Below are 101875 nucleotides of genomic sequence, written 5' to 3'. Positions count from 1 at the left end.
AAGATGATTTAAATCGCACAAAAGGATCTTTAGGTATCCATTCGTGATGATAGGCCATTGTAACCATTTTACGCAATCGCTGAAGATGCTTCATTGCGGTATTGTGCCCCATTTTTCGTTGGTGATCAGTGGGCTGGTAGGATTTTATAAAAAATTCAAAATCCTTAATAAAGGAAAAATTTAAATCTATTAACCTAAAATCTTCTAAATTAAATTTAGCCTTTAAAAACTTTTGCAAGTACCCTTGCGTGACTTTGTAATGTCGTAAGGTATGAGCGGAAATTGAATGACGAGAAATCTCATTGTGGTATTCAAATAATTCCTGCAATGAACGGTAAAATTTATCCTCCCCTAAATATCTGTTCTTGATTGCCTGAGCAGTGACCATTTTATTTTCGCTTAGCAAATCTTCGTAAGCGGTATAAATTTTTGAACGCACCTGATCTAAATACTTATTTAAAAGTTTAGATTCTTGTCGTGTCCCTTTCATTATACCCCTAGCTGCATCCCAATCAGTAGAATTAACACGTCTCTGAATACTAATGTTTGCTCTCTTACCATTTACCGTTATTCTTGCATAAACAGGAACTTGATTATTCTTGATTCGAGAAGAGCAAACCCAGAAAATTAAACTAAATGTTGACCGATTTTTCATTTTTATCGTCTTTAATTACATATTTTTTAAAGACGAAAGTCAAATTCAATAGGTTCAATATCAGTATTTTAAATACCTATTCGTTAACACTTTTGTGCTTACTAAAACTGTTAACCGAATTGTGAACGTTTTTAATGATTTTCATTGGTTTTAAAGATAATCAATAAAAACATAAAACCCTGAAAATCATACGATTTGCAGGGTTTTGGTGTCAATTATATACTTGAAAAGTGATCGCGACAGGATTCGAACCTGTGACCGTCTGCTTAGAAGGCAGATGCTCTATCCAACTGAGCTACGCGACCATTTTTGCGGTTGCAAATATAATCTCTTTTTATTTTAAAGCAAGGCTTTTTTTAATAAAAATTAGTTTTTGTTTCAACTCATTCTTTTAAATATTGATAAGCAACACTTTAGTAGTCTAAAAAAAATTATCATTATATAAGCCATGGGTATAGGATTACAATGGTCTTAAAGTTTTTACTTATTTTTATACTCGATTTAATCCTAACACAAATAAGAATGCTTAATTATCCAATCAAATTTACACCCATCCTAAAAGAAAAAATTTGGGGCGGTGAGAAATTAGCGACCATATTAAACAAAAAATCAAACGCAAAAAATTTAGGCGAAAGCTGGGAAATCTCTGGTGTTAAAGGTGATATCTCTGTGGTAGAAAATGGAGCTCTTAAAGGCAAAACTTTAAATGAACTTTTAGAAGAATATAAAGGAAGAATTTTAGGCGAAAAGATATATGCTGACTTTGGAGCAGAATTTCCACTGCTTATAAAGTATATCGATGCGAAAACCGCACTTTCTGTACAATTGCATCCTCATGATGATCTTGCTAAAGAACGCCATAATAGTTTTGGAAAAACCGAAATGTGGTTTATCATGCAAGCCGACAAGAATGCAGATATCAATGTGGGTTTTAAAGAGACGATTACCAAGGAAGATTATATTAAACATCTTGAAGAAGGTAAAATCACAGAGGTTCTTAATTTCGAACCGGTTAAAAAAGGAGATAGCTTCTTTATCAATACCGGTAAAGTACATGCTATTGGAGCTGGTGTATTATTAGCTGAAATTCAACAAACTTCAGATATAACCTATAGAATTTACGATTGGGATCGTGTAGATGATCAGGGAAATGCCAGAGAGCTACATACGGCTTTAGCCATAGATGCTATCGACTTTGAAAAGAAAGATGATTTTAAAATGGAGTATGATAAAACTCCTAACCAATCTTCAAATATTGCAGATTGCCAATATTTTACGACCAATTATTTACCCGTAAAAGGTAGTATCACGAAAGACTATTCAGCTGTAGATAGTTTTATCATTTATATGGCTGTTAGTGGTAAAGCTAGCATAAGTGTAGCGGGAAATACTGAGGAAATAGAACAGGGACAAACTTTATTAATTCCTGCGGAAAATAAAGAAGTCCAGATAAGTGCAGATAACTGCGAATTATTGGAAGTTTCTGTAAGCAGATAAGATAATTTTATGACCAAAAAAAGCCGATTAAATCGGCTTTTTTTGTAAAAATTTAAATTCTTATGATCTTCTTATAGAAAAAACAGTTACAACTTCTAAACATCTCGATAAACATCATAATCTAATCGCTATCCTCTTGGCGTTGCCAATAAAGGAATTTATCTACTTCTACTACCGTTCCAATATTAAATTTCACGATTTATGACACCTGGTGGGTTCTTTAAATTTGTATATGCTTCTACTGCTTATAATTGATTAATATGCCATAAGAACAAACAGTAAAATCTTCCGGGCAGTAAACAAATTAGAGTTTAGTCTTTATAAACCCTAATATTAAAATTACTGAACAAGGTTGATGCCTTATGCTCCTGGCGAAGCGGACTGCTGATAAAGAAATGCTTGGCTTTCTCTCCATTAAATAGTTTAGTATCCGCTATTTTATCATCATCTAAAAATATTTTTACTTGATTTTTATGAACCTCAATCGCAACATGCATAACCTGATTGGCATAAGTCTCTAAATCGAAATTTGAAGCCTGATAAATATCTGCTGAAGAACTACTCACTACAATATCATTATTATTCATATACTGTAATTGGGCAGACCATATAGTATTGGAAGAGATCCACCTTGTAAGGCTATTATCCTTGGTAAAACCAAAATATAGTGAAGATAGATCATCAACTTTATCTGCGGCTACCAAGAGATCAAACTCTATCGTAAAATCATCTGGATAGTAAATAGAATGATTTAATTTATAGGTAGTACGCTCAGACATTTTTAACCAGTTTCCTCCTATCTGATTTACGGGAACGACAGATCCAGAGCCTGTTGTCTTCCAGTCTCCGGGCATTGAACCTACTTCACCTCTTGAAAAATTAGAGGCATAAATAATAGAATCACCAGGATAAAAATTTATGGTATTTTCTAACTGAATTCGGCCCGATTTCGACTTCTGCTTTCGGTCTTTCTTACCAGAATTTAACCCCTCTTCTACTACCTCACTTGCTTTATCTTCAATTTTGTTTTTTATCTTATCAAATAGTTGTGCCTGAAGTACATTGGAAATCATAAAAAAGACGGTCAGGAAAAAATAAGCTTTCGTTTTCATAAGATATTAGTTCTATATTTTCTTTCAAATATACTTCTGAAAAAATACCTGATATTTGCTATTTAAAGAGGATTAGTGTACACCTGTTTTCATTGAGAATTTAACCATGTTTATCTAGAATTCATTAAAAAAATTAAGTAGTACCTGCTTTCTATTTTGAGCAACGGGCACTTCTATGTTCCCATGCAGTACAACGCACTGCTTTTTGCGATGATAAGAAAGAATATGAGCGCTATTAATCAAATGGGATTGATGAGTTCTTAAAAATCCATATTTTGATAAGTCATTTTCGAATTTCTTTAAAGGCTTAGAGACTAAAACCTTTTTTAGGTTTGTAAGATAAAATATGGTATAATTATTATCTGCCTGGGCATGAATGATATCTTGTAAAGCAACGACATGAATATCATCCTGAGTTTTTAAAACAATCTTTTTATCCTTTGGTTGGCGATCGTTAAGAAATAAGGTTTCTAATTGTTTTCTATAATTTTCAGCAGATATATTTTTTAAAACCTTTTCTACAGATGCTATCAGGTTTTGGGGTGCTATTGGTTTCAGTAAGAAATCTAAAGCGCTCAATCGAAAAGCTTCTACGGCATAATTGGCATAAGCCGTTGTAAAAATCACTTTAAACTCAGGAAATCCTTTTTGATACAACTCTTTCAAAAAATTTATCGAATTTCCGTCGGGTAAATTAATATCCAATATCAATAATTCGGGCGAAAAAGACTCTAATTTATTAGAGGCTTCTTCTAAGGTATTCACACTACATATTTCAAAACCAAAATGAATTTTAAGAATATCAGTAAACATGCTTACTGAGGCAAAATCATCTTCAACAAGCAATACCCGTAAATCTGTTGGTTCACTTCTAAAATTCATGGACGTTAAATTTATATAGGAATACAAGGAATAATAAGACTAACGCGAGTACCCGGATACTTCTCCTCTTTTGTTGCGTTCTCAATATGTATATGTATTTGCGTCTGAGTGAGACGATTTAATTCCTTCAGGCGTTCTTGCAAAATATCCTGTCCCATAGAGCGATGTAATTTATTGTGCTGCGATCTTGTTTTTTTATGTTGAATACCGGTTCCGTTATCGATAATTTCAACACGTATTTTCCCCTTAAGCTTAGTTCTTTGGAATACAACTTCTACACGGGCTTTTTCTGGTCTTGATCCGGCTCCGTGGATCACCGCATTCTCCACAAAAGGCTGTAATAACATAACCGGAATACTAATTTCCTCTGGCGAAATCAAAGGGTCGCAGTTAATCGAAAATGAAAAATCGGCTGCAATAGCATTCTCCTGTAAACTTAAATAATGTGCTAGCATGGCAACCTCATCACTAAGTTTAATAAAATCGCAATCTGAATATTCCAAAACCGATCGTATAAGCTTCCCAAACTGATCCAGATATTGCATAGATGTTTCACGCTCATTACGATAAATATAAAACTGGACTTGTTGTAAAGCATTAAATAAAAAATGTGGATTAAGCTGTAATCGTAAAAATTTGCTTCTTAATCGGGATTGCTCTAGTTTTTGACGCACTTTTAAGTGCTTCATTCTAAAATAACCTCCAATCCCTAACAATAGCAATAGAAAAACACCCGCAGCTACAACCCAGAATAACTCTCTTTTCCGAATTGTATTCTCTGCTTCCAGTAAGATTATTTTTTTCTCTTTCTCGGCAGTCTCGTAAGCCGCCCGAATATCTGCTATTTTTTGTTCATAATTCTTACTGGCGGCTATATCCTTTACACTATCATATCGATCATAATATTGTATTGCTTTTTGATACTCTCCCGCTGCTATATTCGCGCTTCGTAAATTGTATAAAATCTGGATCTTTTCGGATAGATTAGCATACTCCAGTGCCCTTTTATAATTCTTGATTCCTTCATTAATAGTCCCGCTATTGACTAATGCATAACCAAGATTATTAAGCGTTATTACAGAAACCGGCATTTTTAAAGAATCTCTGATAGATAAGCTTCTATTCGCACTCTCTATTGCGCTTTGCCAGGAATGCTTTTTTAGATAATAATTACTAAGATTGGTATAAATTATTGCTTCGACGCCAGCTTCTTTTAGTTTTTTAGCTATTTCCAGTGCTTCAGCATAAATAAAAGGCACCTCTTCCTTACCGGCTTCCATTGATACCCCGCCAAGGTTCACAAGAATCTTTAAACGATTTATATCTTGCTGAGCGTATTGTAAAGCATGCTTAAAATTAGAAATCGCATCGTCAAAATTCTGAGACTTAGAATATACTACTCCTATTCCAGAAAACAAATTAGCTTTATCTTCAGCATCAAGGTATTTTAAAAATTCCCGAGCTTCAAAATATTCAGAAAGTGCAAGATCCAGATTTCCAGTTAATAACTCTATTTTCCCAAGGTATAAATGAGCTTTTGCACTTATACTATCGGGAATTTGCTCTTCGGTAAGCCAAGCTGCTTTACTTTTAGCCTGTGCATATTTTTTGACAGCAATTAAAGAATCTATTATCGTAAATTCTTCTGAATGTTGAGTCTGACAGAAAAAATTAAGCGAAAAAAAAATGCTTAAAAGCACTACTATCTTCCTTAAATATATTGTCATGCTAATTTTTTATGCGGTTTACAAAATTATTAAAATTTTAGTCCAAACCTTTAGAAAATGCATAAAACCCTACCGATTATATTATTGATATTGGGGGTCTGCATATTTATTATTCTTTCTATTTTTACTGAAAATTTTGAATCTATGAATTGGTTTCTCCTAATAATCGCAGGCTTGTTTGAAATGCTTTTTGCCATATGTCTGGGTAAAGCAAATCAAACTGAAGGTATCGCGTCAAAACTTTGGTTTGGTGGGTTTTTACTATGCCTTGTGTTTAGTATGAGCTTACTGATAAAAGTAACCAAGGCTTTGCCTATTGGAACTGCTTATGCAGTATGGACGGGTATAGGCGCAGCAGGAACCGTATTATTGGGAATTATTGTTTTTAAAGAACCGGCCACTTTTTGGAGATTGTTTTTTATCACCACCCTTATCGGTTCTATCATTGGTCTAAAATTAGTGTCCCATTGAGGAACAGCTTTAAGCTAATCGCTAATTTATGAACCCTGAAATATTGGTGCCGGAACTAACCAGGACAGTAACAGAATACTTAAAATGGCAATTAGCGCAAGAATAAAAAGAAATTTTAATCGTGACAAAATATACATTTTTAATACTTAATTTTTTCGCTCTGATAATCGCTTATATATGCTCTTTTTTAATAAATGATGTTTTTCAACAATCCTTAGATAGCGCATCCGATGCCTTTCATATAAATTAATATGCTGGTCTCCATATTCACTTTTTCCGTATTCTAGCTCTTTCTTTAGTTCCTGCTCAAACTTGCATAATCCTGCCGTACATAAGATAACCTCTCTACGCATTCCCTGTAAAGTACCAGCTAACCTGGCATCATTTATCATTAATTTTTCTAGTTTTAAAAGGCTCCCTAAATCTTCATTTATATCCTCAAGAAAAAGTTCCCACATCGCTACTTCTCTTAAATCCTTTTTAATACAGAGCTCTCGATATGAATACACCTGTTTAAAAAAATTGATCTCCAATTGCTATTTTCAAAGATTAAACACGCATTCATAAAGACAAAGCCTGTACCGATCTATACAAATATTTCTCGAGCATTTCACATACCACTGATTAACAGCTATTTAATCAGAAACATATTTTAGAAAAAAATAATACTTTTGGGTAATAATGTATCACCGGGTCAAAAAACCCCACTTAAATAACAACACCATAAAAATTATAACATTGATTATTAACACCTTACGTTTTTATTCGGAATTTTAATCCAGGTATTGCCCGATTATGGTAGTTGTGTTGTAGAGAAATTGTAAAAATGAACAAAGAATTTACATTAGAAGATCGTCTAAAAGAAAGGGTAAAGGAATTAACATGCCTTTATAGTATCTCGAGTGTTTTAAGAAAGCATTCCAACAATATTCAGGAAACCTTAAAAGAAGTTTGTGAAATCACCAAAAACGCCTGGCGACACCCTAAAGCTACTATTGTAGAATTACAGTATACTGATTTTCAAATTAACACCGGCCCTATTCCAAATAAGCATGTTTTTCAGGAAAGTAAACTATCAGACCATCAGGAAAATTCTGGAAAAATAAGGGTATATTATGATGCTGAAAACTATGACAAAACTGATTTCTTAGAAGAAGAACAACAATTATTAAATCAAATAGCGATAGAAATCAGTGACTTTTTTCAAAGAGAAAGCATTAAAGAACGAGAAGAATTAGTACGCCGAAAAGCTGAACATAACGACCGTTTGGCTATTTTAGGTGAAATAACCGCTGGTATCGCACACGAATTAAATACTCCTTTAGGGAACATTCTGGGATTTGCTGAACTTATACAGGAAAATAATAAGGATGAGCAGACTAAAAATGATCTGGATAAAATAATTAAAGCCAGTATATATTCCAGAGAAATCGTAAAAAAACTAATGTTTTTTGCCTGTGAAATGCCACATCAAAAGCAACCACAACAAATAAAACCTATTATAGAACAAGCTTTATCTCTGTTGGGGCCCAATCTTAAAAAAGCAGGGGTTACCTGTAGTTTTGAAATTGATGAAGATAATTTGGTTTTTCCGCTGGATATGATACAATTTACGCAAATCATTTTTAACCTGGTTATCAATGCTATTTATGTATCTCCTCCCAAAAGTAAGATTCAAATTTCGGTCAGCCATTCTAAAAATCATATCCTGATGGAAATTAAAGACCAGGGGCCCGGAGTTCCAAAGGCGCTTCGGAAAAAAGTCTTCCATCCATTTTATAGTACAAAACCCCTTGGAGAAGGTTCTGGATTAGGATTAAGCGTGGTGCACGGCATTGTAAAAGCACATCAGGGAGAAATTAAAATAAAAGAGAATATACCTAACGGAAGTAACTTTCAGATTCTATTACCGCTATAACTTTAATTATGACCTATAAAAAAGCAAATATATTAATAGTAGATGATGATTTTGATATGTTGGAATTGCTTCAGCGACAACTACAAGATCAGAACTTTCATGCCTATAAAGCTTCCAGTGTTCTGGAAGCCATAAATATTCTAAAATATAGTCGTATCGATTTACTGGTTACAGATTTGCAAATGCCTCAAGTCGATGGAAGGGAATTAATAAAATACGCCTCCGATCATTATCCTGCTCTTCCTACGCTGGTCATCACAGGATTTCCGTCTATCGATGGTGCTTTGGAAGCTATGAGATCTGGCGCAATAGATTATCTTATTAAGCCATTTACCAAAGAGGAATTAAAAAATGCGGTAGTCAAAGCTTTGCCTCAAAATCTACAGGAAACGCCTCAGCAATCTGCCGCTAATAACAGCATTTCTTATGCTGGTATTATTGGAAACTCTGATCCTATGCAAAAGCTTATCGATCTTATCGAAAGAGTTAAGGACAACAAAGCAACGGTTCTAATCCAGGGAGAAAGTGGCACCGGAAAAGAACTTATTGCAAGAGCTATTCATTATAAAGGGAGGTTTGCTGCTCAACCTTTTATTGCTGTAAATTGTGGTGGAATACCTGAGGAGCTGCTTGAAGCCGAATTATTTGGATATACTAAAGGTGCATTTACCGGGGCTTTAGAGAACCGCCAGGGATTTTTTCAGGCCGCAGATAAAGGCACTATATTTTTAGACGAGATAGGAAATGCCCCAATGAAGGTACAAACCAGACTGCTAAGAGTCCTTCAGGAAAAAGAAATACAACGTATTGGAGAGCAGAAAGCTAAGAAAATTGACATTCGTATCATTGCGGCTACCAATAGTGATCTTTTTAAAATGGTGCAAAACGGTAAATTTCGTGAAGATCTTTATTATCGTTTAAATGTAGTGAATATAAGTACTCCTCCCCTGCGTTCGCATAAAAGTGATATTCCTTTTCTAGCAAATAATTTTTTAAGAAAATACGGATCGGAATATGGAAAACGGGCAAAGCTTAGCGAAAAAGCATTAGAATTATTACAGAATTACGACTGGCCCGGAAATGTTAGAGAACTTGAGAATATTATTCAGCGTGCATTAATTTTAAGCGATGATGACATAAGCATTGCTCAGCTTCCAGATCATTTTAAATACAATATTAATACTAGTGATGCCGCGTTTAAATCTTTAGCTGAAATTGAAAAAGAATATATTCTTAAAGTTCTGGCCTATACCGATCAAAACAAAACGCAGGCTGCCGAGATTCTCAAAATAGATCGCAAAACCCTGCGAAATAAACTAAAGTAACAAGTGGTACATTATTCCTCAACCGGGTTATAATGCCCGCTTAAAAGCAATAAAATAAAAATTTTAAAAAACATAATAATCTGATTTTCATTAGACTACATAAAACAAAATAAATCATTCTTTTTTGGGTATAGCCTTTGACTTTTAAGATATAGACGAACATCATTATTATGAAAACAAATCATATCAATAAAAAGTCAGCTTTAAAAAGTTCTTTAGGCAGTCTCTTACCCCAGGAGATGCTTAAGGGACTTTGCTTTAATTGTGATCATCAAAAAAACTGTACGTGGAAGGACCACCGAAAGTTGTTTTGTGAACATTTTAAATAATACTCATGAAAAAGGAAAAAACAAAAAAACAATCAATGCATGCTACGGTAATGAGCCAGTTTAATAAAACGGCAGACCGTATGGATCTAAATGTTAATATAAGAAAGATCCTTTCAATTTCAAACAGTGAAATTATCGTTCACTTTCCGGTTAAGATGGACGACGGAAGTGTAGAAGTCTTTACCGGTTATCGTGTACAGCATAACAATGCCCTGGGGCCATACAAAGGTGGTTTGCGTTATCATGACACGGTAGATATCGATGCTGCCAGAGCTTTGGCGATGTGGATGACTTGGAAAACTTCTCTTGCAGGACTGCCATTTGGGGGCGCTAAAGGCGGGATAGAAATAGATCCCAGAAAATATTCTATTGGAGAACTAGAGCGAATAACCCGTAGATTCACCTATGCACTGGGAGAAAATATAGGGCCAGAACATGATATTCCTGCTCCAGATATTAATACCAACGCTCAAACTATGGCATGGATTGCAGACACTTATATGTCTACCATCCCAACTTCAGAGCGTTCGCATAACCGGCATATTGTTACAGGTAAACCATTAGGCGTAGGCGGACTGGAAGGTCGGGATCGTGCTACCGGCTATGGTGTATTTCTATCAGCAAAACTTTATTTAGAAAATAAAGGAGAACGTTTAGAGGATAAAACATTTATTGTTCAGGGATTTGGAAATGTTGGCTATTGGGCTTCTCACTTTCTGGTAAAAGAAGGAGCTCGTTTGCTGGCGGTTCAGGATGCTCACGCTACATTGTACAAAAAAGAAGGTATAGATGTAGAAGGATTAGCGGTACATTCTAATCCCAGAAAAGGATCGATTGCAGATTATCCGGATGCGGTTACTATTCCTCCTGAAGATTTCTTTGGTTTAGAATGTGATATCATTATTCCCGCAGCACTGGGAAATCAAATTACAGCCGTGGTCGCTGAAAAAATAAAAGCACCACTTATATTAGAAGGTGCCAATGGTCCAACGGATAAAGAAGGGGAAGACATTTTATTAAGAAACAATGCGACTATTATTCCAGATATTTTTTGCAATTCAGGCGGAGTGATTTCAAGTTATTTTGAATGGTTACAAAACCGTAACGGAGAGTTATGGGATTTGGAAGAAAGTATGGGAAAACTTCAGAAAAAACTTACTGAAAACTTTAAACGTATTCAGCGTGAAGTCGAAGAAAAAAATATCGATTGGAGAACCGCGGCATATATGCTGGCTATATCCCGAATTGAAACGGCATACCAACAAAGAGGTATTTTTCCATAAACGCACTGAAGGAAAGCGCATAAGGTATTTCTTAGAAAGTTATTTTTTATTTCGAGGCGAGCCTGATAGCATTTAATCCCGATTATCCAGAAAAAAATAATAATGCTGAAAAATGAACTAATGAAAAACGGTACTCAAAATTTTCTCATGGAATATGAACAAACAAATATTGGTAAAAATACAATATCGGTAATTGAAGGGAATGCTCATGATTGGTTTCAAAAGCTTGAGATCATCGATTTTGAACTTTTACTCTATAAATCATATTTACAGGATTATTATTCTGGAAAAATGCGATGTGAAAAAAGCACCATAAATTCATTATTATCATATATCTGTCGGCATATAGAACAAAACAAGTTTCACCTTCGTACCTGTTTGTATTATAAAAACAGGATCTCGAAGATCAGGGAGTGTGATGATATGGAATGCGAACAAATTTATATGGAAGCACACTCCCTGTTTAAAAAAAGACTTCAGGATCATTTTATTAAAATAAAGCGACTGAAGCATCAAATTATTTCTAAAACTTTAGTGTATTCCGAACTAAAAATTGATTAAACAATTTTCGGAGACTTGAACAAGAATTCTCAGGAAGAAACCGAATTTTAAGAATGACGCTGAACTGTTTGTTTGGATGTTTTTTCCGAGGCCGGACGCCTGCTGAAATTATAGATTTTAGGATTTATACTTTCAATGCAAGGTGTTCGGCTATTTTTTAGGCTTATCGTAGATCTCGCAAAAGGAATAACGCCTTAAACGATCCTTTTGGCTTCGATTTTAGACATCTACGTTATTTGATATTTTGAATTTAAACAGTACTGATATAATTTGCTGTAAAACAATTTCAGGCTTTCCAAAAACTCAATGATTACAGGTTTTTTAAGGATTATTTATAATAAATAACAATACTGAATTTTCTATAAGTCGTATTTTTGAACGCTCTAAAAAGGTCTATTGTATGTCCTTCCAAAGGCTGGTATATTTTTTATTTTTCTTCTTCATACTCATTCAGGCACATGCACAGGATAAGTATTCCCATTTTAAAGCTTTTCCTAAAATTCCCAATGAGGTAGATACTTACCTTTATAAAAATTTAGATAAGGCAAGAAGCACAAAAGAACGCCTGGCCTATCTGGATACCATCGCTCAGGTTTTTGATAAAACAGATTTAGCCGACTCGATACTGGTATATGGTGAGCGTATTCAAAAAACGATTACAGCATTACCTCATACCAGTGCGGACTACGAATATTATAAATACCGCGGAATTTATTACGAAGCCCTGGCCAAAAGAAAGTTGGGGTTATTGGATGAAGCTATTGCCAGTTATATAAATGGACTGGAAAGTTTACACGCAGCTAAAGACAAACCTATCGCTATATATTTAAGATTAGGCTTAGCTGAAACTTATTTACAAAAGGAAGAATTACAGAAAGCGAAAGAAATAATAGAAGAGCTTTTGAAGTTAGCACATAATAATGAAAATTTAAATGCATTAGTACTTACTGCTCTTGCCGATTTTCAGTACAGGAATAAAGAATGGGAACACGCAATAGCTACATACACTAAAGTATTAGAATTACCGGCCATTAAAAAACTTGATAAACTCTCGTATCGCATACGATTAAACCTTGCTAAACTTCAATCAAAAAACTATACCTCATTACAGTCTCTAGAGCAATTTCAGCACATAAAAAAAGAATGCCTGGCAAAAGGTTACTATGGCTATTACATCCAGGCGGTTTTAAATGAAGGTTATATTTATTTAAAACAGCAAAATTATGAAGCGGCAGAAATCGCCCTAAGCACCGCCTATATAAATACGGTATCCTGGAATCGGCTGGAATTGCAAAAGAAAGTTAATCGCTCACTTGTGGATCTTTATGTGACTAAAGAAGATTATAAAAATGCCTTCAATTTAATGACACAATATGAAGCGGTCAATAAAACAATAGCATCACAGCAAAATGCACGTCAGGTTAGAGAGTTAGAAGAAAAATATAAAAGTTTAGAGAAGGAGCGAGAAATAATGAAGCTTCAGGAATCCAAGCTAAAAGATCAAATAGAAATTGATAAACAACGTACGATTAAAAACGCAGTATTAATTGGTTTTTTGATCATTCTAATCCCTATTATCTTATTGCTGGTAGTTTACTACCAAAAATTGCAGGCCCAAAGTGAACTAAACAGGCAACAAGAAGACTTAAATCGTAAAGAAATGCAAAGCCTGCAACAGGAACAGGAATTAAAAATGGCCAGAACTTCCATGAAAATACAAACCAGAGAGCGTGAACGTATTGCTCAGGAACTTCACGACAGTATTGGCGGAAATCTTGCAGCGATCAAACTTCAAATGAATAAGCTCGATCTAACAACAGAAAACGCCTTTAATGTAAAAAAACAACTAGACAGTACTTATCGTCAGGTAAGGGAAATTTCCCATAGTTTATTACCCAAAGAATTTAAAGAGCAGTCTTTTGCGCCTATCGTCCAAAATTATATGGACCAATTTAACGAGCCTGAAAATCAAAGTTATTTTTTTAATGCCTATCCTGAAGAGGCTATTAATCAACTGCCTAAAAAACTTCAGGTAGCTTTATTTAATATGATTAAAGAATTAACCAACAATGCATACAAACACGCCAAAGCCAATCAGGTGATGATTCAATTAAATGATATCCCCGAAGAGAAAAGTCTTTCCCTAATGTACGAAGATGACGGGATAGGTTTTGTACCAAATCATTCAGAAGGTATAGGATTAAAAAACCTAAAAAGTAGAATAGATGAACTTCAGGGGTATTTAGCCATTGATAGCAATCCTGGTAAGGGAACGGTAATTAGCATTCATATTCCTATCGCGCAGTGAGTAATAAAAAACCTTAAGACAAGTCTTTGAGGTAATTTTAGAAAATAATTTTTAATTCGAGGCCTCCCGATCCCAGCTAGCTATGGGTATAGCATTGGAGTATTAAACCTCGATTATCGACTAAAAAAATGAAAACAGTCTATAATATCATTATTGCCGACGACCATAAAATGTTTGTGGACGGGCTACGGAGCATTTTAGAACAGGAAGATGATTTACATATTGTACATACAACATCTACCGGGGAAGAAGTTTTAAAGTATCTAAAAATCAATCAAAATGAGCAAATCGATTTGCTTATAACAGATCTTAACATGCCCGGAATGGACGGTATTGCACTGAATAAAAATATCAAAAAAGATTTTCCGGGAATTAAAACCCTGGTGATCAGTATGCTTGAAGACGGGGCCAAGATTAAATCCTTAACCGAAGATGAAGTTAATGGCTATCTTTCTAAAAATGCTGAGCAAAAAGAACTGCTAAAGGCCATCAGGCAAATCCTTTTAGGAGAAAATTACTTTTCTACCCATATTCAATCCATTTTAATCCAATCCTTAACCAATAGCCGAAAAGCTTCTGAAATTAGATTAACCCAGCGAGAAAAAGAAGTGTTACAGTTAATCGCTAAAGAACATACTACCCAGGAAATAGCAGATATGCTATTTTTAAGTAAACATACCATTGAAAGTTATCGTAAAAACCTAATTAACAAACTAGAAGTACGAAATTTAGCAGGGTTAACACGCTATGCTATAGAACATAATATGGTTTAACCCCTGTTTTCAGGGATAAAGATTTCACTGCTTTCAGGCTAATATAGGCGCAGCTTACATTAGATATTTGTTCCCAGTTAATCTTTAAATATTCATGTTATGATTTATGGAATTTCATTAATTCTACTCAGCATTATCGCTGTGCCATCCTTAATTCTTTCCAAGAAACCCAATGCCCAGGAATTACTGGATAAGGTAGCACCTTACCAGGGATGGATAGGACTGGTTTTTTCAATTTTTGGGATATGGGGAATAATTTCAAGTTTGCTTAGCTTAGAAGTATTAAGTAGCGCTCCCATTTGGTGGATTACATTATTTGCTGGAAGCATCGTCGAAGCCACACTTGGTTTTCTTTTGGGCTTCCCGGTGATCAGTAAAATACTTTCTAAAAATGCTCCAGATTACCAACAAAAAAGTATAAAAATAAGAGAAAAACTTGTTCCTCTTCAGGGAAAACTTGGAATTCTAGGAGTGATTTCAGGAATATGGATCATTACAGCTTCCTTTCTTTTTACAGTATAATTAAAATAAAATATAAGTTATGAAATGGTATTTAAAAGCCTTCCGTCAGTATTCAGATTTTAAAGGTCGAGCAAGAAGAAAAGAGTATTTTATGTTTGGGGTGATCAATGCACTATTTTCCATTGGTTGTATGCTCTTAAGTTTTGGATTGAGTAACTGGTTAGAAGCTCCGGCCTTTATTAGTATTTACGTTTTGTATACGTTGGTTTCTTTACTCCCATCACTTGCAGTATCGGTAAGGCGTATGCATGATATTGGTAAAAGCGGATGGATGTTATTGGTAGGCTGTATCCCATTGGTGGGACCAATATGGATGTTAGTTTTATTAATTACAGACAGTGATGCGCAAAACAATGAATATGGACCAAACCCAAAGGAAGGATTCCTGTTAGAAGATATTTAAAAGTTGTAGAGTATAGTTATGATTATATCGAGAGGTTGGGGCTTGTTGGGCCTATTGTTGCCCATCGCCGTAGTACTTTTAGGTATCTATTTTTTTAGTCCTGATGGGAATACCACAAAACCAATACTTGCGTTTGGATTCGTAATTTCTGGAATCCTAACTGCTGTAATCGGAGTTATCTTCCAGAAAAAAAGTAACAATAAACATGATCTATTTTTTATGCCCCTAAGCATATGGGGCATAATATGGATCGCTCTGGGTGTGTTTATTTATAGTATGATATAAAAAATAGCAGCTTATAATTTCTAAAAAGCTTCTCCAATACTGATATAGAAGTTGCTATCATCCCTGGTAAAAGCATAATCAAAACGCAGATACACATCTTTTTGTTGAAAAATTAAAAATCGTGCCCCTGCCCCGGCAGACCATTTTACATTATTCAACTGTAATTCATCCCATTGGTTAAACACCTCTCCTATTCCCGTAAAAATGGTAGCCCCTAAACGATCTGTAAAGCCTAATTTTAAAGGTAAAAATCGATATTCTACCTGCGCAGCAATCTGGTTACGGTCCCGATATCGACCTTTAAAATAACCACGCATAAGACTTTCTCCTCCCATATAAGATAATTGATTAAAGGGGACTTCACCGCCAAAATTAAACTCCCCATAAACCTGTGCTGCCAAAACATCATTATCACCTACTTTTTTGAAAAGACGGTTATCGAGGGTGATCAATTGATATTCTACATTGCTTTTCCAAAAAGGATTATAATTAAGATAGGCAAACTCACTAAAAAAAGCATCTCTTTCATTTAATACATTATGCCGTTCATCATATACAAAGCCTACTCCAACTCCAAAATTGGTGGTTCCTTCAGCTCCAAAAGGCAATTCAAAATTGATTTCTTCATTATCTTCGGAAGGCTCAAAAGAAACATTACTTAAACTTCTAAAATCGGTTTCAAGACCTATGTAAAAATTATCCAGTACCTTACGTAAAACCCGTTCTTTAATTCTAATTTGAGTGGCATCCACCAGTGCGATATTACTTGTAGGAACGTCGCTCCCGATACCATAATATTTAAGCGGAAACTGTTCAAAATCTATATCTCCAAGAAAAAACCAGGTATCTTTATCTGAATATAAGGCATGACTAATTCTAATACCATACTGCCCATTAAGCGTAAAAAAACTATAGGCTTTCATTTCGCTAAGCCGATTGTTTACATCTTCATTAGCGTAATAAATGTATAAGGGAGTTAAACCGAATTCTACACCTGTTTCAGGACGATAGCCAACGGTAGGAAAAACAAAAAATTGCGAGCGTTCCTTAGAAACCGTATCCTTTAAAACAGTATTGATATACCTGGATATAAAACTTTTACTGGCTTTATTATCTTTTGTTTCCTGAGCGTAAACGAACGATTGTAAAATAAATACGAAGCAGAAAATAAATAAAGTAAGATAGTTATTTCTAATCATAGTTGGGTTTGATCACAAAAATAAACTTTTCAGTTACTAAGTCTTCCTATTTCACTTTTAGCTAACAATAAATTGGGAAGAAATCTAAAAAATTATCAATCGCCAAAACTTTGAAAATATCACTACCCAACTCAAAATTAAACTATATAAACTTCAAATTATAGTAGCAATCAGCTTAGAAATCTGGATATGATCAAAGTGGCTCACCAGGACTAGCCAGTAAAATTAATTATAAAAATGTCACATATTTGAGAAATATAGATATCTTTGCTTATGATGACGGCTACCAAAAAACGAATCATAGAATCTGCTATTCAAGTTTTCAATGAAGACTTATCTGCTCCTTTGCAGAAAGTAGCAGATAATGCAGCGGTAACACGCCGAACTTTACACCGGTATTTTAAAGATCGTAGTGACCTGGTAGAGATTTGTAGACAAGCTATAGAAATAAGCTGTAAAAAAGCAATGATTGCGGCGATACAAAGCAGTGATGAGCCGCTTATCCAGTTAGAAAAGATGCTTTACGCCGGCATTGATTGTGGTGCAAAATATGCAACGTTTTATAGGATGCATCTAAATCCAGATCATATCCATACCCGGGAAAATAAAAATTGTGCTGATTATGATTACATCTATTCAACATTTCAACAGATCATTCTTAAATTACAGAAAACCGGGAAATTAAACCCGAAAATGTCTCCGGAATGGATTCAGGTTTTACACTCCGGAATTATCGAAAGTACCGTTAATGCTAGAGAGACGCAGCAGAATATAGAAGATATAAAAAAACTGGCCTGGACGTCGTACTTTAAAGCTATAAGCCCTTAAAAAATTTATACATACATGTCTCAAAATTGAGACATTAAAATCTAAAAAAATGGAAAACAAAAAATTTGAAGTTATCATCATCGGTGGAAGCTACGCCGGCCTATCCGCAGCAATGGCACTGGGAAGATCCTTGCGCAAAGTATTAATTATAGATAGTGGTTCAGCCTGTAACCGGCAAACACCACATTCCCATAATTTTATTACACAGGATGGAGTGCCTCCTGCTAAAATTTCAGAAAAAGCGAAAAATCAGGTGCTTCAGTATAAAAGTGTAGCATTCATAAATGACCTTGCCATAAAGGCTGAAAAAACTGAAAATGGATTCACCGTCGATACACAATCCGGAGAAAAACTGGTGACCAGCAAAATCATTTTTGCTACGGGAATAAAGGATTTAGTACCACCTGTTCCGGGGTTTAAAGAATGTTGGGGAACCTCTTTAATTCATTGCCCCTACTGTCACGGTTTTGAGTTCCGAACCAAAAAAACAGGAATCCTGGCCAATGGAGAGCGTGGTTTTCATTTAGCTTCACTAGTAAATAACCTTACCAACGACTTAACTATCCTAACTACTGGTAAAGCCGATTTTAAACCTGAGCAATTTGCTAAACTGGAAGCTCATCGTATACCTATCATTGAAACAGAAATCGCAGCGCTCGAACATCAGGAAGGTCAAGTAAAAAATATCGTATTTACTAATGGAGATCGGGAAATATTTGATGCCTTATATGCAGGTTTTCCTTTTAAACAGCATTCTGACATTCCGCTATTCTTAGGCTGTGAACTAACGGAACAGGGATATATTAGAGTTAATGAATTTCAGCAAACTACTATCGACGGGGTGTATGCCTGTGGTGATAATACAAGTAGGATGCGCTCGGTCGCTGCCGCCGTAGCCAGTGGTAACCTGGCCGGTGCGATGACTAACGCAGCATTAACCAAAGAACTTTTTTAAAATTAATAGTATTGAATGAATGATCGAAGTTAAAATACTCCAACGCTAACGATAATCAGCCTATGGGAGAATTTTAAAAGTCTATTTTTTAGAAAAAATAATCGATTTAAGTGGAAAATCCTGCTGATATCACTTTTGAAGCAAAAAAAGTGTTGCAGGAAAAACTTGAAAAAATTCTGATGCCCGGTTTCGGCTATGCCATAAATATCAAAATCTTTATTGAAAAACAGACTTAAAGGTAAGTACAGAAATTTCAAGAACAGCCATTCATTCCGCCAAAACCTGTCTTACAGATGACTATAAATGATAACAAGAAGTGCCTTTTTATATCTTAAATCATCTACACTAGAGAAACGCTCCTAAAAAACTGAAGATATATTCTGTGTAAGCCTCTTTTTATAAGTACTAAGCGATATTAGTTTCCGAACGTTTGGTAAAAAACTGTAATTTTTATAGATTTGTACTATGAGACCACAAAAAACATTAGACGAAGATGTCCTGGCAGGACTTACCGAAGTTTTTCAGTCCAAAGGATATGAAGCTGCAAGTCTGCAGGATCTGGCTAGAGCTACAGGGCTAAAAAAAGCTAGTTTGTACCATCGTTTTCCTGGTGGAAAAAAACAAATGGCAGAAGCTGTTTTAGGACATCTGTCGGAGTGGGTCGAAGAACATGTTTTCCGGGTAATTCATCATACGGCAGAATCTCCTCAAATCAGATTGCAAAAAGCGATAGATCAAATAAAAGTCTTATACGATAACGGGAAGAATACCTGTATTTTTCGGGCTCTTTCGATGGAGACCGGTATAAGTTTATTTCGCCTCCAAATAGAAAAAGGAATGAATGAGTGGTTAAAAGCTTTTGAAGCTATTGGAGAAGAACTTAAGTTAGATTCAAAAACCGCAAAAGACTATGCGTATCAATCGATGATAGATATACAGGGAAGCCTCATCTTAACCTCAACCTTAGACGATCCTGAAATTTTTGGAGATGCATTAAAAAGAATTACCAATCGATATTTAAACGATAATCGACAGGAAATGCAATGATAATGATAGCACTTATCTCAATACACTAAAATAAAAAATTTTATATAAATATTACCGAACGTTCGGTAATTAAAAAACTTAAAATAATAACAATGGAAAAGACTAAATTTAAAACAGAACATGTAGACGGAATAAATATAGCCTATCGGGAAGCCGGGGATAATAAGAAGCCAAGCTTACTACTTTTACACGGCTACCCTTCTTCTTCGCATCAATATCGAAAAGTGTTTAATCGGCTGGCCGATAAATATCATCTTATCGCTCCAGATTACCCGGGTTTTGGGCATAGCGATTTTCCAGCTCCTGATCAATATGACTATACTTTTGATAACATTTCTAAAACTATCAATAGCTTCTTAGAAAAACTGGAAATTGATAACTATTCTATTGTTATGCAAGATTATGGTGCGCCTGTAGGATTTAGAATTGCGCTTGCGCATCCAGAGAGGGTAACAGCTATTATAACCCAAAACGGAAATGCTTATGAAGAAGGTATTGGTGAGGCCTGGAAACCTATTAAGAAGCTATGGGCTAACCGTATTAAAGAGAATGAAGAAGCGCTTTTAGATGCGTTTAGCTTAGAAGGATTAAAATGGAATTACACACACGGTACTCAGGATGTCGAATCAATTAATCCAGATTGCTGGCATTTAGATTATCTAAGAATGCAACGGCCTTACGCTAAAAAAGTAAATATTGATTTATGGTATGACTATCAAAACAATTTAAAACAATACCCCCAATGGCAGGCGTACCTAAGAGAACACCAACCGCCGGTACTTGTAGTATGGGGGAAAAATGACGAGTACTTCCCAGAAAGCGGTGCAGCAGCCTTCAAAAAAGACTCAAAAAATATCGAATATCATATTTACGATACGGGACACTTCGCAATGGAGGAATACGGTGATGAAATCATCGATGAAATTGAAAAATTTATGACCAAAATAGCTTAAAATTTAAGCTATTTCCACATCCAAAAATACAGGATCTATCGCTATAGGTCCTGTATTCTTTTCACATATAAGATTTGCTTTATAGATTATAAATGCAATATTTTAAATAGCAAGCAGCTAACCGGTTTGGTAAAAGCTCTTTACAAATTTGCTATGGTTTTATTTCCTGTTTACTTTAAATTCCATTAAAAAAACTATTTTTGTAACAAACATTACAAAAAAAATGAAAGGGCGACCTCATATTTATAAAAATAAGGATTTGATCTTAAAAGCTCAGAACGTATTCTGGGAGAAAGGTTATAGTGCCACTTCCTTATCTGACCTGAGTAAAGCTACGGGAGCCGGTGCAGGTAGTTTATACAACACCTTTAAAGGAGGAAAGAAAGAACTCTTTAAAAAAGCATTAGCACAACGAAGAGAAGACTTTAAGGCATTCAAAATAAAACTGGAAAATAGCGAAGCCCCCATACAGCTAATTAAAAACTTTTTCCTAAGTCTTGCTACAGCACCTAAAAAATCACACTCCAAAGGATGCATTGTCGCCAATACCCTAGTCGAAATGTCATTTGTTGATGAAGAACTCGAAAAAGAAGCCATCGCAATATTGAGGGAAACGGAAAACTTATATAAATCAACCATCCTAGAAGCGCAGGAAAACGGAAATTTACAATCTAAAATACCAGCTGATGTATTGGCAAAGCATCTAATTAGTGTTTGGTGTGGCATCAACTCGTTAAGAAGAATATATCCTAATCGCAAAATTCTTCAACAGCAGATTGAATTGCAACTGCAAATAATCAACTAATTTTTAATCCCATAGCAGGTTTAATTTTATAAACCCAATCGTCGTCGGGAGCTATCGAAATAAAAAAAGATTTTCTGATGGAAATGTCGGGCAATTTTTGACATCTTTTATAATAATTTTTTTAACGATCATTACAAAAATAAATAATAGTATAATGGATTTACAACTAAAAGGAAAGAAAGCATTTATCAGTGGTTCAACGCAGGGAATAGGCTACGCTATTGCGCAGCAACTAGCACAGGAAGGCGCTTCGGTAGTTATCAACGGAAGAACTAAGGAAAAGACTCAAAAAATAACCAATCAATTAAAAAAACAATATCCAAATGCTCAAATATCAGGCATAGCCGCAGATTTTTCCAATAAAGAAGAAGTGTATTCTTTACTCGATCAACTTGATAACATAGATATATTGATAAACAATTTAGGAATATTCGATATGATAGAATTTGAAAATATAACCGATGAGCAATGGTATCATTATTTTGAAATTAACGTTATGAGTGCTGTGCGATTATCCCGAAAATTACTTGCGAAAATGAAACAGAAAAACTGGGGGCGCATGCTATTTATAAGCAGTGAATCTGGGATTAATATCCCTGAAAACATGATTCATTATGGAATGAGCAAAGCGGCACTTTCAGCAGTTGCTAACGGGCTATCCAAACTTACCAAAGGGACAGAAATTACTATCAATACCATTATAGGCGGACCAACTTATTCTGATGGAGTTGCAGAAGCTGTGCAACATATAGCGGCAAGTCAACATATCGAAATTGAAGAGATGAAGAAAATCATTTTACAGCAGTCTAATCCGCATATTCTATTACAGCGCTTTATCACTCCTAAAGAAATCGCCAATTTAGTAACCTATCTGGCCAGTCCTTTAGCCATTGCCACCAATGGCGCATCTTTAAGAGCAGATTCAGGAGTCCTGAAGACGGTATAAATAAAATTTAGAAAAGCAGATGGTACGCTAATTTATAAGACTTATATCTAACTTATTCTAAAAAATATACTCATGCAATTCCCCATAGCAATCCAGATGACAAGAGCATTTCATCTCGATCATCGACTAAAATATTTTTTAATTAAATTAGCTTCATATAACTAATGAATTTTAAGCCTTACCCTCAGAACTATTGACTTATAATTAAATTAAAATCGACTTGCAATAAGTCGGCTTGGTATGAATCATAAAAATCTTACTGTTTAAACATTATTTGATACTTCCCCATATCAAAGAATAAAGCCCTTATTCGGGATGAAATTATGAGTTCTAAAAAATCAAAAACAATTATTCGTATCGTTTTGGCGATTGGAACAATAGCATCTCTTTTTTTTGTTCCCTGGATTATACTAAAAGCCTGGCTTATGCCCTTACCCGATACAGTACAGGAACAGGTAAATTACGCAACAAAATTAGGCTTTGATGGTATTATTGTTTATGTAGATAAAAAGGGAAATGCACCCGAGTTCTATGCGGCCGGTTATAAAAATCGAGAGCAAAAAATTCCGGCAGATCCACATTCCTTATTCAAAATAGCCAGTGTGACCAAATTATATCATGCTGTGGCTATCGCCAAATTAGTAAGGGACGAGCAACTATCTTTAGATAAAACCCTTGCAGATTATTTACCTGAATTAAAAGGTAGAATCGAAAATGCTGATGAAATCACACTACGAATGATGGTACAGCATCGAAGCGGAATTCCTAATTATACCGATACGTATATGTATTGGGCAGCACCAAAAGAAACTGCTGAAGAAAATCTTTCTTTAGTCTTAGATCTACCTGCTAATTTTGAACCTGGCGATGATTACGAATATTCTAACACCAATTACTTGTTAATTGATCAAATTATAAAGCGCGTTTTAGGATATAAAACCTTTACATACATCCAGGAAGCTATTTTAGACAGGCTTGACCTAAAAAATACCTATGGTTCTATTCATGATGTGAATTTGGATGATGTGATGAGTGGTTATTATGTAGGTTATGAAGAGGATTTAAAAACCGATAATATTGGTGTGATGTTGGCTACAGCCGAGGATTTAGGTAAATTTATAAGAGCACTAAACGACGGCTCTGTTTTTAAAGACCAAAAAGAACAGGATATCTATTCTTCAATTTATCGTTATGACCATACCGGTTTAATCCCTGGATATCAAACGATTGCCAAATATCACAAAGATATAGATACGGTAGTCATTCAGTTTACCAATACCGTAGATTTTGAAGGCTATAATTGGAGTTTGCACGAAATCATCTATAACCGAATCATTAAAATCTTGCGAAAAAGAATGGATTCTTAATTTTCATCCTTTTTTAAAGAATGTTAGTTTCTATAAAAGCATTATATTTCGTGAAAGACAAACTCATCAATCAAAACTTTAATGTTATGATTAAACACTTGCCGTTTAAATTTTTTGTTTACAGTATCCTTATTTCGTTGGTTTTTGCCTGTAAAAATGATACGAAAATTGTCGAAAATAAATACGAAATAGGGGCTGATACGATTAATTTTCAGTGGCAAAAATTAAAACAAGGAGGCATTACCATCAATCACGGGGCAATTCTTATTCCGGTAACATTAGAAGGAATCGATAAGACTTTTAAAATGCAGCTGGATCTTGGTATTAATCATAATGTGATTTACGGCGATACACTGGCGGCAATTACTTCAGCTTATCCTGAATTACAAAATAACATTCAGCATCGCGATGGCTACGAGGTTTTTTACAATAGAATACAATTCAGTAACCATCAATTGGCTAAGGAAGATAGTTTGCTGGTTCGGGAAAACTTTGGTAAATCTGAAAACCTTAAAGATTTCGATATTATAGGCACTTTGGGGGCTAATGAAATTAAAAACAAAATTCTACTTATAGACTTTAGATCGCAACAATTAGTCATTACCAACAAATTGGAAGATTGGGAGGAAGACACTTTTAGTTTTACGCCACTCAGTTTTAAAAACAATCAGCTTTACTTAGACCTTATTGCTGCCGGAAATAAACATGCGTTTGTTTACAGTACTCAGGCGAGTTTGTTCCCATTAGCTACCATAGATGCTAACTTATTTAAAAATATTACCGAAGCAAAAAATAGTGAAACAAAGCAACTGAAATCCTGGGGAGAAGAAATTAGCTTTGCCGGAAGCGATATTACCACCAAAATTCGCATCGCCGATGTTAACCTCCCCATCAATAATAAAAAAGCTTTTTTTACCGATGCTAAAAAAGTAAGCGAAGTGCTAAAAACTGAAAATATAAAAGGCGTTATTGGAAGTGATCTTTTTATGAATAATACGATTATGATTGATTTGGTAAACAATCGATTTGGGATTAAGTAAATTAAATTTTGAATTTGATTCTATAAAGTATTTGAAATCTCAATGAATTATCAAAAGATATCTATGTCGAAATATTGCCAAGATAGTAGCTTCTGCACAAAAGTCCTGTATAGATTTCACTCAGTCTTTGATTTTTTTAAATCTTAACTAAATTGAACTATTTTAATATTTATCGATTCTAGCTTTTTGCCAAGGAAACTTTCCCTCTAACTCAATTTGTAGCGATAAACTTAAAAATGTTCTTATCAACACAATTAGACCTAGTATAGAAACAGATTTTAAAGTAGGATCGGTTACAACGGTAGCCATAATATCTGCTGCAATCAGGATTTCTAAACCTAATAGTATTGATTTTCCAACAGACTGACGTAGGATAGAATAAGTGCTGGAGATGCCTTTATTTTGATTTATGATAAACTTAAACAATGCCATTAAAGTTCCTATAAATATGGTTAAAACTCCTATTGCCTCAACAATGGTTGCAGTATAATCTATGTACGTTTTGATATTTTCCATTTTTGCTTTTAATTACACACAAATGCTATTTCTAATTATCAGTGTCCAACTTAAAATCAGCAAATTTTAAGGATTTTGAAGTTTCTGTATAAACCAAATTAGGTGCAAGCTCAAAAAGATGCGCCTGCGTTTCGAAAAAATGCATCATATAACCCGCGGTATTTACAAATACCACGACATCACCAATCTCAGGAAGCTTTGGTAATGTTACTTTTCGTTTTAGTAATACATCTCTTTCTAAACAATAGGCTCCAGTAAAATAAACATCTACTGATTTTTCCTCTGTCTTATCTTGATCGAGATTTGCATACATTACAAATGGATCGAGCATAAAATCGGCACTAGAACTCATCATCTGGCTCATATTCATTTCTAAACCAATTAACCACTGCCCTTTCGCATCTTTTTTTCGATGTACAACTCTTGCCATGGTAATTCCCGACTGGTTTACTAAAGATCTACCCGGCTCAATTCGTATTTCTATATTTTCCTTTTGAAGTAAAGATGCCACTGAACTCCCGTTTTGATCTGAATACTTTAAAATCTCCTCTAAAAATTTATCTGAATTAATTTCGTTAAAGTAAGGATAGGTTTTTCTATCCCCTTTTATGATTCCGTCTTCAAACCTGTAACCTAGTCCGTTATTATTAAACGTAATGGGTGAGATTTTGCCTTTTAGACTTTCTTTTAACCTTACATCAAAATTTAACCATTCTTCTTTATGCTTAAGGTAGTTGATTAAAATTCCTCCCCCCATATCTATAAATCGAAATGAAAAATCATTTTCTCTAAGCTTTTGTATTAAGCTTATACAATGCAATAAGGCTTCACTTCTTTGCCGGGTAGAATAGCCGTCTAAATGAAAATGCAATCCTTCTACCTTAAAATTGTTGTACTTTTTATCTTTACCTACATGCTTCATTAAGTATTCTTCAATATCATCGATATCAAAACCAAAACGGCTATAGAGTTTCTTTTTGTTTACATAAAAACCACTCAGACGAAAGGCAACACGGGCTTTACAATTATTTTTTTCTGCTAAATCATTTACGAGAACACATTCATCATCATTATCTAACACGATAGGCACATTATTCTGAAGTGCGGTTTTAACTTGCTCTTTAGTTTTAATAGCAGAAGTTAATACTAAATGATCACCGTCTCCCCCAAGTTGAAGTGATTGTAAAAGTTCTCGCTCACTTGCTGTATCTACACCTATATTTTCTATAAAAGCCTGTTTCACAAACGCCTTTGCTTTATTTGCTTTTCTGGCATAGAATATCCCAAATTTTATGTCATGGTTTTGAAAAACTTCTTTAAACCTTGTACAATTTTTAGCAAAAGAAGCAGGATGAAGAATATTTAGCGGAGAACCAAACCTTTTAAAAAGTTCATCAACCACTTTTGGATGATTCATAATATCATGCATCCACGGTGATGTAATTGGCGTAAGTCCTTTTTCCTGATTTCCTTTACTATATTGACTATTATTCATTAAATACTACTTAGTTGTTGAAATAAAATTTTTTAGAGATTTGACGGCCTGCTTTGCCCAGATGGATGAAAAATCGTTTCGGCTTCTGGATAGGGTATCATTATCGAAGGTAACACCTTCAGTGGGTGTTCCATATACCGTCATATTTTTTATCACGTTTCCCGCTTTGTCTATTGGGTGTGCTTCCCTTGTTAAATCCATCCCACCTGTTTCATACCTTCCGGTATCATCTGTATTTTGGAAAGCTCTTATTTTACCTTCTTCAAAAAGGTTTTTATAAAGTATAGAAGACTGTGAAGGGATGTTCATTCTAGGAATACGAGCATCGATATGATAATCCAAAACTATCCTATTGTCTGATTCGACTGAAATGTTTTCCATTTGCCACTTACCATTTTGAACTTTTTGTATTGTAGGAGATTGACCAAAGGTAAAATCGAAAATACCGACTTTAAATAAAGCCAAAATTTTGTACATATTTTCTAGTGGTGGCCCGTAGCTAATTCGGTTAAAAAATGGAGCATATTGATTATCAAAAAGTTGATGTGACCTGGCCGTTAATCCACCAAAACTGTATAATTCATTAAATATAGGGCTAATGTCGTGCCAGGCACTAATCGCCGCTAATAACGGACTTTTAGTTCTTAAAGAGACTTGTTCTATCATCTCTTTTAAAGATTGTTTTACGATAGAAGTATTATAAGCTTCATGATTTATAAAAGGTTCCTGTAATTCTTCAAATGAAAACTGCTTTTCAGATGGATATTTGCTATGAAAAGATTTAATTTCTTCTAACATTTCAGCAAACTCTAAGGAGCCATTTAATTTTTTACCACAATTTTTAAATGCTAAGCTATAGTATCGATAAATAAATTCTTTCTTAATTAATGGCAGTAGTTCTTCTAAAAAATCAAACTTATGAGAAGAATCCTTTCTAATCTCCCGTAACTTTTCTGAAGTAAAAAATCGTAATACAGGTACATTAGGCATCTCTCCTACTCTTGGAATCATCAAAGCACCAGATCTAGAATATGGATAAATGATCGCAGGTTCGTTTCCTGAAGGGATGTATTGCATCGTTTCACATTCGCCAACAAAATAACCTCCCCTCCCTTCTGTTAGCGCTAAAGTAGCATCTATAAAGGTTAATCCCATTCCTTTTATCGCTACACTAGCCTTAGCATTAATAGACACTAAAGTTTTTTCCACCGGATAAACAAAATCAATGAGCGAAGAATCTACTTTTTTACTATCTAAAAGCTCAGTTCGATTTCCGGCATGGCCTGTAGTTAAAAGTAAATTATGCACCTTAACAGACTCTTGTGGTTTTGCTGTTTGCTGGGGTTTAAGATGTAGTAATCCCTCTTTTTCAGTAATATTCACCACCTCCTCATTATGGTAGTAAATTTTAATATTTTCGGGTGCTCCAGCAATTACACTTTTAAAACAGGAACTAAGATATTTCCCTACCATTTTACGGGATGAAAATTTATCGCTTAACCGGCTTTCTTCTATGCCTATAGATTCACTAAGCCATTTGGTGTAATTTTCCAACTTAACTATGGCATCAGGCTTTTCTTTGGGACGGATATCTATCTTTTCATTCGTGAAATTCATTTTCAAATAATCTGGCTGATCGGTCCTATAAACATCGCCAGCCCCAAAATATTTGTTTTTATTGTAAAGATGAATATGAACTGTTTCTTCAACATTCTCATTTTTCAGTTGCGCAAGTAAACGCTCTAAACCGTACAAACCTTTAGGCCCAAGACCAATAATGGCAAGGCTATATTCAAAAGAAGGTTTTATTTTCCATCCGCCAATTGGCGTTAAAGCATCATAAACTCCCGGTATATTTTTTAGTAACCATTCCTGATTATAAATAGTGTCTAAATATCGGCTTCCGCCATCACTCAATAAAAAAGCACAACGTGAACCTTCTTCAATTTGATGTTCGAATTTATGATATGCCATTATAATCGCTCCAGAAGAGCCACCAACAAGAATGCTTTCTTTTTGAAGCAATTCCCAGCATCCTTGAGCACATTCTAAATCATTTACCTTAATAAAGTCGTGGATATAGTCTTCATCTAAAAATTGGGAATCTACCCCGGCACCATGACCGGGAATTTTTCGGGTTCCTGGTTCACCCCCAAAAAGTACGCTTCCTACAGCATCTACTGCTATTATTTTGGTATTAGGGTGATTAGCTTTTATATACTCGGCACATCCCATTAAAGTCCCACAGGTACTTGTTGCCACAAATAAATAATCCAATCTTCCGTCTAGAGCCTCATAAATTTCTTTTGTAGTTTGATAGTGTGTTTTAGGATTATTTATATTTCCATATTGATTACTCCAAAAACTGTTTTTAGTAATTTTAAGTAACTCCTTCACTTTTGCCAAACGCGCACCTAAAAATCCGCCTTCTTTAAGAGGTTCAGTAACCATCTCGATAGTGGCTCCATAAGTTTCTAATAATTGAGAAGTAATTTTATTTATTTTGGGGTCTACAACAACAATCAGTTTTAACCCGAATACCAAACAAGCCTGAGCAAGGCCAATAGCCATATTGCCTGAACTAGATTCTATAACGGTATCTCCTTTTTTCAATTCTCCAGATTCTATTGCTTTTTGGAGAATATTGTAAGATGTTCTGGCTTTTACACTTCCAGAGGGATTAAAACTCTCTAATTTGGCAAAAACTTCAATTTTAGAATTACTAGGAATTTGCTTTAATTGTACTAATGGAGTATCTCCAATTGTTTCTAATATAGAACTAGAAACCTGAAGTTTATCTCTAAAGCTCACATTCATCTTCAATAGGATTGGGTTGATTAAGGATTAAATGTAGGCACATTTAATCATAACAAAATCCATATTAATTAAATAATAACACTTTGTTTATTTATAATTATGAAATGCTTAATCTTATAAATATTTCTATACTATAAATAACATCAATAAAAACATTAAGACTTTCTTCCTCACTTTTAAAATTCACTGCTAATTGAGTATTACTCTAATAGCTTTTTAATATCGTAATTTTTGATTTGTAATTTTACCGTACCAGTATTGGTTTTATTGCTTTTCATCGCTTTACGATCTATACTGGTATCGCTTCCCATAAAATTAAGCGGAATTTTTAGATTTTCGACAGCAAAAGAAACTTCCATATGATATGGTAAGATTTCTGCTGCATTATACTGCATTTTCAAAGTATAACTTCCCTGGTTTTTAGTAGTAATTTTAGATACCACTATATGATCATTTTCAATATCCAAATAAAGTGTAGCCATAGCCATATCAGCTTTATCATCTTTTGGAATGATACTTAGAACTTTCAAATTTTTATCATCGATCAATTCAAAACCCCGATCTACGCTAATAAAAGGATGCTCAAAAAGCTCAGAAAAAGTAAAATCCAATCCGCGTTTTGGGAAAATTAAAAAGTCTTCGGTTTTAAATTTTACTTTCTCACCACGATTATATGCTATGGAAGCGGTCTTTGTAGGCATATTGATAAATGGAGCTGTAACATCTACTATGATATCTGCGGTGAAATACGAAACATCATCCATGTGCTGTTTAATACGCAATAAATCCTTATCGATATCCTGCGCTTGTAGTGTGCCCATAAACATTAACAGCAACAACAAAAAAATAATATTTAAATTCATCCAATATCGGTTTTATTGAATTTATAAATCCCTATAACAGCAAATAAAATCGTGTATCCTACTAGTAAAAGATTATCCTGAAGGATTCCATAAATATCCAGATCATAAGCAAAAAAGCGCTGCCAAGAATTGGTTAATTTCGGAAAAAAATAACCTCCTATTTCTCCAAAATCAGCTTTTATAAATAAGGAGCAAAGAATTAAAAACAAAGCCGAGGCAATCCAGGTTTTTGCAGGTTCTTTCAATATAATTCCTAAAGTAATGCTTACGCTGGTAAAAAAAATCATACTTAGTGTTCCTGAAATAAATGCTAATAAAATTCTGGAAAAGGCATCTTCTGCAGGGAAAAAATTTAAAGTCCCTAAATATACGACCAGATCACCGTCTCCAAAAATTCCATAGGCCAGCAAAAAACTGGTAAGCATTAAAAGACATAAAATGAATATCGTAAAAATTAATGAGCTAATATATTTGGCAATAATCAATTTCTTTTTGCTTACCGCTTGTAACATTAATGTTTTTAGGGTTCCCGTTTTATACTCTTCGGTAATTAAAGCTGAGCTTACAATCATTAAAATTAAAGGTAAATTAAACCAAAGGGAATTTAGGACAATATATAATAGTAAATTGCCATTAAGTAGGTTTCCTTCAAAATAAAAAGACTGCCTTAAATTATCTAATAAGAGCTCTAAAATGGTTTTTCCCTGATAATAAGCCGCAAAAAAGATGATAAACTCAATAATTAAAACGGCCACAATGGCGTACCATGTTTTGGCTTCTCTAAACAGCTTAAATAGCTCTACCTTTAAAATCCTATACGTCATTGGGTTGCTGACTTAAAAGTTCGTTTAAGGTAACCTGTGGTATGCATGCAGTGACCTGATAACCTTGCTGAATCAGGTGTTCTAAGATTTTAGAAATCTCAGTAGCTTTACATTCGATATCGATACTGTTCTTTTCAGCAAAAATAATTTTGAATAGTTTGTTTTTTACCTGCTCTACACCATTTCCTTTAATCTTGTATCGGGAAATGCTATGATTAAATAGCCTTGTGGTTTCCCCTTGATTAACCAGTTTTCCCCTATCGATTACGTATAAATAATCACAGCAATTCTGCAATTCGGCCAACATATGTGATGAAATTAAAACCGATTTATTTTTAGCGGCAAGTGATTTTATGAGCCGAATTAAATCTGAAACACCCATAGGATCAAGACCCGAAAATGGCTCATCCAGAATAACAATTTCAGGATCATTTAATAAAGCAATGGCGATGGCCAGGCGCTGTTTCATTCCCATCGAAAAATGGCGCACTGCATCCTTTCTATCTAACGGAAGACCGACGGTTTTTAAATATTGTTCAAGCCTTGTTTTATCCCGTGAAGCATTTTGAATTTCAGCAAAAACCTTAAGATTCTCGTATGCATTTAAATAAGTATATAAACCGGGATTCTCTATAATGGCCCCTATAGGTTTTAATTTGGTCGAATGAATTTTTAAACTTCCGTGATCTGCGGTAACCAGATTGCACAATATCTTAAATAAAGTAGTTTTCCCTGCGCCATTTCTTCCCAGTACACCATAAATCTGGCCGATTTTAAGTTTAAGGGAAATGGCATCTACGGCTTTACCCGATTTATAGGTTTTGGTTAAATTTGTGGCTTCTAAAATCAAGAGAGAGCTTTTTGCTGATTTCTAAAATCAAATTTGGGTGCATAATAGCGTTCTAAAAAGGTACGCGACCAAAAATAGCTGCGAAAGAAAAACAACGGATCTTTAAGCATAAACTTAGGAATAAAATGATACCAGCCAATGCCTAGTTTTTCATAAAATCGCTGTACTTCTTTATCCATCCCCAACTCTTTTGCTGCAGCCATTAGAGCCATGCGCTGGCATTTACTCCCTGTATAATTATTCGCTATCTTCGTTTTAAAACCATGCTGAAATATTTGATCTTTTGCCCTTTTATAATTCTGAAACCTTGACCATAGGTCTGCCATCACCAGAAACATATGAATAAAAGAAAACAGTAAACACCACAGCCAAAACAAAATGATATACCAATTGCCATCTATCAAGGATTCATTAAACTTCACATAATAAAACAAGGTTTCTATGATAAACAAAAGCAAAGCGCCATACAAAAGTTTGCCTACATTCCAGTAAGACAAAAAAATGCTAGGCTGTTTTGGCAAATCATGAAAGTTCATTTAAAAATGGCTAGGCTTAGTTACAAATATAAATCATTGCTTTGCTTCATTACTTTTAAATAGGCGGCTTTAACTTAATTTTGATTGCCAAAAAACAAAAAATAATGAAAAACCAAAGCAAATTAATAATTGAAACACCCCGGTAATTTTCTAAAAAATCAAGAAACCTGTAAAGCTCACTGAATATGCAGCGCAAAAACTTTTTACTCTCGCAAAGCATCCCATAATCTCCAAAATCGGAATACGATATCCTTTCAGAGGTACTAAAAAAAACAGGGAATGTAAATACATTCCCTGCTACTTCGAAGATTGGTTGGTTAGGCTAATTTTCTTCGAAATTAATCTTTACCGGTTTCGACAATTACTTTTCCTCCAGATTTAAATAGCTGAAATGGAATAAAATATCCTTCTATGCTTTCAGAATTCACTTTAATTTCCTTTAGTTTTCGTCCTTTACCCTTATGTGTGAAATTTAGTATGCTTCCGTTAGGCATCGTCCAGGTTACTTCATCAAAAACAGGAACGCCGACTAAAAATTCGGCATCGGCTGGGGATAAAGGATAAACACCACTGGCTGCAAAAACATACCATGAGGACATTTCTCCGGCATCATCCATACCTGATAGCGCATTTTCACTTTCTTCAATTCCAAAATAATTTTGCATCAACTTATCTAAAACTGCCTGAGATTTTTCGGGCTTATCGATAAAATAATAGGCAAATGGTGTTTCATGATCAGGTTGATTTCCCTGACTATACAATCCCATAAAACCAGAAACATTTCTGGCGATATGTTTAGGATTCCAGGGGGTGGAGAAAAGCGAATCCAGTTTTTCCTCAAATTTTTCTTTCCCGTAAAGATGAACCAGTCCAGGCATATCATGAGGAACGTAAAACGATAATTGCCATGCATTAGCCTCACGATACATATATTCGTAGTAAGGATATTCTGCATCAAACGGGCTTACCCAAGTACCATCTTCCAGTTTTCCACGCATAAAATGAGTGTTCTTATCAAACACATTGCGGTAATTTTTAGATCGCTTCATCAGGTCTTCGTAATGAGCTGAATCACCAAGTGCTTTTGCCAGTAAAGCCAAAGAATAATCGTCGTGCGCATATTCCAAAGTCTTGGATACTCCAGCTTTCGCTTTACTCTCTACATGCGGATTTTCAATTTTTGGAGTAGCGATGTATCCTTTTTCAATATATTCTGAAATATAAGGACGTGTTCCGCCTTCTTTGTAAGCATTATTAAGCAATAAATCGTAGGCTTTTTGCACCTCAAAATCCGTAATCCCCATATTATAAGCTGCCGAAATAAATGAAGCAGCGTGATCTCCGTGAAAAAAGGTAGGTATAAATCCGTTATTTTCACCTCTATCAATTACCGAACGTATCACATCTTTTGCCACATCAGGTTGGAGCATGTTTAGCAATACCAGTTTATTACGATAAGTATCCCAAAAGGAGGGCAATGTATAATAACGAAAATCAGCTTTCTTAATCTTGCCTTCAACATCACTAAACTCACCATTAAGATCGCTTCGTAAAGCCGGCCAAAGAAATGCACGATATAAAGAAGAATAAAAAATTTGCTTCTGTTTTTTAGTTCCCCCTTTTACCTTTATAGCGCCAAGCAAAGCTTCCCAGGTTTCAATAGCCTGTTCGTGAACTTCATCAAAGCTTCGATTTCCTATTTCTTTTTCAAGATTGTTTTTAGCGTTTTCTATACTCACATAAGAAATACCAACTTTTAGGATTACCTCTTCAGCTTTGCCGTTTTCGAGTTCGATTTTTGCGTATCCCTCCGGCTTTCCCTGATTCTCAATATGTACATTTTTAATATCATGACTCAGCTTCGCAAAAAAATGAACCTTGTCTCCGCCTACGCGTTGATATCCTGAAATTTCGTTTCGGTTGCTGGTGCTAATATCCCAATCTGAAACACCGTTATTCGCTTTTCCAAGTTTAAAAACAATACTTCGATTCTTGTTGCTAAACGTATATTCATGAATTGCTCCTCTCAACGTTGAAGTTAACCTTACATTTACTCCGTAATCATCTAAATATACCTGATAAAAACCCGGTGAAGCCTCTTCATTATCGTGAGTAAATTTCGACTTAAACGGAACTTGTGCTTCTGCCGAAACAGGTAAAATAGGTAAATTGCAAAGATTCCAGTGCCCTTTATTAGTATGGGTAAATCCATAAATTTCATCATCCTCATACTCATAACCGGCACCACTACCAAACTCCGTAATCGGACTTAACTGCACCATGGCATTAGGTAAAGAAGAACCGGGATAAGTTAAGCCTGCCCAAACACGCCAACCCTCTGGTGGATTATAACCAATAATACTCGGATCGGTTAAGGGCGCTGTACCCAGAAAGGGATTTACATAACTGGTAAGATTAGCTTTCTCTTCAGTTTTGCCTGATCTGGATTTACAACCAAATTGCACGATTAAAATCGATACTATCAGGCTATAATTTATTATTCTTACTGATATGTTTTGGGAGGCTCTCATTCCATTTTATTTTAACGGTTATCCTAAAAGTTCTGGACTTTCCTTATACGTTTTCCAAATAAATTCACCAAAAAGCGTATTCGCCCAGGCAAACCATGATCTGGAAAAATTAGTTGGATCATCTTTATGAAAAGTTTCATGCATAAAACCTGTATCTCCATGTGTGCTTTTAAGCATTTTGACACATTCCTTAATTTCTGCATCGCTGGTACTTGTTAAACCTCTCATGGTGATCGACATTGGCCAAACCATATCCATACCAACGTGTGGTCCTCCTACACCCTCAGCCGCAGTTCCTTTAAAGAAAAATGGATTATCTGTAGACCAGATAAATGCTCTGGTATTTTGATAAATTTCATCGTCTACCGGCAACGCATCTAAATAAGGAAGGGATAATAAACTTGGTACATTAGCATCGTCCATTAATAAATGATTACCAAAACCATCAATCTCGAAGGCATAGATTTTCCCATATTTTGGATGCTGTACGATAGCATGTTTCTTTAAAGCATTATCTACTTCTTTTGCCAGGCTTAATAATTCTGATGCGGTGTTGCTATCATTGGCTAAGGTTTTCATCATCTCAGCGGCTTGTTTTAAACTCACCACAGCAAAAAAGTTGGAAGGAATTAAAAATGAAAATACCGTGGCATCATCTGAAGGTCTAAAAGCCGAGCAGATTAAGCCTACGGGATTTACCGGGTATCCATAACCATGTAAAGCTCTGGTATCTGTAGCTTTTGCCGTTTCCCTTTGAAAGTGATACGGACCGCGATCATTCTTTTTTTGCTGATCTTTAAAAACGCCCAAAATAGCTTTTATCGCTTTTTGCCAGTCTTCGTCGAAAGGTGCTGTATCTCCAGTTGTTTTCCAGTAATTATAGCCTAATCGAATTGGATAACACAAGGAATCTATTTCCCACTTGCGTTCGTGTACGCCAGGTTTCATATCAGTCAAATCTGTAGTCCACTCTCCTTTTTTATTAGGATCATCATAAAACGCGTTGGCGTAAGGATCTTTTAAAATGTATTGAGTTTGGCGATTGATCACTCCAGCGATTAAATGCTGAAGATCTTTATCCTCATCGGCAAATGCCATATAAGGCCATACCTGTGCAGAACTATCCCTTAACCACATGGCATCGATATCTCCGGTAATTACATAAGTATCCGGTCTTCCGTTTTTGCTTGTATAAGTTACGGTAGTATCTAACGTATTTGGAAAACAGTTATTAAACAACCAGGCCAGTTCTTCGTCATTAACCTTTTTTCCAAATTCTTTTATGGCTTTTTCTATTGCCTTACTTTCAAAATTTCGTTCTCCTTTTGGGGTTCTAACCACCGGATATTTTTCAAGACTGGATGCTAATGATACTTTTGGATTGATCATTGCCAACGACCCAAATAAAGCCGAATTTTGGATAAATTTTCTTCTTTGCATAGTTTATTAACTTATTTGAGGTGATTCACTATATTCTGCCCAAAGCGCATCTAAAGACTTACCGGTATATTGATTCCATAAATCTTCAGAATAAGTTTTATTGCGCATATTCTTATCTAGTTTCTGAACAATGTTTTTATCGTATTTTTTAGTTAACCAATACAGGAATCTTGCGGTAATTCTATAACTATTTTTATACGAATTTTCTGGTTTATAATCAGGGAGGCTCCATCCTGCACCCTTATTATCTACTCCGTATTTAAAGCGAACATAATCGGCGATGCCTTCAGTTAACCATCCCGGGCCACTGTTTGGCGGATAGGACTGAACGATATGCATTACCTCATGAGTAATCACATCCAAATCTCCCGGTTTTTTGGCTAACCAGTCTGAACTAATCGTTATACGCCCATTATGCGCATAAGCCACTCCATCATATTCCGTATCAATTTTCACTCTAATAGTATCCATAGATTCGGGATTAAAATCTTTAACTAATTTTGGATATACTTTAAAAAAAGTTTTTACCAGTCCCTTCTTCGTATCTTTATTTAAATTAGGATCGTGATTGGTGAAAATTAATACTTTTCCTTTTTTTTCAAAGGTTTCTTGTTGCTGGCAGAAGGCTAAAGAGCTCACTAATAAACCTGCAGCGATTACAATTTTTTTCATTTTAATTATTGGGGTTTAGATTATTTTTTTGCTGAAAGAGAAAAAGGTTTATCTCTTTCACCAGTTCCTCTTTCTTTATTAGGAGAGGTACTCATCTTTAAATCAAATGTTCCTCCGGTTAGTATATCATCATAAGTGATAAAATTTTTGGTATAATTTTGTCCATTTAAGCTTGCTGCTTCGATATATACATGATCCTTATCATTCTTTGGGGCGTTAATCACAAATTTGTTTCCGTTTTCCAGCGTTATGGTTGTTTTCTTAAAAACTGGACTTCCTAAAACATATTGATTTGTTCCCGGGCATACACTATAAAATCCTAGCGCGCTTAAAACATACCAGGAGGAGGTTTGGCCCTGATCTTCATCTCCGGGATATCCGTTTTCGGTATAATCATATAATTTATCCATTACATTTCTGGCGTGATATTGGGCTTTCCAGGGTTGTTTTGCATAATTATAAAGATAAATCATATGTTGGATTGGCTGATTACCATGAGCATATTGTCCCATATTTGCCATTTGCATCTCTGTCATTTCATGTATTTTACCGCCATAAGTTCCAACATGCACGGTATTTGGCGACGTAAAAACCTCATCTAATTTTGAAATAAAATTATCATTACCTCCCATTAAATTAATTAAGCCTTGAGGATCCTGAAATACAGACCATAGATAATGCCATGCATTGCCTTCTGTAAAAGGACCGCCCCACTCGAACGGATCAAAGTTTTCTACCCATTCGCCGTTTTTCTTTCGGCCACGCATAAAGCCTACTTCCGGGTCATATACATTTTTATAATTGTACATCTGGCGACCAAAAATTTCTTCATAATATTTGTTTCCTGATGCTTTGGCTAACTGATAACCACAAAAATCATCATAGGCGTATTCTAAAGTTTTTGCAGTAGCCTCACGCACGTCGGGGTAAGCTATGTATCCTAAAGTAAAATATTCTTTCCAGCCTTGTCTTCCGCTGGAAGGTCCTATTGGACTTTCGTTAGTAGCTTCATGGTAATAAGCCTCTAATGCTTCTTCGGGATTAAAAGTTTTTAAACCTTTTACATAGGCATCTGCCAACAGTGATATGGCATGATTACCAATCATTCCGCCAGATTCACTAGGGAAAGACCATGAAGGTAACCAACCTCTTTGATGATAAGCATCTACCAAAGCAGACACATAATTGCCATGCATCTCTGGATATAAAATTGCATTTAAAGGAAACTGTCCTCTAAAGGTATCCCAGAAACCGGTATCGGTGTACATATAGCCATTATGAACTTTTCCATCATACGGACTGTAATAAAACGGATCTCCATTTTCGTTAATTTCATAGAACTTTCTCGAAAAAAGACTAGCTCTAAAAAAACAGGAATAAAAAGTCCTCATTTGCGCTTCAGTTCCGCCTTCAACCAAAATTTTGCTCAGTTGTTTATTCCAGACCGCTTTTGCATTGGCCTTTGTTTGCTCCAAATTGCGATCTTTTCCCAGTTCTCGCTTTAAATTAAGTTGAGCCTGGTCTAAACTTACGTATGATGATGCGATTTTTGCCTGAACTTTTTGGCCATCCTTAAATTGAATATAGGCACCGATGCCTTCACCTTCTTTTGAGGTCTGGTTCTCCCAGGTTTTTCCATTTCTATTTTCCCATATTCCAGCCTCCTGAAAAGATTTATCAAACTGAATCACAAAATAGTTTTTAAAACCTTTTACGCGATCCATCCCTCTACCATTTCTTACAAAACCAGTAATCTGACGGTTCTTTCTATCAATTTTTATTCCGCTTGCACCGGTATATCCATCAATAACGATATATGCTTTTTCATTCTTAGGAAAGCTAAAGCGCATATGGGAGCCTCTTAGGCTAGGAGAAACCTCTGTAGTGATTCCATTATCAAAATCCACTTTATAATAATGTGGTTTGGCTATTTCATCATCATGATTAAACTTCGCTCCGCGTTCTAAATCCGAGAGTTTCAACTGTCCGCTAACTGGCATTAATGAGAATACCGCGTAATCATTGGTCCAGGAGCTGCATTGATGCGCCTGCTGAAAACCCCTTATGGTATCTTTAAAATATTGGTATTTCCAGCCATCGCCATTTCTGGCGGTTTGTGGAGACCAGGTGTTCATTCCAAAGGGTAATGCTATTGTAGGATAGGTGTTCCCTCTGGTTAATTCGAATTTCGAATTTGTTCCCTGTAAAGTATTTACATATTCTACAAGATCTTTTACAGGATCTGTGGTGGCATTTAATACTCCTGTAAAAAATAAGACGATTAGACTAAATTTTTTAATATTCATATTTTCGGATAAGAATAAAATGCAATCGTTATCGCTTTAAATAGCCTAAGACTGCCAATTTGTTAAAATTGTTATAATTTCAATGAAAATAATAAAGTTAAATCGTTTTAGCAAATTAATTTTAAAAAAGGCCCATTTTTTCGGAAAATGGGCCTTTTGGAAATTACCTGTAACCACAGGTTTAGTTAGGATCGGATTTTAATTTTTCCTAGTCTTCAGGGAATGCATATACGCCCCATTCACTCATTTGAAATAAACCAGCACCACCATTATTAATTACGTCTAATCTATAATAAGAATAAGAAGCATCATTATCAAAATAAAATTCTCTCGTTTGTCCTCTGGAACTAAAAGTCTCTCCAGATCTTTCGTCGAGAAGATCCCAGTTTTCTCCATCATTAGATCCTAAAATTTGCCAATTTAAAGGATCTCTACCAGGTGCATCATTACCCGAAGTAAATTTATATAAGTTGACTATTTTAGCTTCATTGAATTGTAATGTTACATAAAACGGCTGGAGATAGGATGATAAATATTTGGTACTCAAATCTCCATCTATAAGCTTAGGAGATCCTTCTGCCCCCTCTCTTCCATTACTATTCTCTCTGTTTACCGCGATAGTCGCTTGATCAGTTATATCAATAGGCGCTGCAGATATTACTTTCAATCTCGACTGTGCACTAATTTCATCAGAGTCCTGTGAAGTGATTTTTAAAACAGTCTCTCCCGATCCTGTTGCAGTTACTGATACAGATTTATCTTCATTCATTTGTAAATCCGCGACACTTGGATCTTCTACTTCCCAAAGATAATCCCGCTCTGGATAAATATTTGGAATGAACCGGGCTGATACCTCTATGGTTTCTCCTGAAACTAATAGTATAACATCATTATCTATAGCCACTCCACTTTCAGTAAGTGGTGCGAAATCTCTACGTCCCTCACAGGCTCCTAGTGAAATAATCACCACGGCCAGTAATAACGCTTTTATATTTAAAAATCTTTTAATTTCCATAATATTCTTCATATTAATATCCAGGATTTTGCTCTAAGTTAGGATTGGTTTGTACCTGTCTGTAAGGTATCGGGTAAATAGTTAGATGATCATCGCCATCTGGTGTTTTATCCCACCAAGCTCCTGTGGTAAATTTGCCAAATCTTATTAAATCTGTCCTACGTTTTCCTTCAAAGATAAATTCCCTTCCGCGCTCAGCTAACAATTCATCCATTGTCAAACTAGATGTTGTATACATTTCTGAAGGCCAATCTTCTTCACTGAAATATCTACTTTTACTTTCGTTAATAAGTGCTACAGCTTCAGAAGTTGCTGCACCACCGTTTTGCCTTATTAAAGCTTCTGCCTTATTGAAGTACATTTCAGTTAAACGATAGATCACATAGTCATTTTCAAGATAATTTTCATCATCTTTCGTTCCTGAACGATATTTATGGAAACGGGCACCACTGTTTTCTTCTCCATCGGTCATACTTCCTTCTCCCGTTTGACCTTCGGTATTTCTACGAATATTATTTACGTATACCAAAGGCTTATCGCGATATTCTTCTGTTCCTAAGATAGGCTCTGTTGTTCCATATTTATATTGAGGGCCAAATAAAAACCATTCCTGTTTACGAATATCATTTTCCTGATACGCATCAAAGGCGCTAGGAATCACTACAAACGCATTATTTCCAGAATAAGTTACATCAAGTGCATCCCTCATGTTACTAAAACCCATGTAGAATGAAGCCCAACTGTAACCAAAATCATTTTGTCGACTAAATGGAAATTGAAAAATATTTTCGGGAGAATTTTCATTAGTGTTATTGTATGGACCTAGTGGATCCTGATCTAACATCATAGAACCTGCTAAAGCACCTCCATCTCCATTAATTACTTTATCTGAATATGTAATACAATCAGCCCATCTAGCCTCTCCAGACCAAACTTCAGCATTTAAGTATAATTCAGATAACATTGCATAGCCTACAGCTCGGGAAATACGACCTAATAATTGTGGAGATAAAGGCTGAAGTTTTTCAACATTTTCCAAAAGTTCCTGTTCTACAAAAGCAAAAACAGCTTCCCTACTTTGAGTTTCCGGATTCTCTGGCATTCCTACTTGAGTGACAATGGGCACATTACCCCAAAGATCCATGATCTTCATATAATGATAAGCTCTTAGCACTTTAGATTCAGCAACAAAGGATTCGAGTTCTTCCTGAGTAATGCCTGCCGCCTCAGGATCTACCTGCTGTATATCCTCAATCGCAGCATTAACATATCCAACTCCTGTCCACATCAAAGACCATGTATTCAAAAGCCTACTTTCTTCTGTAGTCCAGGTATGGTAATGTTGTCTAATATGATCTCCATTATCATAAGCATGTCTACCTTTTTGAGGCCAGGCAACCTGATCTGCGGACAGTTCATTATGGTAATAATAACCATTTTGTCCAGTAAATGCCAGCCACGCCTGCATATGTGTAAAGGGACGCAGGGTTGCTTGAATAATTTCTAATTTATTATTATAAAAATTAGATTTAGAAAGTTCAGTATATGTTGTCTCATCAAGATCAGTACAACTGACAATACCAATAAGAGCAAAAAAACATATAAAGAATTTATTATATATTATTTTTTTCATAGTTCTATTTTTTAGAAGTTAACATTTAATCCTACAGAAACTGTAGTTGTTCTGGGATAAAAATCTCTATAATCAATACCAGGAAAAAGTCCTGTATCCTGAACTTCAGGATCTCTATTACCATCGTTATATCCCGTAATAGTTGCTAAATTTCTAGCACTTGCATATAATCTTAACCTTTTAAAGTTCCCTTCTTGCGGTAGGTCAAAATTATAACCCAAGGTTAAGTTATCCAGTTTTATAAAATCTCCGTTTTCCAGATAATAATCAGAGTACTGAGGAGCTTCTTTAATTTGACTATATTGTCCCAAAGCAGAGGTTAATACGTTTGCCGGCAATAATTCCTGATTTCCGTAGAAAAGATCGACTGTATTTAGAATATCAAAATCAAATTTACCTCTAAAGAATACCGTTAAATCAAAGTTTTTATATCTGAAGGTATTTGTTAAGGAGGCGTAATATTTTGGCATTCCATTTCCGATTATAGTTTTATCTTCTTCAGTCATTTGATCCGAAGTTCCTACAGAACCATCTGCTTTATGGAATAACCACTGTCCATCTCTTGTAAAGCCAGCAAAACGTTTCCCGTAAAAATTACCTATAGTACCACCCTCGGTATTTCTTATTGCATTCCCTAAATTACCCGGATTTCCTATATTTCCGCCGTCAATTTGTGCTACGATAAATTGTTCGTTAGAAAGTTTCACCAAAGTATTTTTCTGATAGTTTCCGGCAGCGTCTACATTCCATTTAAAATCTCCTTTATTAATAACGGCTGCACTTAAAGCAAGTTCTACACCACTATTTCTGATTGTCCCTACGTTGGTATAGATATTGCTACGAACGTAAGGTGGCTGTGGTACTGTATAATTATATAGTAAATCTTCAGTTGTTCGCCTATAGACATCTAAAGCACCGGTAATTCTATTAGATAAGAACCCAAAGTCCAGACCAAAGTTTAATTCTTTTTTACGTTCCCATCTAAGATCGGGATTTGGGTTTTTAGCAGCACCCAAAGTTTGATAATAAGTTGGATCTGTTGCATTATCTAAGAAGATTGGGTATTTCCCCCCAGTGCCCAAAGTAACAAGGGATTGATAATTAGGAATTCCCTGGTTACCCGTTATACCGTAACCCACTCTAAGTTTTAAATTGGAAAACGTATTTTGCTCATCCATAAATGTTTCATCAGAAATAACCCAAGCGCCAGATATTGCTGGGAAATTACCCCATTTATTATTCGCACCAAACTTAGAGCTTCCTTCCCGTCTTATCGATGCAGTTAAAAAATAACGATCTAAATAAGAATAATTAATTCTAGAAAAGAAAGCTATTAAGGTATTATCTTCTTTAAAACTGCTAAGTCCCGGTCTGGGTAAGTTGGTATCGATAATAGCATTTCCCCAACCCATATTCCAATCTAAAAATGAATCTGTATTGAATCCGCTATTGCTCATAGAATATTCTTCTGTAGTGCTATATTGATAACTATAGCCTCCTAACAAATCGAAGGTATGCTTCCCTATTTCCTGTTCAAAAGTAATTGTAGGTTCAAAGGTTTTAGTATAATCTACATGATTCCCTTTACGCGCATATCCAGTTCCTCGATAATCTCCATTTATATTTGCCCAGTCCTCAGTAGACTCATAATAGCGATCATTCCACTCATTTCTTTGGTAAGACCCAAAAGCTGCAATCTTTAATCCTTCTACAATTTCATAAGTCACTTTCGCATCTCCAGAAAATGTATACTGTTTTCTTAAATTAAAACGATTGGCATATTCTGAAAATGGATTGTATAAATTAGTAGGCTGGTAATAACCAAACTGTCCCTGATTATTCAAATCGCCTCCTGGCTCAGCATAGATTGGGGTCGTAGGATTCCAATCAGTTATGATTCCAAATTGTCCCCCCCCCTGTAAATTCGCATTATTAAAATTTGTAGCTACACTAGATTGAAAATTAAATTTATCATCGAAAGCAGACTGATTAAAGTTAATCCTAAAACCATATTCTTCCCGATCGTTTTCTAAAGCAATACCATCTAATTTTTGATAATACAAGGAAGCACGATAATTACTGTTCTCTCCACCACCTGAGGCTACAAAGTTGTGATACTGGCTTAAATTAGTATCATCAACCAATTCGTCATAAATATCTGTAGTGTAGCCATAATCATTACTTTCACCGATAATTCCCTGATCAATTATGTCTCTATACTGATCTGCTGATATAAAATTAGGCTTATTTTGAACATAATCTCGGGATACATATGATGCATATTCAAACTGAGATATTCCTTTTTTACCTTTTTTAGTAGTTATTAAAATAACACCATTGTTACCTCGGGTACCATAAATTGCCGATGCAGCACCATCTTTTAATACATCAAAAGATTCAATATCATTTTGCTGAATAAGATCTAAATTTCCTCCTGGAATACCATCAATTACAATTAAAGGTTCTGTATTTCCTGTAATTGAAGTTAATCCACGTAGCTGAATGGAAGCACTACTATTAGGGTTATTACCACCAGCTCTGGTTACCGATAAACCTGCAATTTTTCCCTGAATAAGATCCATCGGGGAAGTTACAACTCCCTGATTAAAATCTTCTTCAGACACCTTTGCTACTGCAGTAGTTACAGATTTTCTGGATTGCGTACCATAACCCACAACCACAACTTCATCTAAAGCCTGTTGATCGTTTTCTAAAGTTACATTAATGGTATTATTACCATTAACAGTTCTTTTTACAGTAGTCATCCCCACAAAAGTGAAAACTAATACTGAATCATCTCCTGGTACATCAATAGAATAATTCCCATCAAAATCTGTTTGTGTACCAACACCTGTACCTTCTACCCTAACGGTAACTCCGGGCAAAGGCAGTCCCTCGCTGTCCTTTACATTTCCCTCTACAGTTGTCTGAGCCACAGCTTTTGTACTAAAAGCCGAAAAAAGGACAACCAAAAGAAGTAGCTGTAAAGATCTTAAAACAAAGGATAATTTACTAAATCGTTTTTGATTAAACGATTTAGCATCAAGTAGTTTTTGTTTTTTCATTAATGCTAATTTTTAGTTAGAATTCACACTTTATTATAAGGCGAATATAATTAAAACGATTTAGCTAAAAAACAAAAATCTTATTTTATTCTGAAATAATTATTAAATAGACATTATTTCAGAATGAAAACTCAGGATTTACATGGTCTTACAACTTTTTATTTGGAAAAGATGAATTCCTTTTAATTAATGAGGCAGGAAGTATTTTTTGATTTCTATAAGGTTTTTCCGGAGTGCTTTTTAACATTTTAAGTATTGTGTTCATCAATTCTTTTCCTATTTTTTCCAGAGGCTGTGAAACGGCAGTAATTGGTGGAAAATAAATTTTGAAAAGATCGTTATCATCAAAGGTAATAATACCCAGTTCATTAATCTTTTCTGGGAAGGATTCTCTTATTACTTCTAAACCCATCTGAGTGAGATAGTTGGTAGCAAAGAAAATTGCATCCAGATCATTATTTGCTAAATAATTTGCTATAAGCTCTTTTACTATGCCTGTTTTCTTTTCGTAAAAAGGAACTTCCAAAACAAATTCATCCAAATCATTTTCTTTCATTGCATCGCGATAACCTCGCTGTCTTGCTTCCATCTGGGTTTGATTTGAAGCGATAGTAATAAAACCAATTCTTTTATAAGAATTATCAATAAGATGCTGACTAGCATCATGCACAGCTTCCGAATTATCTATGATCACGTAGTTCGTGTCGATTTCAGGAAAATATCGGTCAAATAATACTACAGGGATATCATCTAAAACTAAATCAGATATATCTTCCTGAATACCTGGAGAAGGCACTATAATATAACCGTCTACCTGTCGTTCCCTAAACAGATTAATCAACTCTCTGGAACGATCGTCTTTATTTTCGTTGCTACAAAACAATACTTTATAGCCTTTATCATAAGCAATATCTTCTATTATTCTTGCCAGCTTAGAAAAAAAATAATTGGAAATATCCTCTACCATTACCACGATAATCTTACTTCTTCCCGTTCTGAGACTCTGGGCAAGTTGATTAGGTTTATAATTAATAGATTTAGCGTATTCCAAAACTTTCTTTGTTACTTCTTCGGAAATTCTTTTTTCCTTCGCTTTTCCATTTAATACGAAGGATACCGTAGTTACCGAGACATTTAGGGCTGCCGCAATATCCTTTATAGAATGTCTTTTGTTTTTCATGTTAATTTGGTTATTTAGTTAGTGTAGCAGGATGATTTAGGTTCTTGGCAAAGAACTGTTTCTGTATTGGATATCACAGTCTAACTCGATCTTCTTAATGATATCTTCATCATCCTTTTTCTTCAACTTATTTAACATCAATTCCATTAGTTGTTCCCCTATCTTTTGTAATGGTTGCGAAATTGCAGAAATGGAAGGATTAAAAAGTTTGAATAAAATAACATCATCAAAAGAGAAAAAACCTTTGGTTTGCAGATAATCCGGATACTCATCCTGTAAGAATTCTAAAGCATTAACCGCCAGATAATTTGTAGCAAAGAATATGGCATCAAAATCATCTGTATTTTTTATTTTCTCCCGAAACAAGTCTTTACGTTTTTCCAGATCTTTCTGTGCAAAGGAAATTTCAAGAATATTTGGCGTTAAACCGTATTCTTCAACAGCGTTGGTATAACCTAAACGCCTATCCAGCATCTGGGTTTGCTTCATATCTGTGGTTACAAATAGAATTTTTTTAAATCCATTCTGAATTAAATTATTTACAGCCGTATACGTTGCCTGTTTGTTGGCCGCCACTACGTGACTTGCGTTTAGTCCCGGAAAATAACGGTCGAATAAAACCACGGGAATTCCATCGTTAATCAGCGCTCTTACATCATTTTCTATACCGGGAGAGGGCACTATAATATAGCCATCTACCTGCCTGTTCCTAAAAAGATTAATCAATTCCCTGGATTTCTTATCCTCATTATCATTACTACAAAATAATACCCTATATCCTTTTTTATAGGCTATATCTTCAATAACCCTGGCTACCTGGGAATAAATATCTTCAACCATTACGACTAAGATCTTACTTCTCCCCGTTCTTAAGCTTTGCGCTAATTGATTTGGACGATAATTTATTTTAGTAGTAAAGGCTAAAACCTTGTTAGTTAATTCTTCTGAGATTCTTTTCTCTTTTGCTTTTCCATTTAAGATGAAGGAAATAGTTGTTGAAGAAACACCAAATTCTTTGGCTATATCTTTTAAAGAATAACGCTTTTTTTTCATTTAATACTTTAAATATTATTCACCCCGCCAGTGATCTTAAGAATACCTGCATATCATTTAAAAATACATATTCTTAAGGCATTACACAAAATTCTACTTTAGACCAGATAGCCCATAAACATTCTCTCCTTTATTGAAAATATACACTATATGACTGCTATATGATTATAGATCTAAAATTTAGTCCGTTTAAAACATAAAACAGCTAGCAGATTAATTTAAAGATATCAACCCCTGTTTTATACCTCGTTGCAGACGTGCTGCAATATAGTCATTTTTAATTCACTTGATTTTATCAATTGAGTCTCTAAAATTGATAAAGGCAATCTTAGATAAGATCTATTTTTAGTATGCTCATTATTGGTTTATCGCAAATGCAAAGTGGCATAATATAATGAAGACTTTTATCATTCTTACAATTGAAATAAAAAAGCCGACAAAACGAAGTTATCGGCTTTAGCTTAAATACTATACTGATGTTATATTACCAAAAATACCAGTAAAAAGCACCTGTTAAAGCTAAAATAACAGCTGAATGTACAACATCCCATTTATTCCAGCTTTTACGATCCTCTTCATTATCTTCTTTAGTGGTAGTTCCAAAAACCAAACCTTTAATTTTCTGTGGTTCCGGTGCTTTTGTAGCTAAACTTACACCGATGACTACCAGAATACAGAATAATAACATCCAACCACAGAAATATAACCAGTTAAGATCATAAAATAGATATTTAAATAGCGAATCTGGTGCGTCAGTCAAATTACTGTAATATACTTTAGCTCCTAAACGTGTTAAACCTATCACCAATCCAGAAATTAATCCCCACATACCGCCTTTGGCACTGGTCCGCTTCCAGGTAATTCCTAATAAAAAGGCCGAAGCAATTCCTGGTGCTAATACCGACTGTACATCTTGCAGATAGGTATATAATACGTCGCCCACACTTCTCATAATTGGAATCCATAATATTCCTAATACCACAATTACAAGGGTTGCAAACTGACCGATTTTCACCAATTTCTTTTCTGGTGTCTCTGGTTTTAAACGTTTATAAAAATCGATAGTAAATAACATCGCAGACGAGTTAAATAAAGAAGCTAAAGAACTCATCAAGGCTGCTAAAATACCACAAACTACTAAACCTTTTACTCCTGCTGGTAATAGCTTAGCTACCAAAGTAGGAAATGCAGCATCGGCATTGGCTACACCATTATCCAAAAATGGTAAGAATCCTTCTCCTCCAGATTGTATGCTCTGATAATGAATTGAAAAAGCGATCATTCCGGGAATTAAGAATAAAAATACCGGCAACAACTTTAAGTAAGCACCAAATATAGTTCCGCGACGAGATTCTTTTAAATTCTTCCCAGAAAGGACACGCTGAACGATGTATTGATCTGTACACCAATACCAAAAACCAATGATTGAAGATCCAATTAAAGCACCTAACCATGGAAAATCTGGATCTTTATTACTTCTTATAAGATTCGCCATAGAATCCCCATAATCATTCACTTCTATAGAGCTGGTGATGGCCATCATTTGATCCCATCCCCCTACTTCCTTAAGCCCCAAAACCACAATGATAGCCGAACCTAAAAGTAATATTGGCGTTTGTAAAATAGAGGTATATAAAACTGATTTCATACCACCAAAAATGGTATATAAGGCCGTAATTAAAACCAATCCTATTGCAGCAATCCAAAAGAAATCAATTCCCCATAGTTTCTCGATTCCAAATACCTCCTGAAAAACGAGTCCACCGGCATATACCGTAACAGCTACCTTGGTAAGAACATAACTAATTAAGGAAATTACAGAAAGTATTGTCCGCGACTCTTTATTATATCTTCTTTCCAAAAATTCCGGCATGGTATATACCATACTTCTGCTATAAAAAGGAACAAAAACCCAACCCAAAATTAAGATCATCCAGCCTTGAATTTCCCAGTGCGCCATGGCCATACCGCTAGAAGCACCGGCACCAGCAAGGCCTATTAAATGTTCAGACCCAATGTTTGAAGCAAATATAGATGTTCCAATGGCAATCCACCCCGCATCTTTACCTCCTAAAAAATAATCTGCCGAATCGTTAGACTTTTGTCTTACTACATAAAGAATGACTCCAATAAGCAAAAGACAAAATACCCCTATAACAATCCAGTCTAAAATGTCGAATGTTTGCATAGTATTATTTTATAGAGAATTTAAAGGTTGTTTTGGAGCTGTATTGCTCTCCCGGGTTTAAAACCACCGCTGGAAATTTTTCCTGATTAGGAGAATCCGGATAGTGTTGTGTTTCTAAACAGAAACCAGATCTTTTAGCATAGGTTCCATACCCACCCTGCTGTGGTAAAGTACCATCTAGAAAGTTTCCTGTATAAAATTGAATTCCGGGTTCTGTAGTTGAAACTTCCATAAATCGGCCACTTTCAGGATCATAAGCCGAAGCTGCAAAATGCATATCTTCGGATTGATCATCTAGCACCCAACAATGATCATAACCTAATCCAAGCTTTAATTGCTCATTTTCAGCTTCAATTTCTTTACCTACTATTTTAGCTTCAGTAAAATCAAAAGGAGTTCCTTCAACGTCTCGTATTTCCCCCGTAGGAATTAAAGTTTCATCTACCGGTAAAAACTGATCGGCATTAATAACCACTTCATGATCTAAAATGGTATTATCAAAATCTCCGGTTAAATTAAAATAGGAATGCTGTGTAAGGTTAACGACTGTCTTTTTATCGGTTTCAGCCTCGTAATCAACGTCCAGAGAATTATCTTCATTTAAAGTATAGGTTACTTGTACATCAAGGTTTCCAGGGTATCCCATTTCTCCATCTTTACTCTTATAAGTTAAAACCAAAGAAGTACTATCAGCAGGCACTTCAGCAGTCCAAACCACTTTATCAAAACCTTTATCACCGCCATGTAAAGAGTTTTGACCATCGTTTTGCGGAAGTTGATATTCTTCTTCCCCATCCAAACTGAATTTACCGCCGGCGATCCTATTTCCGTACCGACCTATTAGAGCTCCAAAATAAGGATTATCTGAAGTGTACTGACTTATGGAGTCGAAACCTAAAATGACATCTTCAAATTCGCCATTTTTATCTGGCACTTTAAGTGAAGTGATACGACCACCGTAGGTGATAATTTTTACTTCCATTCCTGTTTTGTTAGTTAAGGTATACTGTTCTACCTTTTCACCTTCAGGAGTCGTTCCGTAATCTTCTTTAGTCAAGAAATCGATTTCGGATTCCCCGGTAGTTACATTTTCTTTAGTTTTTTCAGACTTTCCGTCTCCCTTACAATTAGTAAGGGAAAACAGAAAACTGAAAAGACATAAAAAATAAACTGTATGCTTTATTTTTTTCATAATTTAAATACTATTACATTTTATGTTGAAAGAGATGATAGTAAGCTTCGTTGGCATTAATGGTATCTTTAAAGTCCCTTAATTTGGTATCTTCATCGATAACTAAAAGCTCTACCCCTGCAATATCGGCAAAATCTTCCATATATTCTGTGGTTAACGCTTGCGTATAAACCGTGTGATGTGCTCCACCTGCTAAAATCCAAGCGGTAGCAGCAACTTCAAGATCTGGTTTACAATCCCAAAGCACTCTTGCCACCGGTAATTTAGGCAACTCCTGCTCTGGTGCAACAGCTTCTACCTCATTTACGATAAGTCTAAATCGGTTACCCATATCAACCCAGGTAGCATTAATTGCTGCTCCGGCAGGGGAATTAAACACTAATCGTACAGGGTCTTCCTTCCCTCCTATACCTAATGGATGAACTTCACAAGACGGTTTGGCATCGGCTATACTTGGACATATTTCTAGCATATGTGATCCCATTACCAACGATTTCTCTGGTGTAAAGTGATACGTATAATCTTCCATAAAAGAAGTTCCACCTTCCAATCCATATGCCATTACCTTCATTACTCTGGTTAAAGCTGCCGTTTTCCAGTCACCTTCACCTCCAAAGCCATAACCATCGGCCATTAATCGCTGTACGGCTAGGCCGGGTAATTGCTTTAATTCTCCCAGATTTTCAAAAGTATCTGTAAAGGCTTTAAACCCGCCTTCTTCTAAGAATTTACGCAGGCCTAATTCAATTTTAGCAGCATCAATTAAAGATTGCCTTTTTTCTCCACCTTCTTTTAAACTATCGGTTAGATTATAATCCGTCGCGTAAGTATCCAGTAATTTGTTTAGCTCATCGTCAGTAACCTCATTAATCTTCGTCACGATATCTGAAGAATCAAAAGCATTTACTGCTACTCCAAATTTCATTTGAGCTTCTACTTTATCCCCTTCAGTTACGGCCACATTACGCATATTGTCACCAATACGAGCAACTTTAAGGTTTTGCATTTCGTTCCAGCCTAAAGCTACGCGAGACCAGATACCAAGTTTTTTCTGAACGCGCTCCGTTTTCCAGTGGCCTACGATGACCTTACGTTTTTTACGCATTCTGGACATTATGAAACCAAATTCACGATCTCCGTGAGCCGATTGATTTAGATTCATAAAATCCATATCGATATCGCTCCATGGCACCTCAGCATTAAACTGTGTGTGTAAATGACAAAGAGGTTTACTTAAAAGTGTTAAACCTTTAATCCACATTTTCGCCGGTGAAAAGGTATGCATCCAGGCCACTAAACCAATACACTTTTCTGAATTGTTGGCGTCGCGCATTACAGCAACGATTTCATCTTCAGTTTTTACGGTGTCTTTATAAACAACTTTAACCGGAATTTCTGTAGAAGCATCTAATCCTTCTACAATTTCTTTTGAATTTTTAGCAACCTGTTCTAAAGTTTCAGGTCCGTATAGATGCTGGCTTCCTGTTATAAACCAAATTTCTTTACTCTCTATGGCAATCATTGAATGTTTTGTTTAGGTTATTAATTCTGACCGTAATAGGCATTTTTACCATGCTTACGTTCATAATGTTTTTTAATTAAAGAATCTTTTAATCTTGGTGCATTCGGATTTATTTGTAAAGTCAGGTAAGCCATTCTGGCTACTTCTTCTAAAACTTTACTGTTATAAACCGCTTTAGCTGCTGTTGGTCCCCAGGTAAAAGGCCCATGATTACCTAACAACACCATTTGCACCTCTTCGTAAGATAATCCCTTATCTTTAAAGCAGTCCAAAATCTGGATACCTGTATTGTGCTCGTAATTTCCGGCAATAAGCTCATCTTTCATTGGCGGTGCACAAGGAATGTCTGCCGTTAAATGATCGGCATGGGTGGTACCAAAAATCGGAATATCCAACTGGGACTGGGCCCACGCTACAGAGTATGTGGCGTGGGTGTGAGCAATTCCCCCAATATTTTCCCAGTTTTTATATAAGTAAGCATGTGTTTTTGTATCTGAAGATGGTCGCATTTCTCCTTCAATCACATTGTTTTCGAAGTCCAGAATCACAATATCTTCAGGTTTTAAATCGGCATAAGGAACTCCGCTTGGTTTTATGGCAAAAACCTTATTTATACGGTCTACTGCACTAACATTCCCGAAGGTATAAATAACAAGATCTAAAGCATCCAGCTGCATATTCGCTTCGTAACACTCTTGTTTTAAAGATTTATATTTAGAGCTCATTTATTTATGATTTTTTAGTTATGCTTTCTTCAACAAACTGGCTTAACTCTTTATAAGCTGCCATTTGTTTCTCAAATTCGCCTACCATCTCTGGTTGTGGATTATATTCAGCCTCAAAATCACTACCTAAAGTTTTGCTGGCCGTAATTACATCATCGTAAAGACCTGCTGCCACAGCGGCATATACCGCTGAACCTAAAGCGGGTGCCTCATCTGATGCCGCAATTTTTATCGGCATATTTAAGGTGTTGGCCAGGGTTTGCATGATATAAGCAGATTTTCTTGCCACTCCTCCTATACCTATTATCGTTTTAATCTCTACTCCTTCTTCCTTAAAACGGTCTACAATTTCTTTAGCACCAAAACATATAGCATTCACCAAGGCTTTAAAAATATGCGGAGCTTTACTTCCTAAAGAAAGATTACTTATCGCACTTTTTAATTCCTGGTTAGCATCTGGCGTACGTCGCCCGTTGATCCAATCCAAAGCCACAGGTATACTTTCATTAAACTCTAATGCTTCAGCTTCAGCAGATAATTCAGCAATAAACTTTTTATCTACTTCTGCTTTTAGCGCTTCAATTTGATCTACTGAAAGAACTTCTGAATTATACACCAAATGATTTAATGGCCAGGAAAGTACATTTTTAAACCAGGCCAATACATCTCCAAAAGCCGATTGTCCTGCTTCTAAACCAATCATACCCGGAATAACCGATCCATCTACCTGGCCGCAAATTCCTCGAACCGTCTTATCGCCTACTACCTTGTAAGGTGAAACAATGATATCACAGGTTGAGGTTCCCATTACACGAACCAAAGCATGCTCTTCAACTTTAGCACCAACGGCTCCTGAATGCGCATCGAAAGTTCCTACGGCAATAACTGTATCTTCAGAAAGACCTAATTTTTTAGCCCATTCTTTACTGATGTTACCGGCAACTTCATCTGAAGTGTAGGTTTCTGTATATAATTTGGATCGCAAATCAGCACAATAAGGATGTAATTTCCCTAGAAATTCTTCTGAGGGTAAACCGCCCCAGCTTTCGTGCCACATAGCTTTATGACCTGCACCGCACCGACTTCTTTTAAAAGAAGCTAAATCGGTATTTTCAATAAGAAGATAGGTCATCATATCGCAATGTTCCATCCAGGAGTAAGCGGCATTTTTCACCGCTTCATCCTCACGCACGATATGAGTTATTTTTGCCCAAAACCACTCGGAAGAGTATATTCCTCCTTCGTATTTTGTGTAATTTTCACCGCCCCATGTTTCAGCTAATTCGTTAATTTCGTTAGCTTCTTTTATTGCGGTATGATCTTTCCATAATACCATCATGGCATTTGGGTTATCGGTAAATCCATCTACCAGTGCTAAAGGGGTTCCATCTTTGGTAACCGGTACGGGTGAAGAACCGGTAGTATCTATACAAATACCTTTTACAGCCTCTCCCTTAACCCCGCTTTTTGCGATGACTCCTTTTATCGTTTTCTCTAAACCTTCAATATGATCAAGAGGATGTTGTCGAAATCGATTTAGGGTAGCATCACAGTAAAGCTGTTTTTTCCAGCGAGGATACCAAAATGTATCTGAAGCAAGCTCCTTTCCATTATTGGTATCTACCAACACAGCTCTTACTGAATCGGTCCCATAATCAAGTCCTATTACATATGTTTCCATGTATTTTCACTTTTGGTATGAAACAAATATATAAATTAGTTTTTATTAAGTGTAACGAAAACACTTATGATTTTAAGATTTCTTTAATTTTATAATGTTTACTGAATTTGGGGCCAATTCAACAGTTGTATGGTTTTTAATTTTTACTTCATTTTCTACTGGAACAATTGTTTTCGGATTTTCAAAAGAATTATAAGCTTTGATATCATCACCAGAAAGGCTAATCCAATCTGCCTTACTTTTAAATTTACTTCCAGAGATATTAAGCTGTACTTGTTTGTTTTCCGCACTGGTATTCACCAATTTTAAAATAATTTCTCCTTTACCTGAATCTATAGCAGCGGTAGCATATATTTCTTCCTGACCGATAAGTTTATTTCCATTACTACTTACCTTCAATACATCAGTTCCTCTGTTATTGGTAAATAACTTTTGCACGTAATAATTTACCGTACCATGTGACGACAAGTTATCAAACCAAATTAAATCGGGAGCCCATTGCCAGGCATCTTTATGAGCCATAAGTGGCGCATAAGAAGTGAGATAAACTACATCTGCATTACGTTCTAATCCCGTCATAAACGCGGCTTCAGCAACTGCGGCTTCCAGATTATTTTCTTTAGGACCATCTTCAGCTTTTGGATGTGCCGCATATTCACCTGCAAAAACTTTGGGCCCATTACGATCGTAATCGTCATAGCGATCGGCATTTTCTTTAAACCACTGTGGTGATTTATAATAATGCTCATCTACCAGTTCGGCATCTAATTTTTTAAGTTCTTCCCATCCATAGTCAAAATATTCTCCATCTGGAGAAGGACCACTTCCTGAAACGATGATCATATCTGGATATTTTTCTTTAATCGCCTTAGCGAAGACTTTATACCTATCGATATATTCCTGCCCCCATTGCTCGTTTCCTACACCTATAAATTTTAAATTAAAAGGTTCTGGATGTCCCATATCTGTACGTACTTTTCCCCATTTAGAAGAAGTGTCACCATTCGCAAATTCTATTAAATCTAAAGCATCCTGCACATAAGGATCTAAGCTTTCCATAGGAGCTAACTCTCCTGTATTATACTGGCAGGCAATACCACAACTTAGAATAGGTAATGGTTCGGCTCCTAAATCTTCTGAAAGTTGAAAATATTCAAAAAAACCAAGTCCGAAACTCTGAAAATAATCTGGGGTAAGTTTATGCGAAAATTCGGTATTCCAACGGTTTACCAGCATTTCACGATCTTCTACTGCTCCTACCGTTTTTTTCCATTGGTAGCGCTTTTCCAATGTTCTTCCCTCTACGATACATCCTCCGGGAAATCGTAAGAATCCTGGTTGTAAATCGGCTAATAATTGTACTAAATCTTTACGTAAACCGTTTTTTCGGCCTTTCCAGGTATCTTTAGGAAACATAGAAATCATATCCATATCTATACTTCCTTTACCAGAAAAAGTTATTCTTAATGTCGCTTTTTCTGCTGATTTTGAAGGGTAGATTATAGTTTCAGAGGTGGTCCAGTCATTTCCTTTGGGAGCAATAGAAGCTTCTCCAAAAACAGCTCCGTTTTCATCTAAAAGCTCAAATTTTATCGCTGAAATTCCGTTGACATTTCCTGTCATTACTGAAATTCGATAATTTTCGCCTTTTTTTATTCCCATTCCTCGAAAGCCTTCATTGATGATTTCGTAACCGGAAGCATCATTAATCTCAAACCTGGCATAATTTTCATTCCCAGAACTATCGGTATAATTTATAATTTTTGCTATGCCAGAATTTTTATTTAGAGAATGACGGTTACTATTAGGTTCCTGCCATCCCATTTTAGGAGAGTCAAACTCAAAAGAACGGTTTTTTACAAGCTCGGCATATAATCCGCCATCGGCAGCAAAATTAATATCCTCAAAAAATATCCCGTACATAGTGGGTTGAATTTCGGCTATACTCTTAGAAGCATCTACATTAATAGGCGTTTGTGCAAAGGCACTAGCTCCAAGAGCCAAAGCTGCTGCTATACCTAAATTTTTCATTCTATACATATTTTTCATTTTGTTTGAGTCTTATTCTAATATTAATTCTATTGGCCAATTATCTTTCCAATGCAACTCTTTGATCTTAAGTTTAGGTTTGGCGCCATCTTCGGCATCATAGGCATGGAAAAACATATAGTCTTTTCCATCAAAAGTATAAACACTATTATGACCGGCACCGTACCATTTTTCATTCCCTTCAAGAACCAGTGTTCCACCTCCATTAACTAAAGATTTTCCTGTTTTATCTAGAAAAGGTCCTTTTACCGATTTAGAGCGACCAACCACAACTTTATAGGTGCTGTTTTCTCCGCGACAACATAAATCCCAAGAAATGAACAGGTAGTACCAATCCTGTTTTCGAAAAATAAAGGGAGCTTCTAAAGCTGCATCTCCGGGATTTTTATCCGGGATTTTGAATGAGCGCTCTCTTCTGGCAATTGTTTCCCATTCCTGCGGTACTGCAATAGATTTTAAATCGGAACTTAATTTCACCAATTTCAATCCCTCCCAAAACGAACCAAAACTTAACCAGGGTGTTCCTTCTTCATCAAAAATAAGATTAGGATCGATAGCATTCCATAAATCACGGTTAGGGATAGATTCAATAACAATCCCCTGATCTTCCCATTTATAATCAGGACTATCCACATCTAAAGTTTTATTTATTGCAAGACCAATCGCCGAGGTATTTTTAGCAAAAGCGGAAACCGAATAGTACAAATAAAATGAACCTTCAAATTCAGTAATATCAGGTGCCCATATATGATTTCCGAAATTAGGTACAACGCTATCTGCCCATTCCGGTTTTTTAGAAAAAACGGGCGCCTCACGCTTCCATTCTTCTAAATCTTCTGAGGAAAACATCGCTATTCCTCTACCTGTACAGAATAAATAATATTTCCCATTGGACTTAATAGCAACCGGATCATGAACAATAACTTCATCGGTAGGTATTGATTCTTGCTGTGCTAAACAGATAATAGAAGCATTCAGAAAAATAAGTACTATTAAATATCTAAAAGCTTTCATTATTCCTGAATTCCTTCTGAAGTCATAATCACGCGCTTTAATGTATGATCATCATTATAGTACAAACGATCGATAGATACCGATCTTCTATAGCTACCACCGTGAGTTGGAATGCTTCCATTATGATAAATAAAGTACCATTTATCTTTAAATTCGATAATTGACTGATGATTGGTATTAGAATTTCCGGCGACTTCATTTAAAATTCCTTTATATTCCCATGGGCCTTCGATTGATTTACTCATGGCATAAGCAATTTTTTCTGGAAATTTATATGCAAATGAAAGGTAATACCAATCGCCTTTTTTATGAATCCAGGGCGCTTCAGTAAAATGTGGCAGATCTATCGTTTGAATTTCACCTTCAAATTCGACCATATTATCCTTTAATTTCACCCAATACAGCTGGGTATTTCCCCAATATAAATAAGCCTGCCCGTCTTTGGTAATCCAAACAGTTGGATCTATGTCATCCCACCAAATATCTGTATATTCTGTAGTCATATCGTTAGTTATAATCGCACTACCACGAGCATCTTTAAAAGGACCAGTTGGCGAATCAGATACTGCCACGCCAATTGCTTTTCCCGGATGACTATCATCGTGTTCTACAGTAACATACCAATAGAATTTCCCATCTTTTTCGATAACCTGAGCTGCCCAGGCAACCCTTTAGCCCATTCAAAATCGGTTGGCTTTAGCGGAACCGGATGTTCTTTCCAATTCACCATATCGGCAGAGCTGTATACCAGCCACTCGTGCATTTCGTATTGATCTCTATCATTTGGAGCCTGATCGTGACCTGCATAGATATAAACCGAGTCCTGATACACCAAAGCTGCGGGATCTGCGGTATACTTATCGGTTATAATTGGATTGTTAAAGCGCTCCTCTTGTGCTCTTATCACCCCTGAAATAGCCAATAAAGCGCCAAAACATACTACTTTTATAATTTTTATCATTGCTTTTTCATTAATCTAACGCCATAGATTCCGGCAGTTCTGGAACCTGGTTCGGCTTCAAAGCGTATGCTTAGAGTTTCATTTTTTTGTTGAACTATTTTCTTTGGCAATTCGTAGTCTTTGGTAAAAAATTCAGGGCTGCGATCTCCCTTTAACTCTTCATTTACAATCGTCATCCCATTTACCATAATTTTAAATTTACGGTTGCCATCTAAACCAAAATATGTTATTCTTATACGGGCAGCTTTGTTTTCTTCATTGTTCAGCTCATAACTAAACCAGCCGGTAGCATCTCTCCAATGACGATCCTGGTTTACGCCAGCATTCGAATTTTCAGTCTTGATAAAATGATCAGATTCCGGTTGCTGCTCCCCCGGACTTACATAATCGATAGTTACTGCTTCCAACTTACGTTCAGCAACTTCTTGTTCTTTTCTTTTTTGCTGAATAGCTGCAAGACTTTCCGGTGATTCTACCGGCAGGTAAATGACATATCTGGAATCGTGAACCTTATAAAAAGGCTCGAACTCTAAATCCTTAAATTCTGAAGGGTATAAAACCGATTTTGCTGAAAAACGAAGATCTTTTTTAGAGTCTATCTGAACCTTAGAAGCCAGATCATACAGATTCTCTAAAAGAAAAATTGGAGTTTCTGAAAGCGGAATCTTTTTACCCTCGGCAATATGACCTCCCCTACTGGTATCTGCAAATAAACCTTTTAAGTCCTCTTTTCCAGTTTTGGCTGCCAGCACAAGTGGTCCATATTTCAAAGATTCATAGTCTGATCCATCGGGTAATCTCTCCGAAGTGATATTCATGGGTAATCGCATTGAAATTTGATCATCATCTTCCCATTTTCTAGTAATAGAAATATAAGAACCCGGTTTTTTATCGAATTTCACCTTTTTATCATTTACCTGAACATCAAAACCTTCTCCTGCCCACGAGGGGTAACGAAGATTTATAGTTAATTTTTGTGGTTTCTGGGTTTCAATTTTAAAAGAAGCTGTTTCAGCATTCGGAAAATCAGTTTCCTGGATTAGTTTAAAGTTTTTATCCTCCCAGTTCACTTCTGAAGGAATAAAAAGATTTACATATAACGCATCATCACTATGCGCGTAGATCATTTCGTTGTACTTGCCGTGATTTTCTAAACCAGAGCCTACACAACACCACATGCTGGTTTCTGGCTGTGAATATACGCGGTAATGGCCTGGCCGCATAGGTGTGAAATAAACAAATCCGCCTTCAGGATGCTGAGAAGAAAGGATGTGATTATATAAGCCCTGTTCGTAAAAATCTATATATTTTTCTTCTGGATTCGCCAAAAACAACTTCTCACTTAGCTTTAGCATATTATACGTATTACAGGTTTCTGGTCCCTGCACACTATTTATCATACTCGAAAAATCATCGGCGGGATGAAAATGTTCTCTAACACTATTTCCCCCTATAGAAACGGTTCTATTATTCACTACATTTTCCCAGAAGTAAGTGGCTGCATTATGGTAGTCTTTATTTTGATCTAAAGCGGCAATGGTTTCATAACCAATCACTTTTGGAATTTGCGTATTGGCATGCATCCCGTTTAAAATATCTTTTTCATGTTCTAAGGGATCAAGGACTTGTTTTTGAGTAAAGGCATAGGCTAAATCTAAATACTTTTTATCACCGGTCATTTTATAAACATCAGCAAAAGTTTCGTTTAATCCGCCATGTTCTGATTTCAGCATTTCCTGAATTTGCGCTTCAGAAAGGTTGGCGGTAATATCGATCATCCAATCGGTTAAATCGATAAGCATTTGCTTTGCCTCCTCATTACCAGCAATAAGATAAGCATCCCGTAAACCCGCATAAGTTTTATGAATATTATAAAGCGGTACCCAACCCCCGTTAAGGCTAAATCCGCCCGCGTTTATTTTTCCTTCTGAAATTTCTTTCCATATTCGTTTACTATCAGGAATTCCGCCTACATATCCATTTCCATTGGCATCCTGCGCTTTTTTTAGTTCGCCAATCATATAATTTAATCGCTGTAAAGCCTCATCACTGCCAGCTGAGGCATACATTTGGGCAAGCGCTGTTAGATAGTGCCCTCCAATATGACCGTCTAAGCCTGTATTTTCCCAATTAGGGTAACTCTCTGCTTTTGGTTGTAAACCAGCCTCTCTTAAAAAAGGGGCAAGTAAACGATCCGGCTCCATTTGCAAGATATAATCCAAATCGGTATACATGGCTTCTTCAAATAAACCTGTATGAAGCTTAACATCCTTAAGATTAAAGAGAGATAATTGATTTTGTTGCGCAAAGGAAGGGATACTAAGAATTGCGATTCCTGTAACTAATACTGTTTTTTTGAAACTTGGAATTCTAATATTCATATCATACAGTTAATAGACTAATTTTTTTTTTGATCACCCAGGTACCATATGGAAGAATGATAAAAATTTGCTCAATAAATTCTTTTAAAAAATATCATCACTAGGGCATTTTTACTATAATGATGAATAAAATTGGGCTAATTAAAAATGTCTTCTTTTCAACTCTTTTTCTGGATAATTAACATTGTATCACGACAAACATTATATTTTAATGATATTAAATAATAACAAGCTTGTCCCAAAGTTGTTTACTTACTTTCCAACACCACTACAGAAAAAGGAGGTAAGGTCATCTCTAATCTTCCTTTTTTGAATTTAAAATCTTTAAATTCTGATGGCGTAATTTTTTCAGGATCATCAAAAGTATTATGATCCTGAAGTGTTTCTGAAACTAAAATTTCTGCATTAAAATCATCAAGATCAAATCCTGAAAGATCAAACTCCACTTCGTTTTCATTTTCAGCATCAATATTTACAGCTGAAATATGCAGTACACCTATACTATCTTTAGAGGCTGATATAGAAACTGCGGGTAAAGATTCTCCTTCAAAAGTATACTCTGGAGCTTCAAATTCTACTGGCAATAATTGTGCATCCTGATGAACTTTATACATTTCCATTACGTGATATGTTGGTGTAAGGATCATCTTAGCACCATCGGTTAAAGCTACTGCCTGTAATACATTTACCGTCTGAGCCAAATTCGCCATTTTAACACGCTTACTGTGATTATTAAAAATATTTAAAGAAACACCGGCGATCATAGCATCACGCATGGTATTTTGCTGATATAAAAATCCGGGATTTGTACCTTCCTGAACATCGTACCATCCACCCCACTCGTCTACGATAAGTTCGATTTCTCCTTTTGGATCGTATTTATCCATAATTTCACTATGCTTTGTCACCAATTCTTCCATCTTTAAAGCTGTTTGCATCGTTGAAAAATATTGCGCTTCATTAAAATCTACAGCATCTCCTTTGTCTCCCCACTCTACAAAAGAATAGGAATGTAGCGCCACACCTTCAATTAAATGATGAGGCACATCGCGCATTATAACTTCTGTCCAATGGTAATCATCTACATTAGCGCCAGATGCAATTCGGTATAATCCGGTTTCATTATCCCAATTGGTCATAAATGTTGCGTATTGTCGATAAAGATTTGCATAATATTCCGGTGTCATATTACCCCCACAACCCCACATTTCATTACCAACACCCCAATATTTAACGCCCCATGGTTTTTCTCTTCCATATTCTCTACGAAGATTGGCCATTGGGCTTTCACCACTATGATTTACATACTGAATCCAGTCTGCAAATTCTTGAACCGTTCCGCTGCCTATATTAGCCGCCAGGTAGGGCTCTGCACCAAGAACCTCACACAGGTTTAGGAAATTATGTGTACCAAAACTGTTATCTTCCGTAACTCCTCCCCACCATTGATTTACAATCGTTGGGCGGTCTTCTTGAGGCCCTATACCGTCTTTCCAGTGATAGGTATCCGCAAAGCAACCGCCAGGCCACCTCAGTATAGGGATTTGAAGGTTTTTCAAAGCCTCAATCAAATCGTTACGCACACCATCTGTATTGGGAATCTCACTATCCTCACCAACGTACAATCCACCGTAAATACAACGTCCTAAATGCTCAGCAAAATGACCATAGATATTCCGGTTGATTACAGGAGCATCTACATCATTACTAATAACGACTGAAGTCTGCGCCTGCAAAGCAGAAAAAGAGAGCACTAAAAAAAGTAAAGGAAAACGGAATAGGTTGATATTTTTCATATTATCTAAATCAAGTTGTTTATTTGAATTTGAAATTTACCTAAGACTTAAAGTTTAATTGGGATAGCATTCAATTTTTCCCTCCATCCGAAAACCATTTCGAATTACTACCAAAATTTTGAATCCTCTACTAAAATTAAACTCTAATCATTATAAGTGTAAATATCACATTTCCAAATTTAATTAAAGTTTGATGAAAAAACCAAATATTATTTTAGATATTTTTAACGAAATACAATCAAATAAATGAATTTCATAATTCTATAGTAGTCTAAATGAGCTCTAAGTAGGTTTCCTAGTATTTTTATGAATTTTTCCATTACTTTCGACGTACGTATCGATTATGATTTACTTTTAAATTATCCTAAATTGCCCATTTTAAATTTTATCAATGATTCATAGTTATAGTTCTGAAGATAAAGTACTACTTGCCGTAGACTGTATCATTTTTGGTTTCGATGAAGAAGAACTTAAAATTTTACTGATTAAAAGAGACTTTAAACCAGAACGTGGTAAGTGGTCGCTAATGGGAGGTTTTTTAAAAAAGGATGAGAACCTGGACCAGGCTGCTAATAGAATTTTACATCACCTAACCGGAATCAATAATGTATATTTAGAGCAACTTTATAATTTTAGTAAAGTAGACCGGGATCCTGTAGAGCGTACGCTATCGGTATCTTATTTTGCTTTAATTAATAGTGCAGAACATAATACCGAGTTAACCGAAAATTATTCTGCCAAATGGTTTACGTTATCTGAAGCACCTTCCTTAATTTTTGACCATGGCAAAATGGTAAAACATGCTATTAGTAGATTACGTTACCGCGCATCTAACGGACCTATAGGATTTGAATTGCTTCCAGAGAAATTTACTATGAGACAACTGCAAAAGTTGTACGAAGCTATTTTAGGTGAAAAACTGGATAAACGTAATTTTATAAATAAGATCAACTCCTTAGATATTTTAGTGAAATTGGATGAAAAAGATATGAGTTCTTCCCGCAAAGGAAGTTTTCTTTACAAATTCGATCAGCAAAAATATAAACGTAAAATAGATGATGGCTTTTCGTTTAAATTATAATTAAAAAGCCGACTAAATTAAATTTAGTCGGCTTAATTATAAAACGTTTAATAAAATTAATCTTTTTATTATCCTAATGTAATTGTTTTAGTAATCGTACGGTCTCCTACTGTTAAAGCGATCATGTATTTTCCAGCCGGTACTTCAGAGAAATCGAATGTTTTCTTTACTACAAGATCATTATTTGTAGAAGTAGTCATTAAATTACCATCTGCATCATAAACTCTAAAAGTAGCATTCTCGTAACCTGGGTTAGTAAAAGAAACCATAACCTTATCTTCTAAAGTCTTATAAAAAGGCTTAAAGAATATTTTTGAAGAGGCCTTATTAACCGTAACTCCGTCATTATCTTTACTAATTACCGTAGTAACAATACTATCATCTTTCTCAAAGTTTAAAAAATATGTTCCTTTTGGAATACTATGAAGATCTAAAGCTTTTTTATAAGAAGATTCCATAAGTGTATCTTTAAATAGCACCTCTCCACTCATATCAGTTAAAATTAAACTAGATCCTTCCTGAGTATTTTCTAAACTTACAACTAACTGCTCTTTTTTAACTTTAACTTCTATATCCTTAGCATTCACAGTATTTCCTAATACTAATGCCAAAACCAAAACTGTTACTTTCAATAGATTTTTCATGATTTTCGGTGTTTTTGTTAAATTACTAATTATCCGTCAACAAATATAAAGCGAAACCTAAGCGCAGATTAATAGAGAATGAACTAAAATATGTGTTATTTTAACCGAAAATATTATCGTAAAAGGTTAATTTTGTACTATATAAATTTTTGGGTTAATTTTAAACATAATAAAACATTCATAATTTGCTACCCCATTTCGGCTAAAACGTTATCGATATGATAAAATCACAAAAAGCAGTTTTTGAAAAGGTTGAACCTCAATTTGGTAGTTCGTTCAGATATCAGACTTTTGATCATTCAACCCCAAATAAAAACAACAATTTTTGGCATTATCACCCAGAAATAGAATTGGTTTATATAAGTAGTGGCTCGGGAAAAAGACAAATTGGAAGCCATGTTTCTTATTATCGCCAGGGTGATCTTATACTTATTGGTTCTAATTTACCCCATTGCGGTTTTACCAGTACATTAAATAGATACGAAAGAGAAACTGTTATACAGATTCATCCCGACTTTTTAGGTAAGACCTTTTTTAATATTCCAGAAACTAAAAATATTGTCACTCTCTTGGAAACAGCCAAAAAAGGAATTGTTTTTCATGGTGAGGATAAAAGATATATTGGTGAAAAGATTGAAGAAATTAAACACCGATCTCCATTTGGACGTTTAATTGCACTACTCGAGATTTTTAAACATTTGGAAGAGGCCAGGAATTATACCATACTTAATGCCCATGGCTTTGTCCTGGAAACCGAGTTGCAGGATAACAATCGTATTAACCAGATCTTTAATTTTGTAAAAGAAGAATTTAAACGATCGATTGCTTTGGAAGAAGTTGCTGAACTTACCAGCATGACGGTTCCTGCTTTTTGCAGATTCTTTAAAAAAATTACAGGGAAAACATTTACACAATTTGTAAATGAATATCGACTTACACACGCCGCAAAGCTTTTACACGAAGCACAAATAAGCATTACCGATATTTGCTTTGAATGCGGCTTTAATAATTTTAGTCATTTTAATAAGCAGTTTAAAAAGTTTACTGGCAAATCACCTTCTAAATACCGCAATGAGCTTCGAGTGAATATCTCATAAAAAAAGTCCGTTTTTGCAAACGGACTTATATATTTTTGAAAGTTCAGTATAGTTGAAACCTAGAATGAGATATTGACTTTTTGATTACTCGTGCATAAACTTTTGTTTTGCGAGTAACTCTTCTTCAGTTTCAACATGATCTTCATCAGGAACACAACAATCTACCGGGCATACTGCCGCACATTGTGGTTCTTCATGAAAACCTTTACACTCTGTACATTTATCTGGTACAATATAGTAATACTCATCACTTACCGGCTCTTGGGCTTCTTCAGCATTAGCCTCTGTACCCGATGGTAATACGATATCGCCAGAAAGTTCTGTACCATCTGCATATCGCCAGTCATCAGCTCCCTCATAAATTGCTGTATTTGGGCATTCTGGTTCACAAGCGCCGCAGTTTATACATTCATCTGTTATAATGATTGCCATAGCTGTTTTTTTAATTTATAAAAATAAGGCGATTCTTCTCTTTTACTTCCAGTTTTAGGAAATTTTATAGTTTTTCCAGTCAGGAAGTTTTAATTTCGCTGTTACAAATTTAACGTGAAGGCTTTTCATAACCAAATTAGGAATGACAATAAAAGAACGTATTTCATATTTTTCAAAATTAGGCGATTTTCTTAAGAATTTTAATACTGAAAATGATGTAGCGCTAAATCTTTCTGAAATCGATAAAAAATATTTCGACGAATTGGAATACAAAATCAATTCGGCCGTACATTATAATGGTTGGTTTACCAGAAACAATATCCTATTTGCTTTAAAACAATGGAGCGAAGCCTTAACCAAAGAAAATCTGGAAACCTGGCTAAAAACCTACGCGATTAAAGAGGACATCACTCCAAAAACCGTTGCCATCATCATGGCTGGAAATATTCCTTTAGTAGGTTTTCATGATTTTTTGAGTGTTTTAATCTCTGGGCATAATGTTTTAATTAAGCCTTCAGATAACGACAAGCAGCTTTTACCTGTTTTATGTAATTATTTAGCGGAATTAAATAGTGAATTCGAATCTAAAATTTCTTTTACTCAGGAAAGATTAGAGAATTTTGATGCCGTCATTGCTACGGGAAGCAATAATACTGCGCGTTATTTTGAATATTATTTTAAAAATAAACCGAATATTATTCGCAAAAACCGAAACTCGGTGGCTATTATTCGTGGAGATGAAACCGAAAGCGAATTGAAGGCTTTGGGAGAGGATATTTTTAGATATTACGGACTTGGTTGCCGCAATGTATCCAAGTTATTTCTACCTAAAAATTACGACTTTGATCATTTTTATAAAGGAATTTATCACTGGAACGATATTATTAACCAAAATAAATACGCCAATAACTATGATTACAACAAAGCCGTGTATCTTATGAGTGAATTCAATATTCTGGATAACGGTTTTTTAATGCTTAAAGAGGATGAAGGTTATGGCTCACCAATTTCTGTATTATTTTATGAGTTCTATGAAAATAAAGATCAACTTCAGCAACAATTAGAAGAAAAAGCAGGGCAATTACAATGTGTGGTACGAAAAGAAATTTCGGCAAAAAATGAAGTGAAATTTGGCGAAACTCAGCATCCAAAACTTTGGGACTATGCCGATGGTGTAGATACGATGGAATTTTTGATCAATTTAAACTAATAAATTCTTCGCTGTTTCAACAAATTTTAACATGTAAGTTCAGAATGTACGACCTACAGCAAAGAAAAGCTCCATTTAAGAGCGCAATCCTAAATACAATATGAAAAAACATAATTTTAGTGCAGGACCATGCATTTTGCCACAGGAAGTTTTCGAAAAAGCTTCTGCAGCAATAATGGACTTTAATAACACTGGCCTTTCAATTCTTGAGATTTCTCATCGTAGTGAAGCTTTTGTTTCGGTAATCGAAGAGGCTCGCGCTCTGGTTTTGGAACTTCTAGGTCTTCAGGATAAAGGTTATCAGGCCTTATTTTTACATGGCGGCGCCAGTATGCAATTTTTAATGGTTGCCTATAATTTACTTGAGAAAAAAGCGGCATATACCAATACCGGAACATGGAGTAGTAAAGCGATTAAAGAAGCAAAATTGTTTGGCGAAGTAGTTGAAGTTGCTTCTTCTAAAGATAAAAACTTTAATTACATTCCCAAAGATTATATAATCCCGACGGATACTGATTATTTTCATTGTACCAGTAACAATACCATTTATGGGACACAAATGAAAACTTTTCCTAAAACCCAGGTACCGTTGGTATGTGATATGAGTAGTGACATTTTATCAAGAACCCTGGATTTTAGTCAGTTTGATTTGATCTACGCAGGCGCACAAAAAAACATGGGTCCTGCAGGGGTAACCCTGGTCGTGGTAAAAGAAGAGATTTTAGGCAAAGTAGCACGACAAATTCCATCGATGATGAATTACCAGGTGCATATCGAGAAAGATAGTATGTTTAATACCCCATCTGTTTTTGCTGTCTACACTTCTTTGCTAAACTTGCAATGGCTTAAAAAGTTAGGTGGAATTGCAGGGATCGAAGACAAGAATACTAAAAAAGCAGCATTACTTTATGATGAAATAGATCGCAATCCTCTATTTAAAGGCTTTGCTGAAAAAGAAGACCGATCGATCATGAACCCCACTTTTAATCTTGCTGAAGGAGCTGATAAAACTACTTTCGATAAACTTTGGAAAGAAGCGAATATCAACGGAATCAACGGCCATAGAAGTGTAGGAGGTTATCGCGCTTCCATGTATAATGCGATGCCTATAGAAAGTGTACAGGTATTAGTGGATGTCATGCAACATTTCGAAAAAATTTCATAATTCAGAAAAATAAAAATCAATGAATATTTTAGTTACCGATGGCCTTTCACAAGCCGCAATTTCCCAATTAACCGAGGCCGGCTTTAATGTTTTATCTGTGAAGGTTGCCCAATCTCAGCTAAAAGAATATATCAACGCCAAAAACATTGAAGGAATCATTTCCCGTAATACCTTTATCGAAGATGAAGTAATTACGAATGCTCCTCAATTAAAATTCATTGGCATAATCGGTGATCAAAAAGTAATCAATTCGGTTTCCAATGCCGAGAAAAATGGCATTCAATTCATCACAGCTCCTGTAGCCGCTACACGTTCTGTAGCCGAACTTGTTTTCGCTCATATTCTTGGTGGTAGTCGTTTCCTACACCATTCCAACCGAAATATGCCGCTAGAAGGTGATATGAACTTTAAAGATCTAAGAAACTTCTATTCAGGAGGCATCGAACTTCACGGCAAAACCCTTGGTATTATCGGTTTTGGTAAAATTGGCCAGGAAGTAGCAAAAATTGCCCTTGGTTTTGGTATGAAAGTTATTGCCACAGATCCTAAGGTAGCCGGAGCAAAGCTTCAGATGAGTATTCAGGATTAAAATGTAGAAATTGGTCTTAAAACAATATCCTTAGAAGAGATTTTAGAAAATTCTGATATTATTTGTTTAAGTGTTACGCAACAGAAAAAACCGATCATAAATGCTAAAGAGATCGCTTTAATGAAGCCAAACGCCGGAATCGTTAATATCTCTAACGGGAATGCGATCGATGAAGAAGCGCTGATTGAAGCTCTGGAAGATGCAAAAATAAAATTTGCTGGCTTAGACACATACGATAATGAACCTACACCGGCTATTAAATTATTGATGAACGAGCGCATATCTTTAACTCCACATATTGGTGGTCTAACTGGCGCCGCCACAGACCGATCAGGAGAAGTCATTGCCAAAGAAATAATAGCTAGATTTCACGGCAAATCTGGTATGGATTTCTTTAAATAATTCCCGTAAACCTTAATACTCCTAAATTTCTTTCTAATCCCAATCCCAGCTATTTTTATAAGTCAGGGTTGGGATTAGAAAGAATATAAGCTTTCGTTGCAAGCTATACTTTACTTCCTGTCCTATTTTGGATTATAATAAAGCTTTAACAATACGCCCGACTTTTATTGATTAACTTCGGTATACTGTACCAATCGCTTCAAAAAGATTTTTACAAAATTCTCATTAAACTAACTATGCTAAATCTATAGTTAGTTACAAAAAATTAGTATTATGGCATCAATATTAGACATTCTAAATACCAATTTAGGCAAAGAACTTATCAATAAAGCCTCTAATAAAACAGGGGTTTCATCAAATAATGTGTCTTCGGTTTTAGGAATGGTACTTCCTTTAATTTTGGGTAACTTTAAAAATAAAATTCAGGAAGGATATAGTGAAGCCCTTAATGAAATGCTGGAAGAAGCCCCAAATCCTTTTAAATTCATGACGGTATTTTCTCAAAAGGAAACCAAAGAGCTTTTACAATGTGGTCATGACTATGGTGAAATGATTCTGGGAGAAAACTTCAGCAGCGTAATTAACACTATAAGTGATTCTTTAAATGTAGATAAAGAAGCAGTACGGGAAATAACGACCATTTCGATTCCTGTAGTTATCGCCATTTTAAGCATCCAAAAGAAAAAAGAAAATATTAATAAAGATAAAGATATAGAGGATCTTATTGATAGTGCTTTAGGCAGTTCCTCAAAATATAACAATTCGTTTTTTGATACTATTTTCAACATAAAAAATGATCCGAACTTTATTCCCGAAGCTTCAGAAATGGTAATTGGTAAAAAGAAAAAGAAAGACAGTATTTTAAAAGGTTATACCGGTGGTAAATAATTTACTTTTTACTTAATTTGCCAAAATAAATACCTTATTAAGGAATTTGAGACTGCAAATGAAAATGCCTCCAAATACCAATAACTATCAGGAAACAATGAGAACATCAAAAACTTTCTGTCCAAGGATTTTTTCAGGGATTTAAACATTTAAAAATCAAATTTCAACCTAAACTCATTCGTGTGAAAAATATACTTTACATCCTGCTGATGTTGCTGTTTGTTTACAGCTGTGGATTAACTAAAAATAGTGGTAGAGGTGATAGAAATACCAGCGCTGAAAACGATACGGTTAGAATCGCAAATGATAGCCTGGAATACGAAATCATTATCATTGAACCAGGTTTTAACTTGTTTATTAATAGTATAGCGAGACCTCAAGGGTATTATTCCCAAACTTATCTTGAAAACAAAAATCGCATTTTAGTTAATGATTATAATAACCGCGTTCGCCAGCCAATGCGCTATAATAATAATCTTTATGTACAGGAGATTAATTATGATCCACAGATAGATTATGGCTACGAAGTAAATTATTTATTATATTATTATTTTGTCTATCTAAGCAGGCAGTATAATCAACGGTTTACGGTACCAACACGTATTTAAGTCATTATGGCTTTAAAACTTCATTCCTTTTAATATCTTTGCAACATGGAGAAATTAAAAGAACGTTGGGGATTAACCACTAATCGTCAGTTAGTTGTAATCCTACTTGTTTTCGCTATTACGGGGTCCACAGCTGCAAAATTAGCAGCTCCGGTAACCACTTTTCTAGGAATAACCCCGCAACATGAATGGTATATTTATTGGCCTGCCAGAATTTTATTTTTATTTCCTATATATCAGATATTGTTAATATTAATTGGCTGGATTTTTGGGCAATTTCAATTTTTCTGGACATTTGAAAAAAAAATGCTTACTCGACTGGGATTGGGCAAATTCTTTAGAGATTAAATGAAAAAAACGCTTAAAAATATATTATTTGTTTTCGCAGCGTTTATCATCGTATTTCCTGCAATTGCTAATTTTGCACATGTCTTTAGTGGTCACCATCACGGACTTTGTGATAATTATGCCAAGCAGCATATTCACCATCCGGATTTAGATTGTAACCTTCATAAATTTCATCAAAGCCCTGCATTAAATCTCGAAATTTTAAATTTTGAGCCTATTGTTCTTAATACACAGGCTAAACATCTTTTCAGCTTTTACGAATTTTTAAGTGATTATCAATCTCGGTTATTCGAACTTAGAGGTCCCCCCTCAATGGTAGCATAATCAATACAATTCCCCTTTCCTGTAGATAAGAGCAAAGGAAAGTTTCATTTATGATCGTCCGTATTATATCTTAAAATTTATAATCTTTCTACTTTTAGAGCTATTTATGGCTAAGGATTTAATAGCCGTAAATAACATTTAAAATAGAATGCGACTATATATTAGTAGTACTTACGGATATTCCATATTTCATTTAATCGTTTAAAATCCCAAAAAATGAGAAAAATACTCATTACCATACTCCTTCTAGCAGTATCCAATGTGATATTTGCACAAAATCAATTTAGTGGAACTGTAAAAAATCAGGAAACCGGAGAAGCTGTTTTTAGTGCAAGTGTTTATTTTCCAAAACTAGAAAAGGGCAGTACAACAGATATAGATGGTCATTTCACTATCAAAAATTTACCTGCTGGGAATTACAAATTAATAGTTTCTTCTATAGGCTTTACCTCATACTCAAAAGACGTAAGCATTCCCGCATCAGAGATTCAGCTGGTATTAAAACCTTCAGCAGTAGAAATGGAAGAAGTTATTGTTTCAACTCCTTTTCACCAGTTGCAAAGCGAAAATGTAATGCGTGTGGAACGGGAAAGTGTTTCCGAATTAAACAAAAAAGGAGCTGTTACTTTAGCTGATGGGATTTCACAAATTGCAGGAGTAGAAAATTTAAGTACCGGTGTTGGTATTGGAAAACCTGTAATTCGTGGATTAAGTTCTAACCGAGTGCTTACTTATACCCAGGGCGTTCGAATGGAAAACCAGCAGTTTGGTGGTGAACATGGATTGGGTATCAGCTCTAAAGGAATTGGAAGTGTAGAAGTTATTAAAGGTCCCGCTTCCCTACTCTATGGTAGCGACGCCATTGGTGGTGTTCTTTATCTGAATCCTGAGCAATATGCTTCAGCCGGCGAAACCAAGGCTGAATTTAATGGAGATTATTTCAGTAATACTTTGGGGTATCAGGCCAGTGCGATGGCAAAAACTTCAGGAGAAAAATTAAAATTTATCGCACGCGGAAGTTTGGCTGAACATTCAGATTACAAGACGGGAGACGGGCAAAGAGTAACAAACACAAGATTTAATGAAAAAGATCTAAAAACAGGAATTGCTTATCAAAACGAAAAGTTTAAATCTGATCTTCGTTATAATTTTAACCGGAGTGAACTTGGTATACCTGAAGAAATTGGTACTCAAACCACTTCTAAGACACTGGTCTTACCCTACCAGCAAATTGATAATCATATTTTAAGTGCTGATAATACGGTTTATTTTGCGAACTCTAGCTTGAATGCCAAATTTGGATATCAGTTTAATAACCGAAAAGAATTTGAAGATCATCACCACCATGAGGAAGAAGATGGCGAGGAACATGATCATGATGAAGAAGATGATCACGGGCATGAAGGTGAACATAGTGAAGAGGGAGAAGACTTGCATCCTGCTTTAGATATGGAGTTGGAAACCTTCAATTACAATATCAAGTATAATCTACCAAAATTAGGTAAATTTGAAACTATTGCTGGTATACAAGGTATGTGGCAGGATAACCGCAATACAGGAGAAGAGATTTTGATTCCTGATGCTAAAACAGTGGATTTTGGAGTTTTTGCAACCACACATCTGCACTTAAGCCTTTGGGATTTTCAGGCAGGTTTACGTTACGACACCCGTACTATTGATAGTGAAATGCATGGTCACGAAGGAGAATCTGGATATATGCAAGCCGTAGATCTTTCTTTTAATAGTGTAAATGGAGCTTTTGGGGCTAAATATCAATTTTCTAAGAATTTGAATGTCAGGTTAAATTTAGCGAGTGGATTTAGGGCTCCTAATTTAGCAGAACTTACCAGTAATGGTGCTCACCATGGTGCCAATCGGTACGAAGTTGGAAATCCTGAACTTGATAATGAACAAAACTTCCAGGTGGATTTCTCATTAGAGTGGAGAAATGAGCATTTTGAAGCTTTTACAAATGCTTTTCATAATACCATTAATGATTATATTTATTTAACACCTACTGGAGAAACTATCAACGAAAATCCTGTTTACGATTATATCCAGGACGATGCCAAGCTATATGGCGGTGAAATCGGAATGCATATTCACCCACATCCATGGGATTGGATGCATATTGAAAGTAGTTTTGAAACCGTTACTGGAAAAAGAGATGATGACACATATCTGCCATTAATACCTGCAAACAGCATCACCAACACTTTTAGAGTTGAATTTAATCAAGGAAAATTTATCCAAAACAAGTATGCTTTTATCAGACTTAAAAATGTTTTTGATAAAGAAAATACCAGTGCTTTTGAAACCAGAACTGGCGGGTACTCTCTCCTTGGCGCAGGATTTGGCGGTCGCGTTCAATTAGCAGAATCTGAAGTACAGATTTCTGTAAACGGAAACAATCTTTTAAACAAAAATTATATTGCTCATTTATCAAGATTAAAGACCGATGGAATTGCTAATATTGGCCAAAACTTCATGGTTTCCTTACAGTGGTTTTTGTAAACATTGAATTTTTGAGTTGCATCCAATAAAGAAATTTTATTACATCATCTTTACTATTTAAATAGTAAAGATTTTTTGGTAATTGCCTTACGAAACAATATATAGCTATCCTTAATTTAAGGACAGCTAATAAATTTTACTGTTACAGGTTATCGGGATATTGATGTTATAATAGTATCAATATCCCGATAACATATAAAAATATTCTTTAGAAAAATAGATTGAAAAACTAATCAATCATTACTATAATTTACATCTAATAATTGTTAGGACTCCACCTATCAATAGTTTTAGAAAAGATAGTTATAGAATCAGAAATGCTCTTAAGGTTTGATGATTTCTTATGCATGTCATTTCCGATAATCAATGGCTTTTGATTCCAAAAACTGAATGTGGATAATGTATCAAAAAGACCCAAAAAACTATCTAATTATTGATATTCTTTGGATTTATCTCTTTGATTTCTTTTCGGTATTGTATTAAGGATAAAGAAATTGGTCTAAAATGATATAATTTAGAACGTATAATATAATGACAGATATGAACTTGCTACGTAATAATTTGCATTTTCTATCTCAGGTGCAATGTCATCTCTTTTTTCAAAATTAAATTGCAGCCCTAGTCTAAATTTTTCTAAAAATATATAACGTAGTTCCAGATTCATGGCTAAATTTAAAAACTGATCTGATTCAATAGTACCACTGCTATATTCTCTATTTACCATACCAAGATCCCCTCCGGCAAGTGCCTGAATTTTATCGTTTAAAAATAGAGTATAAATATATCCACCAACTCCATACTGTTGATAACCTACATCATTAAATCGCTCATAATACGCATAAAACTCTATAGGAACAAATAAAAGTTCATCACTACCATAACCTGCTTTAAGCAATAAATCTAATCCATTTGTTGTAAAGTCAGCAACTTCATTATTTATCCATTTTTCAGTTGGAATAGGATCTGCCCCGGCAGAAACAAAGAAGTAAGAATCATAATTCTTTCTTTTTGAACCTAAATCATAACATTGCGCAAAAGCTTGAAAGCTAAAAAGGAGAACGATGAGTAAAAATTTAATTTTCAATTTTAGAAGTATTTATTTTTTAATTTGGAACTTAAACAATTTCGGCAGAATCTACTTCATTACCCTCCCTTAATAGTTTAGTTTCCGCAGATAAATTAGTTTCAGTCTTATGGACTGTATTCTGCCAATCCATTTCATTAACAATGGTCACTCCAAGATCTTTAGCTTCTTCTACTACCAACCAATCGGGATTTTTACCGGTAATAAGAAAATTCGTGTCTTCTGCCATTTTATCCTCAACTATAGCATGCTTATTTCTTAGTTCATTCTTGATATTCTCTTCTCTATAAGCATCTAATTCACCATCAAAAACAACTTTTTTCCCCTCAAAACCATTCTCAATCTCACTATCAGCTTTGGTGTCTTTCTCCATAGTCTGGCTAATATCTTCAGGAGAATTAAAAAAATGATTCCAGGTAAGATAAATAATCCCGAGAAAAACCAGGATATAGGCGGTTATGATAATTTGTAAAGTCATGGTTAGCGTGCAGTTAGTTAGAAATCAAATGTATAACTAAATATTTATTTGATTAAATTTTAAGCAAACTTAAAAGTTTTTTTTTCACTATTCTTCATTTTTCGCAGGTTTTAACGCTTTTAATAAATAAATAAGATAAGTTAATCCTATTAAGCCTGATACCTTTTAAATAGCGTTAATCAAAGCTTAAAAGCTTTTTTATTTTTCTTATACTCAAATTAAGTTTCTATTTTTCTAAAAAAAATTATGGATGTCAAAAATTTAGGTAATACAGATTTACAAACACCTCCAATTATTTTTGGTGGTAATGTTTTCGGATGGACTTTAGATGAAAAAGAATCTTTTAAAATACTCGATGAACTACTGGAAAAAGGCTATACGTGTATCGATACTGCAGATGTATATTCCCGGTGGGCAGACGGTAATGAAGGAGGCGAATCTGAAAAAATTATCGGAAAATGGATGAAGGAGCGCCAAGTAAGGGATAAAATAACCCTTGCCACGAAGGTAGGTTCTGATATGGGGCAGGGACAAAAAAATATTTCTAAAAATTATATCCTGAAAGCAGCCCAGGAATCCTTAAAAAGATTACAGACCGATTATATTGATTTATATTACACCCATTGGGATGATGATCGTACTCCTGTAGAAGAAACATTAAGTGCTTATCAAGAATTGATTAAAAATGGGGCTGTAAAATATATAGGAGCTTCCAATTTAAGTCCGGCACGACTAAGAGATTCTTTAAATGCATCGAATGATAAGAGTTTACCTAAATATCAGGTATTTCAGCAGGAATACAATTTAATGAACCGGGATAAAGTTGAAGGTGATATTTTAAAATTATGCCAGACAAACAACGTGAGTATTACAACTTATTTTTCTTTGGCAAGCGGGTTTTTAACTGGAAAGTACCGGACTAAAGATGATCTGGAAGGTCAGAATAGAAAGGATTTTGTAAAAGATTATTTGGATGATCATGGAAAAAATATCCTTAAATCTCTAGATGAAGTTGCCGAAGAACACGGAATATCCAATGCCGGTGTGGCCCTGGCCTGGATTATAAATAGACCGGGAATTGCAGCAGCCATTGCAAGCGCTACAAAATCTTCTCATTTAAAAGCTTTTGATGAAGCCACTGCTGTTCAGCTTTCTAAAGCAGATATGGAAAAATTAAATGAAGCGAGTAGCAAGAAAAAGCAGCAGGATAACTAATTTTAATCGACTGCAATATGATAAAAAGCCCCAGATTGGGGCTTTTTTTATGCAATCTTAGCAACAAGTTCTTTTAAAGTTAATCGATCCTGCTCCCCAGTTTTCATATTTTTAAGAGTATATTCTCCTGCCTTCATTTCTTCATCACCAGCAAGAATCACAAACGGAATGTTACGCTTATTTGCATAGTTCATTTGCTTTTTCATCTTCGCCGCATCTGGAAATACTTCAGCATTCACTCCTTCAGCACGAATTGCATTTACTCCTTTAAACGCATAAAGCGCTTCCTTTTCGCCAAAATTCACGAATAAAACTTTTACATCATCAGCAACAGCTTCAGGAAATAGATTTAATTCTTCCAAAACAAGATAAATTCTGTCTAAACCAAAAGAAATTCCAACGCCACTCATATTTTTAAGACCAAAGATTCCGGTTAGATCATCATAACGACCACCCCCCCCTATAGATCCCATCTTCACTTCATCTGGAGCAGCAACTTCAAAAATGGCCCCGGTATAATAATTTAAGCCTCTGGCCAGCGTCACATCCAGATCGAGATTTGCAGTTTTTAAAGGCATTTCTAAAATAGCATTTTGGATAAATTCTAATTCTTCAATTCCTTTTAACCCAACTTCAGATGTTGATAATATAGCTTTTAAAGCCTCAATTTTTTCAGCAAAATCACCTTTCAAATCAAAAATAGGTTTAATTTTCGCGATCGCTTCTTCAGAAATTCCTTTAGAAAGCATTTCTTTTACTACACCATCTTCTCCTATCTTATCCAATTTATCCAGGGCAACCGTAAAATCAATTAATTTATCCTGTTCGCCAATAACTTCTGCAAAACCAGATAAAATTTTACGATTATTAATCTTTATAGTTACTCCATTTAAATTTAATGCTGAAAAAACCGAATCGTACAACTGAACAAACTCCACTTCCTGCCACAAGCTGTCGCTACCAACTACATCGGCATCACATTGATAAAACTCTCTGAATCTTCCTTTTTGAGGACGATCTGCACGCCATACCGGCTGAATTTGATAACGTTTAAAAGGAAAATCAATTTCATTTTGGTGTTGTACCACGTATCGCGCAAATGGAACAGTGAGATCATAACGAAGTGCCTTTTCTGAAATTGAAGGCGTAAGCTTCAAACTGTCTTTATCGGCATAGGCTTTTTCATCAGCTTTTTTTAAGAAATCACCAGAATTTAAGATTTTAAAAATAAGTCGGTCACCTTCTTCCCCATATTTTCCCATCAGTGTATCAGAATTTTCGAAACTAGGCGTCTCGATCGCCTGAAAACCAAATTTTTTAAATTCAGTTTTTATCGAGTCAAAAATATAATTACGTTTTGCAACTTCCTGCGGAGTAAAATCTCTGGTTCCTTTTGGTATTGAAGGTTTTTGTGCCATAAAGTCTATCTATCTTCAGGAATAATTCCTGTATTTATTCAGTTTAAATAATTCGATTCCAAATTTTAAAAATCATCTTTTCTTTGCTTTAAAAGCGAAGCCTACGGTGATTTCATGCCTGCAAATATCTTAAATTTTGACCGAACCGAAACAATTTTAAAAATTTAAGTAACATTATTACTAAAATGGAGTCTAACCTGTAGTGACTGAAATTTCAAAATATGTTTGCACTCTTACGCGAGAATATTAGTATAGCTTTCGATTCGATTAAAGGGCAGCTTTTAAGAACTATTCTAACCGTACTTATTATTGCCATTGGAATTACAGCACTGGTGGGAATTCTTAGCGCTGTGGGCGCTTTAGAAAATACCATTAGCGGCAATTTTGCTTCTATGGGCGCCAATACATTTAATATTCAGCGTTATAATTATACTTCACAAAGGGGTAGTGAAATTAATAAGGTAAACCCTGTGATTACGTACCGTGAGGTAAAAACCTTTCAGGATAAATATCATTTTCCATTAACCACTACAGCAATTAGCTTTACAGGAACCTCTTCTGCAGAAATAAAATGGGAAAATGAAAAAACCGATCCGGAAATAAATGTGCTAGGAATTAACGAAAATTACCTTACCAACTCTGGATTAAATATAGAAAGTGGTCGTGATTTCAATTATTTTGATATTCAAAATAATAATAATGTAGCGATTGTTGGAGCAGATTTTGGTAAAAATAATAGCTTATTTAAAGGTGCTAATCCTATCGATAAAATTATAAGTATTCGTGGTGCAAAATTTAAAATTATTGGTATTTTAGAATCTAAAGGATCAACTTTTGGTAATAATGAAGACTTACGGGTTTTAATTCCGCTTCAGCATGCCCGCTCCATTTTCAGCAACCCTGGAATAAACTATAACCTTAGTGTACGGGTTGAAAATAAAGAAGCTTTAGATGCGGCGCAAGATGACGCCATCCTCACTTTTAGAAGTATACGACAATTAAACCCTATAGAAAGGGATAATTTTGGCATTGAAAGAAGTGACAGCTTACTCAATGAAATTGCACAAATGTCTGGCTATTTAAATATGGCGGCCTGGATTATAAGTTTAGTAACGATATTTGGATCTTCTATCGCTCTTATGAATATTATGCTGGTAAGTGTTACGGAAAGAACACGTGAAATTGGTGTACGCAAAGCACTGGGAGCGAAGAAAAACACCATTGCTGTTCAGTTTTTTATGGAAACCCTAATTATTGGACAGTTTGGTGGAGTATTAGGTATCATCCTGGGAATTTTAATAGGCATGGCCGTTTCAGCCGGAGTAGGCTTCGATTTCACAACCCCATGGTTAGCCATGTTTTGGGCGATTGTGGTTACGCTAATTACCGCCCTGGTTTCAGGTTTGTATCCTGCTATTAAAGCTTCCAAGCAAGACCCGATAGAGTCCCTTAGATACGAGTAATTGACCCGCGATTAGAGTCAAACAAAAAATCTTCTTCAGCATTTAATTAAACTAAAAATGCTTTTAGAAGAAGTAATTTTTAGTTTAAATAAATTAACCTTTAACAATTTCTGCAAAATACTTATAAAGGTCGCCTTTTGTGATATTGGCTCCTTGCTTAATTAGTGCGAAAATATCTTTATTCCGATCTTCGCTTATCGCTTTGGTCGATGTGTAAATATTTACAGCATCATCCATTAGATTAGTCCGCAACCAGTTATAACCTTCATGCGTAGTGATATCGATAGCTTCATTTTCTACCTTCACAGCGATAAGATTGATCGTTGCAGTAGTAATTTGAAATAGAAAGATTTGTTGCTTAGAGAAATGCTCTAAATATTCCACCTTATTTAAAACACCTTCCCAAATAAGATCACTAAAAACATCGATCTCTTTTTCGGCTACATCAGGTTGATTGGTTTTTATATCCTTCCACTCCTCTGCGGTAATTGATTGAGTGGCTAAAAAATTAATAAACTCCTGTTGCATTTCCTCGAGTTGTTCTCGTGTTAGTCTGGCGTATTTCATAACAAATAAAAAGGTTATAAAAAAAGCCCACTCATAGAGCAGGCTTTTTAAAATTTATATAGGTTTCTTAAGCTTCTCCTACAACATCAAATGATAATGTAGATATCACCTCACGATGAAAACGTAAAGTAGCTTCGTATTGTCCTAATCTTTTGATATTTCCACCGGCAATACTAATATATTTCTTGTCGATTTCTACACCTTCTTTAGCTAAAACATCAGCTAAATCTGCATTGGTGATAGATCCAAATAATTTGTCTCCTGCACCAGCTTTAGCTGTAATTTTAATATCTAAACCGTTAAGTTTTTCAGCTTGTTTTTTAGCCTCGTCGATATGCTTTTGCTCTTTGTAAGCTCTTTGTTTAAGAGTTTCAGCTAAAACTTTCTTAGCTGATGGAGTTGCTAATGCTGCGAAGCCTTGCGGGATTAAAAAGTTACGACCGTAACCATTTTTTACAGATACCACATCGTCTTTAAACCCTAAATTATCTACGTCTTTTTTAAGTATCAATTCCATAATTGCTTCTTTTTATTTTAATAAATCACCAACGTATGGCATTAATGCTAAATGACGAGCACGCTTAACAGCTACAGCCACTTTTCTTTGGTATTTTAAAGAAGTCCCGGTTAAACGACGAGGAAGTAATTTCCCCTGCTCGTTTACAAAACTCATTAAAAAGTCTGGATCTTTATAATCGATATATTTAATACCCGATCTTTTAAATCTACAGTACTTTTTAGTTTTTGATGTTTCTATATTAAGTGGAGTAAGATATCTAATCTCTCCGTCTTTTTTACCTTTTGCTTGTTGTTCAATAGATGTAGCCATACTTACGCTTTTTCTTGGATTCTTTTTCTTCTTTTCTCAGCCCAGGCTGCAGCGTGCTTATCTAACTTCACAGTTAAATAACGCATCATACGCTCATCTCTTCTAAAAGCAAGCTCTAAAGGCTCGATAGCCTCTCCTGGTGCTTTAAATTCAAATAAGTGATAAAAACCACTTTTTTTGTGCTGAATTGGATATGCTAATTTTTTAAGCCCCCAATTCTCCTTTGATACCATCTCAGCTCCTTTAGAAACAAGAAATTCTTCGTATTTCTTAACTGTTTCCTTTATCTGCTCATCAGATAAAACGGGATTCAAGATGAAAACAGTTTCATAATGATTCATAAAAGTATATTTTATTAAATTTGGCTGCAAAAGTAAAACTATTTTTTATATTTAGCAAGCAAATTTTAAAACGCGATCATTCTTGTTTTTAAGCGATGAAATTTATGCTTATCTTGCCTATATCAATAATAATGTATATTATTGTTAATACAAAACTACCTATTAATTGTGGAAGAAATTTTGCTTAAATGTGCAGTTGTGGACGATTCAAGTCTTCAAAGACTATCCATTGTTAAGATGATTAAAGATCATCCTAATCTCACTTTGGTGGCGGAATACAACAATGCTATTGAAACCAAAAATGGATTACTAGACAATGAGATCGATCTTATCTTTTTGGATATAGAAATGCCTATACTATCTGGTTTTGAACTTTTAGATGATCTTCCTAACCAGCCACAAATCGTGTTCGTTACTGGTAAGACCAAATATGCTTATAAAGCTTTTGATTATAGTGCTACCGACTATCTACAGAAGCCCGTGAGCAAAGAGCGTTTCAACAACGCTACGCTCAAAGCCATAAATATGTATAAGCTAAAAAATCAGGCAGTACTTCCTGAAGATGAGGATTTTATTTTTGTGAAAAGTAACCTTAAAAATCGCAAAGTTTTTTTAAATCGTCTAAAATATATTCAGGCTCTTGGCGATTATGTAAAGTTTGTCACGGAAGAAGACAATTTCGTGGTATTGGCTACAATGAAGTCTTTTGAAAAAGAATTACCTTCAGACAAATTTATGAGAACACACAAATCTTATATTGTAAATCTGGATAAAGTAGAAAGATATAATAGTAAGACCATAGAAATCGCAAAAGAAAAACTTCCGCTAAGCAGGCATAAGAAGAATAATCTTATTGAAGCTTTAAGCAGTAACGCTTAAGGAAAAATCAGAATACAATTTAATTTTCAGATACCAAAAAGCCGAATATTACTCTTGTAATATTCGGCTTTCTTTTTTGGTTCATTATATAAGTATGGCTACATAGGATCTACATTTACAATAACCCTAACGCTGCGATAAGCTGAAATTGCATTAAAACTTATCAAAATTTTATGAAGCACAGCTTTAGTTTTTCCTAAAGATTGATTTTGTGGAATTTTAAGCATAATATTCTTATAGTATTCGTTGCGTATCCTGGCTACCGGGGGAAATTCCGGCCCCAACACATTTTGTTTAAAAACGTTTTGCATCGCCTTAGCGATCCAATCGGCTGCTTCATTCGTTTTACTAAAATCCCGAGATTTTAGGCTTAAACGCACCAATCTAAAATATGGAGGATATTTATAATTATAGCGTTCCTGTAGTTGTTCCTTATACATTCCCGCATAATCATTTGTAGAAACCTGCTGAATAATTTGATGATGAGGATTATAACTCTGGATCAATACTTTCCCTCTCTTTTTCGTTCTCCCCGCTCTTCCTGCCACCTGTAGCATTAACTGGAAACTTCGCTCATGCGCCCTAAAATCTGGGAAATTTAAAAGATTATCAGCATTCATTACCCCTACCAGGTTAACATTTCTAAAATCCAATCCCTTGGTAAGCATTTGAGTTCCAACCAAAATATCGATCTCCAAATCTTCGAAGGCGGTAATAATTTTTTCGTAACCGTGTTTTCCTCTGGTGGTATCCTGATCCATCCTTCCAATTTTATGATCAGGATATAATGCTTTTAATTCGGTTTCAATTTGTTCTGTACCAAAGCCTTTGGTTGAAATATCATCACTATGACAAGCCATACAACGCTTTTGCATAGCGATATGATACCCACAATAATGACAGCGTAGCTGGTTGCTATGGCTGTGATAGGTTAAACTAACATCACAATTAGGACATTGTGGCGAGTGCCCACAGGTATTACATTCTAAAATTGGCGAAAATCCTCTTCTATTTTGAAATAAAATAACCTGCTCACCTTCAGACAGAGATTCCTCGATTTCTTTTAACAAGCGATCTGAAAAGTGACCAGTCATTCGTTTTTTTCGATGCTTTTCTTTGATATCCACAATTTCAATTTCCGGCATCATTACATTTCCAAAACGTCTTGATAATTCTGCAAAACCATATTTATCATGTACTGCATTATAATAAGATTCTAAAGATGGTGTGGCAGATCCCATTAAAGTTTTTGCTTTAAAAAGATTAGCCAAAACCACCGCAGCATCACGTGCGTGATATCTGGGCGCCGGATCATATTGTTTAAAAGAAGCTTCGTGCTCTTCGTCTATGATGATCAAGCCCAATTGTTGAAAGGGTAAGAAAATAGCTGATCTTGCGCCAATGACTACTTTTGGTCCCTCCCCGGCCTTAAGTACATTTTGATAAACTTCTACCCTTTCGTTCATAGAATACTTACTATGAAACACTAAAACTTTATCGCCAAAATACGCCTGAAGCCGATTGATCAATTGTGTTGTCAAAGCAATCTCAGGTAATAAATAAAGCGCCTGCTTACCTTCATTTAAAACTTCTTCAATAAGTTTTAGATAAATTTCAGTTTTCCCACTAGAGGTCACCCCGTGTAATAAGCATACTGTTTTTTCTTCAAAAGCTGCTTTAATTTGTCCAAACGCTTTAAGCTGATATTCGTTAAATTCGATATGGCTTCTCGTAATTTCCCCTTCAAAAGCAACACGATCTTCATTAAGGTAGTATTCCTTGAAAATATTTTTGGTGACCAGACTTTTCAATACACTAGCAGTAGTTCCAGATATTTTTTGCAGTTCTTTAGCATTAATTGGCTTTAGGCTTTTGGCCTTTAAGCTGAAATAATTCAAAACTACTTCCCGTTGCTTGTGAGCGCGTGAAAGTTCATCTAAAAGCTGATGCATAGCATCCTCAGATTCATGATTCTCGTGCAGTTTGATATATTTAACTCGCTTGGGTTTGTATTGCTCATAAATTTCCTGGCTAAGTACTACAATATCCTTAGCCATTAATCGGTTTAAAATTGGTAGTACCGATTTTTTATCGAGTAAGGCTTCAACTTCTTTAATTTTTAATGATGACTGATTTTGCAGAGCTTCCACCACCAAAAATTCATCATCTTTAAGATCAGATTCGTTAAATTCGGCCTCTTTTTGTAACTGGACAATATGTTCACTTTCCAAAATAAAGGCACCCGGTAGGGCCGCTCGCATCACTTCACCTTCAGTACACATATAATAGGAGGCTATCCATTTCCAAAATTCTAACTGATTTTGAGTTACCAGAGGAGTTTCATCTAATATCTGATTTATAGGTTTAGCTTCGTAAACTTCTGGCGCACGATTGTGAACTTCAGCAATGATACCAGTATATACTTTAGATTTCCCAAAGGGTACCGCTACCCGCATCCCGTTTTGTAAAAAAACTGCTTCTTCTTCAGAAATAGTGTAAGTAAACCTATTATCTAGAGGAAGGGGTAAAATAACATCTACAAAATTGGGCATAAGCTATAGCTCTTCTAAATATTAATTGCTAAAAATCATCACAAAAATACTATTCTTGATTAACGGGTAAAAATAAAAACCATTCTCGACTAAAGAATGGTTTTAAAAAATTTTATTAGGATATCAAAAATTGATATTCCGCATTTATTATTATCTCAAATTATTCGGCACGCTCCCAGGTCATTGTTTTATAAAAGAAAGCCACGTATCCTCTAACTTTGAGCATATCGGGATTATCTTCGTCTACCCAAATTTTCACTTTATAAACTTTACCCGATTTAGGATGTATAATTTCCCCCCCAGAGTATTCGTTTCCGTCTTTGCGCAGGCCATGCATAAGTTGTAGGCCTTCAATAGGTTTATTCTTTAAATCTCCTTTACACTCGGTACAAATTTTGTCGCGATCTTCTTCTTTCGTAATCCTTACTACTTTCCCGCAAACCTCACCATCATCCTTCTGAAAAATCTTTACGATAGAATTTACCTTACCTTCATCATTAGTACATTTCCATTTTCCGAAAATGTCATCTTGTGCGCAGGCATCATTAAGCGCTCCAGAGGCAATAAATAATACGGAAAATAAAATATACCTTTTCATCTTATAAATTTAACATGGCTTCTTTTAAATCATCTTCAGCCGGTTTTTTAGATAGCCAGATTCCAAATAAAGCTTCTTTAAAGGCAAGACCTTTTATAGTTCCTTTTTCTTCTCCGTTTTTATAAGAAACGACGCCGGTACCCGGAATATAAACCAGATCAAATACATCATCCTTTTTAATCTCATCGTTAAAAAAACCTTTAAACTTTTTTATTTCTGAAGCTAATGACGCTGTATTGCCTTTGGTAGAATTTTCAAAACCTTCGTTCACAGCATCAATCATTTTTTTACTGGTAATTAATTTCGAAACAATATGCAGCTTAATCGCCATTGGTTTATCAGCCGTCATAATTTGATCTGCATCGCTACTTTTTTGCTGAAGGTAAAGTCCGCCTGCATAAAGATCAATCCAAAATTTTTCCCGTACCCCGGCTCCATTTAGTTGTAATGTTTCTCCTTTAAACTCTACCGTTTTTGGTAAAGTTACTCCGCCAACTTCTATTTGTGCATTACTGATCGTTACCGAAACTAATGCCACAAAAAGCCATAAAAACTTTCTCATCCTTTGTGTGGTTTAAGTTAAATTAAAATTACTTAAAATTCTTCTTAAGTTTTATTAAAGAGGCGTTAAGTTCAAACCCCAATAGAAGAATATTAGCATTTAACCAAATATACACCATTAATATTAACAATGCTCCAATAGAACCGTACAATTCATTATAATTTGAAAAATTTTCGATATATAATCCAAATAAAAAAGAAGTAAGCATAATCAATATTGTAGTGAAAAATGCGCCTACAGAAAAGAATCTTGCCTTTCTCGCCTCTTTTGTTCCAAAATAATAAAGCGTTGCTACTGCGATATATATTAATAAAACAAAGGCCAAATATTTCACTACGTTTGCTCCACTACCATCATTTGCGATTAAACCATATTCGCTTAAATCTTCTACGGCATAGGTTAAATATACCATTAGTATTACGGTAATAAGCAAAAGAAATGCCAAAACAAGCGAAACCCCAATGGCAATAATATATTGTCTAAATAAAGATCGTTTTATGTTCGTATGGTAAGAGAATTCAAAACCGGTAAAAATAGCATTTACTCCATTAGTCATTAAAAAAATGGAAAGTAAAAATGAAAAGGATAGCAATCCGCCACGAGGATTATTAGCAATATCAGCAAATATATCGCTAACATATTCCTGAGTTTCTGGCGGTAAAAGCGTATCTATAAAAAGTAAGAATTTTATTCTGAAATCATCGATAAGATTCGTCTCTTCTACATAAGGTATCAGGTTAAAAATAAAGAGCAAAAACGGAAAAAGCGCCATAAAAAAGCTAAAAGCGATCGCACTGGCCCGTGTAGAAAATGTACCGTGAATAATGCCTCCAGAATAAATATCCCATAAATGATGTAAGGAAAGACCATCGGTTCCCGGCAAAATTACTTTGCTCGATGTTCTTTTCCACCATGCTGAAATACTATCCAGTTGAGTTGTGATCGCCTCGAGTATCGACATATTTTACATAGCTTTTAAGCTAAGATCCATATTATAAACCGAGTGTGTTAGTGCTCCGCTAGAAATATAATCCACTCCACATTCGGCATATTTACGGGCCGTTTCTAAAGTTATTCCGCCACTAGATTCGGTGAAACATTGATTCCCAATAAATTCGACTGCCTTTTTAGTATCCGCATAATTAAAATTATCGATCAATATTCGGTAGACTCCGCCTTCTTCTAAAATTTCCTTTATCTCCTGCATATTCCTGGCTTCTACTATAATTTTAAGGTCAAGGCTGTTGGTTTTCAGGTACTGTTTTGTTTTTTGAACCGCTTTGGCCACACCCCCGGCAAAATCGATATGATTATCCTTAAGCATAATCATATCATAAAGGGCAAAACGATGATTCTCCCCTCCACCAATTTTTACGGCCCACTTCTCTAAAGCACGAATTCCCGGAGTGGTTTTGCGGGTGTCCAGAATTTTGGTTTCGGTTCCCTCAAGTTTATCCACAAACTCTTTGGTTTTGGTAGCGATAGCACTCATTCGTTGCATAGCATTAAGCACTAGTCGTTCAGCTTTTAAAATAGATTGGGAAGCTCCATCAACATAAAAAGCAATATCACCTTTCTTTACCTTTTCACCATCTTTAATTTTTATATCCAGTCTCACTTCTGGATCTACATAATTAAAAACCCTTTTCGCAAATTCTACGCCGGCCAGGATCCCATTGTCCTTTACTAAAAGTTTTGCTTTTCCTTTCGCTTCAACAGGAATACAGGCTAAAGAACTGTGATCACCATCACCTACATCCTCTCTTATCGCGTTGACTATGATTAATTCAATTTCTTTTTCAAATTGTGCTGCTGAGATCATTTGCAATACTTATTTTTGTAAATGTAGGAAAGTCTGCGCTAAATATACCGAATGACGATAAAATTACTCTGCATAGGAAAAACCGACAGCAAGGAATTACAAAAGCTAATTGAGGTCTATCTAAAACGACTTCAGTTCTATACAAAGTTTGAAATAGATGTAATTCCAGATTTAAAAAAGGCCAGAAATCTAGACGAAAATCAGCAAAAAACGAAAGAAGGCGAATTGATTCTCAATAAAACACAAACATCAGATTTTGTGGTATTATTAGACGAAAACGGCAAACAATTTTCTTCGGAAGCTTTTTCAGAATATCTTCAGAAAAGAATGAATAGCGGACTTAAACAGCTTATTTTTGTAATCGGCGGACCTTACGGATTTTCGGAAGCAGTTTATCAGCGAGCCGATGGTAAAATATCATTATCTAAAATGACGTTCTCCCATCAAATGGTACGTCTTTTTATAACCGAACAAATTTATCGCGGCTTTACCATTTTAAAAAATGAACCTTATCACCACAGATAATTTATATGGAATTAGTATTTGCTACTCACAACAGTAATAAATTTAAAGAAATTGAAGCCATGCTTCCAGATCACATCAGCTTATTATCCCTGGATGATATTGGCTGTACAGAAGATATCGCTGAAACCGCAGATACCATTGATGGTAATGCAATTTTAAAAGCTGAATATGTGCGGCATCGTTATGGTTATAATTGTTTTGCAGATGACACCGGTCTTGAAGTAGATGCACTTGCTGGTGCACCGGGAGTATACTCTGCAAGATACGCCGGCGATCAAAAGGATGATAAGGCCAATGTTGCAAAACTGTTAGAACAACTAAAGGACAAAGAAAGTAGAAAGGCACATTTTAAGACCGTGATCGCGTTAAATTTAAAAAACAACGAAAATCTGTTTACAGGAATTTGCGAAGGTAAAATCATCGAGGAACGACGAGGTGAAAAAGGCTTTGGTTACGATCCTGTATTCGTGCCTAATGGCTATGATCGCACTTTTGCCGAAATGGAAATGAAGGAAAAAGCAGAAATTAGCCATCGTGGCAAAGCTTTTAAAGCGCTAATAGACTATCTTTCAAAATAAAACACGAATAAAAAAGATAAATGTGATTAGCTGTAAACTAATACGTACATTTGCAGCTTATTAAATTTTATAATGAATAAATTCCAAGAATTAGGTTTAAATTCCTCGATCTTAAAAGCAATTGAAGACATGGGCTTTGAAAGCCCTAGTGAAGTACAGGAAAAAACCATCCCCATTTTATTAGACGAAGAGACCGATATGGTTGCCTTAGCCCAGACCGGGACAGGAAAGACGGCAGCTTTTGGTTTCCCTTTGATTCAGAAAATAGACCCGAAATCAAAGCACACACAGGCATTAATCTTATCTCCTACCAGAGAATTATGCCTGCAAATTACAAACGAACTTAAGAATTACTCTAAATATGAGCCTTCATTACATCCGGTAGCGGTTTATGGTGGGGCAAGTATTACCGATCAGGCTAAGCAAATAGAACGCGGTGCCCAGATTATCGTTGCTACTCCTGGTAGGATGCAGGATATGATAAGACGTAAACTTACTGATATTTCAAAAATCGAATATTGCGTTTTAGATGAAGCAGACGAAATGCTGAACATGGGATTTTATGAAGATATTACAGCTATCCTATCCCATACGCCTAAAGAAAAAAACACCTGGTTATTTTCAGCAACAATGCCAAAAGAGGTTGCTACAATCGCTAAAAAATTTATGCGCAACCCCGTTGAAGTTACCGTAGGTAGCAAAAATATGGGAGCTACTAATGTTTCGCATGAGTTTTATTTGGTAAATGCTCGCGATCGCTATGCTGCTTTAAAAAGGCTTGCCGATGCGAATCCCGATATTTTCTCGGTGATTTTTTGCCGAACTAAAAGAGACACACAAAAAGTTGCAGAGCGCTTAATCGAAGATGGTTACTCTGCAGCAGCATTGCACGGAGATTTAAGTCAGAATCAACGTGATTTGGTTATGAAATCTTTTAGAACACGCCAAATCCAAATGTTAGTAGCTACAGATGTTGCTGCCAGAGGAATTGATGTAGACGATATCACCCATGTAATTAACTATCAGCTTCCAGACGAGGTCGAAACCTATACCCACCGTAGCGGTCGTACAGGTCGTGCAGGTAAGTTGGGAACCTCAATGGTGATCGTTTCTAAAAGTGAACTTAGAAAAATAAAAAGTATCGAACGTATCATCAAACAATCTTTTGATGAAAAGCAATTACCTGATGGTAAAGATATTTGTAAAGTTCAGCTTTTACACCTGGCTAACGATATTAAAGATACAGAGATCAATCATGATATTGAAGAATATCTACCTAATATCAATAAAGTGCTCGAAGATTTTACCAAAGAAGAATTGATCAAAAAATTCTTTTCGGTAGAATTTACAAGATTTTCAAATTACTATAAAAAAGCCAGCGATCTTTCACCAGTAAGTGGAGGTGCTAATGTAGATCTTGATCCTAACTCTACCCGTTATTTTATGAACGTGGGGAAAAAAGACGGATTTGACTGGATGAGCCTTAAAGACTTTCTTAAAGATGCCTTGCAATTAGATAAAGATGGTGTTTTTAAAGTTGATGTAAAAGACAGTTTCTCTTTCTTTAATACAGAGAATTCTGAAACCGATAAAGTACTTAATGCCTTTAACGATTTTGAATACCAGGGAAGAAAAATTAATGTAGAGGTGACCAAAAACTCCAACAGTGGTGGAGGAAAAGGAGGACGCCGAAGAAAAAGCCGTAGAGATGACGGTTTTGGAAAAAGCGATTCCAAATCTGGTAACAAAGGAAGATCACGTTTTAGAGATGATAAAGACGGTGGTTTTAAAGGCAAAAAAGGAAAACGTTCTGGCAGCCGTGGAAAAAATATAGAAAGTTCTATTAAAAGAAGAAAATCTAAAAAGTAAGACAGGTTTATCCCTATTTTGGCATCATTTTTTATAATGATTTTCCTATTTTAGGCGTCTATTCTATGAAGCAGTTAGTTACTTTTATATTTTCAGTGTTTTTCGTTTGTCAAATAACAAACGCTCAGGACGTTATATCGGGCACCGTAATGAATGCGGCCAACGATGTGGCTCTAGAGAATGTTCATATCGTTAATTTGAACCAGGTAAAGGGTAGTACTTCTGAAGAAGATGGGTCTTTCGAGATTCAGGCTACAGCAAATGATACCCTATACTTTACTTATTTAGGTTTTAAATCCATTAAAGTAAGAGTAACGAACGACTGGCTTAAATACGGCAACGTAAAAGTAAAAATGACTGAAGTGGGTATTGCTTTAGAAGAGGTTACCGTAAGTGATGTAAAACTGACGGGGTATCTTGAAATCGACGCGAAAAATATTCCTATTTACGAAAATAAAAGATATAGCATCTCCGGCCTTAATATTGGTTATGAGGCCGGAGGTTCTTCTCCCAGTGCATTCAATAAAGTAATTGGCTCTATTTTTAATCCAGCCGATGCGCTTAATAATCTTTTTAGCCGAAGAGAACGGCAAATGCGCAAACTTAGACAAATGAAGGAGGACGAAAGTATTCGCGATCTTTTAGGATCTAAATACAACCGGGAAACCTTAACTGCGATGCTGCAATTAAGTAAATCTGAAATTGAAGAAGTGCTTAGCCGTTGTAATTACTCTGAAGATTTTGTAAAAACAGCTACAGATCTTCAAATTCTTGATGCTATAAGTGGTTGTTGGGAAGAATATAAATTACTGCAACGTAATAAGAATTAAGCGTTTTGTTGATCTTCCAGATGCTCTTTTAGGTTTTGTAAACTCTTATCAAAATCATTCCCAAATTTATTTTCCATACTGTAAAAGATAGAAATTACGGAATAAGGAAACGGTAAATATCCTCTCACCCCAAATACAACTTTAGTTCGTTCTGGCTGTATTTCCTTTGAAGCAAAATATGTTAATGCCACTGCCTCTACAGGTTTAACTAACAGCAATTTGGTTTCAAACACATGACCAGGTTTTACTTTTATAATCTTTTGGGTGCCCTCTCCAATATTTTTTCTCCCTTTCCAATATACCATAGCCCCTTCTTTACCGTCTATTCCCTTGAACTTAAGCTTAACCGGTTTAGAGTCCTTTAGTTTAGCTATCCATTTTGGCTGATTTTTAAGTTGCCTTACAAAACTATAGATGTCTGCTTTAGATTGATTAATAACAATGGTCCGGCTAACATCATAATCCTTTTTAGACCATGCGTGAAGAAAGGCTATAAACGTAATTACCGCAATAATCACGTAGAAGAAAAGCGTCATTTGTATATTTTACTTTTTAATAAAATTAACAATTATTTTGAATAAAAGTGAGAAATAAGCTCAGTACTATTTTTCAGATTGTTTTTAAGCCATTCAAACTTCAAAGCTTCTTTCTCCTGTTCATTCAGTTGCCACTTAACATCATCCTTTCTCATCTTTTCAGCCAGGCTTTGGAGTATAATTGCTGCAGAAACAGAAATATTTAAACTTTCTGTAAAGCCATACATAGGAATTTTTAACGTGCAATCCGCTTCATCTATAATTTCCTGAGATAATCCATAGCGCTCTGTACCAAAAAATAAAGCTGATTTCTTGGTAATATCAAAATCACCTAAATGTAAGGAGTCATCATGCGGACTTGTGGCCACAATTTGATAGCCCATCTCCCTTACATGGGATATACACTCTTTCGCCGAAGCATGCCGATTTACAGACACCCATTTTTGAGCACCCATGGCTATCTCCCGGTCTATTCTTTTGGGAAATTTTTCTTCTATTACATGTATATTTTGTATTCCAAAAACATCACAACTTCGTATTACTGCGCTGGTATTATGGAGCTGATAAACATCTTGAGTAGCTACAGTGATGTGGTTGGTGCGTTGATCGATCACTTTTTTGATAAGTGATTTTCGACGGTCGGTAAGAAAATCTTCTAAATAAGAAATTAAAGCAGGGTCATTCATATATTATCAAAAATATAAAAATGAAATTATTAAACTGGTATAACATACGATAAAAGCCCGTTTAGTCAGAAATAATCATTAGGGGCTATAAATAGACTTTTTCCAAAAGAGAACTGATGTTGTCGAAAAACGTATTGATTTTTATTGAATATCAGGTTTATTTTTTTAAAATAAGTATCTTTTTTCCAAACTTCATTCTATGAAAAATCTTGTTGTGCTTACAGGAGCAGGAATTAGTGCAGAAAGCGGTATAAAAACGTTTCGGGATGCCGATGGATTATGGGAAGGCCATGATGTTATGCAAGTCGCCTCTCCCATGGGATGGGAGAAAAATCAGGAATTGGTACTCGATTTTTATAACAAACGCAGAAAGCAGCTACTGAGTGTTCATCCCAACCCTGCACATCGTGTTCTAGCCGAATTAGAAAGCGACTTTGATGTCGCTATTATTACCCAAAATATTGATGATCTTCACGAACGCGCCGGGAGTACGCAAGTATTACATCTACACGGTGAACTTTTAAAAGTACGCAGTACTTTTGATGAAAATTTGGTGTTTGACTGGAAACATGATCTTAATATTGGAGATTTTTGCGAACATCATTATCAATTACGACCTCATGTAGTTTGGTTTGGAGAAGCCGTACCCATGATGGAAAAAGCTATCCAAAAAGTTACTGAAGCTGATATTATTGTGATTATAGGCACCTCAATGCAGGTTTATCCAGCAGCGGGACTCATCGATTTTGCTCCACAAAAAACCCCGATTTACTTTATAGACCCTAATCCCAATGTAAAACAAAATAAGTATCTTACTGTCTATGCTGAAAAGGCGGTAACTGGTGTTTCAAAATTAGCCGAAGAACTTCGTAAAAAATTTATTTCTTGAATATCGAATATCTATTAGAGACCATGACCATGCACGCTGAAAGCAGGTCTAACTTTTGCAGGCTTATCAGCGAAAATCATACTTTACCCCAATTAATACAGATCATTCAGCAATCTTCAAAATATCGACTTAAAGCTATCGTTGCGTTAGAATTTTATGCAAGGGATCATTGGAAAGAAGTTATAAGCTATTCCCAGGTAATTATTGATATATCAACCAGTATCAATTCCGAAACTGAAAAACGCTGTATTGCAAAATTATTAGAGAAAATTAGCGAATTTCAACATCTGAATTCAGACTTTATTCTGTCTAAACACACTTTAGAAAAAATAGCCTCCGTCTCATTTGGCTTTTTATTAGATGGTAGCAAAACTGCAACCAAAGTTTTTGCGATGCAAAGTCTTTTTTATGTAGGTTTTAAAATTGACTGGATATACCCCGAATTAAAGGCCTATTTAATGCAAAAATCAATAAATAGTTCTGCCGGTTTTAAATCCAGAAGTACAAAAATTTTAAAGAAATTAAGATAGCGGTTTTCCAGATGGTTTTGATGCACTATATTTACGCTTTAACTTTTAATATAAGAAAATGACACCGCTAAATGCAATTTCTCCGATAGATGGAAGATATCATTCTAAAACAAAGTCTTTATCGGCTTATTTTAGTGAAAAAGCGCTAATAAAATATCGTGTAAAGGTAGAAGTTGAATATTTTATAGCATTATGTAAACTGCCATTACCTCAATTAGAAGAGGTTGACGAAGCGATTTTTCCTGATCTTCGTGGATTGTACGAAAACTTTACGACCCAGGATGCACAGGCCATTAAAGAGATTGAAAAAACGACCAATCACGACGTCAAAGCAGTAGAATATTTTCTTAAAGAAGAGTTTGAAAAATTAGGCTTAGAAAGATCGAAAGAGTTTATACATTTTGGGCTCACCTCCCAGGATATCAATAATACCGCAGTACCGCTTTCGCTTAAAGATGCTATTGAAGACGTTTATATTCCTCAATTAGATCATATTCTAAAAAAATTAAAATCTCTTGCTAACGAATGGAAAGACGTACCTATGCTAGCCCGTACACACGGCCAGCCCGCCTCTCCTACCCGTCTTGGTAAAGAGATAGAAGTTTTCGCCATTCGTCTTAAAGAACAAAAAGAACTTTTAGATATCTGTAGTCATGCCGCCAAATTTGGTGGTGCTACCGGAAATTATAATGCGCATTTTGTAGCCTATCCCGAAATTGACTGGAAGAAATTTGGTAGCGGATTTGTAGAAAACACCCTGGGTTTAAAACATTCATTCCCTACCACACAAATAGAGCATTACGACCACATGGCGGCCTTATTTGATGCTTTAAAACGAATTAATACGATCATCCTTGATTTAGATAAAGACATTTGGAGCTATGTTTCTATGGATTATTTTAAGCAACAAATTAAAGCCGGGGAAATTGGAAGTTCTGCTATGCCACATAAGGTGAATCCTATCGATTTTGAAAACAGCGAAGGAAATTTAGGCATTGCAAACGCTATTTTTGAGCATTTGGCTGCAAAATTACCGGTAAGCCGTCTGCAACGTGACCTAACCGATAGTACGGTTTTAAGAAATATTGGGGTTCCTTTAGGACATACGCTCATTGGATTTCAGTCTACCCTAAAAGGTTTAAATAAATTATTACTGAATCAAGAAAAACTTGACGCAGATCTTGAAGCTAACTGGGCAGTAGTCGCTGAGGCAATCCAAACCATTTTAAGGCGTGAAGGTTTTAAAAATCCTTATGAAACATTAAAGGGACTAACCCGTACTAATGAAAAAATAAATAAGAACAGTATTGCTGATTTTATTGAAACATTAGAAGTGGAAGAGCATATTAAAGAGGAATTAAAGCAAATAACTCCGCAAAACTATACCGGGATATAATCTTTCTTATAAATCAAAACTTTTATTAACTATCTAAAGCTAATCAACAGAGAGGACCAAACTTTATCTCTGGTGATTTAAAATAGAGATCACTCCAATTATTTCACATTAAAAAATTATATACTTTTACACTAAACCGTAAAATTAAATTATGAACTCAAACTCTCAAATATCTGAAAACCTAAAAGACCAGGTTATTTACTCTGATGCGCAACTGAAACAGGGACAAACCGCCTATATTAATAAGGTATTTAACTGGATGTGTTTAGCGCTGCTTATCACCGGTGTCACCGCATTTTTTGCTGCTGGCAGCCAGGAATTAATGAATTTAATCTTTTCTAATAAACTCGTTTTTTACGGACTTTTAATCGGTGAAGTTTTATTAGTAGGCTATATTGGTGCTAATATTCAAAAATTATCTACGGCTACAGCTACAGCTTTATTTATTCTATATTCCGTTTTAAACGGTGTGACTTTATCCTTCATTTTATTGGTATTTACCTCGGCTTCTATTGCGACTACATTTTTTGTAACCGCCGGAACTTTTGGAGCGATGAGTGCCTATGGATATTTTACAAAAAGAGACCTTACCAGCATTGGTAATTTGTGTTTTATGGCTTTAATCGGTATTATTATTGCTTCGATAGTTAATATCTTCTTTTTTAACGAAATCCTATATTGGGTAATCACCTATGCTGGGGTATTAATCTTTGTTGGATTAACCGCCTATGATACTCAGAAAATTAAACGAATGTACAGAGCAGGGATGGAAGACTCTGATATTGGTCACAACCTTGCCCTTATGGGTGCTCTTAGGCTATATCTAGACTTTATCAATATGTTCCTTTTCCTCCTTAGAATATTTGGTGATAGGAAATAAGTTTATCCAGACTTCTATTATAAAAGTATAAAACGCTTCAACCCATAATCATTGTTGAAGCGTTTTTTATTTTACACTACTATTTCTTATAGCTTCTGACAGCGATTGCTGCCAATGTGGAATCTTGATCTGAAAGATTTTTTTAACCCTAGATTTATCTAATACACTAAATGAAGGACGCTTTGCTGCTGTAGGATACTCTTCAGAGCGTATAGGATTTAAATCACAATCCATGTTTGCCATTTTAAAAATGGCAAATGCAAAATCATACCAGCTGGCAACGCCTTCATTACTATAATGATAAACACCGTAGCTTTTAGATTCTGAAATTATGATTTTTAAAATCAATCCGGCTAAATCCATAGCATAAGTTGGAGTGCCTACCTGATCGTAAACTACCGATAATGCTTCTCTTTCCCTGCCATATTGCAGCATAGATTTTAGAAAATTATTACCGAATTCAGAATACAGCCAGGACGTTCGGATGATAAAAAACTGGGCTAAATTTTGTTGAATCCTACATTCTCCATCAAGCTTTGATTTACCGTACACTCCAAGAGGATTAGTTTTATCGGCTTCCAGATAAGGTAAAGAATTTTCTCCAGAAAAGACAAAATCTGTAGAAATATGTATGAGCGTAACCTTATATTTTTTACATAGCCTGGCCAAAAGATCAACAGCCAGGTGATTAATTAAATTGGCGGCTTCTTTATTAGATTCCGCTTTATCAACCTGGGTATACGCGGCACAATTAATACAATAATCGTAGCCTTGCCCGTTTAATTCTTGTTCTAATGCTTCAAATTTAGTAATATCTAATTCCAGAGAACTTTTAAAAGAAAAATCCAATTCATATACCTTACTTAGCTTATCAATACATCGTGCTAACTGACCTTGTCCTCCGGTAACTAAAATTTTCGCCATATTAGTTCACTTCAGAATATTCAGAAATATAATCTTTAAAACTCGGCAAAACCAAATCTTTATCTGAAATTATCAATTCATCTTTCGCCAATTGCCAGTCTATCCCAAGGTCTCTATCGTCGTAGATAATTCCTGCTTCTGAAGCTTTATGATAATAATTATCACATTTATAAAAAAACAGACATGTTTCACTTAAAACAACAAATCCGTGAGCACAACCTCTGGGTATAAAAAGTTGTTTTTTATTTTCTTCGGAAAGTAGCGTTCTGTAAACTTGTCCAAATGTCTCACTGTCTTTTCGAAGGTCTATAGCCACATCCAATACCTTACCTTTTAAAACAGAAACCAATTTAGCCTGGGCATGAATCCCCTTCTGAAGATGAAGCCCTCTTAAAACCCCTCTTTCTGAAAAAGACTGGTTATCCTGCACAAACTGAATATTTAATCCTGTTTTTTCCCGAAACCTGGCTGCATTAAAACTTTCATAGAAATAACCACGACTATCATAAATCAACTTTGGGTTGATCTCAAAACAACCGTTTATATTTGTTTCAAGTACTTCCATTTAAATGCTTTTTAATAGATTTTGACTGTATCCACTCTTAAGATATGGTGCTATCAGATCTAAAAATTGCTCTTTGCTTATATATCCCATTTTATACGCTGAAGCCTCTATAGCTCCTATTTTTAATCCCTGTCTTTCTTCGATAACCTGTACAAATTGTGATGCCTGCATCAAAGAATTAAATGTACCCGTATCTAACCATGCGGTACCGGAATCTAAAATACTAACTCTTAATTTACCTTTAGTTAAATAAGATTTATTAATATCTGTAATTTCAAGTTCTCCACGTTCGCTAGGCTTAATGTTTTTAGCAATCTTAATGACTTCATTATCATAAAAATAGATACCGGGAACCGCAAAACTTGATTTTGGATTCTTTGGTTTTTCTTCGATAGAAACTGCTTTTTGATCATCATCAAATTCTACGACACCATATCGCTGGGGATCATTTACGTGATAAGCATAAATAATCCCCCCATCAGGATCATTATTGGCCTGTAATAAATTTGCCAGTCCTGTACCATAAAAAATGTTATCCCCTAGTATTAATGCCACTTTATCCTGACCTATAAAGTCTTCACCTATAATAAAAGCTTGCGCCAAACCTTCTGGCTTTGGCTGTACTGCATATTCAAAACGACAACCATATTTTTTACCATCACCTAATAACTTTTTAAACAATGGCATATCGTGCGGGGTACTAATAATCAAAATCTCTCTTATACCAGACTCCATTAAAGTCGATAAAGGATAATAAATCATAGGTTTATCATATACAGGCATGAGCTGTTTACTTACCGATATGGTACAGGGATGTAAACGTGTTCCCGATCCTCCTGCTAAAATAATTCCTTTCATACCTTACATTTATCTGATTAGCTAAAATCTAACACGAAATTATATAATTTCGCTTTTATACTTTTTTAAATACCAGTCTACGGTGATTTCTATACCACTTTCAAAATTCTCGTCTGCTTTCCAGCCCAGCTCTTTTTCAATTTTTTTAGCATCGATGGCATATCTAAAGTCATGTCCAGCTCTATCGGTAACATACGAAATTTGGCTTGTATAACTTTCTCCTGAATTCAATGGTACCTTTTTGTCAAGTAGCTTACAAATCTTTTTAGCAATGTAAATATTGGTTCTTTCATTTTTTCCACCAATATTATAAGTATTACCGGAAACTCCTTTGTGAAAAGCCATTGCTATGCCTTTGCAATGATCTAAAACATAAAGCCAGTCCCTAATATTTTTACCATTGCCATAAATAGGAATATTTTCTCCGGCTAAAGCTTTTCTGATAATAACAGGAATCAACTTTTCATCATGTTGCTTAGGACCGTAATTATTGGAGCAATTAGTAGTCACTACATTCATTCCGTAAGTATGATGATAACTTCTTACAATAAAATCTGAAGAGGCCTTAGAAGCGCTATAAGGACTATTAGGAGCGTAAGCCGTAGTTTCCTTAAAAAGTCCTGTTTCTCCAAGTGTACCATAAACTTCATCTGTAGAAACATGATGAAATCTGGAATTTTGATACTGTTCTTTATAAATACCTGGCGAGTCCATCCAGTATTTCTTTGCCACATCCAGAAGATTAAAGGTTCCCATAATATTCGTTTGCATAAAAGCATCAGGACGTGCGATACTGTTATCTACATGAGACTCTGCAGCCAAATGAATAATATCTTTAATGTCATATTTATAAAAAAGACGCTCTATTAATGCTCTATCACAAATATTGCCCTGAATAAACCGGTATCTGGGATGATTAGCAATTTCTTTTACATTATCGGTATTGCCGGCATAGGTAAGAGCATCTAAATTGATAATAACGGAATCAGGATTATGATCAAGATAATAGATAATAAAATTTGATCCTATAAAACCTGCTCCGCCGGTAACTAGAATATTCCGCATACTTTTTTGAAAGTAATTTATATTATTGCGAATATACTCGCAATAATTTAAAAGGCAAGAAGCGACTAGTGTTTGTATTATAATAGGCCAAATAAAAAACTAAGATCTAAATAAAAGTGTTTTTTTATTCACGACAGAACCTATTAATATAAGTTTAGTCTCTATACTTACATTCTAAACAGACTATTTAATTGATTTATAAAGTGATTAATGTTTGACAAGCTTCCTGTCCAAATAATTTTTTTCGTACATCCGTGTTGGATAATCTTTCAATAATTAAAAAGGCGATTTTTATAAAAATAAAAAAAAGCTTCAATTAATAATTGAAGCTTTTTTTTATTCGTGATTATCAAATAATACATTTACTATTTAATTTGATTTTGCCAATTCAACACTAAATGAACTTCCATTAGTGATCAAATCGAAAGAATCCTTATTTCCTGAAACTTTTTTATAAAAAACATAAACTTGCTTGTACTCGCCAAGTGATGCAAATTTATTTATGGAAACAGAACCAACATTAGTATTACTATCTAAATTGATATAAGAAGTTGTCCCAGGAATAATATCTGAACTGTTCCATCCTGTTGCACAATAGATTTGGAGATCTAAAGATCCACCATTCGATTTTTCTACTGTTACATTATAATTTATTCTATATATACCTGAAATGGTTACCTGTAAATTATTGTTAGAAGTATTCACAGAGTTTTTATAACTATCTGAACCGAATGTTAATGGTTGTGCAGAATTTAAATTATTAATAGTCAATGAATTATTAGAACTACTAAAAATCTCACCAAAAATAGGATTAGAAGAACTTCCTGAAGAAATCACTTTCCAACTGGCATTACCATTAGCATCCGAAGTTAATACTTTATTAGCTCCTTGGTTTCCATCAACAATTCGTAATGAACCATTAACATGCAGCTTAGCTGTTGGGTTACTGGTACCAATACCTATTTTTGAACCGTTCCAGTTTGATGCCGCAGTATTGTTTCCTAAAACTATAGCATAGGCTGTACTGGCAGTTGATTCATAACCAATGGCCGTAGCATTTTGAGCATTTGCTTTGGCATTTGAACCTAAGGCTGTAGCATTTTGTTGGGTAGCCTCACTATTGTAACCAATCGCTGCC

At 35.2% G+C, this 101875-nt stretch carries 91 protein-coding genes, 1 tRNA gene and 2 pseudogenes; 39 read left to right on the top strand and 55 right to left on the bottom strand.

The window, feature by feature from the left end:
* A partial coding sequence (locus AC13DP_RS08310; RefSeq protein WP_483067551.1) for a phage integrase SAM-like domain and Arm DNA-binding domain-containing protein occupies positions 1-655 on the bottom strand: 655 nt, incomplete at its 3' end.
* Positions 656-886: 231 nt separating this feature from the next.
* Positions 887-960, bottom strand: a tRNA-Arg gene (locus tag AC13DP_RS08305).
* 217 nt (positions 961-1177) lie between these two features.
* On the opposite strand from AC13DP_RS08305, the gene AC13DP_RS08300 reads away from it, so the two are divergent.
* Positions 1178-2152 (top strand): type I phosphomannose isomerase catalytic subunit, encoded by a 975-nt coding sequence (locus AC13DP_RS08300; protein ID WP_228250252.1) that lies wholly within the window; start codon positions 1178-1180, stop codon positions 2150-2152.
* Positions 2153-2463: 311 nt separating this feature from the next.
* On the opposite strand, the gene AC13DP_RS08295 is transcribed toward AC13DP_RS08300, so the two are convergent.
* The 3 genes from AC13DP_RS08295 to AC13DP_RS08285 form a co-directional block, all read right to left on the bottom strand.
* Positions 2464-3264: a hypothetical protein gene (locus AC13DP_RS08295; protein ID WP_347407493.1), complete on the bottom strand. Its 801-nt coding sequence runs from the start codon at positions 3262-3264 to the stop codon at positions 2464-2466.
* A 114-nt stretch (positions 3265-3378) separates the two neighbouring features.
* On the bottom strand, positions 3379-4146 hold the full coding sequence (locus AC13DP_RS08290) for a LytR/AlgR family response regulator transcription factor (protein ID WP_483067550.1): 768 nt from the start codon (positions 4144-4146) through the stop codon (positions 3379-3381).
* Positions 4147-4157: 11 nt separating this feature from the next.
* On the bottom strand, positions 4158-5873 hold the full coding sequence (locus tag AC13DP_RS08285; RefSeq protein WP_483067549.1) for a tetratricopeptide repeat-containing sensor histidine kinase: 1716 nt from the start codon (positions 5871-5873) through the stop codon (positions 4158-4160).
* A 144-nt stretch (positions 5874-6017) separates the two neighbouring features.
* Between AC13DP_RS08285 and AC13DP_RS08280 the strand changes: the two genes are divergently transcribed.
* Complete coding sequence (locus AC13DP_RS08280) at positions 6018-6344, top strand: DMT family transporter (protein ID WP_041579957.1); 327 nt, start codon at positions 6018-6020, stop codon at positions 6342-6344.
* Between the two features lie 146 nt (positions 6345-6490).
* Here AC13DP_RS08280 and AC13DP_RS08275 read toward each other — a convergent pair whose 3' ends face one another.
* Positions 6491-6877, bottom strand: coding sequence for a hypothetical protein (locus AC13DP_RS08275; RefSeq protein WP_228250248.1), 387 nt, complete (start codon positions 6875-6877; stop codon positions 6491-6493).
* A gap of 293 nt (positions 6878-7170) precedes the next feature.
* Between AC13DP_RS08275 and AC13DP_RS08270 the strand changes: the two genes are divergently transcribed.
* The 8 genes from AC13DP_RS08270 (at position 7171) to AC13DP_RS08235 (ending at position 15766) form a co-directional block, all read left to right on the top strand.
* Positions 7171-8262, top strand: a complete 1092-nt coding sequence (locus AC13DP_RS08270; RefSeq protein ID WP_483067548.1) for a sensor histidine kinase — start codon at positions 7171-7173, stop codon at positions 8260-8262.
* 8 nt (positions 8263-8270) lie between these two features.
* Complete coding sequence (locus AC13DP_RS08265; RefSeq protein WP_483067547.1) at positions 8271-9587, top strand: sigma-54-dependent transcriptional regulator; 1317 nt, start codon at positions 8271-8273, stop codon at positions 9585-9587.
* Between the two features lie 334 nt (positions 9588-9921).
* A complete protein-coding gene (locus tag AC13DP_RS08260; protein WP_013071636.1) occupies positions 9922-11199 on the top strand; it encodes a Glu/Leu/Phe/Val family dehydrogenase in 1278 nt (425 codons plus the stop codon).
* Positions 11200-11319: 120 nt separating this feature from the next.
* Positions 11320-11760, top strand: coding sequence for a hypothetical protein (locus AC13DP_RS08255; RefSeq protein WP_483067546.1), 441 nt, complete (start codon positions 11320-11322; stop codon positions 11758-11760).
* A 400-nt stretch (positions 11761-12160) separates the two neighbouring features.
* Complete coding sequence (locus AC13DP_RS08250) at positions 12161-14068, top strand: tetratricopeptide repeat-containing sensor histidine kinase (protein ID WP_483067545.1); 1908 nt, start codon at positions 12161-12163, stop codon at positions 14066-14068.
* 128 nt (positions 14069-14196) lie between these two features.
* The gene (locus tag AC13DP_RS08245) at positions 14197-14841 is read left to right on the top strand and encodes a response regulator transcription factor (protein ID WP_347407499.1); all 645 of its coding nucleotides are present in this window, start codon (positions 14197-14199) and stop codon (positions 14839-14841) included.
* Between the two features lie 99 nt (positions 14842-14940).
* Entirely contained in the window at positions 14941-15363 is a 423-nt protein-coding gene (locus AC13DP_RS08240; protein WP_228250242.1) for a hypothetical protein, read from the top strand.
* Positions 15364-15382: 19 nt separating this feature from the next.
* The gene (locus AC13DP_RS08235; RefSeq protein ID WP_483067544.1) at positions 15383-15766 is read left to right on the top strand and encodes a DUF805 domain-containing protein; all 384 of its coding nucleotides are present in this window, start codon (positions 15383-15385) and stop codon (positions 15764-15766) included.
* Positions 15767-16071: 305 nt separating this feature from the next.
* Here AC13DP_RS08235 and AC13DP_RS08230 read toward each other — a convergent pair whose 3' ends face one another.
* Positions 16072-17250 carry a BamA/TamA family outer membrane protein gene (locus tag AC13DP_RS08230; RefSeq protein WP_483067543.1) on the bottom strand — a complete coding sequence of 393 codons (1179 nt, stop codon included), beginning with the start codon at positions 17248-17250 and terminating at the stop codon, positions 16072-16074.
* Positions 17251-17523: 273 nt separating this feature from the next.
* On the opposite strand from AC13DP_RS08230, the gene AC13DP_RS08225 reads away from it, so the two are divergent.
* From AC13DP_RS08225 to AC13DP_RS08190, 8 genes are all read left to right on the top strand, one after another.
* Positions 17524-18078 carry a TetR/AcrR family transcriptional regulator gene (locus tag AC13DP_RS08225; protein ID WP_483067542.1) on the top strand — a complete coding sequence of 185 codons (555 nt, stop codon included), beginning with the start codon at positions 17524-17526 and terminating at the stop codon, positions 18076-18078.
* Positions 18079-18127: 49 nt separating this feature from the next.
* Positions 18128-19033 carry an NAD(P)/FAD-dependent oxidoreductase gene (locus tag AC13DP_RS08220; RefSeq protein ID WP_483067541.1) on the top strand — a complete coding sequence of 302 codons (906 nt, stop codon included), beginning with the start codon at positions 18128-18130 and terminating at the stop codon, positions 19031-19033.
* Positions 19034-19498: 465 nt separating this feature from the next.
* A complete protein-coding gene (locus tag AC13DP_RS08215) occupies positions 19499-20080 on the top strand; it encodes a TetR/AcrR family transcriptional regulator (RefSeq protein ID WP_483067540.1) in 582 nt (193 codons plus the stop codon).
* 92 nt (positions 20081-20172) lie between these two features.
* Positions 20173-21033, top strand: coding sequence for an alpha/beta fold hydrolase (locus AC13DP_RS08210; RefSeq protein ID WP_483067539.1), 861 nt, complete (start codon positions 20173-20175; stop codon positions 21031-21033).
* Between the two features lie 223 nt (positions 21034-21256).
* Positions 21257-21838 (top strand): TetR/AcrR family transcriptional regulator, encoded by a 582-nt coding sequence (locus tag AC13DP_RS08205; RefSeq protein ID WP_347407507.1) that lies wholly within the window; start codon positions 21257-21259, stop codon positions 21836-21838.
* Between the two features lie 154 nt (positions 21839-21992).
* Complete coding sequence (locus tag AC13DP_RS08200; RefSeq protein ID WP_347407508.1) at positions 21993-22784, top strand: SDR family NAD(P)-dependent oxidoreductase; 792 nt, start codon at positions 21993-21995, stop codon at positions 22782-22784.
* Between the two features lie 323 nt (positions 22785-23107).
* Positions 23108-24151, top strand: coding sequence for a serine hydrolase domain-containing protein (locus AC13DP_RS08195; protein WP_347407509.1), 1044 nt, complete (start codon positions 23108-23110; stop codon positions 24149-24151).
* Positions 24152-24237: 86 nt separating this feature from the next.
* Positions 24238-25191: a hypothetical protein gene (locus tag AC13DP_RS08190; RefSeq protein ID WP_228250233.1), complete on the top strand. Its 954-nt coding sequence runs from the start codon at positions 24238-24240 to the stop codon at positions 25189-25191.
* 162 nt (positions 25192-25353) lie between these two features.
* On the opposite strand, the gene AC13DP_RS08185 is transcribed toward AC13DP_RS08190, so the two are convergent.
* The 27 genes from AC13DP_RS08185 to AC13DP_RS08055 all read right to left on the bottom strand — a co-directional run bounded on the left by AC13DP_RS08185 (position 25354) and on the right by AC13DP_RS08055 (position 63496).
* A complete protein-coding gene (locus tag AC13DP_RS08185) occupies positions 25354-25707 on the bottom strand; it encodes a DUF1622 domain-containing protein (protein ID WP_347407510.1) in 354 nt (117 codons plus the stop codon).
* A 31-nt stretch (positions 25708-25738) separates the two neighbouring features.
* Positions 25739-27202 carry a type III PLP-dependent enzyme domain-containing protein gene (locus tag AC13DP_RS08180; RefSeq protein ID WP_483067538.1) on the bottom strand — a complete coding sequence of 488 codons (1464 nt, stop codon included), beginning with the start codon at positions 27200-27202 and terminating at the stop codon, positions 25739-25741.
* A gap of 6 nt (positions 27203-27208) precedes the next feature.
* The gene (gene sbnA / locus AC13DP_RS08175; protein WP_483067553.1) at positions 27209-30019 is read right to left on the bottom strand and encodes a 2,3-diaminopropionate biosynthesis protein SbnA; all 2811 of its coding nucleotides are present in this window, start codon (positions 30017-30019) and stop codon (positions 27209-27211) included.
* A gap of 200 nt (positions 30020-30219) precedes the next feature.
* Positions 30220-30882 (bottom strand): hypothetical protein, encoded by a 663-nt coding sequence (locus AC13DP_RS08170; RefSeq protein ID WP_483067537.1) that lies wholly within the window; start codon positions 30880-30882, stop codon positions 30220-30222.
* Complete coding sequence (locus tag AC13DP_RS08165; RefSeq protein WP_483067536.1) at positions 30879-31706, bottom strand: ABC transporter permease; 828 nt, start codon at positions 31704-31706, stop codon at positions 30879-30881. The genes AC13DP_RS08170 and AC13DP_RS08165 overlap by 4 nt, the downstream gene beginning before the upstream one ends.
* Complete coding sequence (locus AC13DP_RS08160) at positions 31696-32556, bottom strand: ABC transporter ATP-binding protein (RefSeq protein WP_483067535.1); 861 nt, start codon at positions 32554-32556, stop codon at positions 31696-31698. Before AC13DP_RS08160 ends, AC13DP_RS08165 begins: the two co-directional genes overlap by 11 nt.
* Positions 32553-33053: a hypothetical protein gene (locus AC13DP_RS08155; protein ID WP_483067534.1), complete on the bottom strand. Its 501-nt coding sequence runs from the start codon at positions 33051-33053 to the stop codon at positions 32553-32555. Before AC13DP_RS08155 ends, AC13DP_RS08160 begins: the two co-directional genes overlap by 4 nt.
* Before the next feature lie 377 nt (positions 33054-33430).
* Entirely contained in the window at positions 33431-35623 is a 2193-nt protein-coding gene (locus AC13DP_RS08150) for a GH92 family glycosyl hydrolase (RefSeq protein WP_483067533.1), read from the bottom strand.
* An 18-nt stretch (positions 35624-35641) separates the two neighbouring features.
* Positions 35642-37063, bottom strand: coding sequence for a glycoside hydrolase family 125 protein (locus tag AC13DP_RS08145; protein ID WP_013071586.1), 1422 nt, complete (start codon positions 37061-37063; stop codon positions 35642-35644).
* A gap of 6 nt (positions 37064-37069) precedes the next feature.
* On the bottom strand, positions 37070-37735 hold the full coding sequence (locus tag AC13DP_RS08140; protein ID WP_013071585.1) for a basic secretory protein-like protein: 666 nt from the start codon (positions 37733-37735) through the stop codon (positions 37070-37072).
* 20 nt (positions 37736-37755) lie between these two features.
* Positions 37756-40041 carry a GH92 family glycosyl hydrolase gene (locus tag AC13DP_RS08135; protein WP_483067532.1) on the bottom strand — a complete coding sequence of 762 codons (2286 nt, stop codon included), beginning with the start codon at positions 40039-40041 and terminating at the stop codon, positions 37756-37758.
* Between the two features lie 208 nt (positions 40042-40249).
* The gene (locus AC13DP_RS08130) at positions 40250-41068 is read right to left on the bottom strand and encodes a discoidin domain-containing protein (RefSeq protein WP_272959293.1); all 819 of its coding nucleotides are present in this window, start codon (positions 41066-41068) and stop codon (positions 40250-40252) included.
* 1 nt (position 41069) lies between these two features.
* Positions 41070-42689: a RagB/SusD family nutrient uptake outer membrane protein gene (locus AC13DP_RS08125; protein ID WP_272959292.1), complete on the bottom strand. Its 1620-nt coding sequence runs from the start codon at positions 42687-42689 to the stop codon at positions 41070-41072.
* 11 nt (positions 42690-42700) lie between these two features.
* Positions 42701-45754 (bottom strand): SusC/RagA family TonB-linked outer membrane protein, encoded by a 3054-nt coding sequence (locus AC13DP_RS08120; protein WP_228250221.1) that lies wholly within the window; start codon positions 45752-45754, stop codon positions 42701-42703.
* A gap of 148 nt (positions 45755-45902) precedes the next feature.
* Positions 45903-46934 carry a LacI family DNA-binding transcriptional regulator gene (locus AC13DP_RS08115; RefSeq protein ID WP_483067531.1) on the bottom strand — a complete coding sequence of 344 codons (1032 nt, stop codon included), beginning with the start codon at positions 46932-46934 and terminating at the stop codon, positions 45903-45905.
* A gap of 36 nt (positions 46935-46970) precedes the next feature.
* The gene (locus AC13DP_RS08110) at positions 46971-47987 is read right to left on the bottom strand and encodes a LacI family DNA-binding transcriptional regulator (RefSeq protein ID WP_483067530.1); all 1017 of its coding nucleotides are present in this window, start codon (positions 47985-47987) and stop codon (positions 46971-46973) included.
* A gap of 484 nt (positions 47988-48471) precedes the next feature.
* Positions 48472-50175, bottom strand: a complete 1704-nt coding sequence (locus AC13DP_RS08105; RefSeq protein ID WP_483067529.1) for a sodium:solute symporter — start codon at positions 50173-50175, stop codon at positions 48472-48474.
* 4 nt (positions 50176-50179) lie between these two features.
* Positions 50180-51367: an aldose epimerase family protein gene (locus AC13DP_RS08100; RefSeq protein ID WP_483067528.1), complete on the bottom strand. Its 1188-nt coding sequence runs from the start codon at positions 51365-51367 to the stop codon at positions 50180-50182.
* Between the two features lie 13 nt (positions 51368-51380).
* Positions 51381-52889: an L-arabinose isomerase gene (gene araA / locus AC13DP_RS08095; protein WP_013071576.1), complete on the bottom strand. Its 1509-nt coding sequence runs from the start codon at positions 52887-52889 to the stop codon at positions 51381-51383.
* 20 nt (positions 52890-52909) lie between these two features.
* Complete coding sequence (locus AC13DP_RS08090; RefSeq protein ID WP_347407523.1) at positions 52910-53614, bottom strand: L-ribulose-5-phosphate 4-epimerase; 705 nt, start codon at positions 53612-53614, stop codon at positions 52910-52912.
* 4 nt (positions 53615-53618) lie between these two features.
* Positions 53619-55295: a ribulokinase gene (locus tag AC13DP_RS08085; RefSeq protein WP_483067527.1), complete on the bottom strand. Its 1677-nt coding sequence runs from the start codon at positions 55293-55295 to the stop codon at positions 53619-53621.
* Between the two features lie 72 nt (positions 55296-55367).
* Positions 55368-57326, bottom strand: coding sequence for an alpha-L-arabinofuranosidase C-terminal domain-containing protein (locus tag AC13DP_RS08080; protein ID WP_347407525.1), 1959 nt, complete (start codon positions 57324-57326; stop codon positions 55368-55370).
* Between the two features lie 30 nt (positions 57327-57356).
* Positions 57357-58358: a family 43 glycosylhydrolase gene (locus AC13DP_RS08075; RefSeq protein ID WP_483067526.1), complete on the bottom strand. Its 1002-nt coding sequence runs from the start codon at positions 58356-58358 to the stop codon at positions 57357-57359.
* Positions 58358-59005, bottom strand: coding sequence for a family 43 glycosylhydrolase (locus AC13DP_RS08070; RefSeq protein WP_483067552.1), 648 nt, complete (start codon positions 59003-59005; stop codon positions 58358-58360). The genes AC13DP_RS08075 and AC13DP_RS08070 overlap by 1 nt, the downstream gene beginning before the upstream one ends.
* Positions 58966-59319, bottom strand: a complete 354-nt coding sequence (locus AC13DP_RS08065) for a hypothetical protein (RefSeq protein ID WP_483067525.1) — start codon at positions 59317-59319, stop codon at positions 58966-58968. Before AC13DP_RS08065 ends, AC13DP_RS08070 begins: the two co-directional genes overlap by 40 nt.
* Entirely contained in the window at positions 59316-61700 is a 2385-nt protein-coding gene (locus AC13DP_RS08060; protein WP_483067524.1) for a beta-L-arabinofuranosidase domain-containing protein, read from the bottom strand. Before AC13DP_RS08060 ends, AC13DP_RS08065 begins: the two co-directional genes overlap by 4 nt.
* Positions 61701-61948: 248 nt before the next feature.
* Positions 61949-63496 (bottom strand): alpha-N-arabinofuranosidase, encoded by a 1548-nt coding sequence (locus AC13DP_RS08055; RefSeq protein WP_483067523.1) that lies wholly within the window; start codon positions 63494-63496, stop codon positions 61949-61951.
* Positions 63497-63887: 391 nt separating this feature from the next.
* Here AC13DP_RS08055 and AC13DP_RS08050 point away from each other — a divergent pair, with 391 nt between their 5' ends.
* Complete coding sequence (locus AC13DP_RS08050; RefSeq protein WP_013071568.1) at positions 63888-64577, top strand: NUDIX hydrolase; 690 nt, start codon at positions 63888-63890, stop codon at positions 64575-64577.
* A 68-nt stretch (positions 64578-64645) separates the two neighbouring features.
* On the opposite strand, the gene AC13DP_RS08045 is transcribed toward AC13DP_RS08050, so the two are convergent.
* A complete protein-coding gene (locus AC13DP_RS08045) occupies positions 64646-65221 on the bottom strand; it encodes a T9SS type A sorting domain-containing protein (protein WP_483067522.1) in 576 nt (191 codons plus the stop codon).
* Between the two features lie 218 nt (positions 65222-65439).
* Between AC13DP_RS08045 and AC13DP_RS08040 the strand changes: the two genes are divergently transcribed.
* A complete protein-coding gene (locus AC13DP_RS08040; RefSeq protein ID WP_013071566.1) occupies positions 65440-66318 on the top strand; it encodes an AraC family transcriptional regulator in 879 nt (292 codons plus the stop codon).
* 84 nt (positions 66319-66402) lie between these two features.
* On the opposite strand, the gene AC13DP_RS08035 is transcribed toward AC13DP_RS08040, so the two are convergent.
* The gene (locus tag AC13DP_RS08035; protein WP_013071565.1) at positions 66403-66750 is read right to left on the bottom strand and encodes a 4Fe-4S dicluster domain-containing protein; all 348 of its coding nucleotides are present in this window, start codon (positions 66748-66750) and stop codon (positions 66403-66405) included.
* A 142-nt stretch (positions 66751-66892) separates the two neighbouring features.
* Here AC13DP_RS08035 and AC13DP_RS08030 point away from each other — a divergent pair, with 142 nt between their 5' ends.
* The 8 genes and pseudogenes from AC13DP_RS08030 (at position 66893) to AC13DP_RS07995 (ending at position 74798) form a co-directional block, all read left to right on the top strand.
* Complete coding sequence (locus tag AC13DP_RS08030; protein ID WP_347407531.1) at positions 66893-67960, top strand: acyl-CoA reductase; 1068 nt, start codon at positions 66893-66895, stop codon at positions 67958-67960.
* 100 nt (positions 67961-68060) lie between these two features.
* Positions 68061-69125, top strand: a complete 1065-nt coding sequence (serC, locus tag AC13DP_RS08025; RefSeq protein WP_347407532.1) for a 3-phosphoserine/phosphohydroxythreonine transaminase — start codon at positions 68061-68063, stop codon at positions 69123-69125.
* A 19-nt stretch (positions 69126-69144) separates the two neighbouring features.
* A pseudogene (locus AC13DP_RS08020) lies at positions 69145-70116 on the top strand (NAD(P)-dependent oxidoreductase).
* A 273-nt stretch (positions 70117-70389) separates the two neighbouring features.
* Positions 70390-71004 carry a DUF937 domain-containing protein gene (locus AC13DP_RS08015; RefSeq protein ID WP_272957758.1) on the top strand — a complete coding sequence of 205 codons (615 nt, stop codon included), beginning with the start codon at positions 70390-70392 and terminating at the stop codon, positions 71002-71004.
* 182 nt (positions 71005-71186) lie between these two features.
* Entirely contained in the window at positions 71187-71612 is a 426-nt protein-coding gene (locus tag AC13DP_RS08010) for a DUF6146 family protein (protein ID WP_013071560.1), read from the top strand.
* A gap of 45 nt (positions 71613-71657) precedes the next feature.
* Positions 71658-71960: a DUF6787 family protein gene (locus AC13DP_RS08005; protein WP_013071559.1), complete on the top strand. Its 303-nt coding sequence runs from the start codon at positions 71658-71660 to the stop codon at positions 71958-71960.
* Positions 71961-72284: a hypothetical protein gene (locus AC13DP_RS08000; protein ID WP_013071558.1), complete on the top strand. Its 324-nt coding sequence runs from the start codon at positions 71961-71963 to the stop codon at positions 72282-72284.
* A 216-nt stretch (positions 72285-72500) separates the two neighbouring features.
* Complete coding sequence (locus AC13DP_RS07995) at positions 72501-74798, top strand: TonB-dependent receptor (protein ID WP_281682645.1); 2298 nt, start codon at positions 72501-72503, stop codon at positions 74796-74798.
* A 514-nt stretch (positions 74799-75312) separates the two neighbouring features.
* Here the strand turns inward: AC13DP_RS07995 and AC13DP_RS07990 are convergent.
* Both AC13DP_RS07990 and AC13DP_RS07985 read right to left on the bottom strand, forming a co-directional pair.
* On the bottom strand, positions 75313-75882 hold the full coding sequence (locus tag AC13DP_RS07990; RefSeq protein WP_013071556.1) for a DUF481 domain-containing protein: 570 nt from the start codon (positions 75880-75882) through the stop codon (positions 75313-75315).
* A 31-nt stretch (positions 75883-75913) separates the two neighbouring features.
* Entirely contained in the window at positions 75914-76360 is a 447-nt protein-coding gene (locus AC13DP_RS07985; RefSeq protein ID WP_228250201.1) for a BRCT domain-containing protein, read from the bottom strand.
* Positions 76361-76606: 246 nt separating this feature from the next.
* Here AC13DP_RS07985 and AC13DP_RS07980 point away from each other — a divergent pair, with 246 nt between their 5' ends.
* Positions 76607-77575, top strand: coding sequence for an aldo/keto reductase (locus tag AC13DP_RS07980; protein WP_272957636.1), 969 nt, complete (start codon positions 76607-76609; stop codon positions 77573-77575).
* 47 nt (positions 77576-77622) lie between these two features.
* Here AC13DP_RS07980 and hisS read toward each other — a convergent pair whose 3' ends face one another.
* On the bottom strand, positions 77623-78993 hold the full coding sequence (gene hisS / locus AC13DP_RS07975) for a histidine--tRNA ligase (RefSeq protein ID WP_013071553.1): 1371 nt from the start codon (positions 78991-78993) through the stop codon (positions 77623-77625).
* Positions 78994-79214: 221 nt separating this feature from the next.
* Here hisS and AC13DP_RS07970 point away from each other — a divergent pair, with 221 nt between their 5' ends.
* A complete protein-coding gene (locus AC13DP_RS07970) occupies positions 79215-80456 on the top strand; it encodes an ABC transporter permease (protein ID WP_347407535.1) in 1242 nt (413 codons plus the stop codon).
* A 93-nt stretch (positions 80457-80549) separates the two neighbouring features.
* On the opposite strand, the gene AC13DP_RS07965 is transcribed toward AC13DP_RS07970, so the two are convergent.
* From AC13DP_RS07965 to rpsF, 4 genes are all read right to left on the bottom strand, one after another.
* Positions 80550-81023: a DUF6495 family protein gene (locus tag AC13DP_RS07965; protein WP_013071551.1), complete on the bottom strand. Its 474-nt coding sequence runs from the start codon at positions 81021-81023 to the stop codon at positions 80550-80552.
* 67 nt (positions 81024-81090) lie between these two features.
* Positions 81091-81540: a 50S ribosomal protein L9 gene (gene rplI, locus AC13DP_RS07960; RefSeq protein WP_013071550.1), complete on the bottom strand. Its 450-nt coding sequence runs from the start codon at positions 81538-81540 to the stop codon at positions 81091-81093.
* 12 nt (positions 81541-81552) lie between these two features.
* The gene (gene rpsR, locus AC13DP_RS07955; RefSeq protein ID WP_013071549.1) at positions 81553-81852 is read right to left on the bottom strand and encodes a 30S ribosomal protein S18; all 300 of its coding nucleotides are present in this window, start codon (positions 81850-81852) and stop codon (positions 81553-81555) included.
* Between the two features lie 2 nt (positions 81853-81854).
* The gene (rpsF, locus tag AC13DP_RS07950) at positions 81855-82193 is read right to left on the bottom strand and encodes a 30S ribosomal protein S6 (protein ID WP_013071548.1); all 339 of its coding nucleotides are present in this window, start codon (positions 82191-82193) and stop codon (positions 81855-81857) included.
* 198 nt (positions 82194-82391) lie between these two features.
* Between rpsF and AC13DP_RS07945 the strand changes: the two genes are divergently transcribed.
* Positions 82392-83072, top strand: coding sequence for a LytR/AlgR family response regulator transcription factor (locus tag AC13DP_RS07945; RefSeq protein WP_394329738.1), 681 nt, complete (start codon positions 82392-82394; stop codon positions 83070-83072).
* Positions 83073-83170: 98 nt separating this feature from the next.
* Here the strand turns inward: AC13DP_RS07945 and priA are convergent, their stop codons facing one another.
* The 5 genes from priA to nadC form a co-directional block, all read right to left on the bottom strand.
* Complete coding sequence (gene priA, locus AC13DP_RS07940; RefSeq protein ID WP_272957633.1) at positions 83171-85624, bottom strand: replication restart helicase PriA; 2454 nt, start codon at positions 85622-85624, stop codon at positions 83171-83173.
* Positions 85625-85784: 160 nt separating this feature from the next.
* Positions 85785-86222 carry a DUF2147 domain-containing protein gene (locus AC13DP_RS07935; RefSeq protein WP_228250196.1) on the bottom strand — a complete coding sequence of 146 codons (438 nt, stop codon included), beginning with the start codon at positions 86220-86222 and terminating at the stop codon, positions 85785-85787.
* A gap of 1 nt (position 86223) precedes the next feature.
* On the bottom strand, positions 86224-86784 hold the full coding sequence (locus AC13DP_RS07930; RefSeq protein WP_228250195.1) for a chalcone isomerase family protein: 561 nt from the start codon (positions 86782-86784) through the stop codon (positions 86224-86226).
* A 28-nt stretch (positions 86785-86812) separates the two neighbouring features.
* Positions 86813-87745, bottom strand: a complete 933-nt coding sequence (locus AC13DP_RS07925) for a YihY/virulence factor BrkB family protein (RefSeq protein ID WP_228250194.1) — start codon at positions 87743-87745, stop codon at positions 86813-86815.
* Positions 87746-87748: 3 nt separating this feature from the next.
* The gene (gene nadC / locus AC13DP_RS07920) at positions 87749-88606 is read right to left on the bottom strand and encodes a carboxylating nicotinate-nucleotide diphosphorylase (RefSeq protein WP_228250193.1); all 858 of its coding nucleotides are present in this window, start codon (positions 88604-88606) and stop codon (positions 87749-87751) included.
* A gap of 51 nt (positions 88607-88657) precedes the next feature.
* On the opposite strand from nadC, the gene rlmH reads away from it, so the two are divergent.
* The 4 genes from rlmH to AC13DP_RS07900 all read left to right on the top strand — a co-directional run bounded on the left by rlmH (position 88658) and on the right by AC13DP_RS07900 (position 92408).
* Entirely contained in the window at positions 88658-89131 is a 474-nt protein-coding gene (rlmH, locus tag AC13DP_RS07915) for a 23S rRNA (pseudouridine(1915)-N(3))-methyltransferase RlmH (RefSeq protein WP_013071541.1), read from the top strand.
* 5 nt (positions 89132-89136) lie between these two features.
* Positions 89137-89709: a non-canonical purine NTP diphosphatase gene (locus AC13DP_RS07910; RefSeq protein WP_228250192.1), complete on the top strand. Its 573-nt coding sequence runs from the start codon at positions 89137-89139 to the stop codon at positions 89707-89709.
* Positions 89710-89781: 72 nt separating this feature from the next.
* The gene (locus AC13DP_RS07905) at positions 89782-91578 is read left to right on the top strand and encodes a DEAD/DEAH box helicase (RefSeq protein ID WP_272957631.1); all 1797 of its coding nucleotides are present in this window, start codon (positions 89782-89784) and stop codon (positions 91576-91578) included.
* A gap of 65 nt (positions 91579-91643) precedes the next feature.
* Positions 91644-92408, top strand: a complete 765-nt coding sequence (locus AC13DP_RS07900; RefSeq protein WP_041578829.1) for a carboxypeptidase-like regulatory domain-containing protein — start codon at positions 91644-91646, stop codon at positions 92406-92408.
* Here the strand turns inward: AC13DP_RS07900 and AC13DP_RS07895 are convergent.
* Positions 92405-92944 (bottom strand): SRPBCC family protein, encoded by a 540-nt coding sequence (locus AC13DP_RS07895; protein ID WP_272957630.1) that lies wholly within the window; start codon positions 92942-92944, stop codon positions 92405-92407. The genes AC13DP_RS07900 and AC13DP_RS07895 overlap by 4 nt on opposite strands.
* A 32-nt stretch (positions 92945-92976) precedes the next feature.
* The gene (locus AC13DP_RS07890) at positions 92977-93630 is read right to left on the bottom strand and encodes a TrmH family RNA methyltransferase (protein ID WP_013071536.1); all 654 of its coding nucleotides are present in this window, start codon (positions 93628-93630) and stop codon (positions 92977-92979) included.
* 199 nt (positions 93631-93829) lie between these two features.
* Between AC13DP_RS07890 and AC13DP_RS07885 the strand changes: the two genes are divergently transcribed.
* The 4 genes from AC13DP_RS07885 (at position 93830) to AC13DP_RS07870 (ending at position 97325) form a co-directional block, all read left to right on the top strand.
* A complete protein-coding gene (locus AC13DP_RS07885) occupies positions 93830-94519 on the top strand; it encodes an SIR2 family NAD-dependent protein deacylase (protein ID WP_013071534.1) in 690 nt (229 codons plus the stop codon).
* Positions 94516-95049 carry a hypothetical protein gene (locus AC13DP_RS07880; RefSeq protein ID WP_272957629.1) on the top strand — a complete coding sequence of 178 codons (534 nt, stop codon included), beginning with the start codon at positions 94516-94518 and terminating at the stop codon, positions 95047-95049. The genes AC13DP_RS07885 and AC13DP_RS07880 overlap by 4 nt, the downstream gene beginning before the upstream one ends.
* A gap of 58 nt (positions 95050-95107) precedes the next feature.
* Positions 95108-96445, top strand: coding sequence for an adenylosuccinate lyase (gene purB / locus AC13DP_RS07875; protein WP_228250188.1), 1338 nt, complete (start codon positions 95108-95110; stop codon positions 96443-96445).
* Positions 96446-96596: 151 nt separating this feature from the next.
* Positions 96597-97325, top strand: coding sequence for a Bax inhibitor-1/YccA family protein (locus AC13DP_RS07870; RefSeq protein ID WP_013071531.1), 729 nt, complete (start codon positions 96597-96599; stop codon positions 97323-97325).
* A gap of 66 nt (positions 97326-97391) precedes the next feature.
* On the opposite strand, the gene rfbD is transcribed toward AC13DP_RS07870, so the two are convergent.
* The 5 genes and pseudogenes from rfbD to AC13DP_RS07845 form a co-directional block, all read right to left on the bottom strand.
* Positions 97392-98249 carry a dTDP-4-dehydrorhamnose reductase gene (rfbD, locus tag AC13DP_RS07865; protein ID WP_228250187.1) on the bottom strand — a complete coding sequence of 286 codons (858 nt, stop codon included), beginning with the start codon at positions 98247-98249 and terminating at the stop codon, positions 97392-97394.
* 1 nt (position 98250) lies between these two features.
* Entirely contained in the window at positions 98251-98814 is a 564-nt protein-coding gene (gene rfbC / locus AC13DP_RS07860; protein ID WP_228250186.1) for a dTDP-4-dehydrorhamnose 3,5-epimerase, read from the bottom strand.
* Positions 98815-99672, bottom strand: a complete 858-nt coding sequence (gene rfbA, locus AC13DP_RS07855; protein ID WP_013071528.1) for a glucose-1-phosphate thymidylyltransferase RfbA — start codon at positions 99670-99672, stop codon at positions 98815-98817.
* Positions 99673-99711: 39 nt separating this feature from the next.
* On the bottom strand, positions 99712-100737 hold the full coding sequence (gene rfbB / locus AC13DP_RS07850) for a dTDP-glucose 4,6-dehydratase (protein WP_228250184.1): 1026 nt from the start codon (positions 100735-100737) through the stop codon (positions 99712-99714).
* A 369-nt stretch (positions 100738-101106) separates the two neighbouring features.
* Positions 101107-101875 (bottom strand): annotated as a pseudogene (locus AC13DP_RS07845) (hypothetical protein); the annotation flags it as partial.

The sequence above is a fragment of the Zunongwangia sp. L-65 genome (genome assembly GCF_056859415.1).
The sequence above is the reverse complement of the archived record's forward strand: the minus strand, read 5'-3'. Positions and strand labels throughout refer to the sequence as shown.

Bases quoted from the DNA above. Each gene is read 5' to 3' on its own strand.
- AC13DP_RS08300 (WP_228250252.1), top strand. From the start codon at position 1,178: ATGCTTAATTATCCAATCAAATTTACACCCATCCTAAAAGAAAAAATT.
- AC13DP_RS08295 (WP_347407493.1), bottom strand. From the start codon at position 3,264: ATGAAAACGAAAGCTTATTTTTTCCTGACCGTCTTTTTTATGATTTCC.
- AC13DP_RS08290 (WP_483067550.1), bottom strand. From the start codon at position 4,146: ATGAATTTTAGAAGTGAACCAACAGATTTACGGGTATTGCTTGTTGAA.
- AC13DP_RS08285 (WP_483067549.1), bottom strand. From the start codon at position 5,873: ATGACAATATATTTAAGGAAGATAGTAGTGCTTTTAAGCATTTTTTTT.
- AC13DP_RS08280 (WP_041579957.1), top strand. From the start codon at position 6,018: ATGAATTGGTTTCTCCTAATAATCGCAGGCTTGTTTGAAATGCTTTTT.
- AC13DP_RS08270 (WP_483067548.1), top strand. From the start codon at position 7,171: ATGAACAAAGAATTTACATTAGAAGATCGTCTAAAAGAAAGGGTAAAG.
- AC13DP_RS08265 (WP_483067547.1), top strand. From the start codon at position 8,271: ATGACCTATAAAAAAGCAAATATATTAATAGTAGATGATGATTTTGAT.
- AC13DP_RS08260 (WP_013071636.1), top strand. From the start codon at position 9,922: ATGAAAAAGGAAAAAACAAAAAAACAATCAATGCATGCTACGGTAATG.
- AC13DP_RS08255 (WP_483067546.1), top strand. From the start codon at position 11,320: ATGAAAAACGGTACTCAAAATTTTCTCATGGAATATGAACAAACAAAT.
- AC13DP_RS08250 (WP_483067545.1), top strand. From the start codon at position 12,161: ATGTCCTTCCAAAGGCTGGTATATTTTTTATTTTTCTTCTTCATACTC.
- AC13DP_RS08245 (WP_347407499.1), top strand. From the start codon at position 14,197: ATGAAAACAGTCTATAATATCATTATTGCCGACGACCATAAAATGTTT.
- AC13DP_RS08240 (WP_228250242.1), top strand. From the start codon at position 14,941: ATGATTTATGGAATTTCATTAATTCTACTCAGCATTATCGCTGTGCCA.
- AC13DP_RS08235 (WP_483067544.1), top strand. From the start codon at position 15,383: ATGAAATGGTATTTAAAAGCCTTCCGTCAGTATTCAGATTTTAAAGGT.
- AC13DP_RS08230 (WP_483067543.1), bottom strand. From the start codon at position 17,250: ATGATTAGAAATAACTATCTTACTTTATTTATTTTCTGCTTCGTATTT.
- AC13DP_RS08225 (WP_483067542.1), top strand. From the start codon at position 17,524: ATGATGACGGCTACCAAAAAACGAATCATAGAATCTGCTATTCAAGTT.
- AC13DP_RS08220 (WP_483067541.1), top strand. From the start codon at position 18,128: ATGGAAAACAAAAAATTTGAAGTTATCATCATCGGTGGAAGCTACGCC.
- AC13DP_RS08215 (WP_483067540.1), top strand. From the start codon at position 19,499: ATGAGACCACAAAAAACATTAGACGAAGATGTCCTGGCAGGACTTACC.
- AC13DP_RS08210 (WP_483067539.1), top strand. From the start codon at position 20,173: ATGGAAAAGACTAAATTTAAAACAGAACATGTAGACGGAATAAATATA.
- AC13DP_RS08205 (WP_347407507.1), top strand. From the start codon at position 21,257: ATGAAAGGGCGACCTCATATTTATAAAAATAAGGATTTGATCTTAAAA.
- AC13DP_RS08200 (WP_347407508.1), top strand. From the start codon at position 21,993: ATGGATTTACAACTAAAAGGAAAGAAAGCATTTATCAGTGGTTCAACG.
- AC13DP_RS08195 (WP_347407509.1), top strand. From the start codon at position 23,108: ATGAGTTCTAAAAAATCAAAAACAATTATTCGTATCGTTTTGGCGATT.
- AC13DP_RS08190 (WP_228250233.1), top strand. From the start codon at position 24,238: ATGATTAAACACTTGCCGTTTAAATTTTTTGTTTACAGTATCCTTATT.
- AC13DP_RS08185 (WP_347407510.1), bottom strand. From the start codon at position 25,707: ATGGAAAATATCAAAACGTACATAGATTATACTGCAACCATTGTTGAG.
- AC13DP_RS08180 (WP_483067538.1), bottom strand. From the start codon at position 27,202: ATGAATAATAGTCAATATAGTAAAGGAAATCAGGAAAAAGGACTTACG.
- sbnA (WP_483067553.1), bottom strand. From the start codon at position 30,019: ATGAATGTGAGCTTTAGAGATAAACTTCAGGTTTCTAGTTCTATATTA.
- AC13DP_RS08170 (WP_483067537.1), bottom strand. From the start codon at position 30,882: ATGAATTTAAATATTATTTTTTTGTTGTTGCTGTTAATGTTTATGGGC.
- AC13DP_RS08165 (WP_483067536.1), bottom strand. From the start codon at position 31,706: ATGACGTATAGGATTTTAAAGGTAGAGCTATTTAAGCTGTTTAGAGAA.
- AC13DP_RS08150 (WP_483067533.1), bottom strand. From the start codon at position 35,623: ATGAGAGCCTCCCAAAACATATCAGTAAGAATAATAAATTATAGCCTG.
- AC13DP_RS08145 (WP_013071586.1), bottom strand. From the start codon at position 37,063: ATGCAAAGAAGAAAATTTATCCAAAATTCGGCTTTATTTGGGTCGTTG.
- AC13DP_RS08140 (WP_013071585.1), bottom strand. From the start codon at position 37,735: ATGAAAAAAATTGTAATCGCTGCAGGTTTATTAGTGAGCTCTTTAGCC.
- AC13DP_RS08135 (WP_483067532.1), bottom strand. From the start codon at position 40,041: ATGAATATTAAAAAATTTAGTCTAATCGTCTTATTTTTTACAGGAGTA.
- AC13DP_RS08130 (WP_272959293.1), bottom strand. From the start codon at position 41,068: ATGAAGAATATTATGGAAATTAAAAGATTTTTAAATATAAAAGCGTTA.
- AC13DP_RS08125 (WP_272959292.1), bottom strand. From the start codon at position 42,689: ATGAAAAAAATAATATATAATAAATTCTTTATATGTTTTTTTGCTCTT.
- AC13DP_RS08120 (WP_228250221.1), bottom strand. From the start codon at position 45,754: ATGAAAAAACAAAAACTACTTGATGCTAAATCGTTTAATCAAAAACGA.
- AC13DP_RS08115 (WP_483067531.1), bottom strand. From the start codon at position 46,934: ATGAAAAACAAAAGACATTCTATAAAGGATATTGCGGCAGCCCTAAAT.
- AC13DP_RS08110 (WP_483067530.1), bottom strand. From the start codon at position 47,987: ATGAAAAAAAAGCGTTATTCTTTAAAAGATATAGCCAAAGAATTTGGT.
- AC13DP_RS08105 (WP_483067529.1), bottom strand. From the start codon at position 50,175: ATGCAAACATTCGACATTTTAGACTGGATTGTTATAGGGGTATTTTGT.
- AC13DP_RS08100 (WP_483067528.1), bottom strand. From the start codon at position 51,367: ATGAAAAAAATAAAGCATACAGTTTATTTTTTATGTCTTTTCAGTTTT.
- araA (WP_013071576.1), bottom strand. From the start codon at position 52,889: ATGATTGCCATAGAGAGTAAAGAAATTTGGTTTATAACAGGAAGCCAG.
- AC13DP_RS08090 (WP_347407523.1), bottom strand. From the start codon at position 53,614: ATGAGCTCTAAATATAAATCTTTAAAACAAGAGTGTTACGAAGCGAAT.
- AC13DP_RS08085 (WP_483067527.1), bottom strand. From the start codon at position 55,295: ATGGAAACATATGTAATAGGACTTGATTATGGGACCGATTCAGTAAGA.
- AC13DP_RS08080 (WP_347407525.1), bottom strand. From the start codon at position 57,326: ATGAAAAATTTAGGTATAGCAGCAGCTTTGGCTCTTGGAGCTAGTGCC.
- AC13DP_RS08075 (WP_483067526.1), bottom strand. From the start codon at position 58,358: ATGAAAGCTTTTAGATATTTAATAGTACTTATTTTTCTGAATGCTTCT.
- AC13DP_RS08065 (WP_483067525.1), bottom strand. From the start codon at position 59,319: ATGATAAAAATTATAAAAGTAGTATGTTTTGGCGCTTTATTGGCTATT.
- AC13DP_RS08060 (WP_483067524.1), bottom strand. From the start codon at position 61,700: ATGAATATTAGAATTCCAAGTTTCAAAAAAACAGTATTAGTTACAGGA.
- AC13DP_RS08055 (WP_483067523.1), bottom strand. From the start codon at position 63,496: ATGAAAAATATCAACCTATTCCGTTTTCCTTTACTTTTTTTAGTGCTC.
- AC13DP_RS08050 (WP_013071568.1), top strand. From the start codon at position 63,888: ATGATTCATAGTTATAGTTCTGAAGATAAAGTACTACTTGCCGTAGAC.
- AC13DP_RS08045 (WP_483067522.1), bottom strand. From the start codon at position 65,221: ATGAAAAATCTATTGAAAGTAACAGTTTTGGTTTTGGCATTAGTATTA.
- AC13DP_RS08040 (WP_013071566.1), top strand. From the start codon at position 65,440: ATGATAAAATCACAAAAAGCAGTTTTTGAAAAGGTTGAACCTCAATTT.
- AC13DP_RS08035 (WP_013071565.1), bottom strand. From the start codon at position 66,750: ATGGCAATCATTATAACAGATGAATGTATAAACTGCGGCGCTTGTGAA.
- AC13DP_RS08030 (WP_347407531.1), top strand. From the start codon at position 66,893: ATGACAATAAAAGAACGTATTTCATATTTTTCAAAATTAGGCGATTTT.
- serC (WP_347407532.1), top strand. From the start codon at position 68,061: ATGAAAAAACATAATTTTAGTGCAGGACCATGCATTTTGCCACAGGAA.
- AC13DP_RS08015 (WP_272957758.1), top strand. From the start codon at position 70,390: ATGGCATCAATATTAGACATTCTAAATACCAATTTAGGCAAAGAACTT.
- AC13DP_RS08005 (WP_013071559.1), top strand. From the start codon at position 71,658: ATGGAGAAATTAAAAGAACGTTGGGGATTAACCACTAATCGTCAGTTA.
- AC13DP_RS08000 (WP_013071558.1), top strand. From the start codon at position 71,961: ATGAAAAAAACGCTTAAAAATATATTATTTGTTTTCGCAGCGTTTATC.
- AC13DP_RS07995 (WP_281682645.1), top strand. From the start codon at position 72,501: ATGAGAAAAATACTCATTACCATACTCCTTCTAGCAGTATCCAATGTG.
- AC13DP_RS07985 (WP_228250201.1), bottom strand. From the start codon at position 76,360: ATGACTTTACAAATTATCATAACCGCCTATATCCTGGTTTTTCTCGGG.
- AC13DP_RS07980 (WP_272957636.1), top strand. From the start codon at position 76,607: ATGGATGTCAAAAATTTAGGTAATACAGATTTACAAACACCTCCAATT.
- hisS (WP_013071553.1), bottom strand. From the start codon at position 78,993: ATGGCACAAAAACCTTCAATACCAAAAGGAACCAGAGATTTTACTCCG.
- AC13DP_RS07970 (WP_347407535.1), top strand. From the start codon at position 79,215: ATGTTTGCACTCTTACGCGAGAATATTAGTATAGCTTTCGATTCGATT.
- AC13DP_RS07965 (WP_013071551.1), bottom strand. From the start codon at position 81,023: ATGAAATACGCCAGACTAACACGAGAACAACTCGAGGAAATGCAACAG.
- rplI (WP_013071550.1), bottom strand. From the start codon at position 81,540: ATGGAATTGATACTTAAAAAAGACGTAGATAATTTAGGGTTTAAAGAC.
- rpsR (WP_013071549.1), bottom strand. From the start codon at position 81,852: ATGGCTACATCTATTGAACAACAAGCAAAAGGTAAAAAAGACGGAGAG.
- rpsF (WP_013071548.1), bottom strand. From the start codon at position 82,193: ATGAATCATTATGAAACTGTTTTCATCTTGAATCCCGTTTTATCTGAT.
- priA (WP_272957633.1), bottom strand. From the start codon at position 85,624: ATGCCCAATTTTGTAGATGTTATTTTACCCCTTCCTCTAGATAATAGG.
- AC13DP_RS07935 (WP_228250196.1), bottom strand. From the start codon at position 86,222: ATGAAAAGGTATATTTTATTTTCCGTATTATTTATTGCCTCTGGAGCG.
- AC13DP_RS07930 (WP_228250195.1), bottom strand. From the start codon at position 86,784: ATGAGAAAGTTTTTATGGCTTTTTGTGGCATTAGTTTCGGTAACGATC.
- AC13DP_RS07925 (WP_228250194.1), bottom strand. From the start codon at position 87,745: ATGTCGATACTCGAGGCGATCACAACTCAACTGGATAGTATTTCAGCA.
- nadC (WP_228250193.1), bottom strand. From the start codon at position 88,606: ATGATCTCAGCAGCACAATTTGAAAAAGAAATTGAATTAATCATAGTC.
- rlmH (WP_013071541.1), top strand. From the start codon at position 88,658: ATGACGATAAAATTACTCTGCATAGGAAAAACCGACAGCAAGGAATTA.
- AC13DP_RS07910 (WP_228250192.1), top strand. From the start codon at position 89,137: ATGGAATTAGTATTTGCTACTCACAACAGTAATAAATTTAAAGAAATT.
- AC13DP_RS07905 (WP_272957631.1), top strand. From the start codon at position 89,782: ATGAATAAATTCCAAGAATTAGGTTTAAATTCCTCGATCTTAAAAGCA.
- AC13DP_RS07900 (WP_041578829.1), top strand. From the start codon at position 91,644: ATGAAGCAGTTAGTTACTTTTATATTTTCAGTGTTTTTCGTTTGTCAA.
- AC13DP_RS07895 (WP_272957630.1), bottom strand. From the start codon at position 92,944: ATGACGCTTTTCTTCTACGTGATTATTGCGGTAATTACGTTTATAGCC.
- AC13DP_RS07890 (WP_013071536.1), bottom strand. From the start codon at position 93,630: ATGAATGACCCTGCTTTAATTTCTTATTTAGAAGATTTTCTTACCGAC.
- AC13DP_RS07885 (WP_013071534.1), top strand. From the start codon at position 93,830: ATGAAAAATCTTGTTGTGCTTACAGGAGCAGGAATTAGTGCAGAAAGC.
- purB (WP_228250188.1), top strand. From the start codon at position 95,108: ATGACACCGCTAAATGCAATTTCTCCGATAGATGGAAGATATCATTCT.
- AC13DP_RS07870 (WP_013071531.1), top strand. From the start codon at position 96,597: ATGAACTCAAACTCTCAAATATCTGAAAACCTAAAAGACCAGGTTATT.
- rfbD (WP_228250187.1), bottom strand. From the start codon at position 98,249: ATGGCGAAAATTTTAGTTACCGGAGGACAAGGTCAGTTAGCACGATGT.
- rfbC (WP_228250186.1), bottom strand. From the start codon at position 98,814: ATGGAAGTACTTGAAACAAATATAAACGGTTGTTTTGAGATCAACCCA.
- rfbA (WP_013071528.1), bottom strand. From the start codon at position 99,672: ATGAAAGGAATTATTTTAGCAGGAGGATCGGGAACACGTTTACATCCC.
- rfbB (WP_228250184.1), bottom strand. From the start codon at position 100,737: ATGCGGAATATTCTAGTTACCGGCGGAGCAGGTTTTATAGGATCAAAT.